The sequence below is a fragment of the Jeotgalicoccus marinus DSM 19772 genome, assembly GCF_000425825.1.
In the GTDB taxonomy this organism is placed as follows: Bacteria; Bacillota; Bacilli; order Staphylococcales; family Salinicoccaceae; genus Jeotgalicoccus; species Jeotgalicoccus marinus.
On record NZ_AUEE01000003.1, the window covers coordinates 1 to 114,928 of the forward strand.

Below are 114,928 nucleotides of genomic sequence, written 5' to 3' on the forward strand. Positions count from 1 at the left end.
AGGCATCGCATGTGCTTCGATAATTTCTACATCTTTCATATCACATAATCGTCTAAGTATTTTCCCTATGTCTTTTCGAAGTTGTCCATACACAACTTTTCTCCTATACTTAGGAGTAAATATTATATGATACTTACAATTCCATCTTGTATGTGATAAACTTTGGTCGTCTTTAGACATTCAATATGCCCCTTTCTTTTCTAAATAGCGGTTGGTAGCCATTATTTAGTATACAGAAAGGGGCATATTATCGCTAAAGCTACTTCATCCACACGCATAGCGTGTGGTTTATTTGTTTCGCACGTCTACGTGCTCAACCGACTGAAGTCACTAATAAAATATATAAAGCCCGTCAAACATTGTCTTGACGGGCTTTATATAAATCAATTTTTATTTCTTACTGTCACTTTTTGCAGCTCTAGTCTTATTCTTATAACCTAATTTCTTACTTGCTTTAATTTGCTTATTGTCTTTTTCTTCACGTTTTCTTTTCTCTTCCTCTAATTCTTTACGCTTTTGCTCATTAACATCTGCCCTTGTTGTACGTCCGCGTTCTTTTCTTTCACGCTCGGAGTCTTCGATATATTTAGGTAGTCTGATTAATTGATATGCGTTTGTAAGTATTACGGTAAATACTGAACGATAAATCCAATCTGTATTTTCTACTGATATAAATGGAATTAAAGTTAAAGACGTCATAAAGATCATAAAGAATAATGATGGAATAAATACATTTGTCTCTGAAATCTTATTCTTATAGTAAGCAAAGAATATTCCAGCAATGACGATAATAATCGGAATCCATACATATGACCAGGTTGACTCGTGACCTGCACCTACTTGTCTAAATCTTAAGTAGAACAAGTCAAAGATTGCATACAGTATCAGTAAAAGTTGAACATATGGCCACAAGCGTCTAAAGATACCTAGACCTAATGGATTAATGAATAGATATATGTAGAAGACTACTTGACTGACTGTGGCAATTAGGAGCCCGTAACCAATTAGGAATAGAAGTCCAACGAAAAAGTCACCGAACTCACCTTGAAATAGGAAGGTTGTCACAGCATCATATTCAGTCACCAAACTAATTAGGGTAGTAATTACTGCCCCAATTAGTAAAGTGACAAAGTAGAACTTAACTAAATATTTGGAAGTCATTCTGCTGATCCTCCAATTACTTTGTCGGCCATTGCACTATAAACTCTACTGATCTCATCATCAATATAAACAGAAGGTGCAAAATCATCCTCATTCCAATTTGGTTGTCCGAGTGGCAACTGTCCTAATAGAGGTGTGTTCAGTTCATCGGCAAGTTTTTGACCACCACCTGAACCAAAAATATATTCCTTATTACCCGTTTCTTTAATTTGGAAGTAACTCATATTTTCAATGACACCAATTATTTCATGATCTGTATGCTGCGCCATGGCACCAGCTCGCGCTGCAACGAAGGCTGCAGTCGGGTGAGGTGTTGTCACAATAATTTCTTTAGAGTGCGGTAACATCTGGTGAATATCTAAAGCGACATCCCCTGTTCCCGGTGGTAAGTCTAATAGTAGGTAATCAAGATCACCCCATCTGACTTCTTCAAAGAAACTTGTTAACATTTGTCCGAGCATTGGGCCACGCCAGATTACTGGTGTGTTTTCTTCAACGAAGAACGCCATAGATATGACTTCAACACCAAAACGTTTCACTGGTATAATCGTTTCACCATCTAAAGCAGGGCGCTCAGTAATACCCATCATATCCGGGACACTAAAGCCGTAAATATCTGCGTCAATGAGACCAACTTTCTTACCTTTTTCAGCTAAGGCAACAGCTAAGTTCACAGCAACCGTAGATTTACCTACGCCGCCCTTACCTGATGCAATTGAGATAAACTCTGTCTTCCCAAGTGTAAAGCCAAGTTCCATTGCTGCGCCGCGAGTTGATCGGAATTTTTCAATTGTTTCATCTGGTAACTCTTGAAAACGTAGTCCGACACTATCTGCACCCGCTTCTTTTAACAGGTTAACAATCTTCATCTGTAAGTCTAATTGCTCTTGGCCACCTTCACGACCGATTGCGACCTTTAGACTGACATGATTTTTTTCTTCTTTTATACTGACCTCGAGCAGCCCTTCTGTGTCACTGATCGGGACATTTAAAATCGGATCATTTAATGCTCCGATAATCTCTCTAACCTTACTTTCAGTTATCATGTAAACGCTCCTAACTTCAACTTGATTCCAATACTTCTAATAATAACATAAGATCGTTACCCCTAATATCACTCAATCTTGAACTTATCGTTACAGCTCAAAGACGACCTCACCATCAATAATTGTCTGTAAGACTTGTACATCTAAAAGTTCATCTGGCTCTATTGTCATCACATCTCTATCCAATACAATGAAGTCCGCAAGAAAGCCCGGTTTAATCTGACCTTGAATATCTTCTCTATAAACAATTTTTGCTGCTTCTGTTGTGTACATTCTAAAGGCATCATAACGGTCAACAATCTCATTCGGATTGTATACTACACCATCTTTTTCACGAGTGATTAAGGCATGAATTCCTAAAAATGGATTTACCTTTTCAATTGGAGCGTCTGATGACCCACCGAGAACGAGTCCTTTATCGAGGAGGGTTTTAAATGGATACAAGTACTTCGCACGACTACTACCAATATAGTCCTCTACCCAAGGCATATCTGAGGTTAAGAATGTCGGTTGAATATCACAGATGACTGGTAGGTTCGCCATACGTTCTATAAGGTCTGGACGTAGGAGACTCACATGAATCAATCTATCGTGCTTACCTTTGGCTACTGGGTATTTTTCTATAGTATCTAGCACCATTTCAATCGCACGGTCACCAATCATGTGAACTGCAATCGCATCTTTATTTTTTCTTGCTGTCTGGACCATTTCTTCTAATTTTTCTCTTGTGTGAATTTGCAGGCCTTGGTCATCGGAATTAACATACGGTTCACTTACTAAGGCAGTTTTTGCACCGAATGCACCATCTGCAAAGATTTTCATGGCATCACGTTCGACGTAGTTCTTCTTATAGGCCTTATTTGCTTTCACGACATCTTCATAAACTTGTTCATGTGTTAGTAAATTCGCACGGAATTTAAGTTCTTTTTCACCAAGTGTTTGAAGGTAAGCGTCAAGCGGCACATTGAAGTCACCATAATAAGCAAGGTCTTCGGTATGAGCGCCAACAATACCTAGGGAATGCATATATTTAACGGCACGAGTAATATCTTCACTAATCGACTCAACTGTATCATCTACCGTTGCTGCTCTCATTTCTTCAAAGGCTTTGTCATAGACCCATCCAGTTAGTTCACCATTTTCGTCTTTTTCAAAGTACCCACCTTCTGGGTTTTTTGTATCTCTTGTAATGCCTAAAGCTTCAAATGCTTTGGAGTTCACTACACCTGCATGAGAACAAATGCGCGTAATTAAGGTTGGTTTTTCAGTTAACTGATCAAGTTCTTCAATATGAATCTTGTATTGATTATCAAAATTATTTTCATCATAACCAAGAATATTATTCCACTTATGATTAGAATCAAAATCCGCAACTTGTTGCTTCATTTCATCTATGTCAGTCACATCATCTAATGCAAGTAATGCTAATTTTTTACCAATCATAATCAGGTGCTGGTGTACATCCGTTAAGGCAGGCATCATCGTCTGGCCTTGTAAATCAATATGTTGATTTGCTAAACCTTTCAATTCTTCAAACGTACCTACAGCTTTCACTGTTGTATCTTCTACTAAGACGGCTTCAACAACTTCGTTTTCACCAGTCATCGTATAAATTTTCCCATTAAAATATAAGTCTGCCATAATTATCATCCTCAGAAAAAAATACTTTCATATATGATTATATATGAAAGTATTCTTAGTTTCATTTATCGTTCACTTAGTTTCTTGCTACGGTCTCTTGCTGAGCCCAAGGTTTTAAAAATCATTTCTTGGAGTTTGAACTCCATTAAAGTATCTAAGCCGGCTTCAGTAGTTCCAGCTTTAGAAGTAATATCTTTTCTTAAACGCTCAAACGATTCATCTCTGTTCAATAACGTTTTACCTGTCCCGATAACAAGTTCACGTGTTAACTCATGCGCATCCTCTTCTGAAAAGCCGAGTTCTACTAAACTATTCGCATATTGTTCGTATATATAGTAGAGAAAAGCAGGACCTGAACCAGTTGCTGCTGTGATGTTATCCATACCATCTTCTTCAACCACTACATTTTTCCCGAAACTTGCCATAAGTTTAATCAGTTCTTCACGTTCTAAAAAGTTATCAGAAAAGGCAATACCATTAACTGAGTGTTGAACCATCGCATTGGTGTTTGGCATAATTCTTGCAACTGGATTACCCGTTGCAAATTCTTCTTGCACAGTTTCAATTCTAATTCCAGCCATGACAGACACTAATTTCGTCTTTTCTGTTAAATGCGGACGAATTCTATCTGCAACATCTGAGAAATTTTGAGGCTTCGATGCCAGCACAATATAATCAGCATCTTCACACAGTTCCTTATCGTCATAAGAGACATTTAAACCTAATGATTCTTTAAAGGCCATAGCAGTAATTCGATTAGATTTACTTGTGATATAAATATCTTTTGCACTGACAATTCCTTTATGAATCATTCCTGTAAAGATTGCGCTGGCCATATTACCAGCCCCGTAAAATACAATTTTCATAAGACCACCCTCGGTTCTTTATTGGTACGTATTTTACCATAGTATCCTCTCATATATAGAACACAATTGCAAAATAGTGACATATTGCAGCAGCAATAATGAAGAAATGCCAAATCATATGGAAGTAGTTACGCGTTTTTTGTGCGTAAAACCATGCACCAACCGTGTAAAATACACCACCTAGTATAATCAGACTCATGAACTGCCATGACGTATCCGTAATAATAGTTGGTATGAATAGAACTGCTGACCAACCCATTACCAGATAAAATGCCAAGCTCACCTTTTCATTAACGACTGGTGCCAATACCTTATATAAGATACCAAGAATTGTCGCCAACCATTGAATGATTAAAATAACGAGTCCAAAAGTTCCGCCTACTACTGATAAAGCAATCGGGGTATACGTTCCAGCGATAGCAACATAGATAAAACTATGGTCTAGTAAACGCATAACGTACTTGTGATTGGTATTATGCGCCATTGAATGGTAGAGGGTAGACGTCAGAAACATGAGCAACATACTAATGACAAAGATCGAACCCCCAACTGCGTGACTAATCCCACCAAGGACGTACATATAAATCGCAGTAAATGGTAAGAGGAAAATGAAAATCAGTGCTGCCACACCATGACTGACTGCATTGCCAACTTCTTCTCCAAAAGATAAGGGTACAACATTTTTTAAAGTACGTTCGATTCTAGAAGTTACATTCTCTTGGTTGTGTTTTTCTCCCATTTGTTCTGACTCCCCATACATTAAATCAACCCTTCTTCAGAAAGATCGTTAAAGGCAGTCTCAATACTATCCTTGCCCACTTTATTTTTTAGTGGGGAGAACTCACCTTTTCGGTCTACTTGAAGGGTGTTGTGTTTGCCAGCATATCTAAAAGCATCAAAGTAGAATTTTTCAAATTTCAATACTTCTTCCTTAGTCACCTCGAGATGCTGTCCTAGATGCACTAGTTTTTTTAATGCAAGGTGATATGGCATTGCACCGTCTGCAGCTTCATTTAAGAAATTCATGCTATAGACATGAATCCCTATATTCCCATTAGTGAACTGATCTTCGCTACCTTCTGGAAGTTCAGTATATTCAACAACACCTTTATAACCGTCTAAGACAGCCAATCTACCGACAGACTCTCCTTCTTTTGGAGTAATGGATTTAGATGTGACATCATTTTGATCCTGTAAATGTAGACCAATTAAAGCAGGGTCTAATACTTTTACAACAACATTATCAACGTTGTTCATGAACACATTTTTGACGCCTCTATCTACCATATCATCTAGCATGCCACTACTTTTAAGTGAACTGAAGATCCCACCATTACCATTAGGTGTAAGCATGATGTCTTTTTCTTCTGTTAATAACAATTCTCCATCTTTAGATAAAGGTGGGAAATGCTCTTGTTTGAAGAAGTGAATGTTATCTTTTGGCACTTCAAAATACAAGTGGTCTTCAAAGAATTGTAATGTTTCTTCATGATTGATATCACTCGTCATGATATACCAGTGCACAGGTAGACTACCATCTGCTTTTTTATATTTAAGAATTTCTCTTGCTTGTAATTCGAATAAAGAAACACCTTCAAAAGAGAAAGTCCCCTTTGGACCTGAGTGCTCTAAGCGAGTACCTTGTCCACCCGCAAGTAGAACAACTGCGACCTCACCGTTTTCAATCGCTGTTGTTGCAAGTCCAGAAACTGCATCTACATCAAGGTCCTGCTTTAACACGTGAGGGACTTCTTCAACTTTTGTTAAGTCCATTTCATTACTCTTTAAGTACACATCTTCATAGACATGTTTAATTAAATTTAAATCCAAAGTTTCAAATTGCGCTTTAACTTTTTCTTTATAGCTATCTTCTAATAAATTATATTGTGGGATTAATTCTTCAATCATAAGTCCACTCCTTTTATGCAGTAATAATACGTTTAATTAATTTAGTGTGTACTTCATCTTTACCGTAATGATAACTGTCTTGAACACGTTTCACAACATCATCAACACTATCCGTATTTGCTTCTAAAACAGCAAGAACATCGCCCTTATTGACCTTGTCGCCTACTTTTTTCTTATGTATAATGCCGACAGCTAAGTCGATCTCGTCATCTTTAGTCTGACGCCCTGCACCTAGGATAGATGCTGCCACACCAACGTTCTCTGCATCAATTGACTCAATAAAGCCTGACTCAGTTGCTACAACGTCAATATGATATTTCGCTTGAGCGAGGTTTTCTGGATGATCAACTAAGGAATCATCTCCACCTTGGTTTTTAACAAAGGCTTTAAATTTCTCGAGCGCCTTACCATTCTTAATGACTTCTTCTAGCATTGTTCTCGCTTCTTCAATCGTCTCAGCCTTACCGCCAACAACGACCATTTGACTTGCTAGAGTTAATGAGAGTTCTGTTAAATCTTCTGGCCCTTCACCTTTTAGAGTGTCAATTGCTTCACGCACTTCATTTGCATTGCCGACTGCATAACCAAGTGGTTCTTCCATACTTGAAATAATAGCCATCGTACGACGACCAACATTATTACCAATTTGGACCATCGCTTCAGCTAAGGCAACTGCATCCTCCTCGGTCTTCATGAAGGCACCATCGCCCACCTTAACATCTAAAACAATCGCATCTGCACCCGCAGCAATTTTCTTACTCATAATCGAACTTGCAATCAGTGGGATTGAGTTCACAGTTGCAGTCACGTCACGTAGAGCATAGATTTTTTTGTCCGCAGGGGTTAAGTTTCCAGACTGTCCAATTACAGCGAGCTTGTCCTTGTTAACCAGATTTACGAAGTCATCCTGCGATAATTCTACATGGAAGCCATCTAGGGCTTCTAACTTATCAATTGTTCCACCTGTGTGCCCCAGGCCACGACCACTCATTTTTGCCACTGGTACATCTAAAGCTGCTACTAGTGGTGCCAATACAAGTGTAGTTGTATCTCCAACACCGCCAGTAGAGTGTTTATCCACTTTGATACCTTCGATATCTGCTAAATTGATTTGATCTCCAGATTCAACCATTGCCATCGTTAAATCAGCAGATTCTTCAGGTGTCATATCATTATAAAAGATTGCCATTAAAAGTGCTGAAGCCTGGTAATCAGGCACCTCACCTTTCGTATATCCATTGACGAAGAAGTCAATCTCCTCTTTTGTTAAAGTGTTGCCGTCACGCTTTTTAGCGATAATGTCTACCATTCTCATGTTTAAGTACTCCTTTTACTTGGATGTTTTAGTCCATTCCTTCTTATTTCTATACTTTTTAGTATGGGCATAAATATTTTCTGCCGCATAGTCTTCATTAGTATAAACCGTAATATCAAAATATGTCCCGTGTTCACTAAAAGTTTCATTTAAATACGTATCTTTTAAGTGATCAAATAAGTTTTTCATTGCTGTATGATCTAAGCTCGGATATTCACGAAGTATCTTTTTTTGAAGTGCACCGTTGTGATCCATCACTTCTTGTACAACAATCACAAATGATTCATTATCCTTTAGTACATCATCAAAGATATTAGTCTGACCATGCTCTGCCATGATTCCGCCCTCCTTTGTATACAAGCATATGGATATCATGTTCTTAATATCTTTATTATACTTAAAAATAAGTTCATTTCATAATGAGAACTAAAAAATAGGAGGGAAAATTATGCAGGACTTGAATGGTAAAAATGCATTGATTACAGGTGGTTCAAAAGGAATAGGCTTAAAAACTGCTGAAGCGCTTGCCAGAGAAGGCATCAACATCGCAATTACAGCACGTAATGAAGAAACTCTAAAGGAAGCCCTTGCTATTTTAAATGAATATAAAGTGTCAACAATCGCAATCCGTGGTGATGTATCTGTAAAAGAAGAAGTAGATGAAATCGTATCGTCAGTAGTTGAAGAATTCGGTACTATCGATATCCTTATCAATAATGCAGGTATCATGGGCAGTGGTAGTTTCTTTGACGACAACGAAGAAATGTTCAGACAGATGCTAGACGTCAACGTGTTCGGTATGTACTACACGATGAAAGCTGTCCTACCACACATGCAAAAAGAACAACGCGGGGATGTTATCAATATCGCTTCAGTGTCCGGTCTAAGAGCATCAGAATCCAGTGCCCTTTACTCCGCTTCAAAACACGCAGTTATCGGTTTGACCGAAGGCGTTATGCGAGAGGTGAGAAAAGACAATATCCGAATGTCTTACCTTACACCATCTGCTGTATTAACAAGAGAACCTAACCTAGACCCAGAAACAATGACACATCCAGAAGACATTGCTGATATCATTGTGAACCAACTGAAAATTAACCCTAGAACCTTTGTTAAAAATAGTGAGATGTGGGCAACCAATCCACAGCCACTAGAATAGAGTTGAATTGTAAGAGCTGATGCTGAATCAGCTCTTTTTTTGTGGTGTTGTTGTATATTGTGGCTGTTTCGCGAAGTCGTTTATTTTTCGAAGCTCAATCACACTTAAAAATGCTCAATTATATATTCAATTAACATAACAATCAGATTACCAAAAATGGCAGCCAGTATTATCCCTATCACTAAACCCCAAATAAATAGTTTACGCTTCTCTCTTTTTGTTTTTTTACTTTCCTTCTCCTTGACCATTGAAAATCCCCTCTCATAAATTCCAACATAAAATTAAACCATTTAATATTACTTATCCTTTCGTAAACTCCCTGAAACAAACTTCCCTCAGCCTAACTCCCTTCTTTTCGGTTTGACTAATTAAAAAAGTTAGGATAACCTAATAATTAAATTTACATAACCCAACAAAAGGAGCGTTTATACAGATGAAAAAAATAATAACGATGATTATGGCTTTAACTTTAACGATTATCTTAGCCGCTTGTAGTACTGAAGCAAGTTCTGAAACTGACAACGATAAACAAAACCTTGTCGTCACGACGACCTTTATCAATGATATGGTCTCTGTTTTAGATGAAGGTATAGACGGCTACAATGTTGAAATGATTATTCCTGCTGGAGAGGACCCACACGTTTATGAACCTAAGGCAAGTGATCTTAGCGTGTTAGGTGATGCGGATACCGTGCTTTACCACGGTTTAAATTTTGAAGGTCGAATGGCAGATGTGCTTGAGGAAGGTGTATCGATTACTGATGATTTCAATACGGATCATTTAACGACAATGGAAGATGATGAGGGAGGCTCTGAAACTGACCCTCACTTCTGGTTTGATATCGAACTTTACAAACAAGCTGTTACAAAAGTGAAGGATACTTTAATCGAGAACAATCCTGAAGCAGAGGATGCTTATGAACAAAATTACGATAACTATATTAAAGAGCTTGATGAACTTAAAACTTACGTATCAGATAGAGTTGAAGAAATTCCTAAGGAATCCCGTATTCTTGTGACGCCTCACGATGCTTTCCAATACCTAGAGAAAACTCAAGATATAGATGTTCACGCACCTCAAGGTTTCTCTACTGACAGTGAAGTTTCAAATAACCAAATTGAAGAAACTGCAAATTTAATAGCTGACAACAATATTAAAGCAATCTTTGTAGAAACAACGACAAATCCAGACAGAATGACACGCCTTCAGGAAATTGTCGAATCTAAAGGTGGTTCAGTAGAAGTGGTTAACAGCGATGATGAGAAATTACTATCTGACTCTTTAGCCGTAGAAGGTGAGGCTGGTGATACCTTTATCGGTATGTACCGTCATAATATTGATACGATCGTCGACAATCTTAAATAAAGGAGGATAACTATGTCACATTCAATAATTAACGTAAATGATTTAACTGTAGCCTATAATAATAAGGCTGCAGTTCGTCATTTAAATATAGATGTTAAAGCAGGGAGTTTAACTGCGGTTGTCGGTCCAAATGGTGCGGGTAAATCAACTTTAATGAAGGCAATCATGAAGTTAATTAAACCCACATCCGGGCAGACATCAGTCATGGATGACACTAGTAAAAAAGCACTTAAAAATATTGCCTATGTACCTCAAAAAGGCGACGTCAACTGGGATTTCCCTGCTACTGTCTTAGACGTCGTCATAATGGGACGCTATGTTCATAAAGGTTGGTTTAAAAGACCAAATAATGAGGATACAAGAATCGCTCTAGAAGCACTGAAAACAATGAAGATGACAGAATATAAAGACCGTCAAATCTCTGAGTTATCAGGCGGTCAACGTCAGCGCGTCTTTTTAGCGCGTGCTATTGCACATGATGCGAGTATTTACCTTATGGATGAGCCGCTTCAAGGCATCGACATTACAACCGAAAAGTTAATTATCGACACCATGAAAAATTTACAAAAACAAGGTAAGACTTTTCTAGTTGTCCATCATAATTTAAATACTGTGCCTGAATATTTTGATCATGTCATCATCTTAAACAAAACAGTCATTGCAAGCGGTCCGGTAAAAGAAGTCTGGTCAGAAGATAATATTAATGCCGCTTATTATGAAATGATGTGATAAGTAATGGATATTTTAACGTCTTATTCATTTATAATTGTCGCTTTCGGCACGGTCATTTTAGCAATCGCTTCAGGCGTAGTGGGTACTGTCAGCGTCTTAAAGGGACAAAGTTTAATTGGTGATGCAATCGGTCATGCAACTTTTCCAGGTGTTGTCATTGCCTTTATGATTTTTGGCATGATGGAAACGTCAGTCCTCGTGATTGGTGCAGTCATATTTGGAGTGCTTGCCTTTTGGTTTATAAACAAAATCACCTCAGAGTCAAAGATTTCCTTAGACAGTGCCCTTGCCTTAATTTTATCTAGCTTTTTCGGTTTGGGTATGGTCTTAAAAAGCTATGTACAAGGCAATTCCAATTTTTCAGGTACCCAAGGTATAGATGACTTTATATTTGGTCAGGCTGCCTACATGTTGAGATCTGATGTCTATATCATCATTGCAGCTGCCCTAATTAGTCTGCTGATATTTACTATTTTCTATCATCAATTAAGAATCTACATTTTTGATGAAGCATACAGCCGTACAATCGGTATTAATAAAAACTTGATGAACACACTGGTCTTACTCATGACAATTGCCTTAATTTCAGTTGGGCTGAAAGCAGTTGGTGCCATTCTAATCGTAAATATTTTAATCGTACCTGCTGTTATAGGCAGTTTATGGTCGAACCGTTTCCTTAATGTGCTCGTTATTGCCGGTATTTCAGGTGGCGTTTCAGCCTTTATAGGCACCTTTGTTTCAACCGCATTCACAGGTATACCAACGGGTCCAGCGATTATTCTATCACTCAGTATTCTTTTAATACTGTCCCTAGTCGTTGCCCCAAAAGGTCTCGGTTCTAAAATTATTCAAAGTAAAAAGCGAGGTGCCAATATATGATAGAAGTATTTGCAGTCCTACTCATCACGGCACTTGCAACGAGTTTACTTGGTGTATTTTTAGTCTTAAAAGGACAGGCGATGACAACCGATGCTATCAGTCATACGATTTTACTTGGTATCGTACTCGCTTTTTTCATCACCAATGATTTACGATCACCCCTACTCATCATCGGAGCAACAATTATCGGCTTATTAACCGTCTATCTAATAGAGCTAATTTCTAACTCTAAGTTAGTCAAAGCCGATGCTTCAATCGGCATTGTCTTTACAGCTTTATTTGCAATTGCCGTCATTTTAGTGTCGAGATATGCAGATGACGTGCACTTAGATATCGACGTCGTCCTTATGGGGCAAGTCTTATTCGCCCCCTTAAATCGCATCGATATTTTAGGTTTCAGCCTACCCTATGCACTTGTTCATTTATCGATTATTTTACTAATTAATATCATCTTCGTTCTCTTGTGTTACAAAGAATTAAAAGTCACAAGTTTTGATCCAATATTCGCTGCTGTTTCTGGCTTTTCGGCAACATTGATCTACTACATTCTGATGTCACTAGTTTCTATTACAGCAGTAACGGCTTTTGATACTGTTGGTTCAATACTCGTCATTAGTTTCTTTACGGCCCCGGCCATGACTGCTTATTTAGTTTCCAAAAGACTATCTAGAATGATTTGGCTCACACTGATTATTGCGGCATTCAACAGTATAGCCGGCGGCATATTTGGGTATTTCACGGACACTTCTATATCAGGTAGTGTTGCAACGGTTTCATTCATCACATTTATACTAGTGTTTATGATTCAAAAATTCACTTTAAGCCATAGAAAACCAGTAAATTAAATTTGCCTGTTTCATAAAGTTTCTTCATAATTAGACATGAAACTTGTGAATGGAGGGTAACGATGAGCCCAACTAAAGAAGATTATTTAAAAGTGTTATTTGAACTTGGTGCTTGGAAAATACAAGTACCTAATAAAGAGATTGCAGAACGGTTAGGCATTTCACCACCGACTGTCACTGAAATGATGAACAGCCTCGTAAAAGCAGGCTGGGTCACATACATTCCATATAAGGGCAGCATGTTGACCGATGAAGGTGCGAAATATGCAAAGAAGCTCATTCGTAAGCACCGTCTTTGGGAAGTGTTTCTCGTGAAAAATCTTAACTTTGAAAAGGACGAAGTTCATGATGAAGCAGAGCTACTAGAGCATTCAACGAGTGATCTCTTAGCAGACCGCTTAGAAGCGTACTTAGATTATCCAAGTCATTGTCCCCATGGCGGTGCAATCCCCTTAGATTTAATGGAGAAACAAGAGAAAGTGTCGATTCGTCTGTCTGATGTTGAACTTAATCAACCAGTCAACATCGCACGAATGCTTAATGAGGAAAAACTCGTTCATTACTTCCAACGTGCCAATCTAAATGTAGGCGATCAGATTAAAATTTATGAGGTGGATAAAACACTCGATCTCCTATTCATTCACAACATAAGTCGTGATGAAAACGTTGAACTCAGTCAAACCATTGCACAATATCTCTTTGTTGTTATTGAGGAACAATAAAAATGACCGGTGCGTTAGAATTCTAACGCACCGGTCTTCTATATCATTTCATTAGAGCATGTACCCTAATAAACATTACTCACCTAAATAAGATTTAAGCATCCAGTTGTTCTTCTCAACATCTTGAGCAATTGCGATGAACATATCTGCTGTACGATCGTCACCAGCATCTTCTGCTGTTTTAACTGATTGATTTAATTCTGCAGATAATACTTCGAAGTCTTCAGTTAACTGTTTAACCATTTGTTTAGCATCAAGACCATATTCGCCTTCTTCAATGCTAGACTCTTCAAGTGATTCTGTAAGTTTAGCAATTGGCTCTCCACCTAGAGTAAGAATTCTCTCTGCTAAATCGTCTACATATACTGCTGTTGCATCGTATAACTCTTCAAATTTAGCGTGTAGTGAGAAGAAATTAGGTCCTTTAACATACCAGTGGTAGTTGTGTAATTTAGTCCATAATACTGTGTTGTTCGCTAATTGCTTGTTTAATACTTCGATTACTGCTGTTTTTTCTGTAACTTGTGCCATTATAAAATCACCTTTCCCTTATATAATAGTATGAGTTTGCGCAACTATTTATTTAGAATCATTATTATTTATAAACTTATTATAGCAACAATAGAATAATTAATCAAGCTCTATTTAGAATTATTATAAATAAGACTTTAGAAGACTATTCTATCTCGCTAACAATAATCAATACCCCTACTAAATTAATATAAACATTAAAAAAATGACTGATTTATATTAAACCAGCCATCTTCAAACCTTCTACTAAGCCGTTGTCGTCTACGTGACGGGTTTGATATCGACTTACTCTTTTTGCCTCATCAACAGCATTTCCCATAGCAACACTATTTTTAACTAAGCTAAGCATCTCTACATCATTCGGTCCATCTCCAAATGCATATACCTGTTCTAAGTCGACACCCATTTTCTCTATCAACATTTCTATTCCTTTAGCTTTAGAACCGCCTTTAGGTATGACATCTGTAGCAAATTCATGCCATCTTAAGAAGTAAACATCATCATAATTGTTTTCATACGCTTCTTCTTCGCCATCGGTACAAAACAACAGCGCTTGATGAATATCATTATTATGGTAGTATGCCTGATCTTCTGTCACCTCGAAGTTTAACTTCAATGATCCGATGCCACTTTGAACATGTTTATGTTCTCTCGTGCTCACTCGTAGATCGTTCTCATCACAATATGCAATTGGATGATCATTTTTATAAGCTTGTTTAGTCAGTGCATCAAGTGTTTCATTCGAAATTGGATTTTCATAGATAACCTGACCTTCGTAGACAATATATTGACCATTGTAACTAATGTATGTTTCGATACCTAACATTTCTCTTAACTCTTTAAACATAAACGGACCACGACCTGTCGCAATTGCAACAATATGACCTTGTTCTCTGAGTTGTATTACAGCATTTCTAGCATCTTCAGGCACTTCTTTAGAAGTGTTATATAAAGTTCCGTCGATATCAAAGAATATCAATTTCTTATCTGTCATAAGGCACCTCTTTTGATTTAAATAATATACATATTCGATAAAATAATCACTGCAGCAATCAGTACAAGCCAAATTGCAATCATAAACAGATTCGCCTTATCGTAAAAAGCAGTATACAAGAGAAAATCCGTCATGATATTTAAAAGTAATTGTAAGATGATTACTAAAACTAAAGCACTAAGGCCTAAAGTGATATTTCCCGAGAAATATAAGATGATTGAAGTGATATAAACTAGGGTCATTACAATGAAGAATATTCTTTCTTTTTTCACTAGATTTAACCGCATTATCTTCGCAATCGTTTCTTTTTCATCATTAAAGTATCGTCTTTCATCGAATGAAAAATGAATTCTATCTTGGTCAAAAAATGACGTTGTCGCAAATTTAATTAATAGTCCTGCAACTAAAACAAATAAAAGTATATGCATAATTTCTCCTACTGACTTACAGCTTGTTTAGCGAGTTGGTCTGCAAGATCGTTAAATTCCACACCTGTATGTGCTGCCACCTTATAGAAATGAATATTAATCTTCTTACTATATTCGTGCATCGTTTTAACATAATTTTGAGTGACAGAATTCCTCGCTCTCCACTCTTCATTATACCATTTTTCTAATCCTGCATAATCGTAGTGCACATATATATCACTATAGTCATGTTGAATCGCCCACTCTACTGCATAGAGAATACCTGCTATTTCTGCTGTTACGTTCCAAAGATTGACTTCAGGGTCGACCTCAGTCGGTTCACTCGCTTGGTGAATCACACGATCGTCCACTATAAACACCGCACCAAAGCCTGCCTTTTCACTTCTTTTGTCATAACTACCATCCACATAAGTCACAAGGGCACCTTTAGGAATATCTACTATTTCATTTTTTAAATTATCTATAAAATTCTCAGCTTCTTGTCTTGTTTTAAATGATTTGAATTCTGCCCCACTATAACCTTTAACTGCTTTTTGACAGTCCGGCCAATTAGTGAAGATGCCTGTTTGATGTCCTTTACGCACTGCATAATATTTCGCCATAACGATACTCCTTTAAATATATAAAACCACTCATGATTGTACCATGAGTGGCAGTTTCCTTATAATAATTCGTCAGCAAGTGCAATGACGTAACGTAATTTTTCCCACTGTTCTTCCTCAGTTAATACATTTCCGTGGTGTGTTGAAGAGAATCCACATTGTGGACTCAAACGAATTTGTTCTTTAGGCACATAATTGGTCGCTTCTTCAATACGCGCTTTGATCACTTCTTTATCTTCTAAATCACCACTTTTTGAAGTCAGTAAACCGAGCACAACAGCCGGGCCACCATCAGGAATTTCTTTTAGAGGCTCAAAATCGCCTGAACGATCATCGTCATACTCTAAAAAGAAACCATCAACATTTTCTTTAGCAAATAAGACAGGTGCAATCTTGGCGTATGATCCTTCAAATGCCCAAGTTGAACGGTAGTTTCCTCGACATAAGTGAGTAGTAATTACCATATCTTCTGGTTTCACTTCTAGGGCGCCATTTACAACTCTTAGAGCAAGATCTATAAGTTGTTCGCGGTTATAACCACTCTCTTGATACGGTTCTTCTTCAGTATTTAGTCTTGCAATATAAACATCATCTAACTGTAAGTATCGACAACCGACATCATAGAAGGCCAAGATGGCATCCTGGTAAGCTGCAATAATGTCATCTGCATATTCTTCAATATCCGGATAGATTTCCTTATTACGTACACCATAGTTGAAAAATTGGTTAGGTGAAGGAATAGTTTGTTTTGGAACAGCTCTGTCTCCAACGATTTCCTTAAACAGGATAAACTCTTTCACGTGTGGATGGTTTTTATCGAAAGAAATCTTACCGATGTTGCGGATATTATAGGCTTCTGTCTTCATGCCATTGAATGAGTAACCTTCTTCAGGGATATAGCCTTCAAAGCCACCAACATGTTCCATAAAGTCAGTGTGCCAAAAACGTCGGCGGAACTCGCCATCCGTAACAGCCTTGAGTCCGACTTCAATTTGCTTATCCACAACTTTTTCAATTTCTTCTGTTTCTATTTTAAATAATTCGTCCTTACTGATATTACCTGCTTCAAAGTCTTTTCTTGCTTGATGTATTCTGACAGGACGTAATAAACTTCCGACGTGATCTGCTTTAAATGGTGCTGACATGTAATAACCTCTTTCAATATTGTTTTTAAATAAATAAATTCCCCTTCTATCTTGTTTAAGATTTAAAAGAGGAGTGCTTTACATGTCCATCTTCTCATCTTTAAGTTACAAGAACTTCAAGGAATTAGCACAGTACCCCTAAGGGTCCGCTGCTGAGGTATCGACGGGCCTTTTCCCTCCACCTCTCTGGATAAGAATTTTATTTATTTAATTGAATATTATATTAGCACTAGACATAATATTCTGTCAAATAACTTATAAATCACTAAGTGAAAACACTTTCTTTATATATAATATAGACTTTGTTTTTAATGTGTAATAGTATATCTCTTATGCTTTTAGTAAGGAGGTTAATATGAAGAATCAAGCTTCAAGACAACTTGTCATTACAATTTTTATGATCGGTGCCTTTGCAGTCGGCATGACAGAGTATGTCGTTACCGGTTTATTAACACAATTTGCTGCAGATTTAAACGTTGAAGTTTCTACAACCGGTTTACTTCTAAGTGTTTATGCACTCAGTGTTGCTGTGTTTGGTCCGGTGATTCGATTATTAACGTTGAGATTGTCTCCGAAATTACTCTTAATAATTTTAATTTCTATATTTATAGTTTCTAATATTGTTGCCGCGACCGCACCAAATTTTGAAGTACTACTATTATCGCGTTTGTTATCCGCTTCTATGCATGCGCCATTCTTCGGTGTCATGATGAGTTTAGCGATGGTAATTTCTCCACCAAATAAGAAAACCGGCGCGGTTGCCCTAGTGAATGGTGGACTCGTCATCGCAGTGATGCTCGGTGTACCATTTGGTTCATACATTGGTGCCTTGTTAGACTGGAGAATCGTCTTTTGGATCATCGTTACCCTCGGCATAATCAACTTACTTGGTCTAATATTATTTACACCAAACTATAAGACAGGTGAAGCACCGAAAATCTCTAGTGAATTGTCAGCATTAAAAGATAAGAATGTCATCATGTTAATGGTTACGATTATTTTTGGATACTCAGGTGTATTTACTGCTTATACGTTTTTAGAACCTATGTTAAGAGACATTGCTGGTATGGGAGACTTTGGGGTCACTTTTAGTATGCTAATGTTTGGTACTTTTGCAGTCATTGGTAACTTTTCGTCTGGGCGAATCCAACCCGGAAAACTAACTGGCGCAGTTACTTTGGTTATTCTGTTCTTAGCCATCGTCTTATTCGGTTTAACCTTTATGTTAGAAGTTCCATATCTTTCCTACCTTGCCGCTGGACTATTTGGCTTAGGCACATTCGGAATTTCTCCAATGTTGAATTCTAAGATTATTTTTGCAGCCGTTACCGCACCCGCTTTAGCCGGAACTTTGGCCGCTTCAGTTTTCAACCTTTCAAACTCAATCGGTGCATCACTCGGTTCACTTTTATTGACTAACGGATTTTCATACCGTGAGATTACCTTCATTGCCGGTGGTATGTTAGTATTTGGCGCTTTATGCATGGTCGCCACTCACTTCATAGAAGATAAAAGCCGCTTTGAAAATTAATGTTTTATAATATCTCTATAGCTATCGGCTCTCTGTCGTGGTCACAGCGGGCCGTTATTTACTTTTCGGCTCTCTGTGATCACTACAGCGGGCCACCCGCTATCATCAACATCACAAAAAAAGCGTTGAACTCTATAAGGTTCAACGCTTTTCTTAATTATTTTACATCACTTCAGCAATTCTTTTATAACTATTAACCTTATCAGTAAAATCATGTGTAATCGTCACTATCATTAACTCATCAACACCGTAAGTTCTTTGATATGCCATCAACTTATCCCGCACAAAATCAGCATCTCCTATGATGACATTGTCACGGACCTTATTGAGCTCAGCTACTTCTTCCTCGGTCAATTCAATTGCTGAAACTTCATCAAATGAAGGTATGCCAGAAAATTCTCGCCCAGTTGATTTTAAGGCTTGATTGACCAAATAAGGTCTCGCCATTCTTTCTGCTTCCTCATACGTTCCTCCACAAAAAGCGTTGACCGTAACTATGATTTCCCCTTTATTGCTATCTGCTTTATAGGTCGATAGTACTTCGCCTGTTGACTGACCACTCATAAACTCCCCATAGCAGTAATTCAACTGATTGTCTCTTGCAAAGATCGCACTTTTTTCACTGGTACCAAGCATCCACATTTTGACTTTATGCTGGCTATCTGGCATAACCTTCAAGTTTTCTCTCTTATTCATTAACAATGCTTTTAATTCACTGACTAAGTCTGGCATCTTAAAGACATGCCCAAGATAATTATCACTTAGTGCTTCAGAGGCAACGTTATCTCCGCCCGGGGCACGACCGATACCGACGTCAATCCGATCACCATGAAGTACGAGCAGTGTATTAAAAGTTTCAGCTACTTTTAATGGTTTATAATAAGGCAGCAGTGTTGCACCGCTGCCTAGTCTAATCTCTTTAGTTATCATCCCGATTGCACCGAGCGTTACCTCCGGTGCACTTGAGGATAAACCTTTCATTCCATGGTGTTCTGCTAACCAAAACCGAGTAAACCCTAATTGATCAGCAACACTTGCAAGTTTCACAGTATTACCCAGTGCTTCTTCTGCTGTCATGTGTGTTGAAATTGGTGCCTGGTCTAATATACTTATACGCATATTAATCTATGACTTTCAAAGTAATATTATACTCTCCAACATTATCTTCTTCATACAAGTTGTCTAGAGATGTTGAGAAGTTAACAATCTTCGCTTCGAATTCTTCATTATCATTCCCTGGAATTCTTACACGAAATTGTTCTTGATACAAGTGTTTTGATAAGTAGTGATAATCTTCACTCGCCACATCGAAAACGATGTTTACAGTACCCTCTTCTTTATCTCTAACGAGTTCTTTTACATCTAAAGTTAAGTCATCGAGCATGATTATATCGTACGCCATTCTATTCCATCCTTTCAATACATTAAAAAGAATAATAACATTACAACTATTCTTTTACTATTAAAATGCATACCCTTTTCTTATAAATTTAACCTTCTTTAGTCTTATCTTCAACAGGATAATTATACTGTTTTAAACGAGAAATAAACTGCTCATGATTTAGATGAACATGATTCAATTCTCTAAGTACTTCATCTCCATTTAAAAATTTAATTACAGTGATAACATCGTTCTCTATAGTGATATTTGTAATATCTTCTTTTATCAACACGTTTTCACCACGTCTAAATTTAATAATTATCCCACTTTCTGAGATATGAAGTTGATAATACTTATCTCCTTTGTCTGCCTTGAAGATAAAACCCATGACCAGGGCAACTAATACAATAATCGCTATGATGTAGGCACGATTAAAGGCACTTTCTTCAATGTTATTGAAAGTTCTGTATGACAAATCAAAGATAATGAACAATAAGTATGCACCGAGGACAATCAAGCCAAATAAGGTAAAATTAAAGCCCTTCGGATCATAATTTTTAGGCACATCTTTTCTACTTAAATAAATCACACCGTCATCTTTCATCCTGTCACCTCATTAGAATTCTTTATTTAATATACCCGAATTCAAAGAAGTTAACAGATATTTACTCAGTCACTTTATCTAAAACTTGTAAGTTTTTCTCCATTAGTGAAATGTAGTCCTCATCATTACTTATATTTTCTTCTGTTAATACTTCCATATTGTGAATGTATTCTGGCTCTGCTCCGATTTCATCCTGAACGACTTTAGATATTTTCCCAGAACTATTTTGCTCAAATAGTACATAATTTAAATTGTTTTCCTGGGCCGTCTCACTCAATTCTTTTAGTTGTTGTTGTGAAGGCTCATCACTCATTGAATAACCAGAAACCGCTAATTGTTCCACACCATAACGCGACCAATAACCAAAGGCTGCATGTGGCACGATGATTTTAGCACTTTCTTTATCATCTAAAGTTTCACTAAACTTTTCATCCAGCTCTTCTAGTTCTGATTGAAGGTTGTTAAAATTTTCTTCATAAAGAGCCTCATGTTCTGGATTTAAAGCAATCAGTTCATCTTTAAGAATGTCTCCAACTTCAATCATTTTTAAAGGATCAATCCAGATGTGCGGGTCAAAATTATCATGATTATCAATAATGATATCGGCATAATCTGTATAAATGACTTCACCGTTTTTAAGACCTTCTGCCTTAACAGAAAAGCTTTCTTCACCCGCTTCATGGTCAAATGACTCGCCTTTCATAACCGCTTCAAAGCCGCCCTCTTCAGTGACCGACCACTGAATTTCATCTACTTCATTGTCTGTTACAGTCAATTCAACAACGTCACCAGTGTGGTAGTGGTCGCTTTGACCTTCAATAACTTCCTGATCAGCTTCATCTTCAAATCCTTGATATTCTTCATGATGACCTTCAAATAGATTGTTGTATTGACCAATTTCTACTAATTCCACATCTTGGTTTTCTAAGGCACTTGCAATATTATTAGAAAATGCCTCCATGCCTTCACCGACATAGATTAGACCATCTCCATCAGCATAATGAGTCATTTCCTTTATAGTCGGTTCATAAGAATGACCGTCAGCACCAGGTGGGATAATCGATTCGGTCTCAACTGTCTCTCCACCAATTTCATTGACTAAATACTCTAGAGGATAAACAGTCGTATATATCTTTAACTTATCATTATTGGTTGCTTCACCTTGACTACAGGCACTTAACACCAATACCGTCACTATCAAAACTAAAAACTGCTTCATTGTATATCCTTTCTAGTGTTGTAACATATCTTTTTTAATCTCATCTACTGTTAGATCTTCAGGGTAATACGTTGGCCAGTGATCCACTTCTTCTAGTAAGGCTTCTCTATCATCTCCCCAGTAAAGGTGGTAATGACCAGATTTTTCTGGTGCGATAATGTGGTCAGAGAACTGAATATAATCTGGTGCATCCTCATCTCCATTCACTTGTTCGAAGATAAACCTTACACCTCTATTGCCCGCTTCATATTCTAAAATTTCATAGCCATCATATTCATACTGTCCGGTGATTGTGTCTTCTCCACTGACAAAGGAAATTGTGCCATCTTCTTTAATTTCAATTTCATTCATCGTCGTTTCATAGCCTGTATTGTAATACTCTTTATATTCTTCAGCAGTCTTATCACCGTCTTCTGCTTTATGTTCAAAAACTTCTTCAAGCTCACCTGAAGTTAGATAAGGGTAGACAGATTGCCATGTCCCTGTCCAATCTGAAATGTCACGGTCGGCAATATCTTCGTCTTCAAAGTATCCGTTATAGACATCACTATTGTGATCATCAATATGTATTTCAACCGGCTCACTTTCAGCAATTACGTTATGGTCCTCATCATAAAATGTCGCTTTTATTTTTTGACCGTCTACAGCTTCTATATTAAGTGTATCTTCAAACTCTTCTTCGATTATTACCCACTCTTCATCATCAGACTTCTGATACCAATGCCAGTGACCTTCTGTCTCTTCACCTGTTGTAACTGAAAGCTCGACTTGGTCTCCAGTATGATAGTGATCATTTAAGCCTTCGATTGTTGCCGTTTGAACTGCTTCACTGTGGTCGTGGTCATGATGATCATGATTTTCATGACTGTCCTCACTTGTTTGTTCCTCACTATCTGCATTCTGACAGGCAGCCATCATCGTTAACACTAAACTTGCACCAAACACCCATACATTCTTTTTCATAATCTCTCTCCTTTAAATCGTAATTATTACTATTCGTAATTGTTACGATTTGTATCATAGCATGAAATTTTAAAGAATGTAAACATAGATTTTATATTTAGGCATTAAAAAAAGCGGATTGACTGATTCAATCCGCTTCAAAATACATATTAAGTTATCTCCAAAATGTGTCTAAACCCTTCTTATCCTCAATATTAAAGTCGATAATCTCCTTTAATAAATCGTAATCCACCGCTTGATCATACTTTATTTTGAAGGTCATCTTTTCATGACTATAACCTGCTGCCTTGATTTTATCGCTAAATACTTCTATGCCTTTGGGTTCTGGGTTAATAGAAAAGTGATGTTTTGCCGGCTTGACCCCTATGATGAAACTACCCTCTTTTACATATAGCGGTGTACTCCACTTTACTTGGCCTTCAAAGTCAGGATAATGATTTTCAATCCAATCGTACACTTTAGTAATCGCTGCTTTTTGCTCATCGTTCAACTTATCTAAACTCTTTTTGAATATTTCCTTTACCATTTACATCCACCTCTTATATTTAAAGAATACGAGCATACCAATACTAATCAACAGCATAATACCTAGGGTAATAAAGTAACCAAACTGTAAGTTCAATTCTGGCATAAATTTAAAGTTCATGCCGTATATCCCTGTAATCAGAGTCAGTGGTAAAAAGATCGCTGAAATAATTGTAAGTACATTAATCACCCGGTTCATCTGGTAAGAATTATATGAGATATAGTTTTCTTTTATCTCGTCAATCATCTCTTCAGAGAAGGTGATAATTAGCTTCTGACGATCAATTTTTGCCTTTATTTTCTTTAATATACGCGCACTATTCTCACTGTTAAATATTTCTTCTTCCTCTGAAAACTTATCGACTAATTCCGACATCGGAACAATTACACGTTTAACACGAAAAACCTTTCGTTTTAAATCAAAAATTGCAGCATTAATTTTAGGGTCCCGTTTATTATCACCATGCCGTTCTTCAAACTCAATCACTTCATCTTCAATATCATGAAGTATTCCAAAGTATTGTTCCACTGCCTGTAGAAGGATATACAGTGCGATATCTACTTCTAAATCTTCGGTCATATTTTTAATAATCTTACCTATATCGATAAAATCCTCAAGTTGACCATTGTGAAATGTAAGTACAATATCTTTCATAACACAAATGTTAATGGCATGAGCTTGAAGTGTTTCCTTATCTATATTGTGACAGATCAACAACTGGTAATCGTCTGTCCTGTAATAAGATGGCCGATATAATTTTGTAATTTCATCTTCTAAGGTAATTGCTGTAAAGTCAAAGTCTCTTAGAAGCTGGTCTTTATCTTCAAAGCTCGAATAATCGTACCAAACGAAAGATGCATCAGCGGGTACGTCTTCTTCTTGTGTGGCATGAACAATTTGATTATCATATGTAATATATTCAATGCTTAGTGTCACTTTGTCACCTCTTTATAATCCTTACCCCAATTTGCCAACATATAATAAAAAAAGACAGCAGATTTAATCTGCTGTCTTCACTCATCACTCTTTTTCAAAGATTGTACCTTTTTTGAACGGTGAGTTTTTAAACATTGTCTTAGATATAATTGGATATGCTATAGCAGCAACAATAAATCCAATCAACCATGCGAGATCAACGAATGAGAAGGCTGCTGCAGCACCAATAATTAATGCGAGTAGAGCTGCATAGTTAAATCCTGAGAAGTAACCGCCTTTTTTGTATAGCTCTTTAATATCGATATGTTGTTTTCTCATCACATAGAATTCAATAATTAAAATTGCAATCATTGGCCCTAAGAATGCTGAGTATACATGAACGAATGTATCTAAACCTTTAGCGTTATCATCTTGTACAAGTAACCAAGGGAATGAACTCATAGCAAGCAGTCCTGTAATCGTTACTGCAATCTTGTAATTTAACTTAGTAAATAACTGAATAACGTAAGTTGGTGTGACGATGTTCGCAACCATGTTTACAGCAATCGCACCAAAGACAATAAATACAGAAATGAATAATTGCATTGCTTCGTTATCGAATAGGGCTGGTAAACCTAGTGCAGGGTTGGCATAGCCTGTCGCACTTGCAAGCATTGCACCAACAACAATAACTGAACCATAAGCAATAATGATCGGAACAAAGTAAAGTAAGCTACGTTTCCCATCTGAGTATCCAACTTTAAGTTCTCTTGAGTAGTCTGCAGCACTTAAGAATATTGCAGCATAGTTACCAAGGAATACCATGACATAGGCGAAGAATTCAACGCCCCATGTACCTTGTGTGTTAATCCATGTGTCTGCAATCGCAGCGCTATGGTCTGTTACGAGTATGTAAAATACGACAATAACAATACCCATAAGTACGATTGAAGCTACTGATTCAACCATCTTAATACTATGGAAGCCTTTCATAGAAAGTAAGATTTGAATCACAAGTAAAATAATAAATGCGACAAATACATTATCAATCGCACCATTAGAGACAATTCTAAATACCTCGTTTAATGCAGTACCACCAATCCATGACTGAATTCCGTACCAAATTACAGCAGGAACAGCACGTAGTAGTGATGAAATTAAAGTCCCTTTTTCACCAAATGACACTTTCAACTGTGAAACATACGAAATACCGTATTTATAACCAGCACGGTCATTTAGTGCAAATAATACTGAAACAATTGCGATAGCAACTAGAGCTGCTGCAATAGTTTGGTAAATATTTAATACTGCCATTCCCGCTACGACAACACTAGCACCTAGTGTCATGTTACCCATGTTGACACCGTCTCCGACCCAAAGTGACATGTAACCAGCTGCACCTAGGGTACGATCTTCTGGTCCATTAGGCTTGAGTGAATCCGTTTGAGCTGCCGCATCTGGATTCTCAAGTCCTTGGACTTCTTTATTTTCTTCTGACATGTTTACACCTCTTCAAAACATATAATTTTCAGTAATAATATCCATAAGCAATTATATATTTCTATATTCCCCATGTCTTTATCTATGATGGATAAATTTAAATCGTTTTCTCTCAATATCATACCATTTTATTATAGTTATTCACTCTTATTAATTTCTAATATCTTCAGACCGACCTGAACGGATAGCATCTCATTCGCATCCTCATAGTCCATCTGAGTAATGTCTTTGATCTTATCTAAACGATATGTGACTGTTTTATAGTGTACATAGAGTCGGTCTGCGGTACGAGAAATATTCTGTTGGTTTTGTAAATACATATCTAAGGTTTCAATGAGCTGGTCGCGTTTATTCTTATTGTAATCTAACAGGCGTCTCAAGCTGTGCGGAATATAGTCGCTGAGTGCATTGCTATCATGCTTGAACTGATACAACAATCTATATATACCCAATTCCTCAAAGCTTTGAACCCTATTGTAGTTATTTAACATGCGGTTGACCTCTTGTGCTTCTGTATGACTTCTCGGCAAGTCAAAAACAGTCTCTGCGATTGTGCCAATCCCCGCTAAAACTTTTGCATCCGAAACACTCGCCTCAAATTTTTCAACAACTAAGTTCAAAGTTCGTTTAATGTTGGCCATCTCTTTTTTTCTATCTTTTTGACCTGAGAATATCGGCCAAATTACAATAATTTGATTGAAACGCTCTCTGATGATTGCTGATTTCAGATAGTATTCAATATTATTAATTAATATATTGTAGTAGCGTTGACGAACGGTTGAATTGTTTTTACTTTCCTTAATATTTAAGGTGAATACAACAACTGCTGATCGACTATTTAAGTTAAAGTTAATATTTTGAGCACGTTCAGCAATGTCATTTTCATTTTTAATTTCACCGGATAATAAGTCATCGATAATTTCATTTTTATATTTCTTTTCCACTTCTGAAATCGCAATTTTTTTAGCTAAGTTAAGTGATAAGGCCGTAGCCGCATTTTCTATAGCCACGAAGTCAAATTCTGAAAAACCAGAGTTTATGGCACTAATGACCAACATAATCCGACTTTGATTGACGGTTGTTATCGGAATCATAATCTGTTCACATTCTCTGTCCTGTAATTTCGGATAGATAACAGATCGACGATATATTGGAAATATAGTGTTTAAGGTGTGTTTATCTTTCTCAAAGGTCTGAGTTTCATAAAATAACTCCACTTCACTATCTGTTGTGGCAAGTACTTTAAAAAGTTCATTATATATCGTAACTGGATTACCAATTAGTGATTCAAGCGTCTTAATAATGACCTCATCATCCATATTTCTAATAGAAAGTTCTGTGAATCTATGATTGATTTCTCTGAAGTATTCTAGTCGCTCGATATCTTGACTGAACAATTTACGTGTGACCCTCTTAATAATTTCTATAAAGGGCACATGTTCAGGAATGCTCACAATTCCTATATTATTTTGATGACATATGCGAGTGATAACATCTGGCAACTCCTTTATTTCCTTAGGTATCTTTGTGATAAAAACGGATATTTTTTTGTCAATTAAGGAGTTAATCCATTGTTCTAAATCTTGATTATCAAAATCCTTTACAGGATAAAAACTCGTCAACAAGGCCTCTCCGCCTTTTAACCACTGTGACACATCAGGTGCATCCATTATGGTGATGCCTGTGATATATTTAGATAGGCTTTGCTTAGTTCCTATATAATTCGCTTCTTGAATTTCTTCTAATTGCAACAATTCTCTCACTGTAAAATTCATAAGCACCTTCCTTTTTTGCTTTTATCCAACTTGGATAAGGATTTTTCTGTCATTATTCTCTATCATACCAACATTTACACGTATTTTACTAAGTGACAGCAAGAAATGGCATTCACAATTTCTTATCTATAATAGATATCTTATTTTGTACTGCTTAATGCTATGATGATATTAATATATAGAGGAGGTCATTTCATGACAAGAAAAGCATATAATACAAATACAGTCAGCAGCTCAGGTCCATACTCGCATGTCACTGATGCAGGAGAACTCCTATTTTTCTCAGGACAAACTGCCAAAAATCGCATTGATTTAAAAGAAGATTTAAAGGGAGATATTGCCCGCCAGACAGAAGTGGCTTTTAACAACCTGTTCGATGTAATGAAAGATCAGGGCGTTACTGAAGCAGATGTTGTTAAAGTTAACGTATACCTTACTACAATGAAAAATTTTGAAGCGATGAATGAAGTCTATCAGACTAAGTTTTCAGAGCCTTTCCCATCACGTACTTGTGTCGCAGTATATGAACTACCACTTGGTGCAGAAGTTGAAATTGAAATCATTGTAAAAAAGAATAAATAAGTCAGAAAGCAGCTGAATCAATTGATTCAGCTGCTTTACTTTTAAAATACATTTAAAGCAATGAATATTATAATCGGTACAGTGACTGCACTAAAAATTGTACTCATCATGACAATTTCTGCTGCGTACTCTGGATCATCACTATATTGCTGAGCAATAACAGAGCTATTGACAGATGATGGTAAGGCGGTCGATATAAAGATTGCCTGTGCAACGACGCCATCAACATTAAATAACATTAAGAGTGCAAGTGACATAGCCGGAATAATCAGTAGCTTCACCGCTGTAGCGAGAAATGCACTGGGTCGTAACTTTTTAAATTTAATTCCCGCGATTTGTGTGCCAAGTATAAACAGAACGAGTCCAATCATTGAGTCCTTCACATAAGATAAGGAAGAAATGATGGGCTCTGCTATTTCGACGTTGAAGTAATTAAATCCTAGTCCAAACAATAGACCATAGAACATTGGCATTTTAAAGTAGCCAAGTAAGGCCGCTAGTTTCCCTGTATCTTTTGAGCTTAGAGCAATGATGCCATAGGAATAACTGATAATGTTTTGAAACACCATGATAATGACCTGCACACTCATCGCAAAGGGATCACTTTTAAAAACTAGGTCGTTGACCGGCACACCGTAATTTCCAGCATTATATAAAAGACTAGAATTAGTAAAGAGCACCTTGTGGTCACGATCTACACTAGCAAATGTCGCAATCAGTTGAGAGACAATAAATGATAGCCCTGCAAATAGAAATAAGAATAACATGACGTAAAGTAACAGACTAAAATCAATATTGGATTGATATAGGTTCATAAAAATAAAAACTGGCATTATGTAGTTAATCATCAATTTACCGAGCGTCACTCTGTCGAGTTTAAGTTTAAGTTGTATGCCGTAGCCGAGCAAAACTATAATTGCTATCGGTAGCATGACGTTATATATAATAAAGATAAATTCATTCATAGTATTCATCCTCTATCGACTTATTCTTGATGCTTTGTATGTTTAGTATTGGTCGAGAACCTCGTTAAATTGAGCTTTAAAGGCTTGTCTTTCTACTTCTGTAAATGCTTTTGGCCCTTTTGTTCTCCCACCCGATTTTCTGACCATAGCACCCATATAACGACTTTCTAAAAGGTGATCCATGTTGTTTATATTGTACTCAAAACCAGTATGATGGAGTACTCGGCAACCTTTTGGAAGTAATAAGGATGCTAGACCATAGTCTTGGGTAATGATCAAATCCCCCTTTTTTACAAGCTGAACAATTTTAAAATCTGCTGCATCTCGACCAGCATCGACATAGATATGATTGACGTGACTTTGTAAATCCTTATTACTGAAATGCGATAAACTTGATACTAAAGTGACATCAATATTTCTATTGGCACTTTCAGAGATTACTATATCTTTGACTGGACATGCATCCGCATCGACAATAATTTTCAAAAACTCACCTCTTTTAGTACAGCATATCAGTTTTTATTCTTAAACACTTTTCTAGATTTTTTACTATGCCCTTGGATAATTTGTGATAAGAAAGCTAGAGTTTTTTATCTATTATCACCAAAGACATTTTATGTAAATCTATATATTATAAATAATGATTATTATAAGAAAGAAGATGTTGGGAAATGATCAATCAACTTAAAAATTTAGATAACTGGTTAGGTGGTCTACAGTGGCTCATGTATATATTCATTAATACTGTCGTTGTACCGATTACCATGGGTGCTGCCTTTAATCTATCTCAAGCGGAAATCGTCAGCACCATGCAATTTTCCTTTATTTTAGGCGGGATTGCCTGTTTACTACAAGCTTTAATCGGCCATAGACGCCCAATTATGGACGGTCCTTCTGGATTATGGTGGGGTGTCTTACTTGCCTTATCTACACTTGCAGCCTCACAAGGCATGCCAATCTCTGAAGTCGGTGGCAGTATAGCTGTTGGATTAGTCATCACTGGTGTATTAACCGTAATTATTGGCCTGACAGGTTTTGGTTATTACTTAGAGAAATTATTTAACCCAAGTGTGATGGGTGTGTTCATGCTTTTATTTGGTGTATCACTTTGTATTAGCTTCTTTAAGGGGATGGTTGGTCTACCTTTTGGTGGTGGAGAAGGCCCTACAGAGATTCAAATAGGTCCAGCAATCCTATCTTTTGTTATTGTTGCACTTGTTTTAGTCTTAACAATTCGTGAATCTAACAAACTATCACAATACGCCATGTTAATTGGTATTATAATCGGGTGGCCATCCTATGTCCTTTTATTTGGTCAGGATGCTCAACTCACTTCAGGCACATCAAGTTCTTTAGAATTATTCCTTTTCCCTCTGGGTTCTCCAGCTTGGAATATCGGAATTATATTAACCGTCATTATTACGGGGATGCTTAATCTATCAAAACAATATGGTTCAATCAAAGGCACAGATCCAATCTATCCAAACTCACCATCAACGAGTAAAGACTATAGAAACTCCTTTACGATTACTGGTATTATGACAATTTTACCTGGCTTTTTAGGTTTAGTACCTTACTCACCTTTTGTTTCTTCAATCGGATTTATTCAACAGACTAAAATTTATGACCGTATGCCGTTCATTTTTGGTGCTGTGATGTTCTTTGTTATGGGTGTCATTCCTCAAATTGGTTCATTCTTTACGATGATACCTCTAAGTGTTGGATGTGCTGTTTTATTTGTATCTTATGTTCAACTCTTTGGTTCAGCTTGGGATTGGTTTAAACTTGTTGAATTTAATAGTTTAAATATTTACCGTGCAGCAATACCAATGTTTTTAGGATTGGTTCTAATGGCAGTACCTGCCTCAGCATTTAGCAGCCTACCAGGCTATGTTCAACCCTTACTATCAAGCGGTTTGTTAATGGGCACCATCATCTCAATAGCGATGGAAAACTTATTGAACTGGGATAAGGTTGGTGCAACCATCTCAAATAATATTGGTGTAAATACTGAAAAAGAAGAGCCTGTAAATAAACTATAGCTATAAGTAAAAGCTTGGTCATCGATTCGTAGATGGCCAAGCTTTTTTCTATTCAACTTCAATCATGTTTAAATCTAAAACGTATTCGTCATTGAAGCTGATGTTAATGTAATTCGCATTATCTACAGCCGGAAGATAAGCAGGTGCAGTACTGATTTCCACTGTTTCTATAAAGCGACTGCCCCTGTAATAGCTGATCATCGCTGGTGCTGTAATAACGTAGTCCTTACTAGAATTATATTCTAAAGCTTCCGTAACAGTATACTCCTCATCATCAACAAATCTTCCACGCTCATCGATTCTTTGACCTGGAAAAACATCATCTCCACTTAGGAAATCCTGACCAAACATAATCTGACCTTGGAGATTTTCAATATCAGGCTTTCCTTGTCCTAAATATTCATCAGGTGTTGTGCTTTCTTCAGCATCGGCCGTTGCATTATCGACCGCTTCATTTCTCAGCTCCACAACATCAGCTTCTGGTTCACCAAATGAAACAATCACTTGGTCCGCTTCAGGTACACTCTCTATGAGGTATGGCCCTTCATGCCCATAATTATTCGTCTTTATAAATGAATCTCCGTAAAAATAAGAAACATATGCTGCGCTTGTTAAAGTATAGTCTTGACTGGCATCATAGGGAATAAAATCCGTACGACTCATATGACTACGGGCATCATCCACACCACTATAATTAATCCAATACCCTTCTATTATGTCACTATCCTCTATTAAATCAGTGGCTGCTTGTTCCTCAGTCTCTTTCTCTGATTCTTCAACGTCAGACTCTTGGTCTTCTACGCTATTATAATCATCGGAAGATGATGTTGAATCAGTTTCTGTATCATTTTCTGCTTCTTTAGATTCAGTGGTATTATTATCGGTTGCTTGTTCACTTTCGGTAGTTTCAGTTTGATCACTCTGATTACTACAAGCTGCTAAGGTAGTGATGCTAAACATAATAAGTAACAATACTTTCATAAGCGCCCCCCTAATATAAAATATACACCTGTTATGTATATACTTAACATTAACCTAACTATACCCTTATTTCAGGTAGTAAAATAGAGTATTTTAAATTTTCTCGAACTCGTCTGACTCTCATGTTACTGCAACCCACAAAAAATCCCTCTAGGACTGATAATTTCATCAATCCTAGAGGGAAAGCTATTATATTATGGATTATTTGACCATAAACCTGCGTGTTTTAAGACAACGCGATTATTTAGTTTCAACTGTAGAACGATAAGTTCTGCTAGGTCTTCTGCTTGCATGACCTTATCCGGATTGCCATCTGTTAAATTCAATTCTTTCGCCATATCAGTTGCAACTGTACTTGGTGTTAGGGTTACCACACGGATATTATCTTTTCTTACTTCCATCATTAATGATTCACTTAAGCCGATAACCGCCGCTTTAGATGCCGAGTAAGCACTTGTTACAGGGCCACCTTTTTGTCCGGCAGTTGATGAAATATTAATGATATCTCCACTCTGTCTTTCCACCATTTCAGGTAGGACTGCTCTTGTTGTGTAGTAGACACCTTTAACATTCACATCAACAATATTTGTCCACTCTTCTGGTGACAGCTCCATAAATTTACCAAATTTAGATATACCAGCATTGTTGAGTAGAATATCGATTGGTCCAAGTTCGCTTCTAATTGCTTCTACTGCTGATGTAATTTCATTTAAGTCTGCAACATTTGCAGTTTGCACTGACACTTTAATATCATATTCCGCTAGTTCTGACTTAACATTCTCTAAGTTTTCAAGCGTGCGACCAACGAGTCCAACATGGACACCTTCTTTTGCTAGTGCAATCGCTGTCGCACGACCGATGCCACGACCGCCTCCAGTAATTAAGGCAACTTTTCCTTTAATATCCTGCATGAATGTTCTCCTCCATTAATCAATTATCATCTATACTTTATCATTTTTATAGATAAAATTTGAATGATTCGTTCAATCTCTCCATTACAAGAATTCAAACAACTCTTTTAAATCATTCACTTCATAATTCAGTGGTACTTCATGACTTTTTTCTAGTTTGTATGGGTTATACCAACAACGATCAATCCTTGCATTATAAGCTCCGTACATATCTGAAATTAGACTATCTCCAACCATTAAAACCTCATTCGGTGAGAGCTGTGCTCTTCTTAGACTTTCTTCAAAAAAGTTCACATTCGGCTTCTCATAACCAATATCACTAGAGATATAAAGATCTGTAAAGTACTCGTATAAACCTGCAAGTTTCAATCGATTTTCCTGCATGCTTAGTTCACTATTTGAAGCTGCATATACCTTATAGCTTTTTGCCAATTCTTTAATAGCGAGGTCTGCATTCACCTCTAAAAAGTGTTGACGACCTAAGCCAGCCTGAAAATGATCTCTTATTAAATTTGGTTCTACACCTAAGTTTAATTTTTCACTCAAGATGCTAAAACGCGTATTAATAACATCATTTACGGTTATTTTTTCTTCTTTTTGTTGTTTCCATAAATCATCATTAATTTCCAAATATACCTTATAGAGATCTTCAGTGAAATCTAAATTGAAGTGTTTAAATGTATCTTTAAAGGCGCCTTCACTCGATTTCGGGAAATTTAAAACCGTATCATCAATATCTAAAAATATCGCCTTATACTTGTTACGCTTCACCATCTATCAATGCTCCTTATTTTCTATACAATGTCATCAAAATTATAGCAGAGATCTATTTATAACTTAACATAAGAACAGTAATCTAGTATTTGCCTATAAAACAGTCAAGGTATATAATTAAGTTAAATATAGTTAGACGTCTAATTATTCAATTATAAAAGTATGTTGAGGGGGAAATATTGTGTCGGAAAAAAAGATATTTGACCTTCTACACCAAATGGATACGTTCACTAATCAGATGATGATTCGATGGAATAAAATTTTTGATGAAGACCTAGGTGTTTCACATATACTCACCTTATCCTTCATACAACATAACGCACCATCTCGTCCGTCTGATGTTTCAAAAGCCTTGGGACTCACACCACCTACCGTGACCCATCTAGTGAATAAATTGGTTAAGAAAGAATTAGTAGAACGTGAAGCAAATGAAAATGATCGCCGTATCATATATTTAGTAATTACTGCTAAAGGACAAGATGTTTTAGAAAAAGCGATAGAGTGCGGACAGGTTTTACGAAAAGAAATATTTTTAAAACTAACTGAAGATGAAAGACAACAACTGCTCACCTTATATAAAAAGTTAAACCAATAAATCATATTATAAAAGAGCTAGGTAAAATGAGATTAGAAGGTAAAGTTGCGATTGTTACAGGCGGTGCACAAGGTATGGGTGCTGCTCACGTGAAACGTTTTGTCGAAGAAGGTGCTAAAGTAATTTTTACTGACATTAATGAAGAAGCCGGTAGAGCGCTTGAAAAAGACCTTGGAGAAACAGAAAATTTGTAAAGCAAGACGTGACTAAAACGAAGACCGGTATAAGGTCGTTAAAGAAACTAAGGATTCATTTGGGCAAATTGATATTCTTGTGAACAATGCTGGAATCAGTGTCAATAAGCCTTTGATGGAAATGACAGAAGATGACTACCGTAGAATCGTTGATATTAACCAAGTCTCTGTGTTTTTAGGGAAACAAGCTGTCGTTCCTTCAATGACAGAAGCTAATAAAGGATCCATCGTAAATGTCTCATCTATTAATGGTCTAGTCGGAGGCGCTGTCGGTTACACCGATACTAAATTTGCAGTAAGAGGCTTTTCTAAAGCGGCTGCCTTACAACTCGCACCACTAGGAATTCGTGTAAACTCTGTGCACCCTGGTGTTATAGAAACACCAATGATTAAACAAGGCGATGCAGCAGAGCAAATCAAAGCATTTTCAAAATTTATTCCTATGAGAAGAGTGGCTCAACCCGAAGAGGTTACTGAACTTGTTCTCTTCCTCGCTTCAGATGATTCATCCTACTCAACAGGTTCAGAGTTTGTTGCTGATGGTGGCTTGACTGCCCAATAAGATATGTAACACGTTGATATTATTATCAATGTGCTATTTTTTATTCTAAGTAATATACAAGCAGATTATTTTCTCCTCTAATTGGCCTATGCTTATAATATGGAAGTGATTGATTTAAATATTTTAGGAGGTCTCTTACTATGGAGAAGAAATATGAAGGGTTATTTCAACCTTTAACGCTTCCAAATAAGGTTACACTGAAAAACCGTTTTGTACTTGCACCAATGACACACGTTTCATCACATGATGATGGTACAATCTCTGATGTAGAATTGGAATATATAGAAAAGCGTTCTAAGGATGTAGGCTTATCTATTTCAGCAGCAAGTCATGTAACACCGATTGGTCAAGCATTTACCGGGCAACCCTCTGTCGCATTTGACAGTGATATTGACGGTTTAAAAAAACTTGCACAGGCTATGAAGAAAAATGGTGCACAAGCACTCGTTCAAATTCACCACGGCGGTGCAAAATCCTTACCTTCATTAACACCAAACGGTGATGTTGTTGCACCAAGTGAAATTCATATGCAAGCTCAGCCTCCACATAACCCTAGCAAGGTAGATGAGGATTATCACGGGAGAGAGATAACTGTTGATGAAATAAATGAAACTATAAAAGCATTCGGTGAAGCGACACGCCGCGTCATTGAATCAGGATTTGATGGAATTGAGATTCATGGTGCCAACCACTATCTGATTCATCAATTTGTTTCACCGTACTATAACCGTCGTACTGATGAATGGAAATATGATGACTTTAAATTCCCACTTGCAGTAATCGATGAAGTTGTTTCAGTTGCAAAAGAATATGCTAATGAAAACTTCATTGTCGGCTACCGCTTCTCTCCTGAAGAAGCAGAATCACCAGGTATTTCTATGGAATTAACGAAAGAATTACTAGAAATTTTAGTACAAAAACCTCTGGACTATCTTCATGTTTCACTTGGAGACATTCACTCCAAAACACGTGAAGGTAAATACAGTGGAGAAAGTCGTCTTCACCTTTTACACGAGTGGATTGGCGGCAAACTTCCATTGATTGGAATTGGTTCAATTTACACAGCAGAAGATGCCCTAAGAGGATTCGAAACAGGCGATACAGAACTCATCGCACTTGGTCGCGGTATTCTTCTAGACCATGACTTTGTTGGTAAAATTAAAGATGGACGCGCAGATGAAATTACTTCAGAATTTGATCCAGACAGAGCAGACTTACATGAACTACCAGAAAGACTCTGGCATCAATTGAACGACGGACACTACGGTGTACCGAGAACTAAATAAATATAATCTTTGAATAGCCTAGAAATGTGATTGCGGCACATTTCTAGGCTATTTCTTTTTGTTGTGATAAGTCAGTCACTCACTTATCACCATTTCTCCTGATTTCAGTGATAAGTCACTCTCTTTTAACTCACTTATCACCACCGCATACAATTTACCTTAATTATCTATAGAAATGGATAAGTAAATATAACCACTTAATCATACTAATCAACCACTTAGACAAAACAAGTGGTTTTTGCAATACATACATGGTTTACTTTGCTTAGAAAAGGAACAAGATGAATGAAAATCACTTTTAAAAGAGATCCATCGCTCAAGAAAGACGAAGTCGAAATCCGCGCTCAAGCAGATAGTCCTGAAATCCAATCATTAATAAGAGAACTATCAAAGCGTATATCCAAAAAGGTAAAGGGTCGATATAATGATGAGATTTCCCTCATAGATCTCTTCGATATTTATAGTTTCAGAATTGAGGACAGAAGGCTGTATGCATGTACAATCCATAAAAAGTATGCAATACAAGCGAAGTTATATGAGGTTGAGGCTTTATCAACACACAATTTTATTCAAATATCAAAATCTGAAGTCATCAACATCGATTTTATTCACCATCTTGAGTTAGGTAAAAATGGCATCATCAAAATCATCTTTACCAACAACGATTTCACTCATTCTTCTAGACGATACTTAAAACAGATTAAGGAGCAGTTGAATTTATGAAAAGAGCATTGATGGGTATTTTAATTGGCTTATCTTCAGGACTTGTTATTTCAATTATATTTTCTTTAATATTTGATGACGGTCAGTATCACCCTGTTTCACCCGAATCTACTTTTGGTGATTATTACTTCAGTCATTTTACAGAATTACAAACTGTCATGATCGCCGCACTTGTATGGGCATGCATTGGAATAACCTTTAGTTTAGGCACCTATATTTTTACTCATACAGACCTCACCATTGTAAAAACAACAGCCATACACTTTTTAACTATGTTACTCATATTTTTTCCACTTGCAGTCCTTGCGGGATGGTTTCCGCTTAAACTCTCGGCTTTAATAATCTTCTTCGTGATTTTCATTGTTGTTTATATCATTATTTGGTCGATTATTAGAAGAAGAACGAAAAGAAATATAGCAGAGATTAATTATAAGTTAGGAAGAAAGTAAATGATCAACGAAGGTCGATATACTGCGGTACAACAGGATAATATCACAGTATTTTTGATTGGTATGCGTATCAACAAGTGGTACAAGGTCAACAAATGGTTACCTGTGTTCTTGACGATGCCGCCGATGATGAAAGAGTTGAGTCAAATTTCTCTGAATGTGCCGTCTTAAGTGAATAATACTCTGTGATTTACAATACTGCAAAACGTACTCTACATATCCGGAGCTGTCCAATCTTTATATGCATCATAAAAAGACCGCCAAATCAGCGGTCAGCATAAAACTTTACAGTATAACTGAAAAAGCTATTCTCTTTTTTTGAACCTGTCTCCAGTATTAATATATATAATCATATATACAACGATGCACAAAAATAAAATAAGACCTGTATAGAACAACCCATTCATTTCAAATGCTATACTGAAAATCCAGAACAACATACTAAATGATAAGACAAACATCATTTTCCCCATAAACTTAGTTAGTCTGGCGGTATCATACTTCTCTTTTTCCTCTGGTGACATCATATTATAACCGGCTATAAAGGAAGAACCTTTACCATTTAAAAGTAAAATCCCCAATATAATAAACAATACAATGACACCAGCTATTATCAGCAATGCAATAATGTTATCTCCCACCGTGTACCCCCTTTGCATATAGTTGCTAGTAAACTATCCGGTCTTTCAGATAATGATTATATTTTTGCATTGTCACAATTCAGCTGTTAGATTCAATGGTATCAAACCTTTTTATAAATATCGAACTTTATATTTAAATTATTTGTCTGCTACTTGTATGTGACGTGTATGCTACGTGTGAATTTCCCCCTGTTTTTAAAGCACCGCATATACAGTAAAATCCCCCAACCACACGTGGTTGAGGGATTTGTAAGTGTTGATTTATTAACGTTTTGAGAAATATTAAGTTTAATTTCATATATACTCAATCGAGCTCAATCAAGCAATATCAATACTTCACTAATTTACAAATAGATAAAGATTGATTGACATTGACTGAAATTGATAGCAATTGAACCAATTTGAACCATAAACTAGATGCTAGTTGAATACTTTTTATCTATTCCCTTTAGCTCTGTTATGCGTGATACATAACATTTCACAATTCGCTTCTTCAGTAGCGCCACCTTTACTCCAAGGAGAGACATGGTCTGCTTCCATTTGCTTATAACTCCATATTTTACTTCTATTATTATTACTTCCAACAGCGCATAATGGGCAGTTTGACACTTCTTTCTTTTTAGCTTCATCAGTTTGCTTCTTATACACTTTTCTTTTAATTGGTTCATTAAAAACACGAACATTTAAATGTCGTGCATCAATAGATCCTTCAAGTATATATTCATATATTCCCTTTTTATTTTGTACAAACGGATCTGACAATAGTTCATTCACCTGTTTAGAAACTTCATTTGGTGAATATGATTTAGTATAATATTTATCATATAACCTGCCCCATTCCAGACCTCTCATTGAAGTATCCACATCTAAAAACACGGTAGAAATCCAATCAATAACACTATTAAAATAAGTTTTCATTTCCTCAATATTATTTTCAAATCTATTTTTGCTCATATACTCCTCTATATTATCTTTTGACACCCATCTTAATGCAGTTTCTAAATAAGACTGTCTATTCACTTCTCCCTTAATATACGCACTCCATTTTTGTACATTAGCATTTCTAGTGTTACTAAATTCTTCACGAGCTAAAGTTACAAATGGTCCTGAGTAAATAGAGTTCAATAGCTCTTGGTTATTCAATGGTACTCCTACAATATTAATTGTCTTAAACCATTCTCTTATTTCACTTTCCTCTCCTTCACATACATAGATTGTTAATTTCGACTCTAAAATTACTTTCTTTAAATTTTCTGGAAGACTAGTAAAATAATTTGGTATTTTATTGTCATCCATGATTGCAAATTTATCAGTTACAAATCTCCCAAAACTAGTAATTCTCTGCTGTCCATCTAATACCTCATACGTTCCTTCTTTTGTCTTAACAAAATATATCAAACCTAAGGGATATCCCATTAAAAGTGAGTCAATAACAGCGACATCCTTTTTGCCGTCTGCATAGATATAATTTCTTTGATACTCAGGTTGGATAACTAACTTTCCTCCCCAACCAAATAAACCTCTACCTTCAAATTCATTGTATACGAAACCTTCACATATATCTTTAACGGTCACATCTGTCAATAAAGTCGTTTCCATTAATCTCGCCTACCTTTTCTTTATTAAAATACGTGCGTATGGCGCAATTAAAAAACCTTCAATATTATCAGCAGTATAATATGCTCCTTTTGCCGGTTTATCATTAACAGCATAAGCTAATACCCTATTTAACATGCCAGCATTAGATATTTTGCCACTTTGTGTATAATGTTTTGGATTTTCAAATTCTAAATTAGGTGTGAAATGGTCTCTACCATTACCTAATCCTATGATTTCATATACATCTGGATTATATTTACCCAACCACGTAATTGGAACACCACATATCCCGTCATAATCAGATGGAATAGCTTCACTATAAGCTACTTCAATTGCATCATAATTAGCATACTTTGGATAACCTTGTTCTTTAATCTTTTTATGTCTACTAAATTTCAGGTTATCTGCCATTGTCATTAATGTAATCTCTTCATGTCTCTTTCCATGATCTATATTAGTTAACCACAAACAATTATTTGTAGCCACAATTCTTTGACCCTCTGAATTCACCTTGGCTTCAGTTCCATATAAATCATAATCTGGTGGGACAATAAAACCACTAATCCATCTTCCCATTCCCGTACCTAACCAAAATTCATTATTTTTAATTCTAGGGAATACCTCACTATATGAAATACAGTTTATAGAACCAATAATTGCAAAACTTTTTTTAGCTTCCATAACCCATTCTAAAAATTCTCGAAATAATGAAAATGGCGGATTAGTTATTACTACATCACTATTATCTCGCAGTTTTCTGACTTCCTCACTTCTAAAGTCCCCATCTCCCTCGAGATAATCCCATTTAAGATCATTAATATCTACCTGTTTATTTTGTCTTGTCAAAGTAAAAATCTTCCCTCTACTGTTGGTTTTATCTTCATCAAAATATGGGGATTGCGTTTCAAATAATGATAATTGTAATGGTTTATCGTAATTCTTTTTATCTTGTGCATAACTAGTAGATATTAACTTTTTTAAACCAAGACGTTCAAAATTTTGTGCAAAATATTTTGTGAAATTAGACCAATCTGGATCGTCACACGGTAATAATATTACTTTATTTCTAAATACATCTGGGTTGTACTCCAAATATGCATTCATTTCTTTTTCAATATCTATAAACTGAGTATAAAATTCATCTTGTTTACTCTGCTTGGCTTTCAGCAAACTCGCTCTATTTCTCGCCATTTATATCATCCTTTTCAAAATACATATTTTCTTATATTATAGCTTATAAATAGTTTTTATAGAGATTTAAACGTCTACTATATAGTTAACATTTAAGTAATCAAATAATTATATCTATAGTCGTATTCTTGTCCTCTTTAATCTCATTATCCCATTTATAATACCTTCAGTCTAATTACTTTTTTAATATTTAAAATAGTCTATAGCTACTCCTCAATTTCAAAGTAATAAATACTTTCTGGCGAACGACTATCTTTAACTTCGTCATATTCTTTTATCATATCTTCGAATAATTTTCTCTGTCTGATTTCTTGTTCAATTACATATAACTTCATTTTTAGCTCATCGGTCGAATCATCTTTTATATTCTTAAAGTACTTACTTTGTTGGATTTCGAATTCTACTTCTTCGATTACTCCATTAGCTTCTGCAAAATAATAATCTTTAACGACTTTAGGAACCCTTCTGCCTTCAAATTGAATAGTATTTTTTTCAAATTCAGCTTGTAATAAATTATTTATCTTTTTATCTTTAAGCATATTTAGAATTCCTTTTTCTTCGTATTTCATTGATGTTTGAGCCCCTGTAATTTTGATTATTGTATCGCGTTCTTCATCTGTGATAGGAACTCTATTATGTTTCTCTCTATACTTACGATCTATGTAACTGTCGATATATCGCTTCATGTATCTTCGTATAGTTACATGTTTTCCTTTATCATTTTTATCTAATGAATTAAGAACTTTTCGTGAGTATTCATCTGTAATATAGCCTGTATGTTTATCGAATAACTCTAAAACTTGCTGTGCATCTATCATTTTCATACTGTCACCTCTTAAATATATAATATCAAAAAGCAATAAGTGTCTCAATTAATCTTGAGACACTTATTGCTTTTAAAAGCTGTTATCATTGTATTTGTAAATGATTCCTGCAGGTTATTTTACAATTTAAATAAAAGTGTCTCAAAGAGGTGAGTTATTAACATGAAAAGATTAAGACAATTTAACACGTTTGATTGCGAAGCGTTTTTCAAAGACAAAGATGTACGTATAATGGCTCAAGAACCATGGAATGAATATGAAGATGGCAAAGTAATTAAACAATTAGGTACTAAAATCAAGTGCGTGATTGCCACAGACAACACAGATTATGGTGGAACAGATGTAGAACCAGATTTAAACGCTGGTGAGCAAGTTGACGTAAAGATTCCATTACCACTAAAGGATTTTAAAAAGTTCAGTCGTATCACGTTCGTAAAACCCAGTGCAAGTGTATACGGAACATTCCAATCTGAACTTAGCCTTAAAGCAGATGATGTAGAGATTCATCCACCTAAGTAATTCACTCATTTTCCGCCCTGTCAAAAATGGGGCGGAATTTAAGAATAGGAGAGTAACAATTATGAAACGGACTTACAGAATGCAACGAGGGATAATCTCATTACTCTTAATCATGATATTTATATTCATATGGATGTTTTTTCATTTCATTTATCCAACTATTACTGAAAAAATACCATTTTATGATTTCCCAACAATTAATACTAAACTATTTTTACTCCCCGTATATTTTATTATATTAGTTTTGATCATTAGCTGGTCTATTCGTAATAAGTTATGGTTAGGTATATTTTTTGCATTCAATTATTACAGCATGACAAGAAGACTAAGAAAACATATAAAAGATGCACGTTTTGAAGATGAACATGAATTCGATAATCATTTAGTTAAGTTACCAAAAATAAAAATATTATTCGATTCAAATCACTCACGGGCAACAGGGAGAATACTGATTAAAAACTCTATTAAATTCGATAAAAAATTAGAGAATATACGAATAGATTCTGCCCTCAATGGCTATGTATGTGAACGAAGCTATTTAACACATGATCGTGATTGGTATGTATTTGAATTCTATTCCATTGATTCACATAAACAAATTGAATTCAAAACAAAAGAAGATTATTTAAATTGGACAAACATTACAACAGACGATTATACGTTACGACTAGACGAGCGAACAACTGTACCTTTTCATCACCTCGGACTAGCTGGACAAACCGGCTCAGGTAAAAGCTTCTTCATCCAAATGCTAGTTGATCAAATTATTTCAAAAGAAACAAACCATGAATTATTTATTATTGATCCTAAGAGAAGCGATGTTTATCAAATGTCGAAACGTATTAATGGTAACGAAAAAACAGCTGACAAAAGAGAAGCAATTAATTTAATAAAAACTTTTCATAAGCGACTGGAAGAACGACAAACCGAACTAGAACCATTTTTTCAAAATAATCATAATAAAACTTACAAGGATGCTGGACTACCTGCTTTAATTCTACTTATCGATGAGTTTGGTGCTTTGAAAGAATCATGGAAATCTTTACCAAAAAAAGAACGAGATACGGTAGAAAATGCATTAACTGATATAGCTTTTATGGGCAGACAAATTGGATGCATTCTTTGGGTATCTACACAACAAATGAATGCACAAACAATATCAACCGATATTCGAGATCAATTAGTCTTAAAAGTAGTGTTAGGACCCAGTGACGAACAAACATATCGAACATTATTTGCTTCAAGTGTAGAAGTACCTCCGGTTCAATTTTCGGCTGGACTTGGAATATTTTCCTATCCAGAATTTGCGAGTGTTGATAAACCAAGAATACTAACTGTCCCCTATTGTAGCTACCTTGAATAACTATTCCTAGCTTTCGCTTAAGGAGTAACTGCACAATGAGTGGAAAGGGGCCCGCCGAAAAGGCGGGAAAGGTTCCACTCCGTGCTTACCTCCTTTAGCAGAGCTGGGGGATTGGTAATCACCCCAGCTCCAGTCAGGAGTACGACCCGTATCTAAAACTAATACAAAAAGCTTTTATATAATTAAAAATTTCCCTAAAGGCTTTTTATAACACAAGGAGTGTATAAAACATGATTAAACCAGATATTGATCAATTTACACTTGTATTACAATCAACTGATGAATTTGACTTCGATGATTGGCGTGATTATGTTGCCAAAAATATGATTAGCACATTTTTAGTAAATTCTAAAATGCACAAGTTATTCGACAACCTAGGTGAGGCCGACATTAAGCTTCCAGAAGGTTATACTGTTGGTTACTCATTCATCAATTCACCATTTTATTTTTGCATTGCTTACCACGAAGCATTTTCAAAAATGGGTGTAATTATTAAATTTTCAGCATACTCATGGCACGAGTATCGAAAGAGATATATAGAAGAATATAATGAACCACTTCATTTACACAACTTTTTCAAGATGATTGAATCAGATGATTATCAGTTTAGACTCTCACGCATCGACATGTGTTGTGATTTTATAAATGAGAATATTAGTATCGCTAAATTAAAACGTTCTATCGAAGAAGGAAGGACTGAATTAAGATATGGTAAATATTAACAGTTATTATAAAAAAGTTATTGATGATAACAAAGAAAAACCATATAAAAAGAATAATTCCAAAGTGACAGATGTATCTAAGGACTTTCAGTCACAAACAATATATATAGGTGCTAAAAGTCGCAATACTAAAGTACATCTACGTATTTATGACAAGAAGGAGGAACAACTATCATGAAGCATATGCGCCATATTGCTAAAGAAGTAGATAATTGGACACGCGTTGAAGCCGAATATTCTGGTGATTATGCACATCAGTTAACTGAAGCAATAAAACAATGCAATACAGATAAACAACTTAAAAATGTGATTATAAGTTCCATAATTGATCGATATATGTTCTTTTATGTTAAATCGAATCGTCCACATAAACTTACAAAGTTAATGCTTGACTTATTAGACGAGAAAGATTTTCAGTTTGAATCTCCTTCCCCTAGAAATAATTTATTAGATCAGTCTATAGACCACTTAATTAAGGGTTCAGGCCTTTTTCCAACATTGTGGAAAGTTCAGCAAATTTGGGGTGATGGGACAGCAAGAGAATTATTAGACTATTTCTATATAAAGTACCATGAAGAATTCGAACCAAATGACGACCATATATCCTGGATAAACAAATACAAGGGTATTTATCAATTAGAAGGTAAGCCTTGGGAAAGGAAGTTATAAAATGAATACTGATTCAAGGGAGATGATCCTACATGAGTACTAACAAGACTAAAAAGGAATTTCCATATCTTTTAACTAGAGAACAAGCATCAGAATTTCTCGGTATAGACCCAATCTCTTTCGATAAATATATACGACCACACGATGATCTAGAACGATTTATGATTGGTCGGCGTGAACGGTACACTATGAAAGCTTTAATGCACTTTATAGAAAAACACACTGTTTAAGTAATCTCGGTTGAAAAGGTGCTAGCTTCGGAATACAATACAGATGTATTCAGCTAGCATCTATCAACTACTTTAATGAAAGGGATTGATAGTGTGGCTAGTATTATAAAAAGAGGTAACTCATATAGAGCACAAATTTCACTATACAGCTTTGGGAGACACAAGAAGCTTACGAAAACATTCTCTACAAAGAAAGAAGCAAGACTTTGGTCTTTAGAGATGGAATTGGCAAAAGGCGAAGGTAAAGAACTCGCTCACAGAACAACCACCTTTGCAAATTTCTTTGAGAATTGGATTTATCTAGTTAAAATCAACGATGTTAAAGAGACGACATTTCAAAATTATATTCGTACTCTAGGAATTATCAAGAACTTGTTCCAAGATATCCAATTGAAAGATTTAAATGATATAGTTGTTCAGAAGAAGATTGATGAATATGCCAAATCACATTCTCGAAAGACTACCCATGAAGTTCTTCTTAAAATAAAGACCGCATTACGCGATGCATACGCTCGTGGTTATATTACAAATGATTTTGCTCATTTGGTAAAAACACGGGGAGAAGACCCTCCTAAGCGAAACAAAGCTTTATCTATTACTGATTTTAAGAAGCTTCGTAGTCATGTTTTAAGCCATCCAGAAGAAGAATTTAACCTGCTGGTATTACTTGCTTTGGAAACAGGCATGCGTCGTGGTGAGCTGTTAGCAATACGCCCAGAGAACTTATTTGAATATGGTGTAGAAGTAAGGCACTCAATCAGTCCGACTTCTGATGATACCTCTCTAAAGACACAAAATGCAAAGCGTGATGTTTCCATCAACAAAGAAGTCTATGATCTGATTCGAAAAATACCAGTGAAAGATACAGGGTATATCTTTAATTCCTCAGGCTTTAAACAATCTGAACTACTAAACCAACTTCTAAAAGAACTAGACATCAAGAAGACTACTTTTCATGGTCTAAGAGATACACATGCCTCATTCTTGTTTGCTCAAGATATAGATATTGCTTATGTATCAAAGCGCCTAGGTCATATCAATATCCAAACAACTCAAAATTATTATCTGGAATTGATGCCAGAAAAAAAGCACCGACAAGATGCCGATGCTTTAAAACTATTAAATACTTTATAGACTTAACGTCGATTTGAACCAATTTGAACCAAAAAAGTCCACTGAACGTTGATATATAAAGGTTTTTCTTAACGTTTTGAGAACTGTGGAGAACGACGAGCCTTTTTAAGACCTGGTTTCTTACGTTCTTTCATACGTGGGTCACGTGTTAATAGTCCAGCTCTTTTCAGTGCTGAACGGTGTTCTGGATCTGCTTCTAGTAAAGCTCTTGCAATACCATGACGGATTGCTTGTGCTTGACCAGTAAATCCACCACCGTGAACATTTACTAATACATCATAGTTACCTGCAGTTTCAGTTACTGCAAATGGTTGACTTAAATCTAAGATTAAACTTTCAAATGGAAGATAATCTCTCATGTCGCGTCCGTTTACTGTTACGTTACCTTCACCTGGTACTAAACGTACGCGTGCTACTGAATGCTTACGACGACCAGTTCCTAAATATTCTACTTTAGCCAAATGTTTTCCCTCCTAATCCTTAACCACGTAACTCGTAGTTTTCAGGTTGTTGTGCTACGTGTGGGTGATCTGCTCCACCGTATACGAATAATTTCTTACCTTGCTTACGTCCAAGTGGATTCTTAGGAAGCATTCCTTTGATAGAAGTTTCCAATAATCTCACAGGGTTGTTCTCTCTTAATTCACCAGCTGTAACAGATTTGATTCCACCTACGTGACCTGAATGTCTGTAGTAAATTTTTTGTGATTCTTTTTTACCAGTTAATTCGATTTCACCAGCATTGATGATGATTACATAGTCACCAGTATCAACGTGTGGTGTGAATGTTGGTTTATGTTTTCCGCGTAATAATGTAGCAACTTCTGTAGAAAGACGGCCGAGTGTTTTACCAGCTGCATCTACAACGAACCATTTACGCTCGATGTTTGACTCATTAGCCATAAACGTTTGACGCATATTATTTCCTCCTAAATCCATTCTATATTTCGTGTTTTTTTAATAGTCGTTTTTGTCTTTTTATATTCATAATCTTAAAAGGTTCCGGGGCCTTATAATCATGGATGGATATAAAAATGTACCGTTAGTTATTATATAATTATCGACCAACAAAGTCAATATGATTAATAGATTTTATATGTCTTCATACCAGACTTTTTCCAAATATAGTCCTTCTGCCGGTGCGGTTTTTGGAATGATTGTTCGATCTTTCGCCTTCAGCATATTCAAAGTATCCGCTTCTCTTTTACCCTTACCGACTTCAAGTAGATAGGCCACGATAATTCTGACCATATTATATAGAAAACCAGTGCCGGTAATGACGATATCAATGCCGTCTGTTGTTTCTTCAATGTCGAGTTGTTTAATCTCTCTTACCTTATTTTTAATCTCCGCTTTCGCACTGGAGAATGTGGTGAAGTCATGCACTCCAACAAAGGGTGCTGCTGCACCTCTAATCTTTTCTAAATTTAAGGTATCCATACAATGGGTCTTCAACCCTGCATAGAAAGGGTTCTTATTGCCAGTATAAATTTTGTAGCGATAGGTTTTTCCCTTGGCATTAAATCTCGAATGAAAGTCGTCATCAACGATATCTACTTTTTTAATATAAATATCGTCTGGCATAGATCTATTCAAAATAAATTGCCACTTATCTCGTGGTAAATCGATTGTCGTATCAAAGTGAATATATTGATCTATGGCATGCACACCACTATCGGTTCTAGAAGCACCGTGTAGTCTAGTATGTGTCTTATGCATGCGTTTGAGTTGTTTTTCTATAGTGCCTTGGACCGTGCGGTAATCATGTTGATACTGAAAACCACTAAAGTTTTGACCGTTATAAGAAATGTTTGCTCTTACTCTCATTTTATTCACTGCCTTACCCATAATAATATCAATCCTAATATCAAGAGAATGATAATAGCAATCGTATCTTTTAACTGCCAGTTTAATACTCTGTAGTGTGTTCGTCCTTCTTCACCCTTGTAGCCTCTCACTTCCATAGCAACTGCCATCTCATCTGCACGTTTAAAGGCAGACATGAATAAGGGAATGAATATCGGCACTAAGGCTGTGATTCTTGATTTTAGACTTCCCGTCATAAAAGTAGACCCACGGGCACTTTGTGCTTTAATGATTTTCTCTGTTTCATCCATTAGAGTTGGAATGAAACGTAATGAGATGGACATCATCATGGCGATTTCATGAACAGGTATCTTAACTGCTTTTAACGATTTACATAGTTTTTCTATGGCATCTGTTAATTCTATTGGACTCGTCGTTAAAGTCATCAGTGTAGTGATAACCACTAGTAGTGCAAGTCGAATTGTAATATAAATCCCGGTAATCAGACCGTTGGATTCAATCGTAAAGAAGCCACCTTCAACAAGTATAGTACCACCCTTGGTTAAGAATATATGCATCAAGAAGGTGAATATCAACAGTATCAAAACGAGTTTTAAACCATTGAAGAGGAAGCGTACTGATAAGCCAGCAAGCTTAGTCACAGCCAGTACAAAAAGTATGAGCATGCCGTACCCTAACCAATCATTTGCAAAGAATACAATAATCATAAAAAGAATAACTGAAATCAACTTAGCCCTAGGATCTAAGTGGTGAATCACACTCTCACCAGGAGTATACCGACCAAGTAACATTGAACTAAGCATGACTATCCCTCCACTCTTTATAGAGAGAAATAAAGTCCTTAGTATTTAAAGGGATTTCTTTAAGATATACCCCTTTTTTCTCGAGGTCCTTAGTCAATCTAATAATATGTGGTATTTCAAGATTGTAAGCTGTCATAAAGCTTTCATCGGTTAAAATATCTGTCGTTTTTCCTTCTCTAACTAGTTCTCCTTGATCCATCACCTTAACGGCATCTGTATACTCTAATACATCATCCATATCGTGCGTTATCAAAATAACAGTCACATCAATCTTGTTGAAGACATCGTTAAATAATCGCATTGTCTCATCATGACTCACCGGGTCTAGGCCGGCTGTAGGTTCATCTAAAATTAGAATATCTGGTTCCATAGAGAGAATTCCCGCAATCGCTACTTTTCTCATCTGTCCACCAGATAATTCAAACGGACTACGCTCATAGAGTGTTTCTGGTACGCGGAGGAGTTCTAAGTATTGAAGTGCCTTTTCTCTTGCTTCTTCTTCACTCGCTCCCATATTCATCGGTCCAAACATGACATCTTTTAAGACTGTACTTTCAAACAATTGATGCTCCGGAAACTGAAACACCATACCCACTTTCATTTTAGCTTCATGAATTACCTTTTGCTTGGTCTTCTTAGAAAGCTTAATGCCATCAACATTTAAGTCACCTGTTGTCGGTAAAATCAAACCATTCATTGTTTGAATTAAAGTCGACTTACCACTACCTGTATGACCAATTAATCCATAGAACTTACCTTTTTCAAAAGACGTTTCAATCTGTTTTAAAGCTCTGAACTCAAATGGGGATTTCGGATTATATACTACACTCACTTTATGAAAATCTATAATCATAGGCGGTCCACCAACATTTCATGCGTCAGGTAAGTCCCATCTAAAAGTGCTTCTGATAGTTCCATTGTATAAGGCACCTTCAGGTTGCTTTCTTTTAGCAGCTCTTTGTCCCTGTAGATTTCATCAATGCTACCCTCAGCAACTGCTTTTCCTTGGTTCATAACAACGACCTTGTCACTTCTATAAATTTCAGTCAGATCATGGGTGATATATATAATGGTCGTCTCCAACCGTTCATGTAAATCACAAAGTATGCTCAGCACTTCTTGTCTGCCTTTTGGATCTAACATAGAAGTTGCCTCATCAAGGATGAGGACCTCAGGTTTCATAGCCAAGGCTCCCGCGATCGCAATTCTTTGTTTTTGACCACCCGATAAACGATGTGGTTCATGTTTTTTAAAATCAAGCATGTCAACTAACTTTAAGGCATAGTCTGTTCGTTCAATCATTTCTTCTCTTTCTATGCCCATATTCTCTAAACCAAAAGCGACATCATCTTCCACTGTCGCACCAACAAATTGATTATCAGGATTCTGAAACACAATTGCAAAACGACTACGCAAGTCTTTCATATTATCATTATTTAACTGTTTACCATCTATATATATGTTGCCTTCATAGGACTCTGTAATCCCCATCAGGACTTTAACAAGCGAACTTTTACCAGAACCATTATGCCCGATAATCGATGTCCACTTTCCTTTTTCAAAGTTAATGGAGATATGATCAAGAGCATATGCTTCTTCTTCTCTATACTTAAAAGCGACATTCTCTAGTTTAATCATATCTCCACTCCTTTAAAAATTTATGTAAAAAAAGCGCGTACCCTGCAATAAGAGTCGCGCACTGATTATTTACTGCAGGATACGTCGAGCTAGACGAAAGAGCCCTGATGGGCTCATCATCATAACACTCACTCTGCTTTTAAGAATTTACGCTTCTTCAGTTGTAACTGGAGCGCCTTCTACGAATTCAATAATTACAAGTTCAGCTCCGTCACCGCGACGGCTACCAAGTTTCTTAATGCTTGTATAACCACCTTGACGATCAGCAAAACGTGGAGCGATATCTTCAAATAACTTTTGAAGTGCATAACTTGTTGAACCATCTTCATTGATGATTTCTACGTTGCGTACAGTTTGACCAGCACGTCTTTTAGCTGCTAAGTCGCCTTTTTTACCAAGTGTAACAAGACGGTCAGCTAATTTACGAAGTTCTTTAGCACGGTCTTCAGTTGTAGTGATTCTTTCACTAACGATTAAAGACGTCGCTAAGTCGCGTAACATTGATTTTCTTTGGTCAGATGTACGTCCAAGTTTTCTGTAACCCATTATTTCTCCTCCTTTATGACTAGTCTTCTTTCTGTAGACCTAAGCCTAAGTCTTCAAGTTTAAATTTAACTTCTTCAAGTGACTTACGTCCTAAGTTACGTACTTTCATCATATCAGCTTCTGTTTTATCAGTGAGTTCCTGAACAGAGTTGATACCAGCACGTTTTAGACAGTTGTATGAGCGTACTGACAAGTCAAGCTCTTCAATTGACATCTCAAGTACTTTTTCTTTCTGATTTTCTTCTTTTTCGATCATGATTTCAGCATTTTGAGCTTCATCAGTCAGACCAACAAAGATGTTTAAGTGTTCAGTTAGAATTTTAGCACCTAATGATACAGCTTCTTGAGGCGTAATTGAACCATCTGTCCATACGTCTAAAGTAAGTTTATCGAAGTTTGTACTTTGTCCTACACGTGTATTTTCAACCGTATAATTCGCACGTTCTATCGGTGTGTAGATAGAGTCGATTGGAATTACACCAATTGGCATGTCAGCTTTATTGTTGCCATCTGCAAGTGTGTAACCTCTACCACTATCAGCAGTCATGCGTAATTTCAAGCTTCCACCTTTAGATACTGTTGCAATCTTAAGATCTCTGTTTAAAATTTCAACATCACTATCATGAGTGATATCAGCTGCAGTAACGACACCTTCACCGCTGAAATCAATTTCTAAAGTTTTCTCATCTTCAGAGTAGATTTTCAGTGCCAGGCTCTTGATGTTGGTAATAATTGTAGTCACGTCTTCAACAACATTGTCGATTGTCGAAAACTCATGAAGTACATTTTCTATTTCAATCGTCTTAACTGCCGCACCTGGTAATGATGATAAAAGAATGCGACGCAAGGAGTTCCCAAGTGTTGTTCCATAACCTCTTTCCAAAGGTTCTACAACAAACTTACCAAACTTAGAATCTTCCGATACTTCTACTGTCTCAATTCTAGGTTTCTCGATTTCGATCATGTGTAACATATCCTCCCTTTAAACGCCGAAAATATTAGAAAATTATATTGTTCCCAACTACTTAAGCGATTAAATAATTATTATACACGGCGGCGTTTAGGTGGACGGCAACCATTGTGTGGAACTGGAGTTACGTCTTTAATAGCTGTAATCTCAAGACCAGCAGATTGAAGTGCTCTGATTGCTGCTTCACGTCCCGCACCAGGACCTTTTACTGTAACTTCTACAGTTTTAAGACCGTGTTCCATCGCTGCTTTAGATGCTGTTTCAGAAGCCATTTGTGCTGCGAAAGGTGTAGATTTTTTAGAACCTTTAAAACCTAAGGCACCAGCAGATGACCATGATAAGGCATTACCGAACTCGTCAGTGATTGTTACGATTGTATTATTAAATGTTGAACGGATATGTGCAATTCCTGCTTCGACATTCTTTTTCACTCTGCGTTTACGACTAGTTTGTTTGCGAGCCATTTGTTATCCTCCTTTACTAAAGTAAGCTATTTATTTCTTCTTGTTCGCTACTGTTTTGATTGGTCCTTTACGTGTTCTTGCATTGTTTTTAGTCTTTTGACCATTAACAGGCAAGCCACGACGGTGACGCATACCTTTGTATGATCCAATTTCCATTAAGCGTTTAACGTTAAGGTTTGTTTCACGGCGTAAGTCACCTTCAACTTTGTAACCATCAACGACTTCACGGATCTTGTTTAATTCATCTTCAGTAAGGTCTTTAACACGAGTACTTTCGTCAACTGAAGCTTCAGCTAAAATTTTAGCAGCTGTGCTTGGTCCAATACCGTATACGTAAGTTAAAGAAATTACAACACGTTTGTCACGTGGTACGTCAACTCCTGCAATACGAGCCATATTTTTGCACCTCCAAATTATATATTAACCTTGTTTTTGTTTGTGTTTAGGGTTTTCACAGATTACCATTACTTTTCCTTTTCTGCGGATAACTTTACATTTCTCACAGATAGGTTTAACTGATGGTCTTACTTTCATGTTTTTTACCTCCTTAGAATATGGAGTCTCTTATTTAAAACGATAAGTGATTCTGCCACGTGTTAAGTCATATGGTGACATTTCAACTGTTACCTTATCACCAGGAAGTATGCGTATATAGTTCATACGAATTTTACCTGATACATGAGCTAAAATCTCATGACCATTTTCTAATTCTACTTTGAACATTGCATTTGGTAAAGTATCAAGCACTGTACCTTCCAGTTCAATTACATCTTGTTTACTCACTTTTTATCCTCCTTATACAGCATTTCAATTCCGTATTCGAAATTTGCTCTAGGTGACGATTCACTACGTCTAATAACGACTCACTCGTATACATATAGACAATAAACATTCACCTAAAGGCTGCGAAGGTGAATATCTCTATAAGTCATTAAGAATTTCATCGATTTCCTCGAATACTTCTTCTATATCTTTTGAGCCATCTACAGTAGACAGAACTCCAAGTTCTTTATAGAAATCTAAAAGCGGTGCTGTTTGTTTAACATTAACTTCAAGACGGTTCTGAACAGTTTCAGGATTATCATCTTCGCGTTGGTAAAGTTTACCGCCATCTAAATCACAGATACCCTCTGTTTTAGGTGGGTTAAACACGAGGTGATAAGTTGCTCCGCAAGTTTCACAGATGCGTCTACCTGTCAGTCTATTCATTAACTCTTCTTCAGGCACCTCGACGTAAATCGTTTGGTCGATCTGAGAACCTAACTCTTCCATAATCTTATTAAGGGCTTCAGCTTGTTCAACAGTTCTTGGGAAACCATCTAACAAGAAGCCACCTTTAGCATCACTTTGAGATAGGCGCTCTTTGACGATACCGATTGTTACTTCGTCAGGAACAAGTTCACCTTGATCCATAAATTCTTTAGCTTGTTTCCCTAAATCCGTCTCGTTTTTAATAGCGAGTCGGAACATGTCTCCCGTAGAGATATGAGGAATTGAATGTTTCTTAATTATCTTGGCAGCTTGAGTGCCTTTACCGGCACCTGGCAAGCCCATAATAATAATATTCATCTATATTTCCTCCTGCTTATCTGCGCTTTCTAAATCCACGATATTCCCTCTGATTCGCTTGTGCTTCGAGTTGTTTCATCGTTTCAAGTGCAACACCGATAACGATGAGTAGACTTGTACCGCCGATTTGAATCGCTTGTGGTAAATCCATAAACTTAGTAATCAACAGTGGCAAGATTGAAATACCTGCTAGGAATAATGAGCCAACAAATACTAATCTATATAGTACTGAAGTGATATAATCCTGAGTATTTTTACCCGGTCGGATACCCGGAATATAGCTACCTTGTTTTTTCAAGTTGTCAGCCATTTTCTCTGGGTTCACTTGCACAAATGAATAGAAGTAAGCAAATGCAATAATTAGAACAACGTAAAAGATCATTCCTACCCAATCAGATGGGTCAGCAAATCTTGCGACAGTCTGTGCCCAGTTAGCATCTGGGAAGAATAGTGTTAACGTCTGTGGCATCATTAAGAATGCCATGGCAAAGATTACCGGGATAACACCTGCTGGATTCACTTTCAATGGTAAGAAAGTTGCTTGTGGTGCAAGCTGTGAACCTGCATTTCTTTGACCTTTTGCGTACTGAATTGGGATTTTACGAATTGCTTGTAAGATAAACACCGCAAAGGCTGTGAGTAATAATAGGAATATTACTAAACCTGCAATTTGCAGAACCGCCATTGTCGTATCCGATGTGCCAGTAAATCTAGACTGGAACAATTGAATCAATGAACTTGGTAAAGCACCAAGTATCCCCGCAAAGATAATGATTGAAATACCATTACCTACACCGTGAGATGTGATTAACTCACCCATCCATAAAAGGAAGGCAGTTCCTGTTGTTAAGATTAATGCGATCAGCAAGTACGATCCAATGTTGTTATTTTCAATAAGTGCGCCTCCGAACATTTGGTTAAATGCGAAAGACATACCAATTGCTTGAATAAAAGCTAAAACGATCGTGAAATACCTTGTAAACTGAGCAAGTTTCTTACGGCCAACTTCGCCCTGTCTTGCCCACTCAGCAAACTTTGGCACTATATCCATCTGTAACAACTGAGTAACAATTGATGCTGTGATATACGGCATAATCCCCATTGCGAGAATAGAGAAGTTACTCAGCGCGCCACCACCGAACGTATTCATTAAGTCCAGGACGCCTCCACTAGAAGCACCCGTGTCAAATACGCTAGGGTCAACGCCTGGAACAGGAATATAAGTTCCTATCTTAAAGATAATCAGCATGGCCAAAGTAAAAAGTATCTTATTACGTATTTCTTTAATTTTAAAGAAATTCGATATCTTGCCGATCATTAGATCACCTCATGAGTTCCGCCTTGTTGCTCAATAGCTTCTTTAGCTGAACTAGAAAATTTGTGCGCTTTTACAGTTAATTTCTTATCAAGGCTACCGTTACCAAGAATTTTAATTCCAGCTTTTTCATTTTTAACAAGACCTGTCTCAACTAAGAGTTCAGGTGTTACTTCTGTACCATTGTCGAAACGGTTTAGTGAATCAACATTGACAACTGCGTATTCTTTACGGTTAATGTTTGTAAAACCGCGTTTAGGAATACTACGGAATAATGGTAATTGACCACCTTCGAAAGTAAGGCTCACTTTACCACCAGAACGTGATTTTTGTCCGTTGTGACCACGACCAGATGTCTTACCGTTACCTGATGACATACCGCGCCCTACTCTGTTACGTTTGTTACGCGCGCCTTCAACTGGTTTAAGTTCGTGTAATTTCATCTTCGCACCTCCTATATCATTTTATCATTAAATTTCTTCTACTGTAACTAAATGACTAACTTTGGCAATCTGACCTCTAAGTTGAGGTGTATCTTCGTGTTCAACAGTTTGATGCATTTTCTTAATACCTAATGACGCAACTGTTTGTCTTTGAGTTTCAGGTTTACCAATAATACTTTTAGTGAGGGTAACTTTCACTTTTGCCATTGACTATTCCCTCCTTAGTTTAGAATCTCTTCTACAGTTTTATCTCTAAGCTTAGCCACTTCTTTAACATCTTTAAGTTCAGTTAAGCCTGTAAGTGTTGCACGAACAACGTTAATTGGTGTATTCGCACCTAATGACTTGCTTAGGATGTCAGTAACACCTGCAAGTTCAAGTACGGCACGTACTGGACCACCAGCGATAACCCCTGTACCAGGAGCAGCAGGTTTCATGAATACGTTACCTGATGAGAAACGACCTTTAATTTCGTGTGGAATTGTACCGTTAACGATAGGTACTTCAATAAGATCTTTCTTCGCAGCTTCGATTGCTTTTTTAATTGCTTCAGGTACCTCTTGGGCTTTACCTGTACCGAAACCTACGCGACCTTTTCTGTCACCAACTACTACTAAAGCTGAGAAACGGAAACGACGTCCACCTTTAACAACTTTTGCGATACGGTTGATTGTCACAACGCGCTCTTCAAATTCTTGTACTTTCTCTTCTTTCTTGTAAGCCATGTTTATTGTCCCTCCTTTTTTATTAGAAATCCAGTCCGTTTTCACGTGCTGCATCAGCTAATGCTTTCACACGTCCATGATATAAATATCCACCACGGTCAAATACTACTTTTTCGAAACCTTTGTCTTTTGCACGAGTTGCAATAAGAGCACCGACTTCTTTAGCTGCTTCCACGTTAGAACCTAGTTCACCTTTGAACTCTGGATCTTGTGTAGATGCGCTTGCAAGTGTAATTTGCGCAGTGTCATCAATTAATTGAGCATAGATATGCTTGTTTGAACGATAAACATTTAAACGTGGTCTTTCAGTTGTGCCTGAAAGCATGTTACGCACGCGGCCATGTCTTTTTTGACGAACTTTATTCTTGTCAATTTTCGCGATCATTGATGGTCACTCCTCACTTATTTATTATTTACCAGTTTTACCTTCTTTACGGCGAACAAGTTCACCTTTATAGCGAATACCTTTACCTTTATAAGGTTCTGGTGGACGTACACTACGGATGTTTGAAGCTAAAGCTCCAACTTCCTCTTTATTAATACCTTCGATTTTGATGTTAGTGTTACCTTCTACAGAAATCTGAAGGTTTTCACCTGTTTCAAACTCAACAGGGTGAGATAAACCAACGTTTAATGAAAGTTTATTACCTTGCATTTGTGCACGATAACCAACTCCGATTAGTTCAAGTTCTTTTACAAAACCTTGTGAAACACCTTCAACCATGTTGTTGATAAGTGCACGAGTAGTACCGTGTACTGTACGGTGTTCTTTAGAATCACTTGGGCGTACTACTTCTAGTGTAGTATCTTCAAGATTGTATGTCATTTCTTCATTGAATGTGTTAACTAGTTCACCTTTAGGGCCTTTAACAGTAATAGTATTACCCTTGATGTCGATAGTTACATCACTTGGAATGTCAATAAGACGTTTACCAACACGACTCATTACTTTGCACCTCCTATAATATTAATTACCAAACGTATGCGAGAACTTCCCCGCCAAGATTTCTTTTACGTGCTTCTTTGTCTGTAAGCACACCTTCTGAAGTAGAGATAAGCGCAATTCCAAGACCGTTAAGTACTCTTGGTAACTCTTCTCTCTTAGCATAAACACGTAGTCCAGGTTTAGAAATACGTTTTAAACCAGTGATAACGCGTTCGCTATCGTTTGAGTATTTCATGAATACGCGGATAATACCTTGCTTATCATCCTCGATAAATTCTACGTTTTTTACAAAACCTTCAGTTTTTAAGATACCTGCAATTTCTTTCTTAATGTTTGATGCAGGGATTTCTAAAGTTTCATGTCTAACAATGTTCGCATTTCTAATGCGTGTTAGCATATCTGCAATTGGATCTGACACTGTCATTTAAGTTGCCTCCTTTCGAATAATGTTTCTTACCAGCTTGCTTTTTTAACGCCAGGAATTTGCCCTTTGTAAGCAAGTTCTCGGAAACAGATACGGCAAAGCTTGAATTTACGAATTACTGAGTGTGGACGTCCACATCTTTCACAACGTGTATATTCTCTAACTTTGAATTTTTGTTCTTTTTGCTGTTTAGCAATCATTGATTTTTTAGCCACTATTTCGCCTCCTTAGATCTTACTTTTGGAACGGCATACCGAATTGTGTTAGCAGTTCACGAGCTTCTTCGTCCGTGTTAGCTGTTGTTACAATTACAATATCCATACCGCGTACTTTTGATACTTTATCGTAGTCAATTTCAGGGAAGATAAGCTGTTCTTTAACACCTAGCGTGTAGTTTCCGCGGCCATCAAATGCCTTTTTAGAAATACCTCTAAAGTCTCTTACACGTGGAAGTGAAACCGAGATTAATTTGTCTAGGAATTCATACATTCTTTCTCCACGTAGTGTTACTTTAGCACCGATCGGCATACCTTCACGAAGACGGAAAGTAGCGATAGATTTTTTTGCTTTAGTGATAACTGGTTTTTGACCTGTGATTGCAGTTAATTCCTCAACAGCTGTGTCGAGTACTTTTGCGTTTTGCACAGCGTCACCAACACCCATATTAACAACGATTTTTTCGATTTTTGGTGCTTGCATTACAGAAGTGTAATTAAATTTATTTACTAATTCTTGTTTAATTGTTTCATTGTATCTATCTTTTAAACGTGCCATTTATGTGACCTCCTTCCGTTTGAACCTTATTTAATTTCTTTACCTGATTTCACAGCGATCTTCACTTTTTTACCATCTTTGATTTCATGACGGATACGAGTGCGTTCACCTGATTCAGGGTCAACGTGCATAACGTTAGAAACATGAATTGGCGCTTCTACCTCTAGAATCCCACCTTCTGGGTTCATTTGAGATGGCTTCTGGTGTTTCTTAACGATGTTTACATTTTCAACAATGACACGGTCTTCTCCAGGAATTGCTTTTAATACATTCCCTTTTTTACCTTTGTCTTTCCCGCTGATTACAATGACTTGGTCACCTGTTTTTACGTGCATAGTTGTCGCACCTCCTTCGGATTAAGATTATAGTACTTCTGGTGCTAATGAGATAATCTTCATGAAGTTACCTTCGCGAAGTTCACGAGCAACTGGTCCGAAAATACGAGTACCTCTTGGACCTTTATCATCACGGATGATTACGCATGCGTTCTCATCGAATTTAATATATGAACCATCTTCACGACGGATACCTGTTTTTGTTCTAACGATGACAGCTTTTACAACTTCACCTTTTTTGACAACACCACCTGGTGTTGCATTTTTAACAGTTGCAACAATTACGTCACCGATGTTAGCTGTTTTACGACCAGTACCACCAAGTACTTTGATTGTAAGTACTTCACGAGCACCAGAGTTGTCAGCAACTTTTAAGCGGCTTTCTGACTGAATCATGCGTGATTCCCTCCTTCTGTTTCAAGTATTATATAATTACAGACTCTTTAACGATTTCAACAAGACGGAATCGTTTAGTCGCTGATAATGGACGTGTAGCCTCAATTCTTACGATGTCGCCCATTTTCGCTGTATTGTTTTGGTCATGTGCTTTGTATTTCTTAGAATATCTAACACGTTTACCGATGATCGGGTGTTTTTTGTAAGTTTCAACGAGTACCGTTACTGTTTTATCCATTTTGTCGGATACTACGCGGCCCTGGAGAACTTTACGTTCGTTTTTCTCTTCCACGATTTGGACCTCCTCTAATTATTGATTCGCTTGTGCTTCTGCAATCTCTCTTTCACGAACCGTCGTTTTCATTCTAGCGATAGTTTTTCTAACTTCTTTGATACGAGCAGTGTTCTCTAGCTGACCTGTAGCTAGCTGAAAGCGCAGATTGAAAAGTTCTTCTTTCAATTCTTTGACATTTGATTCAATTTCAGAATTCGTTAAATCACGGATTTCTTTAGCTTTCATTCGTATCACCACCTAATTCTTCACGTTTAACGATCTTAGTTTTAACTGGAAGTTTGTGGCTCGCAAGACGAAGTGCTTCTTTAGCAACCTCTTCTTGAACACCTGCAACTTCAAACATAATACGGCCTGGTTTTACAACTGCAATCCATCCTTCGATTGCCCCTTTACCAGATCCCATACGTACTTCTAAAGGTTTCTTTGTATATGGCGTGTGCGGGAAGATGTTGATCCATACTTTACCGCCACGTTTCATGTAACGTGTCATTGCAATACGCGCTGACTCAATTTGTCTTGCAGTAATCCAAGATGTTGTTGTAGCTTGTAGCCCGTATTCACCAAAACTTACTTGATTTCCGCCTTTTGAACGTCCTTTAGTATCCGGACGGTGCTGACGACGGTATTTTACTCTTTTTGGTAATAACATTCCAATTTTCCTCCTTACTTATTTATTATTCTTTGTAGGAAGAACTTCTCCACGGTAGATCCATACTTTGACACCTAGTTTACCGTAAGTAGTGTCTGCTTCTTCGTGTGCGTAGTCAATGTCTGCACGAAGTGTATGAAGTGGAACTGTTCCTTCACTGTAGCCTTCAGCACGTGCGATATCTGCACCGCCTAAACGCCCTGATACTTGAGTTTTGATTCCTTTAGCGCCAGATTTGATTGCTCTTTGTAGCGCTTGTTTTTGTGCTCTTCTGAATGAAACACGGTTTTCTAATTGACGTGCAATGTTTTCAGCAACAAGTTTAGCATCCATATCAACTTTCTTGATTTCAATAACATTGATATGAACTTTCTTGCCAGTTAGGTTAGTTAGAGCTGTACGAGTTTTGTTGATCTCGCTACCACCTTTACCGATTACCATACCTGGTTTACCTGTGTGCAATGCAATGTTAACTCGGTTTGCAGCACGTTCGATTTCTACTTTAGAAATTGATGCATCTTTGAGATTAGTCTCGATATATTTACGAATCTTTAAGTCTTCGTGTAATAGAGTTGAGAAATTTTTGTCAGCGTACCAGTTTGCTTCCCAGTCACGGATGACACCTACACGAAACCCAATTGGATTTATCTTTTGGCCCAAGTTAATTACCTCCTTATATTATTAAGCGTTCTCTACTTCTTGATTTTCTTCAGTATCTACTTCATCAGCATATTCTTTTACAACTACAGTGATATGACTAGTGCGCTTGTTGATCTTAGAAGCACGGCCTTGAGCACGTGGACGGAATCTTTTAAGCGTTGGTCCTTCATCTGCAAAGATTTCAGAAATATACAAGTTATCGATATCCATATCGTAGTTATGTTCTGCGTTAGCAACTGCAGATTTAACTAATTTCTCCACTACCGGTGAAGATCTCTTGTTTGTAAGTTTTAAGATTGAGATCGCTTCTCCAACTTCTTTACCTCTTACTAAGTCAGCAATAAGACGTACTTTACGTGGTGCGATTCTCACAGTTCTAGCAACAGCTTTTGATTGCATGAGTCTTTCCTCCTTTACCGCATATGGTTAGTGTTTATCTTCTTGTTTTCTTGTCGTCAGCTGCGTGACCTTTAAACGTTCTTGTTGGTGCGAATTCACCAAGTTTGTGGCCAACCATATCTTCTGTGATGTACACAGGTACATGTTTACGTCCGTCGTATACTGCAATTGTATGTCCGATAAAGTTCGGGAATACTGTTGAACGGCGTGACCATGTTTTAATTACACTTTTTTTGTTACCTTCGTTTTGAGCCTCAACCTTGTTCATAAGGTGTTGGTCGACGAAAGGTCCTTTTTTAAGACTGCGTGCCATGTAGGCGCCTCCTTCCAATAATGCGTGCGGAGTAAATCCGCACACTTAACTCATTTATTTTTTACGTCCTCTAACGATTAATTTGTTAGAACGGTTCTTACCTTTACGAGTTTTCTTACCAAGCGTAGGTTTACCCCAAGGTGAAACTGGAGATGGACGACCGATTGGTGCTCTACCTTCACCACCACCGTGTGGGTGATCGTTAGGGTTCATTACAGAACCACGTACTGTAGGGCGTTTACCTTTCCATCTAGAACGTCCGGCTTTACCAACGTTAACAAGTTCGTGTTGCTCGTTACCAACTTGACCGATTGTTGCACGGCAATCAAGTAAGATCATACGTACTTCACCTGAAGTTAATTTAACTAGTGCATATTTACCTTCTTTACCTAGTAACTGTGCACTTGCACCTGCAGAGCGAGCGATTTGACCGCCGGCACCTGGTTTAAGTTCAATGTTGTGAATTGTAGTACCCATTGGGATATCAGAAAGTACTAATGTGTTACCTACTTTAATATCCGCATCAGCACCACTCATAAGTTCAGTACCAACTTTAAGTCCTTTTGGTGCAAGAATGTATCTCTTTTCACCATCTGCATAAGCAACTAACGCAATGTTAGCTGAACGGTTTGGATCGTACTCTATCGTTTTAACTTTTGCAGGAATTCCATCTTTATTACGTTTGAAGTCAATAATTCTATAATGACGTTTGTGTCCGCCTGCTTGGTGACGCACTGTGATTTTACCTTGGTTGTTGCGTCCCGCTTTTTTCGGAAGCGGCTGTAATAATGAACGTTCAGGAGTCGTTGAAGTGATTTCAGCGAAATCTAAACCAGTCATATTACGACGACCATTCGTGGTAGGCTTATATTTTTTAATTGCCATCCTCGTTATACCTCCTTAATGGTATGTGTTTATATTTATTAGAAGATTTCGATTGAACCTTCTTTAAGTTTTACAATCGCTTTTCTTCTTCTGTTTGTATAGCCTTCGTAACGGCCCATACGTTTTTTCTTAGGTTTAACATTCATAATGTTAACTTTATCTACTGTTACATCGAAGATTTCTTCGATCGCGTGTTTAACTTGTGTTTTGTTCGCTCTGACGTCTACATCAAATGTGTATTTGTCTTCTGACATTAAGTCAGCAGAACGCTCAGTAATTACTGGGCGCTTGATAATGTCGCGTGCATCCATTATACAAGTACCTCCTCTGCTTTTTTGATTGCTCCTTCAGTGAAAATCACATGGTTAGCAGATAGGATATCTAGTACGTTAAGACTAGCTGGAGTTAACACTTTAACACCAGGGATGTTACGTGCTGATTTTTCAACAACTTCGTCTTTAGTATCAAGTACTAGAAGTACTTTCTTAGCAGCACCAAGGTTTTCAAGAACTTTTACGAATTCTTTAGTTTTTGGCGCTTCCATTGCTAGGCTATCTACCACTTGGAATACTTCTTCATTCACTTTAGCTGAAAGTGCTGAACGAAGTGCAAGTTTTCTCATTTTCTTAGGCATGCTGTAACCATACGATCTTTTAGTTGGTCCGAATACTACACCACCACCACGGAATTGTGGCGCACGGATTGTACCTTGACGTGCATTACCAGTACCTTTTTGTCTAAATGGTTTTTTACCACCACCGCGAACTGCAGAGCGGTTTTTTACAGCATGATTACCTTGTCTTAATGAAGCTCTTTGTAAGTTAACTGCTTCAAAAAGTACGTGTTGGTTTGGCTCAATACCAAAAATGTCTTGGTTTAATTCAATAGAACTCACTTTAGTTCCTTCTTTTGATAAAACATCGATTGCCATGTGTTTATCCTCCCTTCCTTATTACTTATTACCTTTTTTAATTGATGATGAGATTTTTACAAAGCTCTTTCTAGGGCCAGGTACGTTACCTTTGATAAGAATAACGTTTTTGTCAGCGTCAACGCGTACAATCTCAAGATTTTGCATTGTGATTGTTTTACCACCAGTTTGTCCAGGTAATTTTTTACCTTTAAATACTCTTGACGGGCTCGCAGCCATCGCCATAGCACCTGATTTTCTGTGGTAGCGTGAACCGTGGCTCATTGGTCCGCGTGCAAAGCCGTGACGTTTAATAGAACCTTGGAAACCTTTACCTTTAGAAGTTCCCGTCACGTCTACAAAATCACCTGTCTCAAATGTATCAACAGTGACTTCTTGACCTACGTTGAATTCGTCTACGTTTAAGTTCTTGAATTCACGTACGAAGCGCTTAGGAGCAGCACCTGATGCTTTAGCGTGGCCTGCTTCTGCTTTGTTTGCATACTTGTTACTTCTTGCTTTCGCGTTATATTCGCGTTTGTCATCAAAACCGATTTGAATCGCGTTATAACCGTCTGTTTCTTCTGTTTTCTTCTGAACTACTACGTTACCAGCAGCTTCTACTACTGTTACAGGGATTAATTCTCCGTTTTCACCGAAAACTTGAGTCATCCCAATTTTTCTACCTAAGATTCCTTTGGTCATCGAAAGTCGCACCTCCTATAATTTATAACTTGATTTCGATGTCTACACCTGATGGTAAGTTTAAGCCCATCAGAGCATCAACTGTTTTTGGTGTAGGGTTTAAAATGTCGATAAGACGTTTGTGTGTACGTTGCTCGAATTGTTCACGAGAATCTTTGTACTTGTGTACCGCACGGATAATCGTGTAAACAGTTCTTTCAGTTGGTAACGGAATTGGTCCTGATACATCTGCACCTGAACGTTTAGCCGTTTCTACGATTTTTTCTGCTGATTGATCCAGCACTCTGTGATCGTACGCTTTCAAACGAATACGAATTTTTTGTTTTGCCATTATTTATACCTCCTTATGGTCGTCATCCTATTATGGTAGACTATCTCAGCGAAAATTTTCTCACGCATCAGCCATGGCAATGCGGCCGGGTGTGTCAGTAACCTCTCGCGTCATCGATGTGTGATGTGCATGAAATCAGCACTTCACTTATAAAGGACACATTGGTGTCCACTCAAGTCCAACGTTAGATATAATACAGCAAAATAGCGAAGAAATCAATAGTATTCTAGAGATTTCTTCGCTATTTTAATTAATTATATCTTTTCTTCTATAGTAAGTACTATTAGTTCTAGTTTATAAAGACAAAGTACAGTATGAATACCACGAAAAGTCCATACATAATCGGGTCAATCTCTTTACGTCTACCTGCCATAATCATCGTAATTGGGTAGAAGATAAAACCAACCGCAATACCTGTCGCTATACTATAGGTTAACGGCATCATGAAGACAGTTAGAAAGGCAGGTACCGCAAGTTCAAAACGTCCCCAGCTAATTTTAGATAAGTTAGAAGCCATTAATATTCCTACTATTATAAGTGCAGGTGCAGTGACTTCCGATGTGAAAGTAACGATGAGCGGTGAGAAGAATATCGCTGCTAAGAATAGCACACCTGTCACGACTGCTGCAAATCCACTTCTCGCTCCGGCTGCAACACCTGCTGTTGACTCAACATAAGATGTTGTCGTCGATGTCCCAAATACTGCGCCAGTAATCGTCGCAAAGGCATCTGCTAGTAGAGCTTTTGAAGCACGTGGCAACTTATTGTCTTTAATTAGGTTAGCTTGTGAAGCGACTCCAACAAGTGTGCCTGCTGTATCGAAGAAATCAACAAATAGAAACGTTAAAACGACAATTAGAAATTGAACGTTTAATATTGAGTCTAAATTCATAAAGCCTTCAAAAGCTGCACCAAATGTCGGTGCCACACTTGGTACTGAACCGACAATTGCATTAGGCATTGGAACAATTCCTACTATAACACCGATGATCGCTGTAACAATCATACCGAAAAATATTGCTGCAGGCACTTTCTTTGTCATAAGTATAACTGTAATCACTAGACCAACAAAAGTGAGGATGACCCCACCATCCTGTATATTACCTAAACTAATTAAAGTTGCATCGTCATTCGCAATAATTCCGGATGACTGAAGACCAACGAATGTTATGAAGAATCCAATCCCCGCGGAAACAGCCATCTTCATCTCCATCGGAATAGAGTTAATTATGTATTCTCTCAGCCCGGTTAAAGTTAAAATTACAAAGATCAATCCTGAGAATAAAACTCCCGTCAAGGCAGTTTGCCAAGGAATGCCCATTGTTAAGACTACTGTAAAGGCGAAGAATGCGTTCAGTCCCATCCCCGGTGCAAGTGCGATTGGATATTTCGCAATAATCCCCATGAATAAGCAACCGACAAAGGCTGCTAAACAAGTGGCAACAAAGACCGCATTAATATCCATCTTCATGTCATCCGGTACACCTTCAACACCCTGAAGAGAAAGGATCGAAGGATTGACTGCTAAGACATAAGCCATTGAAAGGAAGGTCGTTAGCCCTCCGATTATTTCTTTCTTAAAGTTTGTGCCTAGCTCATCAAACATAAAAAACTTTTTCATAACTGACTCCAATCCATTATAGATTATTTTAATTGCAAGATTTTCGGATCATTATATCCGATGAATCGTATGAGCATCTCTCTTGTATATGGGAAAAACATATTGATTAACTTACCGTAAAACAAGACGATTAAAATCGTACCTATAAATACTGGACCACCCAAAAGTAAACCGATAATCGCAACGACTAATTCTATTAAGAATCTCGCTCGGTCCATTCTCAAATTAAATTTCCACACGAGTATCATCATCAATGAGTCCCTAGGACCAGCTCCAAGGTTCGGCGTAATGTAAAAAGCAGTGCCGAATGAAGCGACAAAAACCCCGAGAGTAAAGTAGACTGCTTGAACTGGCCATGAAGCCACATCAGGTAAGAGCCAAACAAAGAAATCAATAAATGCTCCCATAACCACTAAGTTGACATAGACACCACCTTTTGGTAATTTCCTAACCAAAATTGATGTGGTAATCACGATGGCGATCCCGACAATAACTGACCATGATCCAAAGGTGAGGCCGAGTGACTGCCAGAGCCCAAAATGTAATACATCCCAGGGTGATAAACCCATCACAAAACCCTTAACTTGTAGGGCAACGCCCAGGGACATAATCAACAGTCCCACGAAATAAAACAAGCAACGTTTTATAAAGCTTTCGGACAAGTTACCACTCCTAATATTCCAAGTTATTCTTTAAGCTTCCCGTTAAATACATATATATTATACACCTCATTACAGAAAAATCCATGAAAATCCGTACATTTATCAATAAAAACGTTTTATTGTTTGTTAAAATGTTATTTTTGATTTCTCTTCACATTCAAGTAATTATTATTATGATATGATATGAGTTAAGTTTAGGTGGTGGTAAAATGGACTTAGAAAGTAAGTTACAAGAGCTCAAGTATGAGTACGTACATTTACAAGGTGACCTAGAAAAAATTGAATCTACAGGTCATCCGACTAAAAAAATGACCGACCGACTTGCTGCACTTGAAAAAGAAATAAAAGAAGTAAGACAAGCTATTAAAAATCAATAAGTCAGGATGCGTGTATATAGATGAAACAATTGATATCCGTCATTATGATTATACAATTTTTGATTTACTTCGGCTTTAGTATGATCATCCCTGTTATACCGGAACTCGTTAACCAACTTGGTGTCAGCACTTTACATATGGGACTCTTGCTTGCCATATATTCCTTGGCGAGCTTCTTATCTGCACCTTTTTTCGGCCGCTTATCGGATAAAATAGGTCGACGTCCATTATTAATTGGCGGCTTATCTACATTTGCATTTAGCTTCTTAATATTTGGGTTGTTCATCGACAACTTACCTATTTTATATATAAGTAGAATTATCGGTGGTGCCGCTTCAGGGGCGTTATACACTGCGACGACCAGTATGGTAGCAGACATTACAACAAGAGAAGAACGTACGAAATACATGGGCTTAATCGGTATGTGCATCGGCTTTGGCTTTATCTTTGGTCCTGGGGTTGGCGGCTTATTAGCAGGCATTAGTTTGAGTTTCACTTACTATATGACGACAGTGGTTATACTTGGCGCCCTAGTATTTAGCTTGATTAAAGTACCTGAGACATATAAAAGACAAACTAATGTGGCACCTAAGAAAATCGGTCTCACGATTGATTACTTTACTCAACCCATTGGTATTCTTTTGGTCGGCACATTTTTCGTTATGTTCTTCATGAGCGGAATGGAGAGTACCTTCCAACTACTTGGTCAAGAAAGAATAAATATTACACCGACAGAGATGGGTGTCCTGTTTTTCATCGGGGGTATATTTAACGCCCTAACTCAAGGTGTATTTATTAGAAGGATTAAAGACGGCGACGAAAAAATGCCGATGGTAATCGGTCAAGTCATGGCAGTAGTCGCATTTATAATGTTGCCATTCATGACTGGCCTAGTTTACGCGGGAATTTGCATTGTCTTATTAATGACAGGCAATGCCCTTGTTAAAACATTGATGACGTCATTGATCACAAAAGAAGCATCTCAAGATGATATGGGTAGAGTGACTGCAACGACCTACTCTTTAGATAGTTTAGGAAGAATTTGTGGCCCTCTTGTGTTTAATGCACTATTCCTATTCACACCAGGAATACCATTCTACTTCGGTGCTTTAATGACAATATTCTCAACACACTTTATTTTTCAATATTATAAGAAGAGAAGGAGACTGGCATGATTCTCTTATCCATACTCATCGTTTTAATCTACATCGTAGTCAGCGCGGCAACAATTCTAACCTTTCGTTCTAAAACTTTAGACATTGCACGCCTATTTTCAGGGTTAGCATTTTTAATCATGATCATTACAACATCGATGTCCTTAGACGGTAGTGATATTTACCTGACAATTGCCTTAGCGATTTGTATTGTTTTAAGTGTAGAAATAACTGCTTTTAAGGAAAAACAAGGTGATCAAAAGAACTTATTTTTAATTCACGCTTTTACACTAACTATGACACTTGTGTTGATTATAATGTTAATTACACTTTAGGGAGATAAATTATGAGACGCGTTATTTTAATACTGCTGATAATCATTCAAATCTTATTCTTTATTAATTATTCTATTAATGATGGTATTATTTTTTATAATATCTATATTTGGTTTACCTTATCAGCCCTTTCAGTCATTACGGGTATTAGAGCCTTTCGCTCTGAACCTAATTTGAACGAAAGTCGACAAATACATTCGTACTTCTCCCTATCATTAATTATTATTTCTATATCTTCTATCTTGTTCATTGTGTATATTGCAATAATGCAACCTTACTATTTATAAAATAACTAAAAGCTGAGTGCGCACCTTATCATGGTGCACGCTCAGCTTTTTATTATCGACGGAGTATTTTTCCGATTTGCATCTTCGCTTTTTGAAATAATGGAACCATAGATTCGGATAGGGTGTAAAGAGGTTTATTAATGACATAATCAAATTCTCCGATTTTGTCAGATACTTCTGTTCCCCAAACCTTTTTAAACTGCCATAAGCCGAAGTGTTCATCATCCTTATCGGGTGATACTGATACACCACCAAAGTCATAGCTTTTAGCACCATGTTCTCTCGCATATTGCATCATGTGCCACTGCATGTGGTGATTCGGTAGGTATTCTCGGTACTCATTAGATGAAGCCCCGTATAAGTAATAGGCTTTTCGTCCGGCTAAAGCAAGCAATGCGCCGGATAATAAGACCCCATCAGGGTGCGTACTTCTGATTTCTTTCATATCCGATAGTTGGCTATTCAACTTTTCTAGTCGGTTGTTTAAGTTTTCTAGCTGGTTATTTCTTTTCTGGTCATCTTTTATTTTGTTAGCTTTCGACGTTTCCTTATGCACTTTTTCAATCGCCGCTTCTGTTGATAGAATCGCTTCTTGAGGTAATAGCTTCACTAAAAATAATTCCATGTGACCCGCTGGGTTTAAGTGGTCGTATAAGGATTCAAAATATGTGATATCTCTTGTTAAGAAACCATCCCTATCTCCTGTTTCTTTCATAAGCTTCACAAAGTCAGGCAGGTCTTCACGTTTTGCTTTAACAACAGTTGTTCCCGCTTTTAAGGCATTTCTAACCTTGGTGCGGTTATTACGTTCGAAGCTTTGTAAGAGTGTCTTATCATCTACTTCTATGTCAGTGACCATCGTCGTTCTTGGTTGAATTACTTTTTTACTCATACCATCTGTTAAGCCGTGATGTTTAAATCCTAATGTCTCTAAACTTTCAATAATATCTTCATTACCCTCTACTTGGATATCTGGATCAATCTTAATGGTATAAGATTTCTCGTCCTTAGCAATTCGCTTCGCTTCAGCTAAGAGTACTTCAAGGACTTCTCTGTCTCTGTAGTCACAAACAAAACCTCTTGAAACATAACACATTGTAAATGGGGTCTTTGGCACTTTCTTAAACAGGAGCAAGCCTACACCTTCTACTTGCCCATCACGCCCGACGGCAATCCTTCTACTATACCAGCCCGTCAATGTCTTTGTGCCTGCCCATGAGCTTAACTGTAATAGGTCACCATTCGGATGTGACATTACAAATTCATCGTGTGTTTTATCGGTAATATTTAACTTCTCTACCATAGTCTCCACCAATCATTTCTTCATTATTTCTGCTATAATAAGTCCCCAAAGGGAGCGTATAAAAATGAAACAAATCATTCTAATCTTACTTACTGCATTTAATATTTATAGCTTGATCAATATTAATTTAACATATCAACATGATGACCTCATTGCCTTGCTCAGTTCAAGGATTATTTTACTTGCTGTCTCTATTATCTTACCTGTTCTTTTCTTTATAGTCGGTTCATCCAAAAGCATTAAATTACTATCTATTATTTCTATTTTAAGTGGTATTGCTCATTTTGCAATTATCGCTTTAATTTACATTTAATTTCTTAAATATTGTAGCATATTTAACTCAATTGTTCTTTTCAGAGTACCTTTTAGGAGTCGATTATATGAGAGATTTAGGCGTTTATTTCGGAACATTTGCCCCATGTCACGTCGGCCATTTTGAACAAATTGTTCGTGCAAAAAGAGAAAATCATCACGCCGTCATCATCGTTTCAGGTTATGACGGCGATCGAGGCGATAAGATCGGTATGAATGTTGAACACAGAACACGTGCGATGCGTCAACTTGTTAAAAATGATACCAATGTCACTGTCTTACAACTTAATGAGACTGATATCCCGCGTTATCCAGATGGCTGGCAGTCTTGGCTAAAGATGCTTTCTAGCCTAATTAAGAAGACCAAAGATGAACTTGACTTTGATGTACAAAAGCTAACTCTTTACGTTGGAGAAAGCGAATATGTGGAACCACTTGAAAGCTTTTTTACTGACTACTGGCCAGAACTCGACATCAAAATGACTATGGTTGACCGAAAAATTTTAGGAATTAGTGGTACAGAGATTAGAGAGACCCCTATTTTGAACTGGGATTACGTCACACGTCCATTTAGACGTTACTTCGTGCAAAATGTATTAATAACAGGCGCACCTAACAGTGGCAAATCAATGTTGACTGAGGATTTAGCAAGACGGTATTCATCGAGTTATTCACTTGAGTACGCTAAAGAATATTTTAAAACACATCAACTCTTGCCACATGAACTGGATGCGAAAGATTACCATGCAATTGGCATCGGCCAGTTCGACTTAAACCGTGAGCATATACACTCAAGTGCGACGCGTAAGATTTTTTTCGCCGATACAGATGTGATGTATTCGAAAGTCTACAATATGTTAAGCAACCAAGAAGATAAAGCATATGTCAATCAAATATTCGAACATTATATCCAACTTCAAAACTGGGCATTGATATTTATCTTACCTCCAAAGTCACATGCAAATGATGATGAAATTAAGTTTTACAACAAACTACTAGAGGAATTAAAAGCATATAATCTCATGGACCAGGCGGTCATTTTAAATGAAAGTTACCAAGAAAATTACCTCCGTGCACATCAATTATGTGATGAATTACTAGAAGATGGCAAAGATAACTGAATTTTAAATTTATTTTGTTATAATTAATGTTAATCTATCCAAGAATTAGGAGTGGTATTTGTGCAGGAAGAATTGTTATTAACTCCAGGCCCTACGCCTGTTGCTAGACGAACATACCAAGCAATGTCGCAGGGTATTATCCCACATCGCACCCAAGCCTTTAAAGATTTAAGTGTTAGAATTCAGAATCGTCTTCAACCACTATTCGGAACTACTCATCCTGTAGTGATTTTAACCGCTTCAGGTACGAGTGCACTAGAAGCAGCGATGGTCAACTTCGTAGAAGAAGGCGAAAATATCGCCATCATCGTAAGTGGTGTCTTTGGTGGTAAATTCAAGGATATCGCCGAGCGTTATAACTACAATGTCCATGTTTACAATGTTGAATGGGGACGTGCTGTTGACCCTGTGGCATTTAAAGATTTCTTAGCAACCATTGATAATGTATCTGCAGTCTTTACACAGGCATGTGAAACTTCTACTTCTGTACTCCACCCACTGAATGCACTCGGTAAAGTGGTAAAAGATTATAATGCACAAACACTTTTTGTCGTCGATGCAGTGAGTGCCTTAGGCGGTGCGGATATCAATATGAAACGTGACGATATTGACGTCTTAGTCTCGGGCAGTCAAAAAGCATTAATGCTACCACCGGGTCTTGCCTTCGTTGGCATTAACGACCTGTCATATGAAAAATTAAATCAAGCATCAGATAAGCGATATTACCTAGATTTAAGAATGTACTTAAAGTCACTCGAAGATGATTACACACCTCAAACACCAGCAGTGACCTTATATCAAGGTTTGGATGATGTCTTAGAAATGATTGAAGAAGAAGGGTTAGAAGCTATCTTTTCACGTCATAAAAAAATGCAGCAGATGATAAGAAGGGGTGTAGAGGCTTTAGACTTAGAACTATTAGTAGGAGAAGCTGATGCTTCACCCACTGTCACTGCTGTAAAATCGTCACCTGAAGAAATTACCTTAATTAAAGACAGTCTGTTTAATGATTATGGTATATCCGTTGCTGGTGGTCAAAAAGATCTGTCAGGAAAAATCATACGCATCGGACATATGGGCTTTATGTTCCCGAAAGATATGCTAACTATACTCAGCGCCTTAGAAGATATATTAAGTAAACTCAGACAAAAAAACTATTATGGAAAAGCCCTTACTGCCTACGAGGAGAGATGAAATGGTCAAACATAAGGTATTAGTTCTAGACCCAGTGAGCCAAGATGGAATTGAAGAATTAATCGCTCATGATGATTTTATCGTTAGCAGACAAGAAGGATTATCAGAAGCACAGATTATCGATATCATCAGTGACTTTGAAGCGGTCATTGTCCGTAGCCAAACGACCATGACCAAGAGAATCATTCAGCATGCTCAAAAATTAAAGGTGATTGCGCGCGCAGGTGTTGGTGTTGATAACATTGACATTGATGCAGCGACTCGACATGGCATCATTGTTATCAATGCACCTGAAGGTAACACGATATCTGCAACAGAGCATACGATGGCTATGCTCCTTACCATGGCAAGAGACATACCTGAAGCATATAAAGAACTTACATCTGGTATATGGAACCGCGGTGCGCATAAGGGTGTTGAACTCCAAGGTAAAACTCTCGGTATCATTGGCGCAGGTAAAATTGGTTTTGGCGTCGCTCGGCGTGCAAAGAGTTTTGGTATGAAAATAGTGGCGTTTGATCCGTACTTATCAGATGAAAAAGCCAATGATAATGAAATTGAAAAAATGGAAGTGGATGAACTAGCAGCAGTCGCAGATTTCGTCACTGTGCATACGCCACTCACCCCACAAACGAAAAGCCTGATTAACAAAGACTTCTTCAACAAGGTTAAAGATACAGGAATTTATGTAATCAACGTTGCTCGAGGTGGTATTGTAGACGAAGTTGACTTACTAGAAGCACTTGAAGCGGGAATTGTTAACGGGGCCGCCTTGGATGTGTTTGTAACAGAGCCCCCAGATAATACAGCTTTAATAGAACATCGCCGTACAGTGGTAACCCCACACCTCGGTGCCTCTACAGTTGAAGCACAGGAAAAAGTCGCTGTAAGTGTATCAAAAGAGATTATTGAGTACTTCTTAGACAACAAGATCACACATGCTGTCAATGCACCGCGTATTTCTAGTTCTGTAACCGAAGAACTGAGACCATATCTGTCTGTCGTTAAGCATCTCGGACAGTTTGGAATCCAACTCTTAGATGCCCCACCACACGAAGTTAAAATCAAATACTATGGCGACCTTGCAGTTGATGATACGAGTATTCTAACTCGTACTTTTGTCAAACATGTCTTAGAACCGCACTTTGCAGATGAGGTAAATATTATCAATGCACTCTATTATTTAAAAGAACTCGGCGTTACCTATAATATTGAAAAGAATCCTAAGGCTGATGGTTACACTAACTATTTAGAAGTCGAACTCATCAACGATAAAGAACACGTCACTATCGGTTCATCCAGTATCCCAGGATACGGTGAACGCTTGGTAAAACTGAATCAATACTCGATTGACTTCAAGCCAGAATCTCATATCCTAATTATTGAACACACTGACCGACCAGGTATTATCGGTGAACTCGGTGCCTTGTTAGGAGAAGATTTGGTCAATATCGCTTCCATGCAGCTCGCCAGACAAGTACGTGAAGGTGATGCGATGGTGCTCTTCACCCTAGATAATCAAGTACCGGATAAGACGTTAGAGAAAATCAAAGACATTAAAAACATTCATAAAGTGCACACTATTATTTTGGATTAGTAATAAGGTCCATCCGTTTCAGTTAACGGATGGACCTCTTTTCGGTGATAAGTCACTGCTTTTTAACTCACTTATCACCATTATCACTTCTAATGCTCCAGCTCTTTAATTGCTAAAGGGACATCTAATACATTTTCCATAAGGTGGCTCTCTTTTACACCGAGCTCATAAAATGTGTCTTTTATATCTTCTCCAGTTAGACCAGTTAAGGGGCATAAGAATGTCGCACCAATTGCCTTTGCACAGTAAAAGTCTGCAACAGAATCCCCTACAATATATATCTGTTCATCACTAACATTTTTACCGTGAACTGCTTCTTCGAACAATGTATCGTTGTGCATATATAAGCTCCATAGGTAAGAAAATGGATGTGGCTTAGTCAGTGCATGGTCTACCTCGCTCTTCTCCTGTGAGGCCATCACTTCACTTGCCGTAGAAATTCTACGCTGATCAAAGCACTCATCAAGCCCACCTTGTTCGAAAGGGAGCAAAGTTTCTTGTCTTGGTCGTCCAGTTGCCACACCAATGGTATAGCCCGCTTCCTTAAGTTTTTCTAGCATATCAACAATTAACTGAGGATCAACAATCCACTCTTCATCATGAATGAAGCCTGTCTTATCCAATTCTTCTGCAGCCTTCCCTGTATCCGCTTCGACTAAATCACTACCTAAATACCACTCTTGGTATTTATAGTGACCTAAAGACCATAGTGCTCCATACAATTGAAAGCTCCCTTGATCAGAAAAACCTTCTAGCTCACCTGCTTTGTCAATAAGCGCCTGGTAAATATCTTCCTTTGAGTTCAACGTCCCTTTTAAAAAGTCGAGTACTTTTTCTGGACGAACTGTCACGTCGCCTAACATATCGCCAACTTGATTTAAATCGTTCAAGTTCACACCGTGTAGATTTAATTTTTCCTGCTCTAAGATGTCTAAATATATGACAGAAAACGTTATAAACAGCATATCCCAATTGGAGTTTAAGCCCGCTTCTTTAAAGGATTGTAGGATTTTATCGTTAACAAAAATAGTATTACGGATGTCGGCAATCTCTTCATCCGTATATATTGCTTTAAACTTCCTACCGTCTAAATTTAAATAACGCGGATTGTATAATAATTCTTCAACTGTAAGCGCAGATACATCAAAGCATCGTTCTTCGCTTAAGAATACACCGTCAACATCAAATAAAATTGTGGCCATAATACCACTCCAGTTAATTATTTATATTATATTTTTAAGTTTGCCACAGCCTTTTCTAAATGTCGACTGATTTACCAAATTTTCAGGAAACTCAGACCTTTTATCAATTCTTAAATATATGTTTAAAAAAGCTGTCATTTGTAATATGATTAACGTAGATTGTAAACTTTATATTGAGTTTATTAATTTGTGAATAAGAATGTAAAATTATTATAATTTGGAGGACTTTTTATGTCTCTTAGTCCAATGGAAGTTATCTTTATGTTCCTCGGCGGACTCGGTATCTTCTTGTATGGTATTAAACAGATGGGGGACGGTCTTCAAGCCGCCGCAGGTGACAGATTAAGAGAAATCTTAAATCGTATGACTTCTAACCCTATCAAAGGTGTACTTGCTGGTATCATTGTAACTGCCTTAATACAAAGTAGTTCAGGTACAACAGCAATAACAATTGGACTTGTCAGTGCTGGATTTTTAACACTTAGACAAGCCATCGGCATTATCTTAGGGGCAAACATAGGTACGACAATCACAGCATTTATTATTGGTTTAGACGTTGGAGCGTACTCACTTCCAATTTTGGCTTTGGGTTCATTTTTATTATTCTTTTTTAAGAGTAATCAAGTAATCAATATTGGTCGTGTTTTATTTGGTTTTGGTGCCTTATTCTATGGTTTAGAACTCATGGGAGATGGCGTAAAACCACTAGCAGATTTACAATACTTTAAGGACTTAATGCTGGCAATGAGCGATAACTCATTCCTTGGATTAGCAGTTGGTGTCATTCTAACTGTTGTAGTACAAAGTTCTAGTGCGACAATCGCGATTCTGCAAAATTTCTATGCGAATGATCTAATAGATTTACAAGCAGCACTTCCAATACTTCTTGGGGATAATATCGGAACAACAATTACAGCTATATTAGCCGCATTGGTCGGTTCAATTGCCGCCAAACGTGCAGCCATGGTACACGTCATGTTTAATGTAATCGGTGCAACAATATTCATGATACTAATGCCATTCTTTGTTATATACGTGGAGCAACTACAAGGTTTACTTGCTTTAAATAAACCAATGACCATTGCCTTTGCTCATGGGTCATATAACTTTATAAACACATTAATACACATACCGTTTGTTGGTGTTCTTGCTTGGATTGTGATTAAGATTGTTCCAGGTAGAGATTTCTCGGAAGACTTCAAACCTAAACATCTCGACCCACTACTTTTAAAACAATCACCGAATATTGCAATTCAATCAGCACAAAGTGAAATTAAAAACCTAGGTGAACTTGTCCTCAGTACTTTACAAGATGCACGTCGTTATAGTGACAAAGAAGATGCGAAACTTTATAAGCAAATCGAAGACAAGATAAACGTCACATCAACTTTACAAGATAGCATCCGTAATTATTTATTAGACATTACTAAATATGAAGTATCGCAAGAAGATACTGAACGTATCAGTACCTTGCTCGAGATTTCTCGTATTTTAACAAAAGTTTCTACTCAAGCACATAATCTGGCTAACCAATACCATATTAAATACGAAGAAAAAATTGAGTTATCAGATGAAGCTAAAGAAGGACTTGAACATCTTTACAATCACGTATACGAATCATTTACGTTAGCGCTCGATTCAATAGATATATATAACCCACAAACACTTGAACATATCGTTAGATTAAGTCAGAAATCCAATCGTATAGAAAACAAACTTCGTAAAGAGCACATCAAACGCCTATCAAGAGGTGAATGCTCAACTGATGGTGGTATGCTATACGTTGAATTAATTTCTAATCTAGAACGTATTGGTTATAATGCTAGAAATATTTCTGAAACTAACTTAAGTACAGGTGTAGACGAATTCACTGAAGACTTCACAGTTTACGATTAAACTTAATACAGAGACTAAAAAGTCGTAAAATAAACCCACACTTAGAAATAATCTAAGTATGGGTTTATCTGTATTGAGTATATCCTTAATACTGGTCTAGATAGTGCTCTAATTCCCAATCGGATACGTTAGAACGATAACCATCCCATTCTACAAGTTTGTGCTCATAGAAAGCCTTAAAGAGGTGTTCACCAAGTGCTTCTTTAACAAGTTCACTATCACGCATTTCTTTAAGGGCATTATATAGCGTTGATGGTAAATCTTCTACACCGTTCTGAACACGTTCTTCACGAGTTAACTCATATAAATTAAGGTCGATTGGCTCTTGTAATTCCAATTTGTTTTTAATGCCATCTAAACCGGCCTTTAAAATAACTGCTAATGCGAGGTATGGATTCGCTGATGGATCTACAGAACGCACTTCTACACGAGTTGATAAGCCACGTGAAGAAGGAATTCTCATTAATGGTGAGCGATTACGTTTAGACCAAGCAATATAACTTGGTGCTTCGTAGCCAGGTACAAGTCTCTTGTAAGAGTTAACAAGTGGGTTTGTCACTGCAGTGAAGCTTCTGACGTGTTTTAAAACTCCAGCCATAAAGTATTTCATGTCTTGACTCAAGCCATCTTCAGCAGATTCATCAAAGAATGCATTCTCTTTTCCTTTAAACAATGAAACGTTAAAGTGCATCCCGTTACCGTTAATTCCAAATAATGGTTTTGGCATGAATGTCGCATGTAAGTTATGTTTTCTTGCTACTGTTTTTACGACAAGTTTGAATGTTTGGATGTTATCACAGGCAGAAATTGCATCAGCATACTTAAAGTCTATTTCATGCTGACCTTCAGCAACTTCATGATGTGATGCTTCAATATCAAAGCCCATATCCTCTAACTCAATGACAATATCTCTACGGCAGTTTTCACCGGAATCAGTCGGTGCTAAATCAAAGTACCCACCGTGGTCGTTAAGTTCAGTTGTCGGCTTCCCATTTTCATCCAATTTAAATAAAAAGAACTCAGGTTCTGGCCCGAGATTGAAAGATGTATAGCCCATGTCAGTCATTTCTTTAAGTACAGATTTTAAGTTTGTACGAGGATCACCTTCAAATGGCGTTCCGTTAATATTATATACATCACAAATTATGCGTGCCACTTTGTCACCTTTTGACGTCGTCCAGGGGAAAATTGTCCAAGTTGTTAGATCTGGCACAAGATACATATCTGATTCGTGGATACGTGTGAAACCTTCAATTGAAGAGCCGTCGAACATCATTTGGCCATCAAGGGCTTTATCCAATTGACTAAATGGAACCTCAACGTTTTTAATTGTTCCCAAAATATCTGAGAATTGTAGTCGGATAAACCTAACGTTTTCTTCTTTAGCGGCATTGAGAATTTGTTCTCTTGTTATATTTTCCATAACTCACACCCTTTATAAGATTTGGACCAAGGCCCTTAAAAACTCATGTTAAAATGTTACCACAAGTAAATATCAAACGCAATTAGCATATAAAATAAAAGAGAAGGAGTCCCACACTCCTTCTCTAAAATGTTTTAGAAAACACCTAAAATATTTACGATAAATATTAAAAAAATAATCGCTGGCAAAATGTATTTTAACATAAACATCCACGCTAAAAATACACCATAATACTTACCACCCTTAGTTAAATTGAATTGTTCCATTGTCAGGTTTTTATCCATTATATGACCGACAAAAATAGAAGAGAATAAGGCACCAACCGGGAGTAAAATATTAGAGACTAAAAAGTCTGCATTATCAAAAATAGTTCCGGTAAAAAATTGTACATCATTTAGCACACCTTCAGATAGAGCAGAAGGTATACCAATCATAAAGACAACCAATGCATATAAATAAGTGACTTTCTTACGATGTTTTTGATTACCTTTTAATGTATTCGCTACGTTGATCTCAATCATTGAGAACGATGAGGTTAACGTTGCGAATAAGAATGCTATTAAGAACATCAAATAGAAAATAATACCGAACGGAATGGCATTAAAGATTTCTGGTAGGACTATAAAGACTAAACCAGGCCCTTCGACACTTTCCATATTAAATGACGCAATTGCAGGAAAAATCGCTAAACCTACCATGACAGAGACAGCGATATTCATTATCACAATGTATCCTGCAGATTTTGGAAGGCTTTCATCACCTTTTAAATAAGATGAATATGTGATCATCTGTGTGATTCCCACACTCAATGCGAAGAATGATTGACCAAGCGCAAACATTACTGCATTAGCATTTAATTCACCAAAATTTGGTGTTAAGAAATACTTTACACCCTCAAATGCACCAGGGAGGCTAAGAGACCGAATAATAATAAATAAAAATAAAATAAATAGCAAGGGCATCATGATTTTAGAAGCGCGTTCTAAGCCTTTTTGAATCCCTTGTGCAACGACGAAGGCAGTAATAAAGATAAATACGCCTTGCCCTAAGACTGCAAACAATGGATTACTAATAACCTCTCCTAAAAGTGTTCCGTAGTCTTCAACAACATATAAACCGAGTAAATCCATTAAGGCAATGACAAGATAGATTAAAATCCATCCACCAATCACACTGTAAAAGGATAAAAGTACCATTGTACCTAGATGGCCTAACCACCCGAATATTCGTAAGCTTTTCTTACCACTTAAGTATTCAAATCCATCTATTGCATTCCGTCTTGATGCCCGCCCGATGACAAATTCACTTATTAATAACGGCAAACCGATGAGGATGGTAAATAATAGAAAGACAAATAAAAACGCGCCTCCACCATGTTCAGCTGTCATATAAGGGAATCTCCATACCGCTCCGAGACCAATAGCAGAACCTGCTGCAGCAAGGACGAAACCAAGTTTAGAGTTCCAGTTATTCTCTGACAAATTTATACCTCTTTTCAATACTAATGTTGGTATTCTATCATATATGTGAAACAAATAATATAACCAAAAAAGCTGAAAGAGTTAACAACTCTTCCAGCTAGTATACTCATTTTTACTTTAGTTCGGATTGTCTTCTAATTCTGGGATAGATTTCTCTAGATATTGACGGTCTTTATTTGCATTAAAATGATCTGCTTTCTCCATTTTTACATCTGTAACGTAGTCCGGCATTTCTACGAAGCTTTCGTAGATTCCTTTTTCTACTAAGAAGTTACCTTCTGGGAAGTGTGCTCCAATATTACCTTCTTTAATGTCCGCATAACGAACGAATCCTTGGAAGACACCATTCTTGTTGTAAAGTACGACTGCTTCCCCGTTTTCTAAACCTTCTTTACTCGCATCTTTCTCATTAACTAAGACGTCATAACGTCCCATAGCATTGAATGCGTCATTTTCACCGTAGATCATTGCGTTAAATTGTTTACCACGTCTCATCAACAATTTAAACTCTCCAGCTTTCTTATTGTTGTCTGGAATATCCATAGTAATTAAGTTCGCTCTACCATCTGGTGTCGGGCAAACACCGCCTTCACATAACCATGCACCACCGTATTGGTAAACATCTCCAGCTTTCTTAAGATATTGAACACCATCATACTGTGGGTTACCCTTAGCAATTTCATTACGGATATCTTGACCTGATTGGAAATCAATTAGGTGAGATTCTTCCGGTTTAACGCGTTTAGCAAGGTCAACATAGATTTGCCACTCACTTCTAGCTTCAGCAATTCTGTTGCGGTTACCTTCGATTTCTGGTGAGAAGTAAATCATTCTTTCAGTTGATGTAGATAAGCCACCGCCGTCTTGCTCATAACGCGTTTTAGCAGGTAATACAACAACTGCTTCTTTCGCATCAAGTAGCGTAGATGTGTTTAGGATAATATCTTGGTGCACACGAATATCTAGGTTCTCTAAAGCCTTAGCGACGAAGTTTGGATCTGGCATCGTTTCTAAGAAGTTACCACCAGACATGTAGTAAAGTTTAAGTTTTTTCTCATTGTCATCAGGTAGCATTGAGTTTTCAATTGTTACACCAACACTGTCCCCTGGCCATTCTGGAAGTTTGAAGCCCCAAAGGTCTTCAATACGTTTACGGTTTTCATCATTATAATCTCCACCAGGTAAGGAGAATGGATCTGCACCCATTTCACCTGATCCTTGCACTGAGGAGTGTCCACGAAGTGGCATAAGGCCTTTGTTCTTACCACCTAACCAACCACGTAGTAAGGCAAGGTTAGCAACTTGTGAAATATTGTCAGTTGCGTGTTTGTGCATTGTTAGACCAAGCGCCCAAACCATAACACCATTTTTAGCTTGAGCAAGTATGTTTGAAAACTCGATGATTTTCTCTTTAGACACACCAGATGATGCAACAATCTCATCCCAGCTCTGGCTCATCGCATTCTCTTTCATATCCTCATAGTTGTTAACGTGTTCTTTAACGAAATCATGGTTGATTGCTGAACCTGGATTCTGTTCTTCAAGATCAAACCAGTGTTTCATTACACCGTGCATTAAAGCGATGTCTCCGCCAATGTTTACTTCGTAGAATTCATCCGCAATTTCTGTACCGAATAAGGCAGATTCAACCACTGAAGGTACCCAATAGTTTTCCATTGCCGGTTCTCTATAAGGGTTAATTACAATAATTTTTGCACCGCGTTTTTTAGCTTCCATCATATATTTAGTTGATACTGGTGAAGCATTTGAAGCCACACTACCCCAGAATACTAATACATCAGTACCTAACCAGTCTTGATAGTTACAAGTTGATGCCCCAACACCAACTGAACGTTTCATTGCTGATTTACTTGGTGAGTGACAGATACGTGATGCGTTATCAATATGATTTGTTTCTAAGTAACGCGCAATTTTTGCAGCGACGTAATAAGACTCGTTTGTAATACCACGACTTGTTAAATAGAACGCATATTGAAGTGGATCTAATTCTTTCATTTTGTCAGCAATCGTATTCATAGCCTCATCCCAAGAAACTCTAATGAATTTACGATCACCTTTACGACGAATCATTGGATAAGGAATACGACCAAGTTCACGTAATTCCGTACTGTCCATCTTGCGTAACTCATCTATGTCCTGGTGTAATATCTCAGGCTTGATTGGCGGTGCTGTATTTAAACGTAGAACGTTAAAACGTGTTGTACACATGTGTGGTCCATTTAAGGTTTGGTCTTGTAAACCAGATACACCTAGTGCACAGCCATCACACACACCTTTTAATATAATATTCTTAGCATAGTTCAAGTTGTCTCTATTTTTCCAAACAATCTTAGCTGTATCTCTCATGTGATGTGGTTTAACTTTTGTTAAACCGAATGGAACAGGACTGACCCATAGTTTAGGATCCCAACGCTTAGTCTTGTTTATAGGACCCGGGTGAAGAGTTTTCCCCATGATTACACTCCCTCTATATTATAATAATTCCATTGTACACTATTTTTAATCTTTGCTCAGACCCTGTGCTCATTTTTTACTTTAAGCTTTCTTATATCAAATCTTATAATAATCGAAATGATTAGTGCGACAACGAACATAGCCACAAAGATATAAAGTGACAAGGCATAACTTTGTGTTGCTTCATAGATTTCCGCAACAATAAACGGCCCTGCTAAACCAGCCGCTGCCCATGCTGTTAAAATATAACCATGGATGGCACCAAGCTGTTTCGTTCCAAAAATATCGCCAATGTAAGCAGGAATTGCTGAGAATCCACCACCATAACAAGTAATCATGATGAATAGTAAGATTTGGAATAGTATCCCGTTTGTTGTAAACGGTAAAATTGCGAAAACCCCAATCTGTAACACAAAGAAGATTGTATAAAGATTTGGACGTCCAATATAATCGGAAATAGATGCCCAGATTAAGCGTCCAGCACCGTTGAACACACCCATAATCCCCACCATGACAGCGGCTGCGCCAGCAGAAAGGCCTGCAATTTCAACACCCATTGGGCTCGCAACAGCTAATATAGCAATCCCACATGTGACGTTGATAAAAAGCATAAACCATAAGAAGTAAAAACGCTTAGTTTTTATAGCTTCATTTGCAGTAAGTTGCGCTAAGTCTTTACTCGCTGTTTTTGTTTCTTCTATAACTACACCAGCTGGTACATAACCTTCTGGCGGTTTCTCTAAATAAAGACTCGCAACTAACATAATAACAAAATAAATGGCACCTAAAATAAAGAAGGTATTTGGTATACCTACGGACTCAATAAGAAAACGCATGACTGGACTCGCAATCATCGCAGCAAAACCAAAGCCCATAATTGCCAATCCTGTTGCCATACCACGTCGATCTGGGAACCATTTAACAAGTGTAGACACTGGTGTAATGTAACCAATACCTAGACCTATACCTCCAAGCACTCCGTATCCGACATATAACAACCATAGCATTTATAACTGAATTCCAAAACCTGCTGTAATCATTCCTAAAGCAAAGAACACTGTAGATACTAACCCCGATTTCCTCGGCCCCTTGGCTTCTACAAAATGTCCCATGAAAGCTGCAGATAACCCCAAAAACAAAATAGCAATACTAAAAGTAAACGATACTTGGCTAAGTGACCATCCGATAGATTCTTGTAAAGGCGTTGTAAATACACTCCATGCGTAGACAGAGCCGATTGAGATATGTATTCCCACACCTGCAAGCGCTATCAACCAACGGTTTTTCTTTGTCTCCATTTTTATTCCCCCTGTTTGTTTGACGAAGTTCCGAAAATTGAAATTTCATCTTAGTTGTGATTATATTAAGAAAAACAGATATTTACAATATGTTTCGATTAGGAGAAATTAAAATGGAAATCGTTACTAAAAATACGATAAGACGTTATGACGATGGGAAGTTTACTGAAGTAGAAGATACGATAGCAGAAGAGTTTCCTCTAACGATATATTTAAATGATGTAGAGTTTGCCACTTTAGTATGTTCACCAGATGATTTAGAAGAACTTGTCATCGGTTTCTTAGCTTCAGAAGGTGCACTCAGATCATTTAAAGAAATCGAATCGATGAACATAGATGAGCGAGGTGGCTTTTGCCATGTCAAGATTTCAAGAGAACTCCCTAAAAATTTCGGTGATTTCTCAAAACGTGTAATCGGATCATGCTGCGGTAAAAGTCGTCAGTTCTATTTCCAAGCCGACGTAGAAACTTCTAAATTCTCACTGTCAGATACAAAGATCACACCAGACCAATGCATTAGTTTGATGAAAGAAATGCAGAATGCAAGTACAATTTTTAAGGATACAGGTGGTATCCACAACGCAAGTATCGCTTCACCAGATGGGACGATCATTCATAAAGGTGATATCGGCCGACACAATGCTCTAGATAAGTTATACGGTCACTGTTTACAAAACAACATCTCAGTCAAAGATAAGATCATTGTCTTTAGTGGAAGAATTTCATCAGAAGTACTCACCAAGGCATCTAAAATCGGTGTGGGTATTGTTCTAAGTAAGTCTGCACCAACTGATTTAGCAATCAATCTTGCTAATGATTTAAATATTACCGCTGCAGGCTTTATACGTGGTAGTTCATTTAACGTGTATAGTCATCCTTGGCGCATTGTTGGTGCTGATGATGTAGAGTAAAAGGGTGAGACTTAAGTCTCACCCTTTATTCTATATAGTTATCCTTATCAAGTTCACCGTGCTCTAGACCTAGGGCATTGTAGTGCCCATTCATAAGTTGCGCAATTTTTTCCGCCCAGGCGATATCTGTCGCGTAAAGATGTGTACCTGGATTCTCTGGATTCCATCTCATCCTATATAATGTGTTTTGATTGTTGTTGATATAGTTCTTCCTAATAAATTCTGCCCCACCATCAATGGCACGCGCTGGTGCTGACCAATTCGCTTGCTCGGCATAAGACGATCCTTCTAAAACAGCATCATGGTCAAAAGCCCCGATGCCAAAAAAGTTATAGTAAACCGTATCATTAACTTGGATTCCTGAAGCGAGTTCAGACTGGCCATGACCAGTTTCTAAAGTCGCGTGAGCAATTAAGTATATTGCATTAATTTGATGATTTTGCTCCGCATCATAAAATGCCTGACCTTCTCCCTCTAGGATGCCTTTACCTTCTAGTTCCTCATTTAATTGTTCTACAGTTGCACCAGATAATTCATCTAATCGGAGAAACTGATAATCATTACTATTATTCATGTTCATAGCATTTTTAATATCATTATCATTCGCCTGTTCTGTCGTTTCATCTACAAGTTTTAAGTCAGTTGTATCATTAGAAATTTGCATACTTACCGCTTCTTCAAAGGTATACGTATGTATCTCCTCCTCATCAAACAGTGACGTTTCAGACACTATAAATGCGAATACAAATAGTGCCATGACGATAATCAATAATATAAATGGTATATTCTCTTTTACCCTATCCATGAACGTCCTCCAAAAATAAATGAGACTGACAATGTCAGTCTCATTCTCATGTTATCAGTATATTGTATTATCAGGACCTTAATCAAACAACACTTTTTCAAGTTGCTTTAACTTCTCCTGACTTTCAGCATCAAGAGATTCGATAGTTATGCGATGCTCAAGAAGATCGGTTGCTTCTTCAATAGAAATACCAATCGCTTCACTAATCTGATATGCAGTTAAATTGCCTTTTAAAATGTTAAAATCTGTCTCCATAATATCACCTGTCTTAAAGATTCTAAATTATCAAGAGCTAAACTAGCATACAAAAATCGTACGCACGTCTATATGTGTATTTATGAAGCTCAAGACAAAAACGCTACGTATTAGTGAATTTTTTTTACTAGTAGATTCATTAAACTACATAATTCATTGCTTTTCAAGCTGACTTTATGAATTATTACAAACAGTTTACATTTTTATAGTATCATACCTGCAATAAAACCTGTAATGACAACTGGAATATTTAAAAAGATAAATGTAGGCACACAGGTATCCCATATATGATCATGTTGACCATCAACGTTTAAGCCTGCCGTTGGACCAAGGGTAGAATCAGACGCTGGACTACCTGCATCACCTAGAACACCAGCAGTACCGACAATTGCAATTATCGCTGACATGGACAGACCAAGTTCAGCACCCATCGGGACAAAAATCGCTGCAATGATTGGTAAGGTCGCAAATGATGAACCTATCCCCATCGTCACGACTAGGCCAACAATCATCATACCAAGTACAATAAATGCCTTATTATCTCCAAGTATATCAGAAATACTGTTAACCAGTGGTGTCACATCTCCAGTCTCATTAATGACGCCAGCAAAACCGTTAGCTGCTAACATTACCATTCCAATATACGCCATAATCTTAATGCCGTTGACAAGCTCGGTATCAAGTTCCGACCATTTAAATCTGAATGACAAGAAGAAAATCATAATTCCACCGAGCGCACCAAAGATCATAGAATCAGTATAGAACTGTACAGTAAAGGTAACGATAATAGCAATAATCGCTGTCACAATAGTGCTAGCACTGACTCTTATTTTCTTTGTAGCTAGCTCACTTTCTTTATCTATATACTTACGTGATTTTCTAAAATACCAAGTCGCGATAATTAAACCGAATATAAAACCAGATACTGGTATCAACATATTTGGTGCAACATCTTGAAAGCTGATTTCTACACCTGCATTGCTAAAACTTTTTACGATTGTATTTTGAAAAATTTGTCCGTAACCAAAAGGTACTATCGCATAGGTAAATGTCAAACCGAATGTAAGTACGATTGCTAGCAATCTTCTGTCTATTTCCAATTCATTAAACAAGCTAATTAAAGGTGGAATCAGTATAGGTATAAAGGCAATATGTACAGGAACTAGATTCTGACTCATCATTGCGATAATTAACAAGGCCAATACGATTGAAATTTTCGCAATAACTCTCGCTTTTTTCGTTTGATTACGCTGTAATATAGATAGGATTTTATCTACAAGGACATCGGTAATTCCACTGTATGCTATCAGGGCAGCAAATCCACCGAGTAAGGCGTAACTTAGGGCAATTTCTGAACCTTGAACTATGCCGCCTGTAAACACAGTAATTACTTCATTTAAATTCATACCTGCTATTAAGCCACCGGCTATCGCTCCGATGAATAACGCTAAAATAACATTAAGCTTACACAGGCTTAAGACCACCATAATTAAGATGGCGATTAAAACTGAGTTCATTCTTTCTCCTCCATAATTTTTTGATAATTTAGATATTGACTACAAATCGCTTTCACTGATACATTGTATATTATTAATTACTGGGAAACGGAAGGTGCATTCCATATGCCTATTAAAATAATTGAAGGCTTACCTGTTAGAAAACAATTGCAACAGGAACAAGTATATACCATAGAATCGTCACGTGCGATATCTCAGGACATTCGTCCACTAAAAATTCTTATCTTAAATTTAATGCCGCTGAAGGAAACAACCGAGCTGCAGTTGTTGCGCCTACTTGGCAACTCTCCCTTACAAGTCGATATCGACTTTTTACATATGTCTACTCACAAAAGTAAAAATACGCCGACCTCATATCTGCAAAAGTATTATAAAACGCATGATGAAATTAAAGATGAACATTTTGATGGCTTAATCGTTACCGGTGCGCCAGTAGAGAAGTTCGATTTCGACAAGGTAGCCTACATCGATGAGCTTAAAAAAGTGGTCGATTGGGCACAATCACATGTCTTTAGTCGCTTCTATATTTGCTGGGGGGCACAATTCGCTTTAAACTATTATCACAATATCGATAAACTTCATTTAGATGAAAAACTTTTCGGCATCTTTGACTATCACAACGTCTTACCTAGCCACCCTTACATTCGTGGTTTTGATGACATCTATCAAGTTCCACAGTCTAGACATACTAAAATAAATGAAAAACAGGTGAGGGCTGTAGAGGATTTAGAAATTCTGTCTGAGCATCCGCTTTTTGGACCAGATATTATCACTTCTACTAGTCAAAGAGATTTATTTATTTTCGGTCACTTAGAGTACGACCGTGACACGCTAAAAAAAGAATATGACCGTGACATAGAAGCTGGTGCGGATATTCAGCCACCATATAATTATTACCCGGGTGATAACCCGAAAGAAAAACCAATGTTTCAGTGGCGAAGCCATGGTCATCTACTCTTTAACAATTGGCTTAATGAAACTTATCAAAATACGCTTTATGATCTTACTAAACTTCATAAGTTAAAATAAGAAACTGCTGCAGCGAACCTGCAGCAGTTTTTGTTAGCATGTTTTTGTAACCTTATTATTTAACGCTTCACTCTGTCTTGTTCTTGAGAGTTCCATGAGGCGTTTAGTGAATTCACGAGCGTATTTATCTAGCGTATGGTCTTTTAGATAAGTTACATTTTTCTCAATGACCTTATCTTCACGTGCTTGATCTAAGACAGGAATATTATTCGCACGCTTATAATCTGCAATTTCCCTTGTTATATTCATTCTTTCTTCAAACAATTTCATAAGTTGGCGGTCAATACGATCGATTTCATTGCGTAACTCTTCATGTTTCCCCATGGTAAACCTCCTCTATTATTTCGTTAATATAGGACGATCAATTGTTTTACCCTCAAGCTCCAACAGGACATTTATTGACTGCATTAAGTCAGAGAACTCTGCAGGTGTCAGACATTGTTGGCCGTCACTCCAAGCATTCTCTGGATCTTCATGAACTTCGATTTGTAAACCACTTGCACCTGCAACTACTGCAGATTTTGCCATTGAAGGAATAACATATCTTGTACCTGCAGCATGGGATGGATCAACAATAATAGGTAGATGAGATTCCTTTTGTACTACCGGTACAGCTTGAATATCTAATGTATTACGTGTCGCTGTTTCAAATGTTCTGATACCACGTTCAACAAGTACTACATTTTCATTCCCGCCAGCCATGATGTACTCAGCTGACATTAACCATTCTTGAATTGTTGCCGACATTCCACGTTTTAAGTAAATCGGTTTGTTCGTTTGACCTAAGGCTTTAAGTAAATCAAAGTTTTGCATATTTCTCGCACCAATTTGGATGACATCCACCATATCAACGAATGTATCAAGATGGTCTGTACCCATGAGTTCAGAAACGATTGGTAATCCTGTTTCTTTCTTTGCTTCATTTAGAATTTTTAAGCCTTCGACACCAAGCCCCTGGAAACTATATGGTGATGTTCTAGGTTTGAATGCACCACCGCGCAGTGAATTTGCACCTGCTTCTTTAAGTTTAATTGCAAGTTCCACTGTGCTGTCTAGATCTTCAACAGAGCAAGGTCCTGCACACATCATAAAATGATCTGCCCCGACTTTAACACCATTTCCAATATCTATTACACTATCTTCTTCTTTAAAACTTCTGTTCGCTTTCTTATATGGCTTTTGAATTCTGTACACCCCGTCCACGATACTGTATTTTTTAAAATCATTTTCAGAGACTTTGGATGTATCGCCGATTAGACCGATGATTGTTCTTCTTTCACCATCAGAACGGTGCACTCTAAAACCAGCATTTTCTACTGCTGTAACCAATGTCTGAATGTCATTTTCCTTTGCGTCACGTTTTACATGAATAATCATAAATATAGCCTCCTAATAATTTTAAAAATAAAACTGCCACTTAACTTTAAAGATAAGTGGCAGTAGGTATAAAAAAATATATTAGAAGTCCCGACCTCTAGCCACTTATTTTTAAGTAAATGGCTAGACATTACAAAATCTTCAGCCATCATTGATACAAACAATTTGTTTTACGTTTGTACAAATGATGAGTACAAACGGTATCAAAAATAGCTAAAGTAAAGCGTGTTATTTGGTTGTATAATCTTGTGAGTTAACATAATAACAGCTCCTTGTAATGTATTTGATAGTTATTATAGACTCGGCTTTTTCGTTTGTCAAACCAAATCTCAAAATTGATTAAATCTTTACATAATTTAGTCATTTACTGTATAGTCATTAAGATAACAATACTTGGAGGCATATTTATGAACATCGCAATTATTGGTCTAGGAAATATAGGTGGCTCATTTGCCAAATCAATAAGAGCAAGTTTCCCTAACTATAAAATATATGCAATCGATATCGATACGGTTACTCTAGATAAGGCACAATCAATTGGGCTAATTGACGGAGGTTCTGATGATTTCACTGCTATTATACCTAAAGCAGATTTAATTATCTTTTCTGTTTACCCTACCTTACTCAAGAATTTAGTCGAAAGCTACGTCCCATACTTTAAAAATGGTGTTGTCATTACTGATGTGACCGGTGTTAAATCATCTGTAATCAATCAAATTGAACCCCTTTTACCTAAAAGTGCGGACTTCATTTTCGGTCATCCAATGGCAGGTCGTGAGAATCGCGGGCTAGAATTTAGTAGTCGTGAGGTGTTTATTGGCGCAAACTATTTAATTACACCCACTAGTCGGAATCTCGAAGAAAATATAGACTTCCTTAAAAACTTTGTTAAACAACTTGGTTTTGGTAATATATCTGTGATCACACCTGATTTTCATGATGAGGTGATTGGATTTACCAGTCAACTCGCCCATGTCATAGCGATTTCTTTAATCAATAGTGATGATACTAACCGCAATACAAAGCAATACACAGGGGACAGTTATAGAGATTTAACACGTATAACAAATATTAACGAAAAACTATGGCCTGAATTATTTATGATGAATAAAGATCACCTTATTAAACATATTGATAATTTCAAAGTACAACTTGATAAACTGACTCAAGCAATTGAGAATGACGATGTTTCGACCATGGAAAACATGATGGTCGAGAGTACTAAACGCTACATGGATCTCCATGATTTGAATGAAGAGTAAACACAAAAAGCGAGACCTGAAGTGATCACTTCAGGTCTCGCTTTTTGTTTCTTAGTATACTTTATCCCCGTTGAAAATTGAGTTTTTAACGATGACATAGTCTACATTTCTGATTGATTCTAAATCTTTACCGCCTGCATATGAAATAGATGACTGTAGGTCCTGTTGCATTTCTACTAAAGTGCCTTCAAGTGGCCCTTTATATTCAACGTACATTTTCTTACCTTCAACGTTTTTGTGTTCACCTTTTTGGAACTCTGAAGCTGAACCAAAGTACTCTTTATATTTCTTACCATTTTCTTCGTAAACTACGCCTGGCGATTCTTCGTGGCCAGCAAATAGTGAACCTATCATCACCATTGAAGCACCAAATCTTACTGATTTCGCAATATCTCCATGCGTACGAATCCCACCATCTGCAATAATTGGTTTAGATGCAGCTTTTGCACATAGACGTAGTGCAGCAAGTTGCCAACCACCTGTACCGAATCCAGTCTTAATTTTAGTAATACATACCTTACCTGGTCCAATACCTACTTTAGTTGCGTCTGCACCCGCATTTTCCAATTCACGCACGGCTTCTGGTGTACCGACGTTACCTGCGATTAGGAAAGATTCTGGAATATGTTTCTTAATGTGTTTAATCATATCCATTACACGGTCTGAGTGTCCATGTGCAATATCGATAGTAATATAGTCAGGTACTAAGTTTTCTTCTTTTAATTTAAGCACAAAGTCATATTCTTCAGGCTTGATTCCAACACTAATAGATGAGATCAAATCTCTTTCTTGCATCTTTTTAATAAAATCGATACGTGTCTCTGGGTTAAAACGGTGCATAATATAAAAATAACCATTTTCCGCTAAGTATGTGGCTATATTTTCGTCAATAATTGTTTGCATGTTAGCTGGAACGACTGGTAGTTTAAATGTGTGTTTTCCAAATTGAATCGAAGTGTCACACTCTGATCTGCTGTCAACAATACATTTGTTCGGAATTAACTGTATATCTTCATAATCAAAAACGCTATCCATGATAAATGCTCCTCTAATCCGTATATTAATTACATGATATTATTATCTCGTTCGCCAATAGGGATTATAAGGGATATGAATTATAAAGTCAACGAAAGACGTTGAAATAAAAAAGAACCGAAAATTTTCGGTCCTATCCTTTAAATATACTTGCAAGTTTACCGAAGAAGCCTTTCTTCGGTTCTTCAATTTGTTTTTCTACAGAATCACGATAGTTAAGGTTTTCTGGCTGTGTTTCTTTTTCTTCGTTAGATTGACTCATATCCACACTTGTTTTTGGCCGATCTATTGTGTCATCAGTAGATGGCTCAGGAGGTGCTTCCTCTGATATATGATTTTCCTTAGGTTCAGTTGCCTCAGATTCAGTTTTTGAAACTTCTTCTGTTGAAGTTCTAGTATCTTCAGCTTCCTCTGTTACATTTACTTCTTGTTCTATAGTAGAGTCATCAACTTCTTCCACACCAGGCGCCTCTGTTTTAATCGTTTCAGTTAATGCAGCCGGTTCCTCAGTGACTTCTTCAGATACAGTCGTTTCTGTCCCGTCTTCAGGTACTGTTTCAGATTCTAACTCATCTGCAGTTGAAAGTACCCCATCTTCTTCAAAAGCTGTATATTCAAGCGCTGCACGATCATATTCTTCAAGTCTTTGAACCAGAGTATTGATATTCGTTTTTAATGCTTTGTTTTCATTTTGTATTTCGTCTAATTTCTCTAATACAAGTGAAAACATTCTTGAAATATCGTGGTTCGACATATTAGAAACTTCGTTTGTCTCTTCTGAAGAATCTTCATCGAAACTATTTAAGTTCTCTATAATCTCATCTGCTGCTGAATCCAAAGTATTACCTGGAGATTTAGCAATTCTAATCATTTCCTGGAGGATGCTTACATCCTTTTTAGAGAAGAGTCTACGATTATATTCATCCTTAGCCACTTCATAATTTCTATCCTCAAGTAACCTAACATACTTTCTCACATTCTGATCGGATAACTCGACCATTTCTGTTACTTGTGCGGTTGTATAATATATAACGTTCCGAGACTGGTTCACCGTATCACTCCTGTAGGTTTAATACAATCATTATAACGCCTATCGTTACAAATTTCTAGATGCTTTATAGTGTTGTAACGGCGTTGCACCGTCTTAATTATCGAAATATTCCATTAAAACATTGACTTTGCTAGCTACTTTTATATATATTTAATCTATCTTTCAACAAATACATAAGAAGAAAGGACGTTACATATTGGATACTAAACTTTCACAAATATCATTAAATCCAGACCATACTGGAGCAACAACAAATCCTATTTATTTAGCCACTGCCTATGAACATGAAGGTGTAGGTAAATCAACTGGTTTTGATTATACAAGAACTAAAAACCCTTCAAGATCATTCTTTGAAGAGGCATTTGCTGACTTAGAGGGTGGCTATCAATCATTTGCAACTGCGAGTGGAATGGCCGCTGTTCAACTGTGTTGTAATCTATTCAACAGTGGGGATGAAATATTAGTAAGTTTTGACCTTTATGGCGGTACATTTAGAATTTTTGATTTCTATGAAAGAAAATATAATATAAAATTCCACTATGTCGATTTTAATAATGAAACGACATTAAAAAAACACATAAACAATAATACTCGTGCATTCTTTATAGAGCCTATTACTAATCCTTCAATGGAAAAAACTGATTTAAAACCTCTATATAAGCTCGCTGAACAACATGAAATTCTCACCATTATCGACAATACATTTTTAACACCTTATCTTTCGCAACCCTTGACTGAAGGTGCAGACATTGTACTTCATTCAGCAACTAAATATATTGGTGGACACAATGATGTATTAGCAGGTGTTGTCACTGTTAATAATCCAGAATTAGCAGAACAATTATTCCTATATCATAATATGGTTGGTGCAACACTCTCACCAATTGATTCTTTCCTTTTACTTAGAGGGCTTAAAACCCTACATATTCGTATGGATCGCTCAATTGAAAACGCCAAAAAAGTGGCTGCCTATTTTAATGGACATAAGAGTATAAAAGACGTACTTTATGCTGGAACTACAGGCATGCTCAGCTTACGTTTCAATGACAACTATAGCGTCAATAAATTCTTAGAGAATATTGAAGTATGTACTTTTGCAGAAAGTTTAGGTGGAACTGAAACCTTTATCACATTCCCATTCACACAAACTCATGCAGAAATGCCTGATGAGGAAAGATTAAAACGCGGTATCGATGATACTTTAATCCGGTTATCAATTGGTATTGAAAATGCAGATGATATTATTAATGATATCGAACAAGCTTTAGAAAAATCTATAAAATAGAATGCACTATAAAAACCCCTTTCGTTAGCATTATCAACGAAAGGGGTTTTCCTATTCAATTAGCTTAACAAAGCACCTTCTTCATGGCTTTTTAAGCCAAGTGCCTTTGTAGTTCGTTCATTTACTTCTTTAAACAACTCTGGATTTTGGGACAAGGAAGTACCGTAAGTTGGTATCATTTCTTTAATTTTGTCTTCCCAGCCCGGGAACTCTTCTGGGAAGGCTCTACTGATTAAATCAAGCATCGCATCTACACAGACTGAAGCCCCTGGTGATGCACCTAGTAAGGATGCTATCGAACCATCTTCTGATACGATTGTTTCCGTACCAAACATCAATGTACCTTTTCCGTCTTTGTCTGTATCCTTGATAACTTGAACGCGTTGACCAGCAACTACTGTTCTCCAGTCCTTACTTTTGGCATCAGGAATAAATTCTCTTAGCTCTTCGATACGCTCTTCTTGCTTTAATAATACTTGTTGTATTAGATATTTTGTTAATCCCATTTCCTTAGCACCAGCGGATAGCATCGTTAAGACATTATAAGGTTTTACCGATGCAATTAGGTCTAAATATGACCCTGTTTTTAAGAACTTAGGAGAGAAGCCTGCAAATGGTCCAAATAATAGTGAACGTTTACCATCGATGTAGCGTGTATCTAAGTGAGGTACAGACATTGGTGGTGCACCCACTTTCGCTTTACCATACACTTTCGCTTCATGTTTATTGACGATTTCTTCATCTTCACAAACTAAAAACAGGCCACTGACAGGGAATCCACCGATTTTTTTAGACTCTGGTAATTTCGTTTTTTGTAAGAGTGGTAGACTCGCTCCACCTGCACCAATAAATACAAAATCAGCGGTATGAAATTCTAGTCTACCCGTATTTAAATCTTTTACTTTCACTTGCCATTTGCCAGATTCTGTACGTCTTAAATCTTGCACCTCGTGCTTATACTCAACTTCAATACCATCATTTGCTAGGTTATCAAATAATTTTTCTGTTAGACTTCCGAAGTTAATATCCGTTCCGGAGTCAATTTTAGTCACTGCAATTTCTTCAGATGGTTGGCGGCCTTCCATCATTAAAGGCACCCATTTTTTCAATACTTCATGATCATCTGAGATTTCCATACCTTCAAAAAGTGGACTTTCAGTTAACTTGTCGACACGTTTTTTAAGGAATTCAATATTCTTTTCACCTTCAACAAAACTCATATGCGGCACTGTATTTATAAATTCAGATGGCGAAGATAACTTGCCATTTTCTACTAGATAAGACCAGAATTGTTTTGATAGTTGGAACTGTTCATTGATTTTAATTGCTTTTGTTGCATCAATTGTCCCATCCTTCATTTCCGGTGTATAGTTTAGTTCACATAAAGCTGAATGCCCTGTCCCAGCATTATTCCATGCATTTGAACTTTCACTTGCCACAGCATCCAGTTTTTCGAATACCTTGATATTCCATTCAGGTTTTAATTCTTTTAAAAGCGTTCCAAGCGTGGCACTCATAATTCCACCACCGATTAGAACGACATCAGATTTGCTAATAGAAGTAGCCATAATCTTATCTAAGCCCCTTATTCTCTTATTAATTGTTTTATATATATACAGTATACTCTTTTTACTCAAGTTCTTAAAGTCAAATTACGTAATGCGTTATACTAATTAAAAAATGTGTCATACTAATAAAATATTCAAAAAAGTCACCTGTTTATAACAAACAAGTGACTAAAGAATTTCATTATGAAAGTTGATTGTTAACAAACTGTGCAAATTCATCCGCATCACCTGAAGTGATATTTACCATTGCGAATTTGCCCATACCATCTGGGAATTCTATAATCAGTGAGTCATTCTCAACACTTGCTTTAACGATGTCAGTATAAGCAAACACGCGAGTGTAAGCCTCGCCGTTCATATCAACATTCATAAACATACGTTCATTCGTTGTCATGTACGCTCCCTGGAAATAATTCTGATCTCTCACTTTATATAGTAGAGTCCCCGTTAGTGACGGCCCAAATTTTTCCGTCGGATACAGGTCTGCCTCTGTTAAATTGAGCAAATCCATGTTGTTACCTCCTATATATTATTCAAGATTTTCCAGTTGTTTTTCTGTGCAACGGATAAAAGGTCAGAATCTGGCGAAACAGCAACCGGCTTACCTACAAGTTCTAACATTTTTAAATCTGAAATGCTATCACTATAAGCACGACTGTTTTTCCAGTCAATTTCCTTATTCTTGAAGTGATCTTTTATGATATCAATTTTGCGTTCAGCAAAGACACGCTCAAAACGGGCCTTATAGTCAAGTTTTCCTTTATTGTTATAGTTTACAGATGACCCCACAATTAAGTCAAAACCTATACCTTTAAAGAGGGCTTCTAATAAAGGAATAAAAGCACCTGATATTAAAACGACATAGTAATTGTCTTGTTTTAACTGTTTAATCTTATCTAGTAAGGGACGACGAAGCTCTTCAGACATAGACCTTGCAACATCAGTGAAGAATTCTTCTATATCAGTCTTTGAATAACCTTTAAAAGAAAGAATATACGACTCAAGCGCTCTTTGTTGCATTTTAATTTTAGGCACTAATTTTAATTTATAACCGAAATATGTAGGTGCAAAATAACGTACAAAACGTTTATAATTCTTTTTATATTTTGGATGACTTCGAAGATGCAAACGCAAAGTTTCGAAGGTTTCATGTGGGTACAATGTGCCATCAAAATCAAATAATGCTACTTTCATGTCGCTTTTGTCCTCTCCCTAAATAGTAATATCTATAGTAAATATTTTAACATAAATGATTTAGGGTATATACTATTATGCAATGACGATTAGGAGGGTAAAAATGGATTTAACAGTATATTTAGCCGGAGAAATTCATTCTAACTGGAGAGATGAAATCGAAACATTATCAAAAGAAAAGAACTTACCATTAACTTTTGTCTCACCACAAACCAACCATGATTTATCTGATGATATTGGTGAAAACATTCTTGGTGAGCAACCAAGTAAGTACTACCGTGATGATGCTGCTTCAAGCATCAATAATTTACGCACACAAGTAATGATGAACAAAGCTGATATTGTTATTGCCCTATTCGGTGAAGAATACAAACAGTGGAATACCGCAATGGATGCAACAACAGCGATTAATCTCGGCAAACCACTCATTCTAGTTCGCCCAGAAAAGCTTATTCATCCTTTAAAAGAAATCTCTCAAAAGGCGAATGTTGTTACAGAAAATGTTCAACAAGCGATGGAAGTTATCGAGTACATCTATAAATAAATTCACTTTTATTAAGCCGCTTCAGCACCTTACCTACGCGGCTTAATTTTTTTAAGTTTTTTTAATACTCCAATTGACGTTGTAAATTTTCCCGATGACCGCTATAATTGGCCCATGTGTCAGATATATTGCTCTTACTAAAATATATTACAAAAGGGGAGATTTATAAGATGATTTTAAATAGTGCATTAAATTCTGGCTTTACATTCTCTGTAGGTTGGCAACATTATCTAATGATTGCCTTATACTTTTTACTTCTTGCAGGGATTGGTTATTATGCGTACAAACAATCCACATCTACAATGGATGAATACACACTTGGTGGCCGCAATATCGGTCCTTGGGTGACTGCATTATCTGCAGGTGCTTCAGACATGTCAGGTTGGATGCTAATGGGACTACCTGGAAGTATGTATGAAGTTGGTATGTCCAGTTTATGGATTGCAATTGGTCTTACTGCCGGTGCATATGTGAACTACATCATTGTTGCACCAAGACTCCGTATCTATTCTGAAGTATCTGAGAACTCGATTACTTTACCTGACTACTTTGAAAATCGTTTTAAAGACGAAAAACATCTCGTAAGAATCATAGCAGGACTAGTTGTTGTTATATTCTTCGCTGTATATACAGCTAGCGGAATGGTGTCAGGAGGTAAACTCTTTGAAAATGCCTTTGATTTACAGTATCATTGGGGACTTTTCATTACAGCTAGTGTCGTCATTATCTATACATTTGTCGGTGGCTATCTAGCAGTTAGTCTAACCGACCTCTTCCAAGGCATAATAATGTTTATAGCCATATTTATGGTTCCTATTGCAACATGGTTAACCCTTACAGGTAATGGGGTTGAGCCTTTTGTAAGATTGGAAGACCTCGGTGCAATAAACGATGTTGATTACATGTCCATCATAAGTGGTGTTTCTTTTATTACTATAATTAGTAATCTAGCTTGGTTTTTCGGTTACTTTGGTCAACCGCACATTATTATACGTTTTATGTCCATTAAAACACATAAATTACTACCTGCTGCACGACGTATTGGTATAACATGGATGGCTATTTCACTAGCAGGCGTTTCACTTGCTGGTCTACTGGGCGTCGTTTTTATAGACCATACTCGGCACTATGTTGAAGATCCTGAAACAATCTTGATTTTAATGAGTCAGGTACTCTTCCATCCTCTTGTTGGTGGTTTCTTCTTAGCCGCTATTCTAGCGGCAATTATGAGTACAATTTCTTCTCAACTATTAGTGACTTCGAGTTCACTTGTACAAGACTTTTATAAAATGATTCGTCACCGTGTATTAAAAGGTAAGGAAACTAAAACAGAAGCTGAACTTGATAAAATTTACGTTGCGATGAGTCGCTTATCAGTAGTTATTGTTTCCCTTGTTGCGATTGCTATTGCATGGGACGATGAATCAGTTATCTTAAGTATAGTAGCCAATGCCTGGGCAGGATTTGGTGCTGCTTTTGGTCCACTCGTTGTAATGTCCTTACATTGGAAAGGCATGACTCGCTCTGGTGCAATTGCCGCAATCATTGGTGGTGCCGCTACTGTAATCATTTGGATTGCAGCGGGTACATTTGGTACTGGCTTATATGAAATTATTCCAGGAGTTATCGTATCAACGCTTCTCGGTATTATTGTAAGTAAAATGACTCAGAAGAAAGAGCTTAAACCAGAAATGATGCGTGAGTTTGAAGAAACTGAACGTATTCTTAAAGGTTAATATAAGTAATAAGACCGTAACTCATGGTAACAACCACTGAGTTACGGTCTTATTTTTTAAAAAGTCTCTCCCCTTTAAAGATAGAGATATGATAATCTTTAAATGAGGTGGACAAATGACAGAAAAATATTTAAACAGAACATTTATATTGGGTATTGCTTTTACTTTACTTATTGCATTAATCAGTATGGGCTTAGCTCAACTGCCTATTGTACAGAACATTGGCGCTTTAGCTATTGCCTTACTTATCGGTCTAATTTACAGGCAAATATTGGGTTACCCTGAGTCCATTCGGCCCGGCATTACTTTCTCAGCAAAAAAACTGCTCAGAGTCGCTATAGTATTGTATGGTTTTAAATTAAATTTACAACTTATTATCTCTGAGGGTTGGATTATGCTAGTACTTGGAACAGGCGTGATTCTCTTATCCTTTTTACTCATGCATGCCTTTAATAAGTTCATGGATACAAATTCATCGATCATGTTCTTGCTTGCTGCAGGGACAGGTATATGTGGTGCTGCCGCTATTTCAGCAGTAAGTTCAATAACCAAAGCAAAAGAAGAAGATACAGCTATTAGTATTGGTTTAATCTCAGTTGTCGGAACAGTTTTCGCCTTAGTTTATACTTTTATTGGGCCAGCTATAAATATGGACAACAGTGTTTATGGTCTATGGAGCGGCTTAAGCTTACATGAAATTGCTCAAGTGGTTCTTGCAGGCGCAACTGGTGGGGATGATGGAATGGCCATGGCCCTATTATCAAAACTAAGTCGAGTATTTTTATTAATTCCAGTCAGCTTTATTATTATGTATGCATTCGCTAAGAGAAATCATACAGATGCAAAAGGAAAAGTTGATATACCTTATTTCTTAGTTTTCTTTTTAGTTGTCACAGTGTTGAACAGTTTTATTTACATACCTGATAATATACGAAATATTATTGATCAACTCACTACCTTACTAATGGTTATGGCTATGGTTGGGCTTGGCTTAAGTGTCTCTCTTAAATCTATTAGAGAAAAAGCAATGAAACCACTGATTGCCTTAATTATTGTATCTATTATTTTATCCCTAGTTACTTACTATGTCGCAAGCTTTATAAACTAAAAAAACTGGTGAACTGCCTTTTGGCAATCCACCAGTTTTTTATGCTTTATAGTAAGCCAATCCACTGCCAGTATGTTGCTGACATGATGATGATTAAAATGTAACCTCCGACTGTCAGGAAGATACCTGATTTAAGTAGGTCTTGTACTGTAAATGTTCCTGTACCATAAGCAAGCATATTCTGCGGAGCACTTACTGGTAAGAGGAAACCGAAACAGATTACAAATTGTTGAATTAGGACAAATCCTAGTGATGAATCTCCAAAATTCAATGTTGTCGTTAATGCAATAAACACTGGAATCAAGGCTGATGCAAGTGATGTTGCACTCGCAAACCCTAAGTGAATTACAATGTTAAATATTGATACTAGCGCAATAATAGCAACAAGTGGTAAGGAATCTAAGCCCATAGCTCCAAATGTAACATCAGATAACCACTGTGCAGCACCAGTTCTTAGTAATACTGTACCTAATGAGATACCAATTGCGAATACGATAATTGTACCCCAGTTGATCGTCCCTTCTACTTCCTTCCAAGTAAAGACACCAATCTTAGGTGTTAACATTATTGCAAGTGCAATCAATGTAATGGATGAAGAATCAAATGGGTGAAGAATGCCTTCTGTCGCCCAGAATACTAGAAGTAAACTTGCGATCGTTATCAAACGCCACTCAACTGGTTTTATTGGACCAAGTTTTTCAATTTCACTGTTGATCATCTCTCGTCCTCCAGATATCTCATCCGTTTCCGCTTTAAAGAAACGTGTCATTACGAAGTATAATAAAATACTCATAATGATAGAGAACGGTGCTGCATAGATGAACCATTGAATCCATGATACATCTTCTCCCATAGCTTCATTAATAAAGCCTATTGCGACTAAGTTTTGTGCTGCTGCGGTTTTAATACCAATGTTCCAAATAGAAACGGCTTGTACAGCTGTAACGATAAGGAGTGTTGCAAGACGACTATCTTTTGGCATACCGAATGCAGCAATCATACCAATCAGAATTGGGATAACTGCACCCGCTCTTGCTGTTGCTGATGGTACGAAGAATGCAAGTAAGATAGATACTAAAATTGTACCCAAGACAATTGCATTCGTTTTGTTACCAACAATACGTAAAACGTACAGTGCTAAACGTTTATGCAAGTTAGTAATCTGCATAGCACTCGCTAGGAATAGTGCTGCTGCAACTAAGGCAAGTGCTGAACTAGAAAAACCAGAAAAGGCAAGGCTAAGTGCATTACTTGTACCAAATTGATCTGTTCCATCAGGTACACCTAGTGCTTCCCCAATTTCATTTCCTGGTACTGGAGACAGCCCAAGTAAAATAATGAGTAGGCCAACTATCATTACTGCGGATACTGGATATTTCACTGCTTCTGTTACCCACATGATGACTGCAAATGCTAGTACAGATAATGACCTTAAACCAACTACACCAAGAGCTTCAGGTGCTGGCAAGAAATTAATAATAATTAAAACTAAAAAGGCTACAATAATCCAAAGCGGCTTATACGCTTTTTGTTCTTTCTGATTCGCCATAACAGTTCTTTCTCCTTTTAAAATTTATTATCTTTATCACTGCAAATATACCATTTTTTGTTACTTTAATCGCTTCACAATACCAATTTGTCATAATTTCATCAAAAATTTAAAAGGAGAAAAATTGTATTCGTTTTCATTTTTGCTCACATACTTTTAATTTTATATAATAGAAATTATATATACCTACTGAGATAAAATCAGCCATGCACGATTTGTGCATGGCTGCTTCATCTTATTAATCTTCTTCCAAAGCTTCGCTATTGTAAATTTTTACATTTCTAAATACATAACTACCGATTACTGCAACAATAAATGAAATTACTGCACAGATTGCAGCGTACATAAGCACTTGTCCTGCAGGATTATAACCAAACATTACAAGTAAACCAGGCACGGGTGCTGCAGTTCCTGGGGCATCATTGACCATACCTGACGTCGCAATAACGACACCCGATAAAGCCCCACCTACAAAGTTTGTCACATACATCGGTATAGGGTTTGCAGTCACTAAGTCTGCCTTAGACAGCGGTTCTATTGCCACAGAAATAATGGACTTTAAATCTCCTATTTTCAACTTATAGAAGAGCCAAGCACTAGCTGGAGATGATGCAAATGCTGATAATGCTGCAACAGCCATTGGTATCCCTGTTAATCCAAGTAAGGCTGTTAATGCCATAGAACTAAGTGGTGAAATTCCAACTATTGTAACAATACCACCGAGCATTAAGCCCATTACTAATGGGTTTGTTTCAGTTGCAGTTTGAATGATTGCACCAATTTCTAGTAATGAGTTGTCTACTAGTGGTGTGATTGCTAATCCAAGTAATCTAATTGCTGGTAGACCAACAAGGATAACGATAATAAAGTCTAAGCCCTTCGGTACAACTTTCTGCAACCAAAGTACAAAGAATGACACTAGATAAGCAGAAAACAAACCAGGAATTAGACCCATATCACCAAAACCAGCAGCTAATATTGCTGCATTGACCGGTGCAACTTTCATTGCTAAGGCAACTAACATAACGACAATTGTGCCATCGAGACTACCTGCAACTGCACCCGCATCTTGGAAAAACGGTATTCCAAATATGTCACCTATCACGAATGTATTCAGTGCCTCAACTAAATATGTCGCAATAGCTGCACCTGCAAATGCACCCATAACTTTAGAACCATATGGCGCGAAATGCGTAAATAACGTAAAAACTAGTAAAATAACTAAAAGTAATCCAATACTTAACAGCTCGTCAATTTCCAAAACCCCCACATTGTATATCTATCAGTGTATAATTATGAAAAGCCTTTCAAAATTACAATGAGATTAAGTTATCATAGCAAAAAATTTAAGTCAATTACTTTATATTAAAGAATAACTTATCTTTATGTTAAACTAAAAATGTTATAATACATTAAATTACAAAATATGGGGGCATTATTATGATTAAATACTTAGCAAATGCTTATCTTGGATCACAACTTATTGAAGGTGGCTTAGACAAGATCAAAGCGGACGGAAACCTAGGTGAAGATTTTGAATCTGAGTTTAACGTGAATGCTGATCAAATGAAATTAGCAGGCTATTTAGAGGCAGTTGGTTCTATCTTCTTGTTCTTATCTTTCTTTGGTAAGACCTTCACAAGAATTGGTACACTTTTAGTTAACGCGGTACTCGGTGTTGCAGTTATAAAACATTTCAAAGCAGGTCACGGATTTGAAGGAAGTAAAAGAGCCTTAAAACTACTCGGCCTTAGCACATTAAGCTTCTTAGACTCTTTCCGTAAGTAATGCATAGCAGCTAATTTATTATGTTTGAAAATTGCAGTTAAAGGATAAATATAAAGACAACATATTTTGGAGGTTTTTTAATTGTTAAACTATAACAAACAGTATATAAATGGCGAATGGGTTGATAGTGACAGTAAAGCAACTATAGAAGTTATTAACCCCGCAACAGAAGAAGCATTTGCAACTGTTGCTGCTGGTAACAAAGCGGATGTAGACAAAGCGGTTGCTGCAGCTAAAGACGTATATTTAGAATTTCGTAATACCCCAGTAAAAGAGCGTCAAGCGATGTTAGAACGCATTGCTGAAGAGTATGAGAAACGTAAAGATGATTTAATCGAAACAATTTCTAACGAACTTGGTTCGCCAATAGATATGACTGAGCAAACACACTATAACGCTGGTTTAGGACACTTTAGAACTGCTGCTAAAACCTTAGATACTTTTGAATTTGAGGAGCAGCGTGGCGATGCTTTAATCGTTAAGGAAAGTATTGGTGTTGCAGGTTTAATAACACCATGGAACTTCCCAACGAACCAGACAGCATTGAAATTATCAGCTGCCTTTGCAGCAGGGTCACCAGTTGTCTTAAAACCAAGTGAAGAAACACCTGTTACTGCAGTACTACTAGCAGAAATTTTTGAAGCAGCTGGTGTACCTAAAGGTGTCTTCAACTTAGTAAATGGTGACGGTGAAGGTGTCGGAATCCCATTAAGTGAACACCCAGATGTACGTATGATGTCATTTACTGGTTCTGCTCGCGCAGGCCGAAGCATCATGGAAAAATCAGCACAAGACTTCAAGAAAGTTGCACTTGAACTAGGTGGTAAATCACCACTAATCGTTTTAGATGACGCAGATATAGATGAAGCTGCTCGCATTGCAACTGGAAGAGTGGTTAGAAACACAGGCCAAGTTTGTACAGCAGCAACACGTACAATCGTCCCTGAAAGTATGAAAGATGCCTTTATCGAGAAAGTAACTGAAAAAATGTCACAAGTCAAAGTTGGTAATCCAAAAGATAGTGGTGTCGAAGTTGGACCCTTAATTAGCAAAACACAATTTGATAGAGTTCAAAGTTATATTGAAAAAGGTGAAGCTGAAGGTGCAACCTTACAATTAGGCGGTACAGGCAAACCCGAAGGTCTAGAAACAGGTTACTTTGTTAATCCGACAATCTTCACGAATGTAGACAACAGTATGACGATTGCTCAAGAAGAAATTTTTGGACCAGTCATGAGTATCATCACATATGATACTTTAGAAGATGCAATTAAAATTGCCAATGACACCGTCTATGGACTAGCAGGTTATGTCGTTGGTAAAGATCCAGAAAAACTTAAACAAGTCGCACGTTCTATCGAAGCAGGTACAGTGATTATCAATGAAGGTAAAGGTACAAATGATTTACCATTCGGTGGTTATAAACAATCCGGTATCGGTCGTGAATGGGGCGACTATGGCCTAGAAGAATTCCTTGAAGTAAAATCAATTAAAGGCTATTTCGAATAGAATTTAGATACAGAAAGTCGTCCGTTTTTTAAACGGACGACTTTTTATATTTTAAAATGCCAAATTCTTCTTTTTAATAAGTATAAGAAAGTCATATAGAGCATTAGTCCGAGCACTAAAAATGAAATATTCATTAGTGATACACCGTACCAACCAGCCATTCCCCAAAATAGGCCGGCTAAGGTACCACCAACACTAGATCCTGTGTAGTAGAAAAACAAGTAAAGTGATGAGGCCTGAGCCTTATTATTGTGGGCGATACTACCGACCCAGCCACTGGTTAATGAGTGTGCAATAAAGAAGCCAAAGGTAAACATGACGAGTCCAATGATAACCGCAATAAGTGATGGGATTAACAAAATTAGTAAGCCTGAAATCGAAATGATGAATGCTGTATATAACATCGTTGTCTTCCCAAATTGGTAAACTAAACGACCAGAAATCATTGAGCTTAATACTCCAACTAAGAAAATTAAATAAATCCAACTGACTATAGTTTGACTCACTTGATAATCTTCAATGAGCACGAATGATACGTAGTTATAAACAGACACATTGGTTCCAAGTAATAGGAAACCCATAACAAATAGAATAACCAATAAAGGATTTTTTATATGTGCAGCTAGTGTTTTTAATAAACTTAATAGATTAAATTCTCTTTTAGTAAAATGTTGAGAGGGTGATAACGAGTACCAGAAAATGACGGTTGCAATTAAGCTCACTACCCCAACTCCGATTACACCGACTTGCCAGCTCCACAAACCCGCTGCAAGTCCTGCAAAGACCCGTCCAAATACCGCTCCAAGGGCATTCCCACTTATGTATAGACCCATTGCCCCAGGTAAGCTAGTTGGATGTATTTCCTCTCCAAGATAAGCCATGGCAATGGAAGGTAAACCCGCTAGGGCTACGCCCTGTATAGCGCGCATCACAAATAGGCTTGAGAATGTTGGGCTAAATGCCGTTAAAATACAGAGTAAAGACGCGACTAACATCGAAGTTATCATAATATTCTTTCGCCCAACTGTTTCAGATAAAGACCCAAAAAACAGCATGCTGATTGCCAATGTAAATGTTGTCACTGAAAGGCTAAGACTTGCTGCGGTCGGTGTAACATTATAAAAAGTCGTTAGGTCTGGTAAGATTGGTTGCACGACATACAAAATCGCAAAAGTATTAAAACCTGCTGCAAAAAAAGCTAATACGGTCTGCTTATATTTTGAAGTACCCCGCTCTATAAATTTCATTTTTCATCCCTCTTTAATGTGCATCTTTGTATACTGTTCGATCTAACCACGCTTTAGCTTCAGTTAATTCGGCTGTACTTAATTCTCTTGGATACGTCATCTGTACGAGTTCTACGGTGTCTAAGTCCTTATTGATTTTAGGCTGCATATACTTAAAATCAGTTAGATAGTAACCATTTTTCTCGTAAAATTGCACACGTCTTTTCTTCGTTTCATCATCAGGGGCTTCTACTTCAAGAATGACTGGTTTGTTATCTAGGTCATGGAAAGCTTGTAAGGTTTTAGATCCAAGACCTCTTGAACGATAGTTAGGGTTAACTGCTAAATGCTCTATAAAGCGATATTTCTCATTTTCCCATACTGCATAAAATGCGAGAATATCGTCATTTTCCTTTAGCACGAGTATGTTATAGTTATTAAGTTTCAGTAAATCTTTTTGACCTTGATACGTTCGTCTCTCTGACTCTGGAAATGACTCTGCCATGAGCTGATAAACAAGATCAAACGCTTTGTCTTCTAGTTTTTCTAACATATTTACACACACTTTCGAATTGTATTTACTTAATACTATAGAACAGTTTGACAATTAAATACAAACTAATCATTTAACCTATTAAAAATACCCCATAAACTGGAACCCTGAGTTCAGCTTAAGGGGTAAATGTTATTTATCGACTGCTACGGCACTAATTTTCTTTAACATATTTCTGAATTGAGAAAGTTCTTCATCACTCAATTCGTCAAAGAGACTCGACAAGAGGTTCGCATGACTCGGGAATATGTCACCGATTAAAGCTTGACCCTGCTCTGTGAGTTCAACTTTCATACTCCGCTTGTCGTGCTCGTCACGTAATCGTACGATATATCCTTTTTCTTGTAACTTATCTAAAACGTAAGTCGTACTTGAGTTTGCTATTAAAATGCGTTCTTGGATTCTGTTAATTGGCTGTGGTCCTTTGTTGTATAACAATTCCATGACAGCAAATTCACTGATGTTCAAGCCGTGTTTTCTCACGTCTTTTTTAACGCTTTTTTCTAATAGGTCATTCGTTCTTTTAATTCCTACAAAAGCCTTCAGACTTTCTTCAACTCTGTCCATATAATTAATTACCTCTCAACTACTACGAAATCGATAAAATTGTACCTCACCAAGGTGATTATGTCAACTTTAGTCTTCATCGTCTTCGTAGTCATCATCCTCTTCTTCGTCAAAATATTCATCATCGAATTCGATATAGCGACCATCAACCATATCAGCATAGGTGTTTGCTTCATAGATTAATTGTTCAATATTTCCGTAGTCATCATCGCTAACATCTAGGTAGACGACCTTGTTGACTTGTCCTGTCACACCATTGAGAGAGACCAAAGCGCCTTCATCATCACCGTCGACAATCTGAAGAATATAATACTCTCGATTTTGCCCTTCACCACTCCAAGTAGAATACACATTGTTGCCACCAACTTCATTTGCAGCAGCATTTTCTGCTTGCTCAACTGTTAAAATTTCAGGTTCATTCGATTCAGCGGGTTCCTCTTTTTTAGATGGAGCTGTACCTGACTCATCTTCTGTTTTTTCTGGTTCAGAAGGTTCATCATTTTCAGTCCCCTCATTCTGTTCTTGTGAAGTATTTGAATCGTCAGCCGCAGTATCCTCTGACGGTTTCGCAATAGTTTCAATAGCTTCTACCGATGAATCATGGCGGTTAATTGTGATCTTATGAGTACCTGTATCTCCTTCAACATTGACGATGTAAATGTCATCGTCTGCACCTTCTTCTACAGCTTCTACCGAACCACCGTAACGTTCTGTAACGATTGCCTTGGCCTCATCTTCGTTTATCAGGTCTTCTTGGTTGAAAAATACAAATACCATTCCAGCGATGATACCGATGATAACAGCGCAAATGGCAAACACTAATTTATTCCGCTTCGTCATGATCCACCTCCATATCTATAATTAACGTAAAGGTTGTACCTTTGTTCAATTCACTGTCCACTTTAATCTCAATACCGTTTTTATCTGCTAGTGTTTTGGCTATAGCTAGACCAAGCCCAGAGCCCCCTGTCTTTCTTGCTCTTGCTTTGTCTACTCTATAAAATCTTTCAAATATTTGATTGAGTTCTGCCTGAGGTATACCAATACCTCTATCACGAATTTCTATAAATACTTTTTCAGCATCCTTACTTATGTTCACTTCAATCGATTCTTGACTATACTTATAAGCATTATCTAAAAATATTTTAATCAATTGCTCAAAGGACTGCGTATTAATATAGATATGAGGATTTGTACCATCTGTACTCACTTCGATATGTCGATTAAATGCTTTTTCTAATCGTTTTGATACGTCATTAACAAGATGGACGACGGGTATATACTCTTTATTCTCTGATGCATCTTCTTTTGATACTTGAGTGAAACTTAGGAATTGTTCAGTTAAATATTTCATTCTTAGCGTTTCGTCCGAAATTGCTGTAATACCTTCATCTAATAAATCACTTCTTGTCTGACCAAAACGTTCTAACATCTTAGCATAAGATGATATGACTGTGAGCGGCGTTTTTAGCTCATGGGATGCATTCATAATAAAGGCTTGTTGGTTTTCGTCGTGCGCCTTTAAAGTTAACATCATATCGTTATAAGAATCTGTCAGCATTTTTAATTCCTCAGTATCAGACTCGTTTGTTGAGATTGTCTTAAATTGCCGAACACCTTCTTTGTCATTCATACGTCTAATCATTTGTTTAATGGGCCCTATGATTAAGTTAGTTATTACTCGGTTTAAGATAAAGACTAGAAGTATAATCACGACTGTTGATATGACTAGAATCCACTTCAGAATATTATAAGTACTATATAAGAACTCAACATTTTCAAATATTTGGAGTGAGTACACCTCCCCATTATCCCAAATAATAGGCTGGGAACTCATAACAAAATGCTGCTCACCTAGACTTGTAACGTCAGTGTATTGCTTCGTACTATAGTCCTCAGATAGCTCTACATAGCTCTGATCCGTCGCTATTCTAACGATATAATCACCCGCTTCATCTTGTAAGGCGATATAACCGTCAGACAGTGAGAAATATTGTAGGACTGTTTCCCCACTAATGTTGCTTTCCCTCGCATTTTGAACCTCAGAAATAATATTATTCCCTCTGTTCTCTAACTGTCCCATCTCAGCTTCTAAAGAATAGTGCTTATAAGAAAAATAAATAAGCAAATTAATTAAAATCACGACGATGGCAATCATCAGTGTGGTGTAAAGTTGGATTTTAGTTCCTAATTTCATAAGTTTAGTCCTTTATCATGTAGCCGATTCCTCTAACTGCAGAAATTAGGGAGGGCTTGGATTCATCTAGTTTTTTTCTAATGTATCTGACATAAACATCTACAGTGTTCGTATCTCCAAAGTAATCATATCCCCATACTGCCTCGATAATCTGTTCACGAGACAAGGCTTGATTCTTATTATTCATAAGATACAACAGCACATCGAACTCTTTTTGAGTCATATAGACCGCTTCACCACTACTGAACACTTCTCTAGACATGGGGTTAATTTCAATATGTCGGTGCTTTATAACTTCTGATTTAGTCTCTGTTACAGTCGTCGATTTTAAGTGTACTCTAATTCTCGCGAGAAGTTCTTCAACTTCAAATGGTTTAGTCATATAGTCATTGGCACCTGAATCCAGTCCGCTGACCTTATCCATTACTGCATCCCTTGCAGTGAGCATGATGACTTTAATTTCTTCATCTTTTAGCCGTATCCGTCTCAATACTTCTAAGCCATTTAACTTTGGAATCATTACATCAAGGAGCACTAGGTCAAACGCGCCATCTTCATATTTCTCTAAAGCTTCTTTCCCCGTATATGCTATTTCAGTTTTATAGCCTTCGTAGTCCAGCTCTAGTTGAATCACTCTAGCAATCTTCTCATCATCTTCTACAATCAATATTTGCTCCATGATATCCCCTCACAGTTCATTCTTACGGTCATTATATCATGTTGACTATGAGTAAAAATACGCCCATATGGGCGTATTTCTTAGTCTCCTACTTCAGTTACTTCACCAGTTTTAGCATTGATTTTAACTTCATAGTCACCGATTTCAAAATCGTATTCGAAGTCATCAACATCGTAATCCCATTCTGTAATTGTGCCATCTACTTCACTTTTAGCAAGCGCCTTAGCATCTTGTAGTGATAGAATCTTTACATCCTGAGCTTTCTCAACTCGTTTGAAGTCATCGCTATCATCGTCTCTCTCTTCATCTATAACCTTAAGATCATTGACATTGTATTTAACTTCATATTCATCATTTTGGTTTACAAGTGTCACTTCGTAATAGTGTTCACCTTCATCTTCTTGGTAATTCACACTCTCTAAGATGCCATCAAATTCTTCTTGGGCTTTCTTCACAGCATTGGCAACTTTGTCGCCTTCAAATGCATCTTTTAATGCAACTTGATTCGTATTTTCGTTGTTTGATTTAGAAGTCTTTTCTGCCGCTTGGACTTCATTTCTATCGTCACGGTCATCGTCATCTCTTTCATCTGCTTCGTCTCTGTCGTCATCTTCGTCTCTGTCGTCATCTTCGTCTCTGTCGTCATCGTGGTCGTCTACATCAAGATCGTCCTCTATAATACTTAGGTCATCTGCCTTAACTTTAACATCAAAGTCTTCACCGTTATTTTCAATTTCAATTTCGTAGTAATATTGGCCGTCATCTTCGTCGTATTCGACTTCTGTCACCTTACCACCGTATTCTGCTACCGCTTTATCTGCTGCCTTTTGAGCTTCTCCACTTAGTTGCTCTTGGTTATCGTCGTCATCCCATTCCATATCATCCGCATTAACATTTGTTGCTCCTAACACTAAGGCTGAAACTAATGCGCCACCTACAAAGATACTTTTTGTCAATTTCATCTTCAGTCATCCTCCATTTTTTTCCGATTTCATATCGGTTGTTTAACTTTCTGACTTTAGTATAGACAGACTAAACTAAGGGTTAGTTAATCAATTCTTAAAGGATGATTAAAAAATGTTTGAACTATTTTAATTGCTCTAAAAGCGCAAGTGCTCTATCATCTCCTGCTTTCTTTAGCGTCCTTAAAGCACGCTTTATAATAAAAGGGTTAGTCTTCTCGAAATGTTCACTTATAAAATTAGTGACAGCTGGCTCATCGTATTTAGATAGATCATTAAGATGATTACCAACTGATTTTTCAACGTAGCGTGATGAGTCACTTAAAAATGGTTCCAATAGTTTTAAATTCTCATTGACGTCACCTTTTATAAAGTCTAGTTTTTTGGCCCAAGGTAAGCGTGGCCGAGTACCCTCAGTAACTAAGCGTCGAAGATGTGCGTTTTCATCATTAGCCCAACGTCTGAATACCGTTTCAACTCGCTCGTAGTCATCTCTTATAAAAGGGCGTATGGCAAATTCACCAGTATCTCTTTTGGTAATTTCTTCTATAGTTTTAATAGATTGTTCAAAATGATCTTGACCATACATTTCTACAAACTTTGATAAGGCTCTGTAATAGTACATTTTTTCAAACGGGAAATAGAATTCATCGTTCTCTACACCAAGTATCGACATAATAATATCTGTTGCTGCTATATAATCATTTGGTAAATAATTTTTTAGTTGCCTGCTAAACGCTTCAATCCTTTCAGACATTCTCTTATTTCCTGTTTCCTTAACTACATCATCAATAAAGTTCGCTCTATCAAAAGCAGGGTAGACTTCACTAATATGTTCGGCATACAGTCTAGCTAAGTCTTCATTAAAATAATCTTTCATTACTGGTCGCTTATACATAATCTCTCTCCTTATAATAAAAAGGAGCCTCAAAAGAGACTCCTTTTTTCTATTTATGGTCAATATAACGGAATATGCCGAGACCCTTACTTCCGATTCCACCATGCACTCCTAAAGCTGGAGTTAGAAATCCTACTCTACAACTTATACCCGGATACATATTTTCAAATCGTTTTTTTAGTTGGTGAGCTTCTTCAGAAATATTACCATGCGCAATAGCAATCTTGATTTTTCCATTGAACTTATCCATCGCTTCATCTATTAGTGATTCCCACAATTTAATAACTTTACTGTTCGTTCTTACCTTATCATATGGTTTTACGCTGCCATCTTTAGCAAAGTGAACAATCGGCTTAATTTTAAATAAGCTACCAATAAAGGCACTCCCTGCGCTGAGACGCCCACCTTTAACAAGATAGTTTAAGTCATCAACGGCTAGATAAATTTTTGTATCTTCAACTAAATCACTTATTTCTTTAGTCGTTTCTTCAACGCTTACACCCCGTTCAATTAAAGCGATTGTTTCAGCTAAGAGATGTTCAATAATGAATGATGTCCCATTCGAATCGATAAGATGGTAATCGAATTTGCCTTCTTCCTTGTATTCTTCTAAAACCATTTGTGCACTTTGATATGTGCCACTAATACCACTACCGATATGAATTGCAATTACAGTATCATAGCCTTTTTTTACTATCTCATCACAGACTTCATAGTACTCACCAACTTGTGGTTGAGATGATTTTGGCAATTCCTTTTCATTAGCAAGTCGTTGATAGAATGATTTCAAGGCACTTTCATCCGTAGTATCCTTAAAAACTGAGCCATCGCTAAAAGTAACCGATAGATGAACCTGAAATACATCTGGATGGTTACTTAACTCTTCTGACAGGCTTGCAGTACTGTCTACAATATAGGCAATTTTCATTTTTTTCCTCCTAGAATCCGTACATTTTACTATAGCTTATTATATTAGATTCAGTATTATAAGTATATTAAAAACAGTCCACTACAAAATCGTTTATATTGCATGGACAACTTTCTAATAATTATGTAAACTCAAGTATATGAATTAGCATACACAAATACCTACATAACAAATGGGAGGGTTTTTATGACAGAGAAAAAAGGGTTTTTTCAGAAATTACTAGACACATTAGAGCGTCTCGGAAACAAGCTTCCGGACCCATTCGCATTATTTTTAGGATTAGCATTTTTAATCATTGTTATTTCTTGGATTTTCAGTTTATTCGATGCGTCTGTTATACATCCAGGTAACGGTGAAGAACTACCGATAAATAGTTTAATTTCAGGGGCAGGTCTTCAGTTTATACTCACATCCATGCTCGAGAACTTTACAGGGTTCGCACCACTTGGACTGGTACTTTCTATGATGCTTGGTATTGGTCTTGCAGAGAAAGTTGGTTTACTAGATTACGCAATCCGTAAAACCATACTCAAGTCACCACCATTCCTAGTAACTTATACAGTAGTATTTGTGGGTATCATGGGTAACTTAGCATCTGATGCTGCTGCTGTTATTATCCCACCCC

General features: G+C 37.1%; 135 protein-coding genes, 3 pseudogenes and 1 riboswitch (1 of these 139 cut by a window edge). Of the genes and pseudogenes, 40 read left to right on the plus strand and 98 right to left on the minus strand.

What is annotated here, in order from left to right; all coding sequences use genetic code 11:
• From tnpA to H624_RS0100045, 9 genes are all read right to left on the minus strand, one after another.
• The coding region (gene tnpA, locus H624_RS0100005; protein ID WP_026865728.1) for an IS200/IS605 family transposase at nt 1-180 on the minus strand (180 nt) is incomplete at its 3' end.
• A gap of 210 nt (nt 181-390) precedes the next feature.
• Entirely contained in the window at nt 391-1,161 is a 771-nt protein-coding gene (locus H624_RS0100010; RefSeq protein ID WP_026865729.1) for a KinB-signaling pathway activation protein, read from the minus strand.
• On the minus strand, nt 1,158-2,207 hold the full coding sequence (locus H624_RS0100015) for an Mrp/NBP35 family ATP-binding protein (RefSeq protein ID WP_026865730.1): 1,050 nt from the start codon (nt 2,205-2,207) through the stop codon (nt 1,158-1,160). Before H624_RS0100015 ends, H624_RS0100010 begins: the two co-directional genes overlap by 4 nt.
• 90 nt (nt 2,208-2,297) lie before the next feature.
• Nucleotides 2,298-3,848 (minus strand): amidohydrolase, encoded by a 1,551-nt coding sequence (locus tag H624_RS0100020; protein WP_026865731.1) that lies wholly within the window; start codon nt 3,846-3,848, stop codon nt 2,298-2,300.
• A 65-nt stretch (nt 3,849-3,913) separates the two neighbouring features.
• Nucleotides 3,914-4,714 (minus strand): pyrroline-5-carboxylate reductase, encoded by an 801-nt coding sequence (gene proC, locus H624_RS0100025; protein WP_026865732.1) that lies wholly within the window; start codon nt 4,712-4,714, stop codon nt 3,914-3,916.
• Nucleotides 4,715-4,763: 49 nt separating this feature from the next.
• On the minus strand, nt 4,764-5,453 hold the full coding sequence (gene trhA, locus H624_RS0100030) for a PAQR family membrane homeostasis protein TrhA (protein WP_026865733.1): 690 nt from the start codon (nt 5,451-5,453) through the stop codon (nt 4,764-4,766).
• A gap of 20 nt (nt 5,454-5,473) precedes the next feature.
• Nucleotides 5,474-6,622, minus strand: a complete 1,149-nt coding sequence (locus H624_RS0100035) for a UTP--glucose-1-phosphate uridylyltransferase (protein WP_026865734.1) — start codon at nt 6,620-6,622, stop codon at nt 5,474-5,476.
• Nucleotides 6,623-6,635: 13 nt separating this feature from the next.
• Nucleotides 6,636-7,937 carry a pyrimidine-nucleoside phosphorylase gene (locus H624_RS0100040; protein ID WP_026865735.1) on the minus strand — a complete coding sequence of 434 codons (1,302 nt, stop codon included), beginning with the start codon at nt 7,935-7,937 and terminating at the stop codon, nt 6,636-6,638.
• Nucleotides 7,938-7,952: 15 nt separating this feature from the next.
• On the minus strand, nt 7,953-8,273 hold the full coding sequence (locus H624_RS0100045) for a hypothetical protein (RefSeq protein ID WP_026865736.1): 321 nt from the start codon (nt 8,271-8,273) through the stop codon (nt 7,953-7,955).
• Between the two features lie 112 nt (nt 8,274-8,385).
• Here H624_RS0100045 and H624_RS0100050 point away from each other — a divergent pair, with 112 nt between their 5' ends.
• Nucleotides 8,386-9,096, plus strand: a complete 711-nt coding sequence (locus H624_RS0100050; RefSeq protein ID WP_026865737.1) for an SDR family NAD(P)-dependent oxidoreductase — start codon at nt 8,386-8,388, stop codon at nt 9,094-9,096.
• Between the two features lie 104 nt (nt 9,097-9,200).
• Here H624_RS0100050 and H624_RS12485 read toward each other — a convergent pair whose 3' ends face one another.
• Complete coding sequence (locus tag H624_RS12485) at nt 9,201-9,344, minus strand: hypothetical protein (protein WP_156889117.1); 144 nt, start codon at nt 9,342-9,344, stop codon at nt 9,201-9,203.
• Nucleotides 9,345-9,529: 185 nt separating this feature from the next.
• Between H624_RS12485 and H624_RS0100060 the strand changes: the two genes are divergently transcribed.
• From H624_RS0100060 to H624_RS0100080, 5 genes are all read left to right on the plus strand, one after another.
• Nucleotides 9,530-10,462, plus strand: coding sequence for a metal ABC transporter solute-binding protein, Zn/Mn family (locus tag H624_RS0100060; protein ID WP_026865738.1), 933 nt, complete (start codon nt 9,530-9,532; stop codon nt 10,460-10,462).
• A gap of 12 nt (nt 10,463-10,474) precedes the next feature.
• Nucleotides 10,475-11,191, plus strand: a complete 717-nt coding sequence (locus tag H624_RS0100065) for a metal ABC transporter ATP-binding protein (protein WP_026865739.1) — start codon at nt 10,475-10,477, stop codon at nt 11,189-11,191.
• A gap of 6 nt (nt 11,192-11,197) precedes the next feature.
• Complete coding sequence (locus H624_RS0100070; protein ID WP_026865740.1) at nt 11,198-12,073, plus strand: metal ABC transporter permease; 876 nt, start codon at nt 11,198-11,200, stop codon at nt 12,071-12,073.
• Nucleotides 12,070-12,918 (plus strand): metal ABC transporter permease, encoded by an 849-nt coding sequence (locus H624_RS11365; protein ID WP_051220425.1) that lies wholly within the window; start codon nt 12,070-12,072, stop codon nt 12,916-12,918. The genes H624_RS0100070 and H624_RS11365 overlap by 4 nt, the downstream gene beginning before the upstream one ends.
• Before the next feature lie 62 nt (nt 12,919-12,980).
• The gene (locus H624_RS0100080; protein ID WP_026865741.1) at nt 12,981-13,640 is read left to right on the plus strand and encodes a metal-dependent transcriptional regulator; all 660 of its coding nucleotides are present in this window, start codon (nt 12,981-12,983) and stop codon (nt 13,638-13,640) included.
• A 75-nt stretch (nt 13,641-13,715) separates the two neighbouring features.
• Here the strand turns inward: H624_RS0100080 and H624_RS0100085 are convergent, their stop codons facing one another.
• The 5 genes from H624_RS0100085 to H624_RS0100105 form a co-directional block, all read right to left on the minus strand.
• Nucleotides 13,716-14,171 (minus strand): Dps family protein, encoded by a 456-nt coding sequence (locus H624_RS0100085; RefSeq protein ID WP_026865742.1) that lies wholly within the window; start codon nt 14,169-14,171, stop codon nt 13,716-13,718.
• 214 nt (nt 14,172-14,385) lie between these two features.
• Entirely contained in the window at nt 14,386-15,165 is a 780-nt protein-coding gene (locus tag H624_RS0100090) for a Cof-type HAD-IIB family hydrolase (protein ID WP_026865743.1), read from the minus strand.
• Between the two features lie 17 nt (nt 15,166-15,182).
• A complete protein-coding gene (locus H624_RS0100095; RefSeq protein ID WP_026865744.1) occupies nt 15,183-15,593 on the minus strand; it encodes a hypothetical protein in 411 nt (136 codons plus the stop codon).
• Between the two features lie 8 nt (nt 15,594-15,601).
• Nucleotides 15,602-16,195 (minus strand): ribonuclease H1 domain-containing protein, encoded by a 594-nt coding sequence (locus H624_RS12810; protein ID WP_026865745.1) that lies wholly within the window; start codon nt 16,193-16,195, stop codon nt 15,602-15,604.
• Between the two features lie 59 nt (nt 16,196-16,254).
• Nucleotides 16,255-17,340, minus strand: a complete 1,086-nt coding sequence (locus H624_RS0100105) for a 5-methyltetrahydropteroyltriglutamate--homocysteine S-methyltransferase (protein ID WP_035855202.1) — start codon at nt 17,338-17,340, stop codon at nt 16,255-16,257.
• Nucleotides 17,341-17,431: 91 nt separating this feature from the next.
• A riboswitch (SAM riboswitch) is annotated at nt 17,432-17,537 on the minus strand.
• Nucleotides 17,538-17,695: 158 nt separating this feature from the next.
• On the opposite strand from H624_RS0100105, the gene H624_RS0100110 reads away from it, so the two are divergent.
• Nucleotides 17,696-18,871 carry an MFS transporter gene (locus H624_RS0100110; RefSeq protein WP_026865747.1) on the plus strand — a complete coding sequence of 392 codons (1,176 nt, stop codon included), beginning with the start codon at nt 17,696-17,698 and terminating at the stop codon, nt 18,869-18,871.
• 162 nt (nt 18,872-19,033) lie between these two features.
• Here H624_RS0100110 and H624_RS0100115 read toward each other — a convergent pair whose 3' ends face one another.
• From H624_RS0100115 to H624_RS0100155, 9 genes are all read right to left on the minus strand, one after another.
• Nucleotides 19,034-19,990 (minus strand): MsnO8 family LLM class oxidoreductase, encoded by a 957-nt coding sequence (locus H624_RS0100115; RefSeq protein WP_026865748.1) that lies wholly within the window; start codon nt 19,988-19,990, stop codon nt 19,034-19,036.
• 1 nt (nt 19,991) lies between these two features.
• The gene (locus tag H624_RS0100120; protein ID WP_026865749.1) at nt 19,992-20,273 is read right to left on the minus strand and encodes a DUF3219 family protein; all 282 of its coding nucleotides are present in this window, start codon (nt 20,271-20,273) and stop codon (nt 19,992-19,994) included.
• Between the two features lie 88 nt (nt 20,274-20,361).
• Complete coding sequence (locus H624_RS0100125; protein WP_026865750.1) at nt 20,362-20,856, minus strand: hypothetical protein; 495 nt, start codon at nt 20,854-20,856, stop codon at nt 20,362-20,364.
• A gap of 61 nt (nt 20,857-20,917) precedes the next feature.
• Entirely contained in the window at nt 20,918-22,075 is a 1,158-nt protein-coding gene (locus H624_RS0100130) for a metal ABC transporter solute-binding protein, Zn/Mn family (RefSeq protein ID WP_026865751.1), read from the minus strand.
• 12 nt (nt 22,076-22,087) lie between these two features.
• Nucleotides 22,088-23,038 (minus strand): ZinT family metal-binding protein, encoded by a 951-nt coding sequence (locus H624_RS0100135; protein ID WP_026865752.1) that lies wholly within the window; start codon nt 23,036-23,038, stop codon nt 22,088-22,090.
• A 154-nt stretch (nt 23,039-23,192) separates the two neighbouring features.
• Nucleotides 23,193-23,564 carry a DUF1801 domain-containing protein gene (locus H624_RS0100140; protein ID WP_026865753.1) on the minus strand — a complete coding sequence of 124 codons (372 nt, stop codon included), beginning with the start codon at nt 23,562-23,564 and terminating at the stop codon, nt 23,193-23,195.
• Complete coding sequence (locus H624_RS0100145; RefSeq protein ID WP_026865754.1) at nt 23,565-24,500, minus strand: CorA family divalent cation transporter; 936 nt, start codon at nt 24,498-24,500, stop codon at nt 23,565-23,567. It lies immediately after the preceding gene.
• Nucleotides 24,501-24,584: 84 nt separating this feature from the next.
• Nucleotides 24,585-25,979, minus strand: a complete 1,395-nt coding sequence (locus tag H624_RS0100150; RefSeq protein WP_026865755.1) for an NCS1 family transporter — start codon at nt 25,977-25,979, stop codon at nt 24,585-24,587.
• Nucleotides 25,980-26,116: 137 nt separating this feature from the next.
• A complete protein-coding gene (locus tag H624_RS0100155) occupies nt 26,117-27,754 on the minus strand; it encodes a PucR family transcriptional regulator (protein WP_026865756.1) in 1,638 nt (545 codons plus the stop codon).
• Nucleotides 27,755-27,949: 195 nt separating this feature from the next.
• Here H624_RS0100155 and H624_RS0100160 point away from each other — a divergent pair, with 195 nt between their 5' ends.
• Nucleotides 27,950-28,336, plus strand: a complete 387-nt coding sequence (locus H624_RS0100160) for a RidA family protein (protein WP_026865757.1) — start codon at nt 27,950-27,952, stop codon at nt 28,334-28,336.
• A 41-nt stretch (nt 28,337-28,377) separates the two neighbouring features.
• On the opposite strand, the gene H624_RS0100165 is transcribed toward H624_RS0100160, so the two are convergent.
• Nucleotides 28,378-29,301, minus strand: coding sequence for an AEC family transporter (locus tag H624_RS0100165; protein WP_026865758.1), 924 nt, complete (start codon nt 29,299-29,301; stop codon nt 28,378-28,380).
• Nucleotides 29,302-29,343: 42 nt separating this feature from the next.
• Nucleotides 29,344-29,787, minus strand: a complete 444-nt coding sequence (locus H624_RS0100170) for a YaiI/YqxD family protein (RefSeq protein WP_026865759.1) — start codon at nt 29,785-29,787, stop codon at nt 29,344-29,346.
• Between the two features lie 185 nt (nt 29,788-29,972).
• On the opposite strand from H624_RS0100170, the gene H624_RS11370 reads away from it, so the two are divergent.
• A complete protein-coding gene (locus H624_RS11370) occupies nt 29,973-31,343 on the plus strand; it encodes a uracil/xanthine transporter (RefSeq protein ID WP_051220426.1) in 1,371 nt (456 codons plus the stop codon).
• Nucleotides 31,344-31,391: 48 nt separating this feature from the next.
• Here the strand turns inward: H624_RS11370 and H624_RS0100180 are convergent, their stop codons facing one another.
• The 3 genes from H624_RS0100180 to H624_RS0100190 all read right to left on the minus strand — a co-directional run bounded on the left by H624_RS0100180 (nt 31,392) and on the right by H624_RS0100190 (nt 34,009).
• A complete protein-coding gene (locus H624_RS0100180; protein WP_026865760.1) occupies nt 31,392-32,324 on the minus strand; it encodes a hypothetical protein in 933 nt (310 codons plus the stop codon).
• Nucleotides 32,325-32,518: 194 nt separating this feature from the next.
• The gene (locus tag H624_RS0100185; RefSeq protein ID WP_026865761.1) at nt 32,519-33,235 is read right to left on the minus strand and encodes a 3-ketoacyl-ACP reductase; all 717 of its coding nucleotides are present in this window, start codon (nt 33,233-33,235) and stop codon (nt 32,519-32,521) included.
• A gap of 84 nt (nt 33,236-33,319) precedes the next feature.
• The gene (locus H624_RS0100190; RefSeq protein WP_026865762.1) at nt 33,320-34,009 is read right to left on the minus strand and encodes a YjjG family noncanonical pyrimidine nucleotidase; all 690 of its coding nucleotides are present in this window, start codon (nt 34,007-34,009) and stop codon (nt 33,320-33,322) included.
• Nucleotides 34,010-34,190: 181 nt separating this feature from the next.
• Between H624_RS0100190 and H624_RS0100195 the strand changes: the two genes are divergently transcribed.
• From H624_RS0100195 to H624_RS12300, 6 genes and pseudogenes are all read left to right on the plus strand, one after another.
• Complete coding sequence (locus tag H624_RS0100195; protein WP_026865763.1) at nt 34,191-34,604, plus strand: MarR family winged helix-turn-helix transcriptional regulator; 414 nt, start codon at nt 34,191-34,193, stop codon at nt 34,602-34,604.
• A 26-nt stretch (nt 34,605-34,630) separates the two neighbouring features.
• A pseudogene (locus H624_RS11375) lies at nt 34,631-35,360 on the plus strand (glucose 1-dehydrogenase).
• A gap of 140 nt (nt 35,361-35,500) precedes the next feature.
• On the plus strand, nt 35,501-36,646 hold the full coding sequence (locus H624_RS0100205) for an NADH-dependent flavin oxidoreductase (RefSeq protein ID WP_026865764.1): 1,146 nt from the start codon (nt 35,501-35,503) through the stop codon (nt 36,644-36,646).
• 285 nt (nt 36,647-36,931) lie between these two features.
• Nucleotides 36,932-37,369 (plus strand): LytTR family DNA-binding domain-containing protein, encoded by a 438-nt coding sequence (locus tag H624_RS0100210; protein WP_026865765.1) that lies wholly within the window; start codon nt 36,932-36,934, stop codon nt 37,367-37,369.
• Nucleotides 37,366-37,818: a DUF3021 domain-containing protein gene (locus H624_RS0100215; RefSeq protein WP_026865766.1), complete on the plus strand. Its 453-nt coding sequence runs from the start codon at nt 37,366-37,368 to the stop codon at nt 37,816-37,818. Before H624_RS0100210 ends, H624_RS0100215 begins: the two co-directional genes overlap by 4 nt.
• Nucleotides 37,819-37,989, plus strand: a complete 171-nt coding sequence (locus H624_RS12300; protein ID WP_156889118.1) for a monooxygenase family protein — start codon at nt 37,819-37,821, stop codon at nt 37,987-37,989.
• A 134-nt stretch (nt 37,990-38,123) separates the two neighbouring features.
• Here H624_RS12300 and H624_RS0100225 read toward each other — a convergent pair whose 3' ends face one another.
• From H624_RS0100225 to H624_RS0100240, 4 genes are all read right to left on the minus strand, one after another.
• Complete coding sequence (locus H624_RS0100225; RefSeq protein WP_245570507.1) at nt 38,124-38,459, minus strand: DUF3784 domain-containing protein; 336 nt, start codon at nt 38,457-38,459, stop codon at nt 38,124-38,126.
• Between the two features lie 435 nt (nt 38,460-38,894).
• Nucleotides 38,895-40,058 (minus strand): GmrSD restriction endonuclease domain-containing protein, encoded by a 1,164-nt coding sequence (locus H624_RS0100230; RefSeq protein ID WP_026865768.1) that lies wholly within the window; start codon nt 40,056-40,058, stop codon nt 38,895-38,897.
• Between the two features lie 9 nt (nt 40,059-40,067).
• Nucleotides 40,068-41,249, minus strand: coding sequence for an adenine-specific methyltransferase EcoRI family protein (locus H624_RS0100235; RefSeq protein WP_026865769.1), 1,182 nt, complete (start codon nt 41,247-41,249; stop codon nt 40,068-40,070).
• Nucleotides 41,250-41,455: 206 nt separating this feature from the next.
• Entirely contained in the window at nt 41,456-42,073 is a 618-nt protein-coding gene (locus H624_RS0100240; protein ID WP_026865770.1) for a hypothetical protein, read from the minus strand.
• 162 nt (nt 42,074-42,235) lie between these two features.
• Here H624_RS0100240 and H624_RS0100245 point away from each other — a divergent pair, with 162 nt between their 5' ends.
• The 6 genes from H624_RS0100245 to H624_RS0100275 all read left to right on the plus strand — a co-directional run bounded on the left by H624_RS0100245 (nt 42,236) and on the right by H624_RS0100275 (nt 46,710).
• Nucleotides 42,236-42,592: a hypothetical protein gene (locus H624_RS0100245; protein WP_035855210.1), complete on the plus strand. Its 357-nt coding sequence runs from the start codon at nt 42,236-42,238 to the stop codon at nt 42,590-42,592.
• Between the two features lie 313 nt (nt 42,593-42,905).
• Nucleotides 42,906-43,955, plus strand: coding sequence for an FtsK/SpoIIIE domain-containing protein (locus H624_RS0100250; RefSeq protein ID WP_211220876.1), 1,050 nt, complete (start codon nt 42,906-42,908; stop codon nt 43,953-43,955).
• A gap of 230 nt (nt 43,956-44,185) precedes the next feature.
• Entirely contained in the window at nt 44,186-44,677 is a 492-nt protein-coding gene (locus H624_RS0100255) for a hypothetical protein (protein WP_026865773.1), read from the plus strand.
• Between the two features lie 174 nt (nt 44,678-44,851).
• Nucleotides 44,852-45,346: a hypothetical protein gene (locus H624_RS0100265; protein WP_026865775.1), complete on the plus strand. Its 495-nt coding sequence runs from the start codon at nt 44,852-44,854 to the stop codon at nt 45,344-45,346.
• Between the two features lie 32 nt (nt 45,347-45,378).
• Nucleotides 45,379-45,576: a hypothetical protein gene (locus H624_RS0100270; protein WP_026865776.1), complete on the plus strand. Its 198-nt coding sequence runs from the start codon at nt 45,379-45,381 to the stop codon at nt 45,574-45,576.
• A 75-nt stretch (nt 45,577-45,651) separates the two neighbouring features.
• Nucleotides 45,652-46,710, plus strand: a complete 1,059-nt coding sequence (locus H624_RS0100275) for a tyrosine-type recombinase/integrase (protein WP_245570509.1) — start codon at nt 45,652-45,654, stop codon at nt 46,708-46,710.
• A gap of 68 nt (nt 46,711-46,778) precedes the next feature.
• On the opposite strand, the gene rpsI is transcribed toward H624_RS0100275, so the two are convergent.
• The 37 genes from rpsI to H624_RS0100460 form a co-directional block, all read right to left on the minus strand.
• Nucleotides 46,779-47,171, minus strand: a complete 393-nt coding sequence (gene rpsI, locus H624_RS0100280) for a 30S ribosomal protein S9 (protein ID WP_026865778.1) — start codon at nt 47,169-47,171, stop codon at nt 46,779-46,781.
• Nucleotides 47,172-47,190: 19 nt separating this feature from the next.
• Nucleotides 47,191-47,628, minus strand: coding sequence for a 50S ribosomal protein L13 (gene rplM / locus H624_RS0100285; protein WP_026865779.1), 438 nt, complete (start codon nt 47,626-47,628; stop codon nt 47,191-47,193).
• A 174-nt stretch (nt 47,629-47,802) separates the two neighbouring features.
• Nucleotides 47,803-48,537: a tRNA pseudouridine(38-40) synthase TruA gene (gene truA / locus H624_RS11380; protein WP_051220435.1), complete on the minus strand. Its 735-nt coding sequence runs from the start codon at nt 48,535-48,537 to the stop codon at nt 47,803-47,805.
• 5 nt (nt 48,538-48,542) lie between these two features.
• Nucleotides 48,543-49,340: an energy-coupling factor transporter transmembrane component T family protein gene (locus tag H624_RS0100295; RefSeq protein WP_026865780.1), complete on the minus strand. Its 798-nt coding sequence runs from the start codon at nt 49,338-49,340 to the stop codon at nt 48,543-48,545.
• Nucleotides 49,333-50,193, minus strand: coding sequence for an energy-coupling factor transporter ATPase (locus H624_RS0100300; protein ID WP_026865781.1), 861 nt, complete (start codon nt 50,191-50,193; stop codon nt 49,333-49,335). Before H624_RS0100300 ends, H624_RS0100295 begins: the two co-directional genes overlap by 8 nt.
• Entirely contained in the window at nt 50,190-50,978 is a 789-nt protein-coding gene (locus H624_RS0100305) for an energy-coupling factor transporter ATPase (RefSeq protein ID WP_026865782.1), read from the minus strand. The genes H624_RS0100300 and H624_RS0100305 overlap by 4 nt, the downstream gene beginning before the upstream one ends.
• A 147-nt stretch (nt 50,979-51,125) precedes the next feature.
• The gene (gene rplQ, locus H624_RS0100310) at nt 51,126-51,524 is read right to left on the minus strand and encodes a 50S ribosomal protein L17 (protein ID WP_026865783.1); all 399 of its coding nucleotides are present in this window, start codon (nt 51,522-51,524) and stop codon (nt 51,126-51,128) included.
• 19 nt (nt 51,525-51,543) lie between these two features.
• The gene (locus tag H624_RS0100315) at nt 51,544-52,488 is read right to left on the minus strand and encodes a DNA-directed RNA polymerase subunit alpha (RefSeq protein WP_026865784.1); all 945 of its coding nucleotides are present in this window, start codon (nt 52,486-52,488) and stop codon (nt 51,544-51,546) included.
• Between the two features lie 80 nt (nt 52,489-52,568).
• The gene (gene rpsK / locus H624_RS0100320; protein WP_026865785.1) at nt 52,569-52,958 is read right to left on the minus strand and encodes a 30S ribosomal protein S11; all 390 of its coding nucleotides are present in this window, start codon (nt 52,956-52,958) and stop codon (nt 52,569-52,571) included.
• Between the two features lie 30 nt (nt 52,959-52,988).
• A complete protein-coding gene (gene rpsM, locus H624_RS0100325; protein WP_026865786.1) occupies nt 52,989-53,354 on the minus strand; it encodes a 30S ribosomal protein S13 in 366 nt (121 codons plus the stop codon).
• A 24-nt stretch (nt 53,355-53,378) separates the two neighbouring features.
• Nucleotides 53,379-53,492: a 50S ribosomal protein L36 gene (gene rpmJ / locus H624_RS0100330; RefSeq protein ID WP_003156543.1), complete on the minus strand. Its 114-nt coding sequence runs from the start codon at nt 53,490-53,492 to the stop codon at nt 53,379-53,381.
• A gap of 30 nt (nt 53,493-53,522) precedes the next feature.
• Nucleotides 53,523-53,741, minus strand: a complete 219-nt coding sequence (gene infA, locus H624_RS0100335; RefSeq protein WP_017547668.1) for a translation initiation factor IF-1 — start codon at nt 53,739-53,741, stop codon at nt 53,523-53,525.
• A gap of 138 nt (nt 53,742-53,879) precedes the next feature.
• Entirely contained in the window at nt 53,880-54,527 is a 648-nt protein-coding gene (locus H624_RS0100340; protein WP_026865787.1) for an adenylate kinase, read from the minus strand.
• 16 nt (nt 54,528-54,543) lie between these two features.
• Complete coding sequence (secY, locus tag H624_RS0100345) at nt 54,544-55,845, minus strand: preprotein translocase subunit SecY (RefSeq protein WP_026865788.1); 1,302 nt, start codon at nt 55,843-55,845, stop codon at nt 54,544-54,546.
• Nucleotides 55,845-56,285: a 50S ribosomal protein L15 gene (rplO, locus tag H624_RS0100350; protein ID WP_026865789.1), complete on the minus strand. Its 441-nt coding sequence runs from the start codon at nt 56,283-56,285 to the stop codon at nt 55,845-55,847. The genes secY and rplO overlap by 1 nt, the downstream gene beginning before the upstream one ends.
• Before the next feature lie 27 nt (nt 56,286-56,312).
• Nucleotides 56,313-56,492 carry a 50S ribosomal protein L30 gene (gene rpmD / locus H624_RS0100355; protein ID WP_026865790.1) on the minus strand — a complete coding sequence of 60 codons (180 nt, stop codon included), beginning with the start codon at nt 56,490-56,492 and terminating at the stop codon, nt 56,313-56,315.
• A gap of 14 nt (nt 56,493-56,506) precedes the next feature.
• Nucleotides 56,507-57,010: a 30S ribosomal protein S5 gene (gene rpsE / locus H624_RS0100360; protein WP_026865791.1), complete on the minus strand. Its 504-nt coding sequence runs from the start codon at nt 57,008-57,010 to the stop codon at nt 56,507-56,509.
• Nucleotides 57,011-57,032: 22 nt separating this feature from the next.
• Nucleotides 57,033-57,395, minus strand: coding sequence for a 50S ribosomal protein L18 (gene rplR / locus H624_RS0100365; RefSeq protein ID WP_026865792.1), 363 nt, complete (start codon nt 57,393-57,395; stop codon nt 57,033-57,035).
• Nucleotides 57,396-57,419: 24 nt separating this feature from the next.
• On the minus strand, nt 57,420-57,956 hold the full coding sequence (gene rplF / locus H624_RS0100370; protein ID WP_026865793.1) for a 50S ribosomal protein L6: 537 nt from the start codon (nt 57,954-57,956) through the stop codon (nt 57,420-57,422).
• 25 nt (nt 57,957-57,981) lie between these two features.
• Nucleotides 57,982-58,380 (minus strand): 30S ribosomal protein S8, encoded by a 399-nt coding sequence (gene rpsH / locus H624_RS0100375; RefSeq protein ID WP_026865794.1) that lies wholly within the window; start codon nt 58,378-58,380, stop codon nt 57,982-57,984.
• Nucleotides 58,381-58,409: 29 nt separating this feature from the next.
• Nucleotides 58,410-58,595 carry a type Z 30S ribosomal protein S14 gene (locus tag H624_RS0100380; protein ID WP_017547659.1) on the minus strand — a complete coding sequence of 62 codons (186 nt, stop codon included), beginning with the start codon at nt 58,593-58,595 and terminating at the stop codon, nt 58,410-58,412.
• A 19-nt stretch (nt 58,596-58,614) separates the two neighbouring features.
• On the minus strand, nt 58,615-59,154 hold the full coding sequence (gene rplE, locus H624_RS0100385) for a 50S ribosomal protein L5 (RefSeq protein WP_026865795.1): 540 nt from the start codon (nt 59,152-59,154) through the stop codon (nt 58,615-58,617).
• Between the two features lie 26 nt (nt 59,155-59,180).
• Nucleotides 59,181-59,489, minus strand: a complete 309-nt coding sequence (rplX, locus tag H624_RS0100390) for a 50S ribosomal protein L24 (protein WP_026865796.1) — start codon at nt 59,487-59,489, stop codon at nt 59,181-59,183.
• Between the two features lie 27 nt (nt 59,490-59,516).
• Nucleotides 59,517-59,885 carry a 50S ribosomal protein L14 gene (rplN, locus tag H624_RS0100395; RefSeq protein ID WP_026865797.1) on the minus strand — a complete coding sequence of 123 codons (369 nt, stop codon included), beginning with the start codon at nt 59,883-59,885 and terminating at the stop codon, nt 59,517-59,519.
• A 28-nt stretch (nt 59,886-59,913) separates the two neighbouring features.
• Nucleotides 59,914-60,177, minus strand: coding sequence for a 30S ribosomal protein S17 (rpsQ, locus tag H624_RS0100400; protein WP_026865798.1), 264 nt, complete (start codon nt 60,175-60,177; stop codon nt 59,914-59,916).
• An 18-nt stretch (nt 60,178-60,195) separates the two neighbouring features.
• Nucleotides 60,196-60,405, minus strand: a complete 210-nt coding sequence (gene rpmC, locus H624_RS0100405; protein ID WP_026865799.1) for a 50S ribosomal protein L29 — start codon at nt 60,403-60,405, stop codon at nt 60,196-60,198.
• Nucleotides 60,395-60,829 carry a 50S ribosomal protein L16 gene (rplP, locus tag H624_RS0100410; protein ID WP_026865800.1) on the minus strand — a complete coding sequence of 145 codons (435 nt, stop codon included), beginning with the start codon at nt 60,827-60,829 and terminating at the stop codon, nt 60,395-60,397. The genes rpmC and rplP overlap by 11 nt, the downstream gene beginning before the upstream one ends.
• A gap of 18 nt (nt 60,830-60,847) precedes the next feature.
• A complete protein-coding gene (rpsC, locus tag H624_RS0100415; RefSeq protein WP_026865801.1) occupies nt 60,848-61,489 on the minus strand; it encodes a 30S ribosomal protein S3 in 642 nt (213 codons plus the stop codon).
• A 21-nt stretch (nt 61,490-61,510) separates the two neighbouring features.
• Nucleotides 61,511-61,888: a 50S ribosomal protein L22 gene (rplV, locus tag H624_RS0100420; protein WP_026865802.1), complete on the minus strand. Its 378-nt coding sequence runs from the start codon at nt 61,886-61,888 to the stop codon at nt 61,511-61,513.
• 34 nt (nt 61,889-61,922) lie between these two features.
• On the minus strand, nt 61,923-62,201 hold the full coding sequence (gene rpsS / locus H624_RS0100425) for a 30S ribosomal protein S19 (RefSeq protein ID WP_026865803.1): 279 nt from the start codon (nt 62,199-62,201) through the stop codon (nt 61,923-61,925).
• A gap of 54 nt (nt 62,202-62,255) precedes the next feature.
• Nucleotides 62,256-63,086 (minus strand): 50S ribosomal protein L2, encoded by an 831-nt coding sequence (rplB, locus tag H624_RS0100430; RefSeq protein ID WP_026865804.1) that lies wholly within the window; start codon nt 63,084-63,086, stop codon nt 62,256-62,258.
• Between the two features lie 38 nt (nt 63,087-63,124).
• Complete coding sequence (rplW, locus tag H624_RS0100435) at nt 63,125-63,397, minus strand: 50S ribosomal protein L23 (RefSeq protein ID WP_026865805.1); 273 nt, start codon at nt 63,395-63,397, stop codon at nt 63,125-63,127.
• Nucleotides 63,397-64,017 carry a 50S ribosomal protein L4 gene (rplD, locus tag H624_RS0100440; RefSeq protein WP_026865806.1) on the minus strand — a complete coding sequence of 207 codons (621 nt, stop codon included), beginning with the start codon at nt 64,015-64,017 and terminating at the stop codon, nt 63,397-63,399. The genes rplW and rplD overlap by 1 nt, the downstream gene beginning before the upstream one ends.
• Before the next feature lie 21 nt (nt 64,018-64,038).
• On the minus strand, nt 64,039-64,701 hold the full coding sequence (rplC, locus tag H624_RS0100445) for a 50S ribosomal protein L3 (protein WP_026865807.1): 663 nt from the start codon (nt 64,699-64,701) through the stop codon (nt 64,039-64,041).
• A 22-nt stretch (nt 64,702-64,723) separates the two neighbouring features.
• Complete coding sequence (gene rpsJ / locus H624_RS0100450; protein ID WP_026865808.1) at nt 64,724-65,032, minus strand: 30S ribosomal protein S10; 309 nt, start codon at nt 65,030-65,032, stop codon at nt 64,724-64,726.
• 289 nt (nt 65,033-65,321) lie between these two features.
• Entirely contained in the window at nt 65,322-66,653 is a 1,332-nt protein-coding gene (locus H624_RS0100455) for an NCS2 family permease (protein WP_026865809.1), read from the minus strand.
• 23 nt (nt 66,654-66,676) lie between these two features.
• Nucleotides 66,677-67,315 carry a DUF6198 family protein gene (locus tag H624_RS0100460; RefSeq protein ID WP_026865810.1) on the minus strand — a complete coding sequence of 213 codons (639 nt, stop codon included), beginning with the start codon at nt 67,313-67,315 and terminating at the stop codon, nt 66,677-66,679.
• A 209-nt stretch (nt 67,316-67,524) separates the two neighbouring features.
• Here H624_RS0100460 and H624_RS12660 point away from each other — a divergent pair, with 209 nt between their 5' ends.
• Genes H624_RS12660 through H624_RS12305 form a run of 4 tightly spaced genes read left to right on the plus strand, consistent with a single transcriptional unit; the run spans nt 67,525 to nt 69,468 of the window.
• Complete coding sequence (locus tag H624_RS12660; RefSeq protein ID WP_166627144.1) at nt 67,525-67,692, plus strand: SE1832 family protein; 168 nt, start codon at nt 67,525-67,527, stop codon at nt 67,690-67,692.
• 44 nt (nt 67,693-67,736) lie between these two features.
• The gene (locus H624_RS0100470) at nt 67,737-68,867 is read left to right on the plus strand and encodes an MFS transporter (protein ID WP_240921859.1); all 1,131 of its coding nucleotides are present in this window, start codon (nt 67,737-67,739) and stop codon (nt 68,865-68,867) included.
• Nucleotides 68,864-69,181, plus strand: a complete 318-nt coding sequence (gene mspA, locus H624_RS0100475; RefSeq protein WP_235678838.1) for a membrane stabilizing protein MspA — start codon at nt 68,864-68,866, stop codon at nt 69,179-69,181. The genes H624_RS0100470 and mspA overlap by 4 nt, the downstream gene beginning before the upstream one ends.
• An 11-nt stretch (nt 69,182-69,192) precedes the next feature.
• Nucleotides 69,193-69,468, plus strand: coding sequence for a hypothetical protein (locus H624_RS12305; protein WP_084145634.1), 276 nt, complete (start codon nt 69,193-69,195; stop codon nt 69,466-69,468).
• On the opposite strand, the gene H624_RS12935 is transcribed toward H624_RS12305, so the two are convergent.
• Nucleotides 69,463-69,699 (minus strand): hypothetical protein, encoded by a 237-nt coding sequence (locus tag H624_RS12935; protein ID WP_370545421.1) that lies wholly within the window; start codon nt 69,697-69,699, stop codon nt 69,463-69,465. The genes H624_RS12305 and H624_RS12935 overlap by 6 nt on opposite strands.
• Nucleotides 69,593-70,771, minus strand: a pseudogene (locus H624_RS0100480) (lipid II:glycine glycyltransferase FemX); the annotation flags it as partial. The gene H624_RS12935 and the pseudogene H624_RS0100480, both read right to left, overlap by 107 nt.
• Before the next feature lie 64 nt (nt 70,772-70,835).
• Here H624_RS0100480 and H624_RS0100485 point away from each other — a divergent pair.
• From H624_RS0100485 to serA, 4 genes are all read left to right on the plus strand, one after another.
• Nucleotides 70,836-71,084: a hypothetical protein gene (locus tag H624_RS0100485; protein WP_026865814.1), complete on the plus strand. Its 249-nt coding sequence runs from the start codon at nt 70,836-70,838 to the stop codon at nt 71,082-71,084.
• Between the two features lie 67 nt (nt 71,085-71,151).
• Nucleotides 71,152-72,204, plus strand: coding sequence for an AAA family ATPase (locus H624_RS0100490; RefSeq protein ID WP_026865815.1), 1,053 nt, complete (start codon nt 71,152-71,154; stop codon nt 72,202-72,204).
• A gap of 60 nt (nt 72,205-72,264) precedes the next feature.
• Nucleotides 72,265-73,398 carry a pyridoxal-phosphate-dependent aminotransferase family protein gene (locus tag H624_RS0100495; protein WP_026865816.1) on the plus strand — a complete coding sequence of 378 codons (1,134 nt, stop codon included), beginning with the start codon at nt 72,265-72,267 and terminating at the stop codon, nt 73,396-73,398.
• 1 nt (nt 73,399) lies between these two features.
• Nucleotides 73,400-74,995, plus strand: a complete 1,596-nt coding sequence (serA, locus tag H624_RS0100500) for a phosphoglycerate dehydrogenase (protein WP_026865817.1) — start codon at nt 73,400-73,402, stop codon at nt 74,993-74,995.
• A gap of 89 nt (nt 74,996-75,084) precedes the next feature.
• Here the strand turns inward: serA and H624_RS0100505 are convergent, their stop codons facing one another.
• Complete coding sequence (locus H624_RS0100505; protein ID WP_026865818.1) at nt 75,085-76,197, minus strand: HAD family hydrolase; 1,113 nt, start codon at nt 76,195-76,197, stop codon at nt 75,085-75,087.
• 231 nt (nt 76,198-76,428) lie between these two features.
• Between H624_RS0100505 and H624_RS0100510 the strand changes: the two genes are divergently transcribed.
• Nucleotides 76,429-78,093, plus strand: coding sequence for a Na/Pi cotransporter family protein (locus tag H624_RS0100510; RefSeq protein WP_026865819.1), 1,665 nt, complete (start codon nt 76,429-76,431; stop codon nt 78,091-78,093).
• An 85-nt stretch (nt 78,094-78,178) separates the two neighbouring features.
• Here the strand turns inward: H624_RS0100510 and glnA are convergent, their stop codons facing one another.
• The 4 genes and pseudogenes from glnA to H624_RS11385 all read right to left on the minus strand — a co-directional run bounded on the left by glnA (nt 78,179) and on the right by H624_RS11385 (nt 84,770).
• Nucleotides 78,179-79,516 (minus strand): type I glutamate--ammonia ligase, encoded by a 1,338-nt coding sequence (gene glnA / locus H624_RS0100515; protein WP_026865820.1) that lies wholly within the window; start codon nt 79,514-79,516, stop codon nt 78,179-78,181.
• Nucleotides 79,517-79,650: 134 nt separating this feature from the next.
• The gene (locus H624_RS0100520) at nt 79,651-81,003 is read right to left on the minus strand and encodes a sodium-dependent transporter (protein ID WP_240921862.1); all 1,353 of its coding nucleotides are present in this window, start codon (nt 81,001-81,003) and stop codon (nt 79,651-79,653) included.
• Between the two features lie 111 nt (nt 81,004-81,114).
• Nucleotides 81,115-83,472 carry an FdhF/YdeP family oxidoreductase gene (locus H624_RS0100525; RefSeq protein ID WP_026865822.1) on the minus strand — a complete coding sequence of 786 codons (2,358 nt, stop codon included), beginning with the start codon at nt 83,470-83,472 and terminating at the stop codon, nt 81,115-81,117.
• A 56-nt stretch (nt 83,473-83,528) separates the two neighbouring features.
• Nucleotides 83,529-84,770 (minus strand): annotated as a pseudogene (locus tag H624_RS11385) (L-lactate MFS transporter).
• Between the two features lie 113 nt (nt 84,771-84,883).
• Here H624_RS11385 and fdhD point away from each other — a divergent pair.
• Complete coding sequence (gene fdhD, locus H624_RS0100535; protein ID WP_035855233.1) at nt 84,884-85,681, plus strand: formate dehydrogenase accessory sulfurtransferase FdhD; 798 nt, start codon at nt 84,884-84,886, stop codon at nt 85,679-85,681.
• Nucleotides 85,682-85,706: 25 nt separating this feature from the next.
• Here the strand turns inward: fdhD and H624_RS0100540 are convergent, their stop codons facing one another.
• From H624_RS0100540 to H624_RS0100550, 3 genes are all read right to left on the minus strand, one after another.
• Nucleotides 85,707-86,486, minus strand: a complete 780-nt coding sequence (locus tag H624_RS0100540) for an N-acetylglucosaminidase (RefSeq protein ID WP_026865824.1) — start codon at nt 86,484-86,486, stop codon at nt 85,707-85,709.
• Nucleotides 86,487-86,564: 78 nt separating this feature from the next.
• The gene (locus H624_RS12490) at nt 86,565-86,741 is read right to left on the minus strand and encodes a hypothetical protein (protein WP_156889119.1); all 177 of its coding nucleotides are present in this window, start codon (nt 86,739-86,741) and stop codon (nt 86,565-86,567) included.
• Nucleotides 86,742-86,944: 203 nt separating this feature from the next.
• On the minus strand, nt 86,945-88,258 hold the full coding sequence (locus H624_RS0100550; RefSeq protein ID WP_026865825.1) for a Na+/H+ antiporter family protein: 1,314 nt from the start codon (nt 88,256-88,258) through the stop codon (nt 86,945-86,947).
• Nucleotides 88,259-88,363: 105 nt separating this feature from the next.
• Here H624_RS0100550 and H624_RS0100555 point away from each other — a divergent pair, with 105 nt between their 5' ends.
• Complete coding sequence (locus H624_RS0100555; protein ID WP_026865826.1) at nt 88,364-89,287, plus strand: homoserine O-succinyltransferase; 924 nt, start codon at nt 88,364-88,366, stop codon at nt 89,285-89,287.
• Nucleotides 89,288-89,320: 33 nt separating this feature from the next.
• Here the strand turns inward: H624_RS0100555 and H624_RS0100560 are convergent, their stop codons facing one another.
• Nucleotides 89,321-89,611 (minus strand): chorismate mutase, encoded by a 291-nt coding sequence (locus tag H624_RS0100560; protein WP_026865827.1) that lies wholly within the window; start codon nt 89,609-89,611, stop codon nt 89,321-89,323.
• Nucleotides 89,612-89,626: 15 nt separating this feature from the next.
• Complete coding sequence (gene aroF / locus H624_RS0100565; RefSeq protein ID WP_026865828.1) at nt 89,627-90,664, minus strand: 3-deoxy-7-phosphoheptulonate synthase; 1,038 nt, start codon at nt 90,662-90,664, stop codon at nt 89,627-89,629.
• A gap of 407 nt (nt 90,665-91,071) precedes the next feature.
• Here aroF and H624_RS0100570 point away from each other — a divergent pair, with 407 nt between their 5' ends.
• Nucleotides 91,072-91,926, plus strand: a complete 855-nt coding sequence (locus H624_RS0100570; protein WP_026865829.1) for a prephenate dehydrogenase — start codon at nt 91,072-91,074, stop codon at nt 91,924-91,926.
• Between the two features lie 51 nt (nt 91,927-91,977).
• Here H624_RS0100570 and guaC read toward each other — a convergent pair whose 3' ends face one another.
• A complete protein-coding gene (guaC, locus tag H624_RS0100575) occupies nt 91,978-92,961 on the minus strand; it encodes a GMP reductase (protein WP_035855240.1) in 984 nt (327 codons plus the stop codon).
• A 133-nt stretch (nt 92,962-93,094) separates the two neighbouring features.
• The gene (locus tag H624_RS0100580; protein WP_026865831.1) at nt 93,095-94,012 is read right to left on the minus strand and encodes a prolipoprotein diacylglyceryl transferase; all 918 of its coding nucleotides are present in this window, start codon (nt 94,010-94,012) and stop codon (nt 93,095-93,097) included.
• A gap of 193 nt (nt 94,013-94,205) precedes the next feature.
• Between H624_RS0100580 and H624_RS0100585 the strand changes: the two genes are divergently transcribed.
• Nucleotides 94,206-95,297: a PLP-dependent transferase gene (locus H624_RS0100585; RefSeq protein ID WP_026865832.1), complete on the plus strand. Its 1,092-nt coding sequence runs from the start codon at nt 94,206-94,208 to the stop codon at nt 95,295-95,297.
• Between the two features lie 59 nt (nt 95,298-95,356).
• Here the strand turns inward: H624_RS0100585 and mqo are convergent, their stop codons facing one another.
• The 3 genes from mqo to H624_RS0100600 form a co-directional block, all read right to left on the minus strand.
• Entirely contained in the window at nt 95,357-96,868 is a 1,512-nt protein-coding gene (gene mqo / locus H624_RS0100590; RefSeq protein WP_256370671.1) for a malate dehydrogenase (quinone), read from the minus strand.
• A 178-nt stretch (nt 96,869-97,046) separates the two neighbouring features.
• Nucleotides 97,047-97,376 carry a hypothetical protein gene (locus H624_RS0100595; protein ID WP_026865834.1) on the minus strand — a complete coding sequence of 110 codons (330 nt, stop codon included), beginning with the start codon at nt 97,374-97,376 and terminating at the stop codon, nt 97,047-97,049.
• Between the two features lie 11 nt (nt 97,377-97,387).
• Nucleotides 97,388-98,059, minus strand: coding sequence for an HAD family hydrolase (locus H624_RS0100600; RefSeq protein ID WP_026865835.1), 672 nt, complete (start codon nt 98,057-98,059; stop codon nt 97,388-97,390).
• Between the two features lie 103 nt (nt 98,060-98,162).
• Between H624_RS0100600 and H624_RS0100605 the strand changes: the two genes are divergently transcribed.
• From H624_RS0100605 to H624_RS0100615, 3 genes are all read left to right on the plus strand, one after another.
• Nucleotides 98,163-98,603 carry a YtoQ family protein gene (locus H624_RS0100605; protein ID WP_026865836.1) on the plus strand — a complete coding sequence of 147 codons (441 nt, stop codon included), beginning with the start codon at nt 98,163-98,165 and terminating at the stop codon, nt 98,601-98,603.
• 170 nt (nt 98,604-98,773) lie between these two features.
• A complete protein-coding gene (gene putP, locus H624_RS0100610; RefSeq protein ID WP_026865837.1) occupies nt 98,774-100,339 on the plus strand; it encodes a sodium/proline symporter PutP in 1,566 nt (521 codons plus the stop codon).
• A gap of 115 nt (nt 100,340-100,454) precedes the next feature.
• Nucleotides 100,455-101,447, plus strand: coding sequence for a YeiH family protein (locus H624_RS0100615; protein ID WP_026865838.1), 993 nt, complete (start codon nt 100,455-100,457; stop codon nt 101,445-101,447).
• A 46-nt stretch (nt 101,448-101,493) separates the two neighbouring features.
• Here H624_RS0100615 and H624_RS0100620 read toward each other — a convergent pair whose 3' ends face one another.
• Nucleotides 101,494-102,996: an SLC13 family permease gene (locus tag H624_RS0100620; protein WP_035855244.1), complete on the minus strand. Its 1,503-nt coding sequence runs from the start codon at nt 102,994-102,996 to the stop codon at nt 101,494-101,496.
• Nucleotides 102,997-103,234: 238 nt separating this feature from the next.
• Complete coding sequence (locus tag H624_RS0100625; RefSeq protein ID WP_026865840.1) at nt 103,235-104,251, minus strand: PTS sugar transporter subunit IIC; 1,017 nt, start codon at nt 104,249-104,251, stop codon at nt 103,235-103,237.
• 185 nt (nt 104,252-104,436) lie between these two features.
• On the opposite strand from H624_RS0100625, the gene H624_RS0100630 reads away from it, so the two are divergent.
• Nucleotides 104,437-104,784: a hypothetical protein gene (locus H624_RS0100630; RefSeq protein ID WP_026865841.1), complete on the plus strand. Its 348-nt coding sequence runs from the start codon at nt 104,437-104,439 to the stop codon at nt 104,782-104,784.
• An 81-nt stretch (nt 104,785-104,865) separates the two neighbouring features.
• A complete protein-coding gene (locus tag H624_RS0100635) occupies nt 104,866-106,293 on the plus strand; it encodes an aldehyde dehydrogenase family protein (protein ID WP_026865842.1) in 1,428 nt (475 codons plus the stop codon).
• 44 nt (nt 106,294-106,337) lie between these two features.
• Here the strand turns inward: H624_RS0100635 and H624_RS11390 are convergent, their stop codons facing one another.
• The 9 genes from H624_RS11390 to H624_RS0100680 form a co-directional block, all read right to left on the minus strand.
• Nucleotides 106,338-107,540: an MFS transporter gene (locus tag H624_RS11390; protein WP_035855250.1), complete on the minus strand. Its 1,203-nt coding sequence runs from the start codon at nt 107,538-107,540 to the stop codon at nt 106,338-106,340.
• A 13-nt stretch (nt 107,541-107,553) separates the two neighbouring features.
• Complete coding sequence (locus H624_RS0100645; RefSeq protein WP_026865843.1) at nt 107,554-108,072, minus strand: GNAT family N-acetyltransferase; 519 nt, start codon at nt 108,070-108,072, stop codon at nt 107,554-107,556.
• Between the two features lie 132 nt (nt 108,073-108,204).
• Nucleotides 108,205-108,639: a MarR family winged helix-turn-helix transcriptional regulator gene (locus tag H624_RS0100650; RefSeq protein ID WP_026865844.1), complete on the minus strand. Its 435-nt coding sequence runs from the start codon at nt 108,637-108,639 to the stop codon at nt 108,205-108,207.
• 69 nt (nt 108,640-108,708) lie between these two features.
• Complete coding sequence (locus H624_RS0100655) at nt 108,709-109,479, minus strand: prolipoprotein diacylglyceryl transferase (protein ID WP_026865845.1); 771 nt, start codon at nt 109,477-109,479, stop codon at nt 108,709-108,711.
• Entirely contained in the window at nt 109,463-110,836 is a 1,374-nt protein-coding gene (locus H624_RS0100660; protein ID WP_026865846.1) for a sensor histidine kinase, read from the minus strand. Before H624_RS0100660 ends, H624_RS0100655 begins: the two co-directional genes overlap by 17 nt.
• A gap of 4 nt (nt 110,837-110,840) precedes the next feature.
• On the minus strand, nt 110,841-111,515 hold the full coding sequence (locus H624_RS0100665) for a response regulator transcription factor (protein WP_026865847.1): 675 nt from the start codon (nt 111,513-111,515) through the stop codon (nt 110,841-110,843).
• An 80-nt stretch (nt 111,516-111,595) separates the two neighbouring features.
• A complete protein-coding gene (locus H624_RS0100670; protein WP_026865848.1) occupies nt 111,596-112,477 on the minus strand; it encodes a PepSY domain-containing protein in 882 nt (293 codons plus the stop codon).
• A 124-nt stretch (nt 112,478-112,601) separates the two neighbouring features.
• Nucleotides 112,602-113,375: a DNA alkylation repair protein gene (locus H624_RS11395; RefSeq protein WP_051220427.1), complete on the minus strand. Its 774-nt coding sequence runs from the start codon at nt 113,373-113,375 to the stop codon at nt 112,602-112,604.
• A 49-nt stretch (nt 113,376-113,424) separates the two neighbouring features.
• Nucleotides 113,425-114,303, minus strand: coding sequence for a DegV family protein (locus tag H624_RS0100680; protein WP_026865849.1), 879 nt, complete (start codon nt 114,301-114,303; stop codon nt 113,425-113,427).
• A 186-nt stretch (nt 114,304-114,489) separates the two neighbouring features.
• Here H624_RS0100680 and H624_RS0100685 point away from each other — a divergent pair, with 186 nt between their 5' ends.
• Nucleotides 114,490-114,928, plus strand: the 5' portion of a protein-coding gene (locus H624_RS0100685; RefSeq protein ID WP_026865850.1) for an AbgT family transporter. Its footprint extends 1,088 nt past the window's final position; the window shows 439 of its 1,527 coding nt (coding positions 1-439); it begins with the start codon at nt 114,490-114,492; the stop codon falls past the right edge of the window.

Excerpts from the sequence above, each read along its gene's own strand:
- H624_RS0100010 (WP_026865729.1), bottom strand. The coding sequence starts at position 1,161 with ATGACTTCCAAATATTTAGTTAAGTTCTACTTTGTCACTTTACTAATT.
- H624_RS0100015 (WP_026865730.1), bottom strand. The coding sequence starts at position 2,207 with ATGATAACTGAAAGTAAGGTTAGAGAGATTATCGGAGCATTAAATGAT.
- H624_RS0100020 (WP_026865731.1), bottom strand. The coding sequence starts at position 3,848 with ATGGCAGACTTATATTTTAATGGGAAAATTTATACGATGACTGGTGAA.
- proC (WP_026865732.1), bottom strand. The coding sequence starts at position 4,714 with ATGAAAATTGTATTTTACGGGGCTGGTAATATGGCCAGCGCAATCTTT.
- trhA (WP_026865733.1), bottom strand. The coding sequence starts at position 5,453 with ATGGGAGAAAAACACAACCAAGAGAATGTAACTTCTAGAATCGAACGT.
- H624_RS0100035 (WP_026865734.1), bottom strand. The coding sequence starts at position 6,622 with ATGATTGAAGAATTAATCCCACAATATAATTTATTAGAAGATAGCTAT.
- H624_RS0100040 (WP_026865735.1), bottom strand. The coding sequence starts at position 7,937 with ATGAGAATGGTAGACATTATCGCTAAAAAGCGTGACGGCAACACTTTA.
- H624_RS0100045 (WP_026865736.1), bottom strand. The coding sequence starts at position 8,273 with ATGGCAGAGCATGGTCAGACTAATATCTTTGATGATGTACTAAAGGAT.
- H624_RS0100050 (WP_026865737.1), top strand. The coding sequence starts at position 8,386 with ATGCAGGACTTGAATGGTAAAAATGCATTGATTACAGGTGGTTCAAAA.
- H624_RS12485 (WP_156889117.1), bottom strand. The coding sequence starts at position 9,344 with ATGGTCAAGGAGAAGGAAAGTAAAAAAACAAAAAGAGAGAAGCGTAAA.
- H624_RS0100060 (WP_026865738.1), top strand. The coding sequence starts at position 9,530 with ATGAAAAAAATAATAACGATGATTATGGCTTTAACTTTAACGATTATC.
- H624_RS0100065 (WP_026865739.1), top strand. The coding sequence starts at position 10,475 with ATGTCACATTCAATAATTAACGTAAATGATTTAACTGTAGCCTATAAT.
- H624_RS0100070 (WP_026865740.1), top strand. The coding sequence starts at position 11,198 with ATGGATATTTTAACGTCTTATTCATTTATAATTGTCGCTTTCGGCACG.
- H624_RS11365 (WP_051220425.1), top strand. The coding sequence starts at position 12,070 with ATGATAGAAGTATTTGCAGTCCTACTCATCACGGCACTTGCAACGAGT.
- H624_RS0100080 (WP_026865741.1), top strand. The coding sequence starts at position 12,981 with ATGAGCCCAACTAAAGAAGATTATTTAAAAGTGTTATTTGAACTTGGT.
- H624_RS0100085 (WP_026865742.1), bottom strand. The coding sequence starts at position 14,171 with ATGGCACAAGTTACAGAAAAAACAGCAGTAATCGAAGTATTAAACAAG.
- H624_RS0100090 (WP_026865743.1), bottom strand. The coding sequence starts at position 15,165 with ATGACAGATAAGAAATTGATATTCTTTGATATCGACGGAACTTTATAT.
- H624_RS0100095 (WP_026865744.1), bottom strand. The coding sequence starts at position 15,593 with ATGCATATACTTTTATTTGTTTTAGTTGCAGGACTATTAATTAAATTT.
- H624_RS12810 (WP_026865745.1), bottom strand. The coding sequence starts at position 16,195 with ATGGCGAAATATTATGCAGTGCGTAAAGGACATCAAACAGGCATCTTC.
- H624_RS0100105 (WP_035855202.1), bottom strand. The coding sequence starts at position 17,340 with ATGTCAGCACCATTTAAAGCAGATCACGTCGGAAGTTTATTACGTCCT.
- H624_RS0100110 (WP_026865747.1), top strand. The coding sequence starts at position 17,696 with ATGAAGAATCAAGCTTCAAGACAACTTGTCATTACAATTTTTATGATC.
- H624_RS0100115 (WP_026865748.1), bottom strand. The coding sequence starts at position 19,990 with ATGCGTATAAGTATATTAGACCAGGCACCAATTTCAACACACATGACA.
- H624_RS0100120 (WP_026865749.1), bottom strand. The coding sequence starts at position 20,273 with ATGGCGTACGATATAATCATGCTCGATGACTTAACTTTAGATGTAAAA.
- H624_RS0100125 (WP_026865750.1), bottom strand. The coding sequence starts at position 20,856 with ATGAAAGATGACGGTGTGATTTATTTAAGTAGAAAAGATGTGCCTAAA.
- H624_RS0100130 (WP_026865751.1), bottom strand. The coding sequence starts at position 22,075 with ATGAAGCAGTTTTTAGTTTTGATAGTGACGGTATTGGTGTTAAGTGCC.
- H624_RS0100135 (WP_026865752.1), bottom strand. The coding sequence starts at position 23,038 with ATGAAAAAGAATGTATGGGTGTTTGGTGCAAGTTTAGTGTTAACGATG.
- H624_RS0100140 (WP_026865753.1), bottom strand. The coding sequence starts at position 23,564 with ATGGTAAAGGAAATATTCAAAAAGAGTTTAGATAAGTTGAACGATGAG.
- H624_RS0100150 (WP_026865755.1), bottom strand. The coding sequence starts at position 25,979 with ATGTCAGAAGAAAATAAAGAAGTCCAAGGACTTGAGAATCCAGATGCG.
- H624_RS0100155 (WP_026865756.1), bottom strand. The coding sequence starts at position 27,754 with ATGAATTTTACAGTGAGAGAATTGTTGCAATTAGAAGAAATTCAAGAA.
- H624_RS0100160 (WP_026865757.1), top strand. The coding sequence starts at position 27,950 with ATGACAAGAAAAGCATATAATACAAATACAGTCAGCAGCTCAGGTCCA.
- H624_RS0100165 (WP_026865758.1), bottom strand. The coding sequence starts at position 29,301 with ATGAATGAATTTATCTTTATTATATATAACGTCATGCTACCGATAGCA.
- H624_RS11370 (WP_051220426.1), top strand. The coding sequence starts at position 29,973 with ATGATCAATCAACTTAAAAATTTAGATAACTGGTTAGGTGGTCTACAG.
- H624_RS0100180 (WP_026865760.1), bottom strand. The coding sequence starts at position 32,324 with ATGAAAGTATTGTTACTTATTATGTTTAGCATCACTACCTTAGCAGCT.
- H624_RS0100185 (WP_026865761.1), bottom strand. The coding sequence starts at position 33,235 with ATGCAGGATATTAAAGGAAAAGTTGCCTTAATTACTGGAGGCGGTCGT.
- H624_RS0100190 (WP_026865762.1), bottom strand. The coding sequence starts at position 34,009 with ATGGTGAAGCGTAACAAGTATAAGGCGATATTTTTAGATATTGATGAT.
- H624_RS0100205 (WP_026865764.1), top strand. The coding sequence starts at position 35,501 with ATGGAGAAGAAATATGAAGGGTTATTTCAACCTTTAACGCTTCCAAAT.
- H624_RS0100210 (WP_026865765.1), top strand. The coding sequence starts at position 36,932 with ATGAAAATCACTTTTAAAAGAGATCCATCGCTCAAGAAAGACGAAGTC.
- H624_RS0100215 (WP_026865766.1), top strand. The coding sequence starts at position 37,366 with ATGAAAAGAGCATTGATGGGTATTTTAATTGGCTTATCTTCAGGACTT.
- H624_RS12300 (WP_156889118.1), top strand. The coding sequence starts at position 37,819 with ATGATCAACGAAGGTCGATATACTGCGGTACAACAGGATAATATCACA.
- H624_RS0100230 (WP_026865768.1), bottom strand. The coding sequence starts at position 40,058 with ATGGAAACGACTTTATTGACAGATGTGACCGTTAAAGATATATGTGAA.
- H624_RS0100235 (WP_026865769.1), bottom strand. The coding sequence starts at position 41,249 with ATGGCGAGAAATAGAGCGAGTTTGCTGAAAGCCAAGCAGAGTAAACAA.
- H624_RS0100240 (WP_026865770.1), bottom strand. The coding sequence starts at position 42,073 with ATGAAAATGATAGATGCACAGCAAGTTTTAGAGTTATTCGATAAACAT.
- H624_RS0100245 (WP_035855210.1), top strand. The coding sequence starts at position 42,236 with ATGAAAAGATTAAGACAATTTAACACGTTTGATTGCGAAGCGTTTTTC.
- H624_RS0100250 (WP_211220876.1), top strand. The coding sequence starts at position 42,906 with ATGACAAGAAGACTAAGAAAACATATAAAAGATGCACGTTTTGAAGAT.
- H624_RS0100255 (WP_026865773.1), top strand. The coding sequence starts at position 44,186 with ATGATTAAACCAGATATTGATCAATTTACACTTGTATTACAATCAACT.
- H624_RS0100265 (WP_026865775.1), top strand. The coding sequence starts at position 44,852 with ATGAAGCATATGCGCCATATTGCTAAAGAAGTAGATAATTGGACACGC.
- H624_RS0100270 (WP_026865776.1), top strand. The coding sequence starts at position 45,379 with ATGAGTACTAACAAGACTAAAAAGGAATTTCCATATCTTTTAACTAGA.
- H624_RS0100275 (WP_245570509.1), top strand. The coding sequence starts at position 45,652 with ATGAAAGGGATTGATAGTGTGGCTAGTATTATAAAAAGAGGTAACTCA.
- rplM (WP_026865779.1), bottom strand. The coding sequence starts at position 47,628 with ATGCGTCAAACGTTTATGGCTAATGAGTCAAACATCGAGCGTAAATGG.
- truA (WP_051220435.1), bottom strand. The coding sequence starts at position 48,537 with ATGAGAGTAAGAGCAAACATTTCTTATAACGGTCAAAACTTTAGTGGT.
- H624_RS0100295 (WP_026865780.1), bottom strand. The coding sequence starts at position 49,340 with ATGCTTAGTTCAATGTTACTTGGTCGGTATACTCCTGGTGAGAGTGTG.
- H624_RS0100300 (WP_026865781.1), bottom strand. The coding sequence starts at position 50,193 with ATGATTATAGATTTTCATAAAGTGAGTGTAGTATATAATCCGAAATCC.
- H624_RS0100305 (WP_026865782.1), bottom strand. The coding sequence starts at position 50,978 with ATGATTAAACTAGAGAATGTCGCTTTTAAGTATAGAGAAGAAGAAGCA.
- rplQ (WP_026865783.1), bottom strand. The coding sequence starts at position 51,524 with ATGGGTTACAGAAAACTTGGACGTACATCTGACCAAAGAAAATCAATG.
- H624_RS0100315 (WP_026865784.1), bottom strand. The coding sequence starts at position 52,488 with ATGATCGAAATCGAGAAACCTAGAATTGAGACAGTAGAAGTATCGGAA.
- rpsK (WP_026865785.1), bottom strand. The coding sequence starts at position 52,958 with ATGGCTCGCAAACAAACTAGTCGTAAACGCAGAGTGAAAAAGAATGTC.
- rpsM (WP_026865786.1), bottom strand. The coding sequence starts at position 53,354 with ATGGCTCGTATTGCAGGAGTTGACGTACCACGTGACAAACGTGTTGTA.
- rpmJ (WP_003156543.1), bottom strand. The coding sequence starts at position 53,492 with ATGAAAGTAAGACCATCAGTTAAACCTATCTGTGAGAAATGTAAAGTT.
- H624_RS0100340 (WP_026865787.1), bottom strand. The coding sequence starts at position 54,527 with ATGAATATTATTATTATGGGCTTGCCAGGTGCCGGTAAAGGCACTCAA.
- secY (WP_026865788.1), bottom strand. The coding sequence starts at position 55,845 with ATGATCGGCAAGATATCGAATTTCTTTAAAATTAAAGAAATACGTAAT.
- rplO (WP_026865789.1), bottom strand. The coding sequence starts at position 56,285 with ATGAAATTACACGAACTTAAACCAGTTGAAGGCGCGCGTAACAAACGT.
- rpmD (WP_026865790.1), bottom strand. The coding sequence starts at position 56,492 with ATGGCAAAAGTGAAAGTTACCCTCACTAAAAGTATTATTGGTAAACCT.
- rpsE (WP_026865791.1), bottom strand. The coding sequence starts at position 57,010 with ATGGCTTACAAGAAAGAAGAGAAAGTACAAGAATTTGAAGAGCGCGTT.
- rplR (WP_026865792.1), bottom strand. The coding sequence starts at position 57,395 with ATGATCGCGAAAATTGACAAGAATAAAGTTCGTCAAAAAAGACATGGC.
- rplF (WP_026865793.1), bottom strand. The coding sequence starts at position 57,956 with ATGAGTCGTGTTGGTAAACGTCTTATTGACATTCCAAGTGATGTAACT.
- rpsH (WP_026865794.1), bottom strand. The coding sequence starts at position 58,380 with ATGACAGTGTCAGATCCAATTGCAGATATGCTAACACGCATTAGAAAT.
- rplE (WP_026865795.1), bottom strand. The coding sequence starts at position 59,154 with ATGGCACGTTTAAAAGATAGATACAATGAAACAATTAAACAAGAATTA.
- rplX (WP_026865796.1), bottom strand. The coding sequence starts at position 59,489 with ATGCACGTAAAAACAGGTGACCAAGTCATTGTAATCAGCGGGAAAGAC.
- rplN (WP_026865797.1), bottom strand. The coding sequence starts at position 59,885 with ATGATTCAGTCAGAAAGCCGCTTAAAAGTTGCTGACAACTCTGGTGCT.
- rpmC (WP_026865799.1), bottom strand. The coding sequence starts at position 60,405 with ATGAAAGCTAAAGAAATCCGTGATTTAACGAATTCTGAAATTGAATCA.
- rplP (WP_026865800.1), bottom strand. The coding sequence starts at position 60,829 with ATGTTATTACCAAAAAGAGTAAAATACCGTCGTCAGCACCGTCCGGAT.
- rplV (WP_026865802.1), bottom strand. The coding sequence starts at position 61,888 with ATGCAATCAAAAGCTGTTGCTAGAACTGTGAGAATCGCACCACGTAAA.
- rpsS (WP_026865803.1), bottom strand. The coding sequence starts at position 62,201 with ATGGCACGCAGTCTTAAAAAAGGACCTTTCGTCGACCAACACCTTATG.
- rplB (WP_026865804.1), bottom strand. The coding sequence starts at position 63,086 with ATGGCAATTAAAAAATATAAGCCTACCACGAATGGTCGTCGTAATATG.
- rplW (WP_026865805.1), bottom strand. The coding sequence starts at position 63,397 with ATGGATGCACGCGACATTATCAAGCGCCCAGTAATTACTGAGCGTTCT.
- rplD (WP_026865806.1), bottom strand. The coding sequence starts at position 64,017 with ATGGCAATCGATGTTTTATCAAAAGAAGGAACTAAAGTGAGTTCTATT.
- rplC (WP_026865807.1), bottom strand. The coding sequence starts at position 64,701 with ATGACCAAAGGAATCTTAGGTAGAAAAATTGGGATGACTCAAGTTTTC.
- rpsJ (WP_026865808.1), bottom strand. The coding sequence starts at position 65,032 with ATGGCAAAACAAAAAATTCGTATTCGTTTGAAAGCGTACGATCACAGA.
- H624_RS0100455 (WP_026865809.1), bottom strand. The coding sequence starts at position 66,653 with ATGAAAAAGTTTTTTATGTTTGATGAGCTAGGCACAAACTTTAAGAAA.
- H624_RS12660 (WP_166627144.1), top strand. The coding sequence starts at position 67,525 with ATGGACTTAGAAAGTAAGTTACAAGAGCTCAAGTATGAGTACGTACAT.
- H624_RS0100470 (WP_240921859.1), top strand. The coding sequence starts at position 67,737 with ATGATTATACAATTTTTGATTTACTTCGGCTTTAGTATGATCATCCCT.
- mspA (WP_235678838.1), top strand. The coding sequence starts at position 68,864 with ATGATTCTCTTATCCATACTCATCGTTTTAATCTACATCGTAGTCAGC.
- H624_RS12305 (WP_084145634.1), top strand. The coding sequence starts at position 69,193 with ATGAGACGCGTTATTTTAATACTGCTGATAATCATTCAAATCTTATTC.
- H624_RS0100485 (WP_026865814.1), top strand. The coding sequence starts at position 70,836 with ATGAAACAAATCATTCTAATCTTACTTACTGCATTTAATATTTATAGC.
- H624_RS0100490 (WP_026865815.1), top strand. The coding sequence starts at position 71,152 with ATGAGAGATTTAGGCGTTTATTTCGGAACATTTGCCCCATGTCACGTC.
- serA (WP_026865817.1), top strand. The coding sequence starts at position 73,400 with ATGGTCAAACATAAGGTATTAGTTCTAGACCCAGTGAGCCAAGATGGA.
- H624_RS0100505 (WP_026865818.1), bottom strand. The coding sequence starts at position 76,197 with ATGGCCACAATTTTATTTGATGTTGACGGTGTATTCTTAAGCGAAGAA.
- H624_RS0100510 (WP_026865819.1), top strand. The coding sequence starts at position 76,429 with ATGTCTCTTAGTCCAATGGAAGTTATCTTTATGTTCCTCGGCGGACTC.
- glnA (WP_026865820.1), bottom strand. The coding sequence starts at position 79,516 with ATGGAAAATATAACAAGAGAACAAATTCTCAATGCCGCTAAAGAAGAA.
- H624_RS0100525 (WP_026865822.1), bottom strand. The coding sequence starts at position 83,472 with ATGGGGAAAACTCTTCACCCGGGTCCTATAAACAAGACTAAGCGTTGG.
- fdhD (WP_035855233.1), top strand. The coding sequence starts at position 84,884 with ATGGAAATCGTTACTAAAAATACGATAAGACGTTATGACGATGGGAAG.
- H624_RS0100540 (WP_026865824.1), bottom strand. The coding sequence starts at position 86,486 with ATGGATAGGGTAAAAGAGAATATACCATTTATATTATTGATTATCGTC.
- H624_RS12490 (WP_156889119.1), bottom strand. The coding sequence starts at position 86,741 with ATGGAGACAGATTTTAACATTTTAAAAGGCAATTTAACTGCATATCAG.
- H624_RS0100550 (WP_026865825.1), bottom strand. The coding sequence starts at position 88,258 with ATGAACTCAGTTTTAATCGCCATCTTAATTATGGTGGTCTTAAGCCTG.
- H624_RS0100555 (WP_026865826.1), top strand. The coding sequence starts at position 88,364 with ATGCCTATTAAAATAATTGAAGGCTTACCTGTTAGAAAACAATTGCAA.
- H624_RS0100560 (WP_026865827.1), bottom strand. The coding sequence starts at position 89,611 with ATGGGGAAACATGAAGAGTTACGCAATGAAATCGATCGTATTGACCGC.
- aroF (WP_026865828.1), bottom strand. The coding sequence starts at position 90,664 with ATGATTATTCATGTAAAACGTGACGCAAAGGAAAATGACATTCAGACA.
- H624_RS0100570 (WP_026865829.1), top strand. The coding sequence starts at position 91,072 with ATGAACATCGCAATTATTGGTCTAGGAAATATAGGTGGCTCATTTGCC.
- guaC (WP_035855240.1), bottom strand. The coding sequence starts at position 92,961 with ATGGATAGCGTTTTTGATTATGAAGATATACAGTTAATTCCGAACAAA.
- H624_RS0100595 (WP_026865834.1), bottom strand. The coding sequence starts at position 97,376 with ATGGATTTGCTCAATTTAACAGAGGCAGACCTGTATCCGACGGAAAAA.
- H624_RS0100600 (WP_026865835.1), bottom strand. The coding sequence starts at position 98,059 with ATGAAAGTAGCATTATTTGATTTTGATGGCACATTGTACCCACATGAA.
- H624_RS0100605 (WP_026865836.1), top strand. The coding sequence starts at position 98,163 with ATGGATTTAACAGTATATTTAGCCGGAGAAATTCATTCTAACTGGAGA.
- putP (WP_026865837.1), top strand. The coding sequence starts at position 98,774 with ATGATTTTAAATAGTGCATTAAATTCTGGCTTTACATTCTCTGTAGGT.
- H624_RS0100615 (WP_026865838.1), top strand. The coding sequence starts at position 100,455 with ATGACAGAAAAATATTTAAACAGAACATTTATATTGGGTATTGCTTTT.
- H624_RS0100620 (WP_035855244.1), bottom strand. The coding sequence starts at position 102,996 with ATGGCGAATCAGAAAGAACAAAAAGCGTATAAGCCGCTTTGGATTATT.
- H624_RS0100630 (WP_026865841.1), top strand. The coding sequence starts at position 104,437 with ATGATTAAATACTTAGCAAATGCTTATCTTGGATCACAACTTATTGAA.
- H624_RS11390 (WP_035855250.1), bottom strand. The coding sequence starts at position 107,540 with ATGAAATTTATAGAGCGGGGTACTTCAAAATATAAGCAGACCGTATTA.
- H624_RS0100645 (WP_026865843.1), bottom strand. The coding sequence starts at position 108,072 with ATGTTAGAAAAACTAGAAGACAAAGCGTTTGATCTTGTTTATCAGCTC.
- H624_RS0100650 (WP_026865844.1), bottom strand. The coding sequence starts at position 108,639 with ATGGACAGAGTTGAAGAAAGTCTGAAGGCTTTTGTAGGAATTAAAAGA.
- H624_RS0100655 (WP_026865845.1), bottom strand. The coding sequence starts at position 109,479 with ATGACGAAGCGGAATAAATTAGTGTTTGCCATTTGCGCTGTTATCATC.
- H624_RS0100660 (WP_026865846.1), bottom strand. The coding sequence starts at position 110,836 with ATGAAATTAGGAACTAAAATCCAACTTTACACCACACTGATGATTGCC.
- H624_RS0100665 (WP_026865847.1), bottom strand. The coding sequence starts at position 111,515 with ATGGAGCAAATATTGATTGTAGAAGATGATGAGAAGATTGCTAGAGTG.
- H624_RS0100670 (WP_026865848.1), bottom strand. The coding sequence starts at position 112,477 with ATGAAATTGACAAAAAGTATCTTTGTAGGTGGCGCATTAGTTTCAGCC.
- H624_RS11395 (WP_051220427.1), bottom strand. The coding sequence starts at position 113,375 with ATGTATAAGCGACCAGTAATGAAAGATTATTTTAATGAAGACTTAGCT.
- H624_RS0100680 (WP_026865849.1), bottom strand. The coding sequence starts at position 114,303 with ATGAAAATTGCCTATATTGTAGACAGTACTGCAAGCCTGTCAGAAGAG.